The sequence below is a fragment of the Nocardia wallacei genome, from assembly GCF_014466955.1.
Classification (GTDB): Bacteria; Actinomycetota; Actinomycetes; order Mycobacteriales; family Mycobacteriaceae; genus Nocardia; species Nocardia wallacei.
In genome coordinates, this window is sequence record NZ_AP023396.1 from 3,851,828 (window position 1) to 3,965,483 (window position 113,656).

The 113,656-nt window shown below is 69.8% G+C and carries 100 protein-coding genes and 4 pseudogenes; 50 read left to right on the top strand and 54 right to left on the bottom strand.

Translation table 11 applies throughout. The features are described 5' to 3' along the window. Positions 1 to 308 precede the first annotated feature (308 nt). Positions 309 to 701, bottom strand: a complete 393-nt coding sequence (locus NWFMUON74_RS17140) for a DoxX family protein (protein WP_187688763.1) — start codon at positions 699 to 701, stop codon at positions 309 to 311. A gap of 375 nt (positions 702 to 1,076) precedes the next feature. Here NWFMUON74_RS17140 and NWFMUON74_RS17145 point away from each other — a divergent pair, with 375 nt between their 5' ends. From NWFMUON74_RS17145 to NWFMUON74_RS17165, 5 genes are all read left to right on the top strand, one after another. After that, entirely contained in the window at positions 1,077 to 2,123 is a 1,047-nt protein-coding gene (locus tag NWFMUON74_RS17145) for an NADP-dependent oxidoreductase (protein WP_187688764.1), read from the top strand. 54 nt (positions 2,124 to 2,177) lie between these two features. Beyond that, positions 2,178 to 3,101 carry an RNA polymerase sigma-70 factor gene (locus NWFMUON74_RS17150; protein WP_232111078.1) on the top strand — a complete coding sequence of 308 codons (924 nt, stop codon included), beginning with the start codon at positions 2,178 to 2,180 and terminating at the stop codon, positions 3,099 to 3,101. A 69-nt stretch (positions 3,102 to 3,170) separates the two neighbouring features. Continuing rightward, positions 3,171 to 3,341: a ribbon-helix-helix domain-containing protein gene (locus NWFMUON74_RS17155; protein ID WP_187688765.1), complete on the top strand. Its 171-nt coding sequence runs from the start codon at positions 3,171 to 3,173 to the stop codon at positions 3,339 to 3,341. Between the two features lies 1 nt (position 3,342). Then, positions 3,343 to 3,684, top strand: a complete 342-nt coding sequence (locus NWFMUON74_RS17160; RefSeq protein WP_187688766.1) for a VOC family protein — start codon at positions 3,343 to 3,345, stop codon at positions 3,682 to 3,684. 38 nt (positions 3,685 to 3,722) lie between these two features. Beyond that, on the top strand, positions 3,723 to 4,538 hold the full coding sequence (locus NWFMUON74_RS17165; RefSeq protein ID WP_269475357.1) for a class I SAM-dependent methyltransferase: 816 nt from the start codon (positions 3,723 to 3,725) through the stop codon (positions 4,536 to 4,538). A 2-nt stretch (positions 4,539 to 4,540) separates the two neighbouring features. Here NWFMUON74_RS17165 and NWFMUON74_RS17170 read toward each other — a convergent pair whose 3' ends face one another. Continuing rightward, positions 4,541 to 4,996, bottom strand: a complete 456-nt coding sequence (locus NWFMUON74_RS17170; RefSeq protein ID WP_187688768.1) for a PaaI family thioesterase — start codon at positions 4,994 to 4,996, stop codon at positions 4,541 to 4,543. Between the two features lie 188 nt (positions 4,997 to 5,184). On the opposite strand from NWFMUON74_RS17170, the gene NWFMUON74_RS17175 reads away from it, so the two are divergent. Continuing rightward, complete coding sequence (locus NWFMUON74_RS17175) at positions 5,185 to 6,411, top strand: site-specific integrase (protein WP_187688769.1); 1,227 nt, start codon at positions 5,185 to 5,187, stop codon at positions 6,409 to 6,411. Positions 6,412 to 6,458: 47 nt separating this feature from the next. Here the strand turns inward: NWFMUON74_RS17175 and NWFMUON74_RS17180 are convergent, their stop codons facing one another. Beyond that, a complete protein-coding gene (locus NWFMUON74_RS17180; RefSeq protein ID WP_187688770.1) occupies positions 6,459 to 6,620 on the bottom strand; it encodes a hypothetical protein in 162 nt (53 codons plus the stop codon). A gap of 84 nt (positions 6,621 to 6,704) precedes the next feature. Between NWFMUON74_RS17180 and NWFMUON74_RS17185 the strand changes: the two genes are divergently transcribed. Both NWFMUON74_RS17185 and NWFMUON74_RS17190 read left to right on the top strand, forming a co-directional pair. Beyond that, a complete protein-coding gene (locus tag NWFMUON74_RS17185; RefSeq protein ID WP_187688771.1) occupies positions 6,705 to 7,136 on the top strand; it encodes a hypothetical protein in 432 nt (143 codons plus the stop codon). Positions 7,137 to 7,364: 228 nt separating this feature from the next. Beyond that, complete coding sequence (locus NWFMUON74_RS17190; RefSeq protein ID WP_187688772.1) at positions 7,365 to 8,813, top strand: amidase; 1,449 nt, start codon at positions 7,365 to 7,367, stop codon at positions 8,811 to 8,813. Positions 8,814 to 8,849: 36 nt separating this feature from the next. On the opposite strand, the gene NWFMUON74_RS17195 is transcribed toward NWFMUON74_RS17190, so the two are convergent. From NWFMUON74_RS17195 to NWFMUON74_RS17205, 3 genes are all read right to left on the bottom strand, one after another. Then, a complete protein-coding gene (locus NWFMUON74_RS17195) occupies positions 8,850 to 9,851 on the bottom strand; it encodes a hypothetical protein (protein ID WP_187688773.1) in 1,002 nt (333 codons plus the stop codon). Between the two features lie 173 nt (positions 9,852 to 10,024). Further along, positions 10,025 to 11,491, bottom strand: coding sequence for an AMP nucleosidase (locus NWFMUON74_RS17200; RefSeq protein ID WP_187688774.1), 1,467 nt, complete (start codon positions 11,489 to 11,491; stop codon positions 10,025 to 10,027). A gap of 6 nt (positions 11,492 to 11,497) precedes the next feature. Beyond that, the gene (locus NWFMUON74_RS17205) at positions 11,498 to 13,792 is read right to left on the bottom strand and encodes a molybdopterin guanine dinucleotide-containing S/N-oxide reductase (RefSeq protein WP_187688775.1); all 2,295 of its coding nucleotides are present in this window, start codon (positions 13,790 to 13,792) and stop codon (positions 11,498 to 11,500) included. Positions 13,793 to 13,960: 168 nt separating this feature from the next. On the opposite strand from NWFMUON74_RS17205, the gene NWFMUON74_RS17210 reads away from it, so the two are divergent. Next, complete coding sequence (locus tag NWFMUON74_RS17210) at positions 13,961 to 15,295, top strand: family 1 glycosylhydrolase (protein ID WP_187688776.1); 1,335 nt, start codon at positions 13,961 to 13,963, stop codon at positions 15,293 to 15,295. 231 nt (positions 15,296 to 15,526) lie between these two features. On the opposite strand, the gene NWFMUON74_RS17215 is transcribed toward NWFMUON74_RS17210, so the two are convergent. Next, entirely contained in the window at positions 15,527 to 16,225 is a 699-nt protein-coding gene (locus NWFMUON74_RS17215) for an SDR family NAD(P)-dependent oxidoreductase (protein WP_232111079.1), read from the bottom strand. A 159-nt stretch (positions 16,226 to 16,384) separates the two neighbouring features. Here NWFMUON74_RS17215 and NWFMUON74_RS17220 point away from each other — a divergent pair, with 159 nt between their 5' ends. Beyond that, positions 16,385 to 17,398, top strand: a complete 1,014-nt coding sequence (locus NWFMUON74_RS17220) for a sigma-70 family RNA polymerase sigma factor (protein WP_187688777.1) — start codon at positions 16,385 to 16,387, stop codon at positions 17,396 to 17,398. Positions 17,399 to 17,448: 50 nt separating this feature from the next. Here NWFMUON74_RS17220 and NWFMUON74_RS17225 read toward each other — a convergent pair whose 3' ends face one another. Further along, positions 17,449 to 18,948, bottom strand: coding sequence for a flavin-containing monooxygenase (locus NWFMUON74_RS17225; protein ID WP_187688778.1), 1,500 nt, complete (start codon positions 18,946 to 18,948; stop codon positions 17,449 to 17,451). Positions 18,949 to 19,097: 149 nt separating this feature from the next. Here NWFMUON74_RS17225 and NWFMUON74_RS17230 point away from each other — a divergent pair. Then, a pseudogene (locus NWFMUON74_RS17230) lies at positions 19,098 to 19,721 on the top strand (UdgX family uracil-DNA binding protein); the annotation flags it as partial. 11 nt (positions 19,722 to 19,732) lie between these two features. Here the strand turns inward: NWFMUON74_RS17230 and NWFMUON74_RS17235 are convergent. Next, positions 19,733 to 20,014: a hypothetical protein gene (locus NWFMUON74_RS17235; protein ID WP_187688780.1), complete on the bottom strand. Its 282-nt coding sequence runs from the start codon at positions 20,012 to 20,014 to the stop codon at positions 19,733 to 19,735. A 318-nt stretch (positions 20,015 to 20,332) separates the two neighbouring features. Here NWFMUON74_RS17235 and NWFMUON74_RS17240 point away from each other — a divergent pair, with 318 nt between their 5' ends. Further along, on the top strand, positions 20,333 to 21,592 hold the full coding sequence (locus NWFMUON74_RS17240; protein WP_187688781.1) for a KasA/KasB family beta-ketoacyl-ACP synthase: 1,260 nt from the start codon (positions 20,333 to 20,335) through the stop codon (positions 21,590 to 21,592). A 30-nt stretch (positions 21,593 to 21,622) separates the two neighbouring features. Here NWFMUON74_RS17240 and NWFMUON74_RS17245 read toward each other — a convergent pair whose 3' ends face one another. Next, positions 21,623 to 23,116 carry an ABC1 kinase family protein gene (locus tag NWFMUON74_RS17245; protein WP_232111080.1) on the bottom strand — a complete coding sequence of 498 codons (1,494 nt, stop codon included), beginning with the start codon at positions 23,114 to 23,116 and terminating at the stop codon, positions 21,623 to 21,625. Positions 23,117 to 23,258: 142 nt separating this feature from the next. Here NWFMUON74_RS17245 and NWFMUON74_RS17250 point away from each other — a divergent pair, with 142 nt between their 5' ends. The 3 genes from NWFMUON74_RS17250 (at position 23,259) to NWFMUON74_RS17260 (ending at position 26,027) form a co-directional block, all read left to right on the top strand. Continuing rightward, entirely contained in the window at positions 23,259 to 24,023 is a 765-nt protein-coding gene (locus tag NWFMUON74_RS17250) for a GntR family transcriptional regulator (RefSeq protein WP_187688782.1), read from the top strand. A gap of 209 nt (positions 24,024 to 24,232) precedes the next feature. After that, a complete protein-coding gene (locus NWFMUON74_RS17255) occupies positions 24,233 to 25,144 on the top strand; it encodes a cutinase family protein (protein WP_187688783.1) in 912 nt (303 codons plus the stop codon). 172 nt (positions 25,145 to 25,316) lie between these two features. After that, complete coding sequence (locus NWFMUON74_RS17260; protein ID WP_187688784.1) at positions 25,317 to 26,027, top strand: TetR/AcrR family transcriptional regulator; 711 nt, start codon at positions 25,317 to 25,319, stop codon at positions 26,025 to 26,027. Between the two features lie 11 nt (positions 26,028 to 26,038). On the opposite strand, the gene NWFMUON74_RS17265 is transcribed toward NWFMUON74_RS17260, so the two are convergent. Further along, positions 26,039 to 26,584: an ester cyclase gene (locus NWFMUON74_RS17265; RefSeq protein WP_187688785.1), complete on the bottom strand. Its 546-nt coding sequence runs from the start codon at positions 26,582 to 26,584 to the stop codon at positions 26,039 to 26,041. Positions 26,585 to 26,920: 336 nt separating this feature from the next. Between NWFMUON74_RS17265 and NWFMUON74_RS17270 the strand changes: the two genes are divergently transcribed. The 6 genes from NWFMUON74_RS17270 to NWFMUON74_RS17295 are packed head-to-tail and all read left to right on the top strand — an operon-like array spanning position 26,921 to position 39,565. Beyond that, positions 26,921 to 33,328, top strand: coding sequence for a type I polyketide synthase (locus tag NWFMUON74_RS17270; protein ID WP_187688786.1), 6,408 nt, complete (start codon positions 26,921 to 26,923; stop codon positions 33,326 to 33,328). Between the two features lie 10 nt (positions 33,329 to 33,338). Then, the gene (locus NWFMUON74_RS17275; RefSeq protein WP_187688787.1) at positions 33,339 to 34,703 is read left to right on the top strand and encodes an aminotransferase class I/II-fold pyridoxal phosphate-dependent enzyme; all 1,365 of its coding nucleotides are present in this window, start codon (positions 33,339 to 33,341) and stop codon (positions 34,701 to 34,703) included. Continuing rightward, positions 34,700 to 36,700: a CRTAC1 family protein gene (locus NWFMUON74_RS17280; protein WP_197987026.1), complete on the top strand. Its 2,001-nt coding sequence runs from the start codon at positions 34,700 to 34,702 to the stop codon at positions 36,698 to 36,700. Before NWFMUON74_RS17275 ends, NWFMUON74_RS17280 begins: the two co-directional genes overlap by 4 nt. Further along, entirely contained in the window at positions 36,700 to 37,761 is a 1,062-nt protein-coding gene (locus NWFMUON74_RS17285) for an RnfABCDGE type electron transport complex subunit D (protein ID WP_187688788.1), read from the top strand. Before NWFMUON74_RS17280 ends, NWFMUON74_RS17285 begins: the two co-directional genes overlap by 1 nt. Before the next feature lie 32 nt (positions 37,762 to 37,793). Beyond that, positions 37,794 to 38,753, top strand: a complete 960-nt coding sequence (locus NWFMUON74_RS17290) for a DUF1702 family protein (RefSeq protein ID WP_187688789.1) — start codon at positions 37,794 to 37,796, stop codon at positions 38,751 to 38,753. Further along, positions 38,750 to 39,565, top strand: a complete 816-nt coding sequence (locus NWFMUON74_RS17295; protein ID WP_187688790.1) for an SDR family NAD(P)-dependent oxidoreductase — start codon at positions 38,750 to 38,752, stop codon at positions 39,563 to 39,565. Before NWFMUON74_RS17290 ends, NWFMUON74_RS17295 begins: the two co-directional genes overlap by 4 nt. Positions 39,566 to 39,596: 31 nt before the next feature. Here NWFMUON74_RS17295 and NWFMUON74_RS17300 read toward each other — a convergent pair whose 3' ends face one another. Next, positions 39,597 to 40,586, bottom strand: coding sequence for a UbiA family prenyltransferase (locus NWFMUON74_RS17300; RefSeq protein ID WP_187688791.1), 990 nt, complete (start codon positions 40,584 to 40,586; stop codon positions 39,597 to 39,599). Between the two features lie 90 nt (positions 40,587 to 40,676). Here NWFMUON74_RS17300 and NWFMUON74_RS17305 point away from each other — a divergent pair, with 90 nt between their 5' ends. Both NWFMUON74_RS17305 and NWFMUON74_RS17310 read left to right on the top strand, forming a co-directional pair. Continuing rightward, on the top strand, positions 40,677 to 41,546 hold the full coding sequence (locus NWFMUON74_RS17305) for a geranyl diphosphate 2-C-methyltransferase (protein WP_187688792.1): 870 nt from the start codon (positions 40,677 to 40,679) through the stop codon (positions 41,544 to 41,546). Between the two features lie 32 nt (positions 41,547 to 41,578). Then, a complete protein-coding gene (locus NWFMUON74_RS17310) occupies positions 41,579 to 42,589 on the top strand; it encodes a UbiA prenyltransferase family protein (protein WP_187688793.1) in 1,011 nt (336 codons plus the stop codon). A gap of 18 nt (positions 42,590 to 42,607) precedes the next feature. Here NWFMUON74_RS17310 and NWFMUON74_RS17315 read toward each other — a convergent pair whose 3' ends face one another. The 3 genes from NWFMUON74_RS17315 to NWFMUON74_RS17325 all read right to left on the bottom strand — a co-directional run bounded on the left by NWFMUON74_RS17315 (position 42,608) and on the right by NWFMUON74_RS17325 (position 45,352). Further along, on the bottom strand, positions 42,608 to 43,126 hold the full coding sequence (locus NWFMUON74_RS17315; protein WP_187688794.1) for a hypothetical protein: 519 nt from the start codon (positions 43,124 to 43,126) through the stop codon (positions 42,608 to 42,610). Beyond that, positions 43,123 to 43,860 carry an HD domain-containing protein gene (locus NWFMUON74_RS17320; RefSeq protein ID WP_187688795.1) on the bottom strand — a complete coding sequence of 246 codons (738 nt, stop codon included), beginning with the start codon at positions 43,858 to 43,860 and terminating at the stop codon, positions 43,123 to 43,125. The genes NWFMUON74_RS17315 and NWFMUON74_RS17320 overlap by 4 nt, the downstream gene beginning before the upstream one ends. 544 nt (positions 43,861 to 44,404) lie before the next feature. Then, positions 44,405 to 45,352, bottom strand: coding sequence for a GlxA family transcriptional regulator (locus NWFMUON74_RS17325; RefSeq protein WP_187688796.1), 948 nt, complete (start codon positions 45,350 to 45,352; stop codon positions 44,405 to 44,407). 253 nt (positions 45,353 to 45,605) lie between these two features. Between NWFMUON74_RS17325 and NWFMUON74_RS17330 the strand changes: the two genes are divergently transcribed. The 3 genes and pseudogenes from NWFMUON74_RS17330 to NWFMUON74_RS36880 all read left to right on the top strand — a co-directional run. Next, complete coding sequence (locus tag NWFMUON74_RS17330) at positions 45,606 to 46,469, top strand: bile acid:sodium symporter family protein (RefSeq protein ID WP_187688797.1); 864 nt, start codon at positions 45,606 to 45,608, stop codon at positions 46,467 to 46,469. Positions 46,470 to 46,524: 55 nt separating this feature from the next. Next, positions 46,525 to 47,865, top strand: a complete 1,341-nt coding sequence (locus NWFMUON74_RS17335) for a family 1 glycosylhydrolase (protein WP_187688798.1) — start codon at positions 46,525 to 46,527, stop codon at positions 47,863 to 47,865. 189 nt (positions 47,866 to 48,054) lie between these two features. Further along, positions 48,055 to 48,159: pseudogene (locus NWFMUON74_RS36880) on the top strand (DUF4158 domain-containing protein); the annotation flags it as partial. A gap of 97 nt (positions 48,160 to 48,256) precedes the next feature. Here NWFMUON74_RS36880 and NWFMUON74_RS17345 read toward each other — a convergent pair. Together NWFMUON74_RS17345 and NWFMUON74_RS17350 are read right to left on the bottom strand one after the other, a co-directional pair. Then, positions 48,257 to 48,391: pseudogene (locus tag NWFMUON74_RS17345) on the bottom strand (ATP-binding protein); the annotation flags it as partial. 19 nt (positions 48,392 to 48,410) lie between these two features. After that, entirely contained in the window at positions 48,411 to 49,253 is an 843-nt protein-coding gene (locus tag NWFMUON74_RS17350) for an NAD(P)-dependent oxidoreductase (RefSeq protein WP_197987027.1), read from the bottom strand. Between the two features lie 128 nt (positions 49,254 to 49,381). Between NWFMUON74_RS17350 and NWFMUON74_RS17355 the strand changes: the two genes are divergently transcribed. Beyond that, positions 49,382 to 49,735: a MerR family transcriptional regulator gene (locus NWFMUON74_RS17355; protein WP_187688800.1), complete on the top strand. Its 354-nt coding sequence runs from the start codon at positions 49,382 to 49,384 to the stop codon at positions 49,733 to 49,735. A 76-nt stretch (positions 49,736 to 49,811) separates the two neighbouring features. On the opposite strand, the gene NWFMUON74_RS17360 is transcribed toward NWFMUON74_RS17355, so the two are convergent. The 5 genes and pseudogenes from NWFMUON74_RS17360 to NWFMUON74_RS17380 all read right to left on the bottom strand — a co-directional run bounded on the left by NWFMUON74_RS17360 (position 49,812) and on the right by NWFMUON74_RS17380 (position 55,657). Beyond that, positions 49,812 to 50,837, bottom strand: coding sequence for an alpha/beta hydrolase (locus NWFMUON74_RS17360; RefSeq protein WP_187688801.1), 1,026 nt, complete (start codon positions 50,835 to 50,837; stop codon positions 49,812 to 49,814). Positions 50,838 to 50,995: 158 nt separating this feature from the next. Next, positions 50,996 to 51,937: a non-homologous end-joining DNA ligase gene (gene ligD, locus NWFMUON74_RS17365; protein ID WP_232111082.1), complete on the bottom strand. Its 942-nt coding sequence runs from the start codon at positions 51,935 to 51,937 to the stop codon at positions 50,996 to 50,998. 135 nt (positions 51,938 to 52,072) lie between these two features. Next, the gene (lexA, locus tag NWFMUON74_RS17370) at positions 52,073 to 52,729 is read right to left on the bottom strand and encodes a transcriptional repressor LexA (RefSeq protein WP_187688802.1); all 657 of its coding nucleotides are present in this window, start codon (positions 52,727 to 52,729) and stop codon (positions 52,073 to 52,075) included. Positions 52,730 to 52,756: 27 nt separating this feature from the next. Next, positions 52,757 to 54,331 (bottom strand): annotated as a pseudogene (locus NWFMUON74_RS17375) (LCP family protein); the annotation flags it as partial. A gap of 612 nt (positions 54,332 to 54,943) precedes the next feature. Continuing rightward, positions 54,944 to 55,657 (bottom strand): TetR/AcrR family transcriptional regulator, encoded by a 714-nt coding sequence (locus tag NWFMUON74_RS17380; protein WP_187688804.1) that lies wholly within the window; start codon positions 55,655 to 55,657, stop codon positions 54,944 to 54,946. A gap of 178 nt (positions 55,658 to 55,835) precedes the next feature. Between NWFMUON74_RS17380 and NWFMUON74_RS17385 the strand changes: the two genes are divergently transcribed. Continuing rightward, positions 55,836 to 57,551 (top strand): GMC oxidoreductase, encoded by a 1,716-nt coding sequence (locus NWFMUON74_RS17385; RefSeq protein WP_187688805.1) that lies wholly within the window; start codon positions 55,836 to 55,838, stop codon positions 57,549 to 57,551. Positions 57,552 to 57,650: 99 nt separating this feature from the next. Here the strand turns inward: NWFMUON74_RS17385 and NWFMUON74_RS17390 are convergent, their stop codons facing one another. Beyond that, a complete protein-coding gene (locus NWFMUON74_RS17390) occupies positions 57,651 to 58,547 on the bottom strand; it encodes an alpha/beta hydrolase (protein ID WP_187688806.1) in 897 nt (298 codons plus the stop codon). A gap of 96 nt (positions 58,548 to 58,643) precedes the next feature. Here NWFMUON74_RS17390 and NWFMUON74_RS17395 point away from each other — a divergent pair, with 96 nt between their 5' ends. Next, complete coding sequence (locus NWFMUON74_RS17395; RefSeq protein ID WP_187688807.1) at positions 58,644 to 59,690, top strand: helix-turn-helix domain-containing protein; 1,047 nt, start codon at positions 58,644 to 58,646, stop codon at positions 59,688 to 59,690. 34 nt (positions 59,691 to 59,724) lie between these two features. Here the strand turns inward: NWFMUON74_RS17395 and NWFMUON74_RS17400 are convergent, their stop codons facing one another. Both NWFMUON74_RS17400 and NWFMUON74_RS17405 read right to left on the bottom strand, forming a co-directional pair. Then, positions 59,725 to 60,204, bottom strand: a complete 480-nt coding sequence (locus NWFMUON74_RS17400; protein WP_232111083.1) for an HAD family hydrolase — start codon at positions 60,202 to 60,204, stop codon at positions 59,725 to 59,727. A gap of 36 nt (positions 60,205 to 60,240) precedes the next feature. Then, on the bottom strand, positions 60,241 to 61,326 hold the full coding sequence (locus NWFMUON74_RS17405) for a TerD family protein (protein ID WP_187688808.1): 1,086 nt from the start codon (positions 61,324 to 61,326) through the stop codon (positions 60,241 to 60,243). 189 nt (positions 61,327 to 61,515) lie between these two features. Here NWFMUON74_RS17405 and NWFMUON74_RS17410 point away from each other — a divergent pair, with 189 nt between their 5' ends. After that, on the top strand, positions 61,516 to 62,052 hold the full coding sequence (locus NWFMUON74_RS17410) for a DUF2599 domain-containing protein (RefSeq protein ID WP_187688809.1): 537 nt from the start codon (positions 61,516 to 61,518) through the stop codon (positions 62,050 to 62,052). A gap of 10 nt (positions 62,053 to 62,062) precedes the next feature. On the opposite strand, the gene NWFMUON74_RS17415 is transcribed toward NWFMUON74_RS17410, so the two are convergent. Then, on the bottom strand, positions 62,063 to 62,494 hold the full coding sequence (locus NWFMUON74_RS17415) for a pyridoxamine 5'-phosphate oxidase family protein (protein ID WP_187688810.1): 432 nt from the start codon (positions 62,492 to 62,494) through the stop codon (positions 62,063 to 62,065). A gap of 174 nt (positions 62,495 to 62,668) precedes the next feature. On the opposite strand from NWFMUON74_RS17415, the gene NWFMUON74_RS17420 reads away from it, so the two are divergent. Genes NWFMUON74_RS17420 through NWFMUON74_RS17435 form a run of 4 tightly spaced genes read left to right on the top strand, consistent with a single transcriptional unit; the run spans position 62,669 to position 67,990 of the window. Continuing rightward, a complete protein-coding gene (locus tag NWFMUON74_RS17420) occupies positions 62,669 to 63,943 on the top strand; it encodes an aminotransferase class V-fold PLP-dependent enzyme (protein ID WP_232111084.1) in 1,275 nt (424 codons plus the stop codon). Beyond that, on the top strand, positions 63,940 to 65,217 hold the full coding sequence (locus NWFMUON74_RS17425; RefSeq protein WP_187688811.1) for a heavy-metal-associated domain-containing protein: 1,278 nt from the start codon (positions 63,940 to 63,942) through the stop codon (positions 65,215 to 65,217). The genes NWFMUON74_RS17420 and NWFMUON74_RS17425 overlap by 4 nt, the downstream gene beginning before the upstream one ends. Continuing rightward, positions 65,214 to 66,656 (top strand): alanine racemase, encoded by a 1,443-nt coding sequence (locus NWFMUON74_RS17430; RefSeq protein WP_187682948.1) that lies wholly within the window; start codon positions 65,214 to 65,216, stop codon positions 66,654 to 66,656. Before NWFMUON74_RS17425 ends, NWFMUON74_RS17430 begins: the two co-directional genes overlap by 4 nt. Beyond that, a complete protein-coding gene (locus NWFMUON74_RS17435; protein WP_187682949.1) occupies positions 66,656 to 67,990 on the top strand; it encodes a pyridoxal-phosphate dependent enzyme in 1,335 nt (444 codons plus the stop codon). Before NWFMUON74_RS17430 ends, NWFMUON74_RS17435 begins: the two co-directional genes overlap by 1 nt. 350 nt (positions 67,991 to 68,340) lie before the next feature. Here the strand turns inward: NWFMUON74_RS17435 and NWFMUON74_RS17440 are convergent, their stop codons facing one another. Beyond that, on the bottom strand, positions 68,341 to 69,819 hold the full coding sequence (locus tag NWFMUON74_RS17440) for an MFS transporter (protein WP_232110408.1): 1,479 nt from the start codon (positions 69,817 to 69,819) through the stop codon (positions 68,341 to 68,343). A 53-nt stretch (positions 69,820 to 69,872) separates the two neighbouring features. Between NWFMUON74_RS17440 and NWFMUON74_RS17445 the strand changes: the two genes are divergently transcribed. Next, positions 69,873 to 70,604, top strand: a complete 732-nt coding sequence (locus tag NWFMUON74_RS17445; protein WP_187682950.1) for a TetR/AcrR family transcriptional regulator C-terminal domain-containing protein — start codon at positions 69,873 to 69,875, stop codon at positions 70,602 to 70,604. A 7-nt stretch (positions 70,605 to 70,611) separates the two neighbouring features. Here NWFMUON74_RS17445 and NWFMUON74_RS17450 read toward each other — a convergent pair whose 3' ends face one another. The 5 genes from NWFMUON74_RS17450 to NWFMUON74_RS17465 form a co-directional block, all read right to left on the bottom strand. Beyond that, positions 70,612 to 71,346, bottom strand: coding sequence for an MgtC/SapB family protein (locus NWFMUON74_RS17450; RefSeq protein WP_187682951.1), 735 nt, complete (start codon positions 71,344 to 71,346; stop codon positions 70,612 to 70,614). Between the two features lie 42 nt (positions 71,347 to 71,388). Next, positions 71,389 to 71,517, bottom strand: a complete 129-nt coding sequence (locus NWFMUON74_RS36575; protein ID WP_269475280.1) for a hypothetical protein — start codon at positions 71,515 to 71,517, stop codon at positions 71,389 to 71,391. A 222-nt stretch (positions 71,518 to 71,739) separates the two neighbouring features. Further along, positions 71,740 to 72,366 carry a TetR/AcrR family transcriptional regulator gene (locus NWFMUON74_RS17455; protein WP_187682952.1) on the bottom strand — a complete coding sequence of 209 codons (627 nt, stop codon included), beginning with the start codon at positions 72,364 to 72,366 and terminating at the stop codon, positions 71,740 to 71,742. Positions 72,367 to 72,385: 19 nt separating this feature from the next. Next, positions 72,386 to 74,260 carry a Na+/H+ antiporter gene (locus NWFMUON74_RS17460; RefSeq protein ID WP_187682953.1) on the bottom strand — a complete coding sequence of 625 codons (1,875 nt, stop codon included), beginning with the start codon at positions 74,258 to 74,260 and terminating at the stop codon, positions 72,386 to 72,388. Between the two features lie 92 nt (positions 74,261 to 74,352). Then, on the bottom strand, positions 74,353 to 75,891 hold the full coding sequence (locus NWFMUON74_RS17465) for a DHA2 family efflux MFS transporter permease subunit (protein WP_232110409.1): 1,539 nt from the start codon (positions 75,889 to 75,891) through the stop codon (positions 74,353 to 74,355). 130 nt (positions 75,892 to 76,021) lie between these two features. Between NWFMUON74_RS17465 and NWFMUON74_RS17470 the strand changes: the two genes are divergently transcribed. From NWFMUON74_RS17470 to NWFMUON74_RS17490, 5 genes are all read left to right on the top strand, one after another. Continuing rightward, the gene (locus NWFMUON74_RS17470) at positions 76,022 to 76,261 is read left to right on the top strand and encodes a hypothetical protein (protein ID WP_187682955.1); all 240 of its coding nucleotides are present in this window, start codon (positions 76,022 to 76,024) and stop codon (positions 76,259 to 76,261) included. Positions 76,262 to 76,275: 14 nt separating this feature from the next. After that, positions 76,276 to 77,376: an SPFH domain-containing protein gene (locus NWFMUON74_RS17475; protein ID WP_187682956.1), complete on the top strand. Its 1,101-nt coding sequence runs from the start codon at positions 76,276 to 76,278 to the stop codon at positions 77,374 to 77,376. A 39-nt stretch (positions 77,377 to 77,415) separates the two neighbouring features. After that, positions 77,416 to 77,817 carry a cold-shock protein gene (locus NWFMUON74_RS17480; protein WP_232110410.1) on the top strand — a complete coding sequence of 134 codons (402 nt, stop codon included), beginning with the start codon at positions 77,416 to 77,418 and terminating at the stop codon, positions 77,815 to 77,817. A 95-nt stretch (positions 77,818 to 77,912) separates the two neighbouring features. Then, positions 77,913 to 78,995 carry an ATP-dependent DNA ligase gene (locus NWFMUON74_RS17485; RefSeq protein ID WP_187682957.1) on the top strand — a complete coding sequence of 361 codons (1,083 nt, stop codon included), beginning with the start codon at positions 77,913 to 77,915 and terminating at the stop codon, positions 78,993 to 78,995. Continuing rightward, a complete protein-coding gene (locus NWFMUON74_RS17490) occupies positions 78,992 to 80,047 on the top strand; it encodes a DNA polymerase domain-containing protein (RefSeq protein WP_187682958.1) in 1,056 nt (351 codons plus the stop codon). Before NWFMUON74_RS17485 ends, NWFMUON74_RS17490 begins: the two co-directional genes overlap by 4 nt. A 15-nt stretch (positions 80,048 to 80,062) precedes the next feature. Here the strand turns inward: NWFMUON74_RS17490 and NWFMUON74_RS17495 are convergent, their stop codons facing one another. The 3 genes from NWFMUON74_RS17495 to NWFMUON74_RS17505 form a co-directional block, all read right to left on the bottom strand. After that, positions 80,063 to 80,734, bottom strand: coding sequence for a TetR/AcrR family transcriptional regulator (locus NWFMUON74_RS17495; protein ID WP_187682959.1), 672 nt, complete (start codon positions 80,732 to 80,734; stop codon positions 80,063 to 80,065). Then, positions 80,718 to 81,863, bottom strand: coding sequence for an acyl-CoA dehydrogenase family protein (locus tag NWFMUON74_RS17500; RefSeq protein ID WP_187682960.1), 1,146 nt, complete (start codon positions 81,861 to 81,863; stop codon positions 80,718 to 80,720). The genes NWFMUON74_RS17495 and NWFMUON74_RS17500 overlap by 17 nt, the downstream gene beginning before the upstream one ends. Before the next feature lie 102 nt (positions 81,864 to 81,965). Then, positions 81,966 to 82,628 (bottom strand): TetR/AcrR family transcriptional regulator, encoded by a 663-nt coding sequence (locus tag NWFMUON74_RS17505; RefSeq protein ID WP_232110411.1) that lies wholly within the window; start codon positions 82,626 to 82,628, stop codon positions 81,966 to 81,968. A gap of 241 nt (positions 82,629 to 82,869) precedes the next feature. Between NWFMUON74_RS17505 and NWFMUON74_RS17510 the strand changes: the two genes are divergently transcribed. The 4 genes from NWFMUON74_RS17510 to NWFMUON74_RS17525 all read left to right on the top strand — a co-directional run bounded on the left by NWFMUON74_RS17510 (position 82,870) and on the right by NWFMUON74_RS17525 (position 86,558). Next, the gene (locus tag NWFMUON74_RS17510) at positions 82,870 to 83,751 is read left to right on the top strand and encodes an alpha/beta fold hydrolase (RefSeq protein ID WP_187682962.1); all 882 of its coding nucleotides are present in this window, start codon (positions 82,870 to 82,872) and stop codon (positions 83,749 to 83,751) included. 91 nt (positions 83,752 to 83,842) lie between these two features. After that, positions 83,843 to 85,306, top strand: coding sequence for an SDR family NAD(P)-dependent oxidoreductase (locus tag NWFMUON74_RS17515; protein WP_187682963.1), 1,464 nt, complete (start codon positions 83,843 to 83,845; stop codon positions 85,304 to 85,306). Positions 85,307 to 85,808: 502 nt separating this feature from the next. Then, positions 85,809 to 86,105: a hypothetical protein gene (locus NWFMUON74_RS17520; RefSeq protein ID WP_232110412.1), complete on the top strand. Its 297-nt coding sequence runs from the start codon at positions 85,809 to 85,811 to the stop codon at positions 86,103 to 86,105. 63 nt (positions 86,106 to 86,168) lie between these two features. Then, on the top strand, positions 86,169 to 86,558 hold the full coding sequence (locus NWFMUON74_RS17525) for a DUF2784 domain-containing protein (protein ID WP_187682964.1): 390 nt from the start codon (positions 86,169 to 86,171) through the stop codon (positions 86,556 to 86,558). A gap of 12 nt (positions 86,559 to 86,570) precedes the next feature. Here the strand turns inward: NWFMUON74_RS17525 and NWFMUON74_RS17530 are convergent, their stop codons facing one another. Together NWFMUON74_RS17530 and NWFMUON74_RS17535 are read right to left on the bottom strand one after the other, a co-directional pair. After that, positions 86,571 to 87,320, bottom strand: coding sequence for a thioesterase II family protein (locus tag NWFMUON74_RS17530; RefSeq protein WP_187682965.1), 750 nt, complete (start codon positions 87,318 to 87,320; stop codon positions 86,571 to 86,573). 141 nt (positions 87,321 to 87,461) lie between these two features. Beyond that, positions 87,462 to 88,034, bottom strand: a complete 573-nt coding sequence (locus tag NWFMUON74_RS17535) for a TetR family transcriptional regulator (RefSeq protein ID WP_187682966.1) — start codon at positions 88,032 to 88,034, stop codon at positions 87,462 to 87,464. A 102-nt stretch (positions 88,035 to 88,136) separates the two neighbouring features. Between NWFMUON74_RS17535 and NWFMUON74_RS17540 the strand changes: the two genes are divergently transcribed. Both NWFMUON74_RS17540 and NWFMUON74_RS17545 read left to right on the top strand, forming a co-directional pair. Further along, complete coding sequence (locus NWFMUON74_RS17540) at positions 88,137 to 89,351, top strand: FAD-dependent monooxygenase (RefSeq protein ID WP_187682967.1); 1,215 nt, start codon at positions 88,137 to 88,139, stop codon at positions 89,349 to 89,351. Between the two features lie 44 nt (positions 89,352 to 89,395). Continuing rightward, a complete protein-coding gene (locus tag NWFMUON74_RS17545) occupies positions 89,396 to 90,418 on the top strand; it encodes a nucleoside hydrolase (RefSeq protein ID WP_187689237.1) in 1,023 nt (340 codons plus the stop codon). Between the two features lie 69 nt (positions 90,419 to 90,487). Here the strand turns inward: NWFMUON74_RS17545 and NWFMUON74_RS17550 are convergent, their stop codons facing one another. The 4 genes from NWFMUON74_RS17550 to NWFMUON74_RS17565 are packed head-to-tail and all read right to left on the bottom strand — an operon-like array spanning position 90,488 to position 97,422. Further along, positions 90,488 to 92,053, bottom strand: a complete 1,566-nt coding sequence (locus NWFMUON74_RS17550; RefSeq protein WP_187682968.1) for an adenylate/guanylate cyclase domain-containing protein — start codon at positions 92,051 to 92,053, stop codon at positions 90,488 to 90,490. A 60-nt stretch (positions 92,054 to 92,113) separates the two neighbouring features. Beyond that, positions 92,114 to 93,286 (bottom strand): methylmalonyl Co-A mutase-associated GTPase MeaB, encoded by a 1,173-nt coding sequence (gene meaB, locus NWFMUON74_RS17555; protein ID WP_232110413.1) that lies wholly within the window; start codon positions 93,284 to 93,286, stop codon positions 92,114 to 92,116. Further along, positions 93,283 to 95,547: a methylmalonyl-CoA mutase gene (scpA, locus tag NWFMUON74_RS17560; RefSeq protein WP_187682969.1), complete on the bottom strand. Its 2,265-nt coding sequence runs from the start codon at positions 95,545 to 95,547 to the stop codon at positions 93,283 to 93,285. Before scpA ends, meaB begins: the two co-directional genes overlap by 4 nt. Next, on the bottom strand, positions 95,548 to 97,422 hold the full coding sequence (locus NWFMUON74_RS17565; RefSeq protein ID WP_187682970.1) for a methylmalonyl-CoA mutase family protein: 1,875 nt from the start codon (positions 97,420 to 97,422) through the stop codon (positions 95,548 to 95,550). A 270-nt stretch (positions 97,423 to 97,692) separates the two neighbouring features. Between NWFMUON74_RS17565 and NWFMUON74_RS17570 the strand changes: the two genes are divergently transcribed. Beyond that, positions 97,693 to 98,382 (top strand): TVP38/TMEM64 family protein, encoded by a 690-nt coding sequence (locus NWFMUON74_RS17570; RefSeq protein WP_187682971.1) that lies wholly within the window; start codon positions 97,693 to 97,695, stop codon positions 98,380 to 98,382. 49 nt (positions 98,383 to 98,431) lie between these two features. After that, positions 98,432 to 99,283 (top strand): SDR family oxidoreductase, encoded by an 852-nt coding sequence (locus NWFMUON74_RS17575; protein WP_187682972.1) that lies wholly within the window; start codon positions 98,432 to 98,434, stop codon positions 99,281 to 99,283. A gap of 75 nt (positions 99,284 to 99,358) precedes the next feature. Here the strand turns inward: NWFMUON74_RS17575 and NWFMUON74_RS17580 are convergent, their stop codons facing one another. From NWFMUON74_RS17580 to NWFMUON74_RS17615, 8 genes are all read right to left on the bottom strand, one after another. Then, positions 99,359 to 99,694 (bottom strand): transglycosylase family protein, encoded by a 336-nt coding sequence (locus NWFMUON74_RS17580; RefSeq protein WP_187682973.1) that lies wholly within the window; start codon positions 99,692 to 99,694, stop codon positions 99,359 to 99,361. Between the two features lie 831 nt (positions 99,695 to 100,525). After that, positions 100,526 to 100,888, bottom strand: coding sequence for a fluoride efflux transporter CrcB (gene crcB, locus NWFMUON74_RS17585; RefSeq protein WP_187682974.1), 363 nt, complete (start codon positions 100,886 to 100,888; stop codon positions 100,526 to 100,528). Beyond that, the gene (gene crcB / locus NWFMUON74_RS17590; RefSeq protein WP_197986856.1) at positions 100,885 to 101,370 is read right to left on the bottom strand and encodes a fluoride efflux transporter CrcB; all 486 of its coding nucleotides are present in this window, start codon (positions 101,368 to 101,370) and stop codon (positions 100,885 to 100,887) included. Before crcB (NWFMUON74_RS17590) ends, crcB (NWFMUON74_RS17585) begins: the two co-directional genes overlap by 4 nt. A 151-nt stretch (positions 101,371 to 101,521) precedes the next feature. Then, positions 101,522 to 104,158, bottom strand: a complete 2,637-nt coding sequence (locus NWFMUON74_RS17595; protein ID WP_187682975.1) for a hypothetical protein — start codon at positions 104,156 to 104,158, stop codon at positions 101,522 to 101,524. Next, a complete protein-coding gene (locus NWFMUON74_RS17600; RefSeq protein WP_187682976.1) occupies positions 104,155 to 106,254 on the bottom strand; it encodes an ABC transporter permease family protein in 2,100 nt (699 codons plus the stop codon). Before NWFMUON74_RS17600 ends, NWFMUON74_RS17595 begins: the two co-directional genes overlap by 4 nt. Beyond that, entirely contained in the window at positions 106,254 to 107,519 is a 1,266-nt protein-coding gene (locus NWFMUON74_RS17605) for an ABC transporter substrate-binding protein (protein ID WP_232110414.1), read from the bottom strand. The genes NWFMUON74_RS17600 and NWFMUON74_RS17605 overlap by 1 nt, the downstream gene beginning before the upstream one ends. Positions 107,520 to 107,644: 125 nt before the next feature. Next, the gene (locus NWFMUON74_RS17610; RefSeq protein ID WP_187682977.1) at positions 107,645 to 108,910 is read right to left on the bottom strand and encodes an SPFH domain-containing protein; all 1,266 of its coding nucleotides are present in this window, start codon (positions 108,908 to 108,910) and stop codon (positions 107,645 to 107,647) included. Continuing rightward, on the bottom strand, positions 108,910 to 109,341 hold the full coding sequence (locus tag NWFMUON74_RS17615) for an NfeD family protein (RefSeq protein WP_187682978.1): 432 nt from the start codon (positions 109,339 to 109,341) through the stop codon (positions 108,910 to 108,912). The genes NWFMUON74_RS17610 and NWFMUON74_RS17615 overlap by 1 nt, the downstream gene beginning before the upstream one ends. A gap of 187 nt (positions 109,342 to 109,528) precedes the next feature. Here NWFMUON74_RS17615 and NWFMUON74_RS17620 point away from each other — a divergent pair, with 187 nt between their 5' ends. Then, positions 109,529 to 110,356 carry a DUF3097 domain-containing protein gene (locus NWFMUON74_RS17620; protein WP_232110415.1) on the top strand — a complete coding sequence of 276 codons (828 nt, stop codon included), beginning with the start codon at positions 109,529 to 109,531 and terminating at the stop codon, positions 110,354 to 110,356. Positions 110,357 to 110,421: 65 nt separating this feature from the next. Here NWFMUON74_RS17620 and NWFMUON74_RS17625 read toward each other — a convergent pair whose 3' ends face one another. Together NWFMUON74_RS17625 and NWFMUON74_RS17630 are read right to left on the bottom strand one after the other, a co-directional pair. Continuing rightward, positions 110,422 to 110,796, bottom strand: coding sequence for a VOC family protein (locus NWFMUON74_RS17625; protein ID WP_187682980.1), 375 nt, complete (start codon positions 110,794 to 110,796; stop codon positions 110,422 to 110,424). Positions 110,797 to 110,869: 73 nt separating this feature from the next. Beyond that, positions 110,870 to 111,607, bottom strand: coding sequence for a helix-turn-helix transcriptional regulator (locus NWFMUON74_RS17630; RefSeq protein ID WP_187682981.1), 738 nt, complete (start codon positions 111,605 to 111,607; stop codon positions 110,870 to 110,872). 142 nt (positions 111,608 to 111,749) lie between these two features. Between NWFMUON74_RS17630 and NWFMUON74_RS17635 the strand changes: the two genes are divergently transcribed. Continuing rightward, a complete protein-coding gene (locus tag NWFMUON74_RS17635) occupies positions 111,750 to 112,562 on the top strand; it encodes a hypothetical protein (protein WP_187682982.1) in 813 nt (270 codons plus the stop codon). A gap of 10 nt (positions 112,563 to 112,572) precedes the next feature. On the opposite strand, the gene NWFMUON74_RS17640 is transcribed toward NWFMUON74_RS17635, so the two are convergent. From NWFMUON74_RS17640 to NWFMUON74_RS17650, 3 genes are read right to left on the bottom strand one after another with little or no spacing between them, the layout of a single operon-like run. After that, on the bottom strand, positions 112,573 to 112,896 hold the full coding sequence (locus NWFMUON74_RS17640; RefSeq protein WP_232110416.1) for a response regulator: 324 nt from the start codon (positions 112,894 to 112,896) through the stop codon (positions 112,573 to 112,575). After that, entirely contained in the window at positions 112,893 to 113,057 is a 165-nt protein-coding gene (locus NWFMUON74_RS17645) for a helix-turn-helix domain-containing protein (protein ID WP_187682983.1), read from the bottom strand. The genes NWFMUON74_RS17640 and NWFMUON74_RS17645 overlap by 4 nt, the downstream gene beginning before the upstream one ends. A gap of 48 nt (positions 113,058 to 113,105) precedes the next feature. Further along, positions 113,106 to 113,597, bottom strand: coding sequence for a pyridoxamine 5'-phosphate oxidase family protein (locus NWFMUON74_RS17650; RefSeq protein ID WP_187682984.1), 492 nt, complete (start codon positions 113,595 to 113,597; stop codon positions 113,106 to 113,108). Positions 113,598 to 113,656 lie beyond the last annotated feature (59 nt).

Sequence of the window (113,656 nt, forward strand, 5' to 3'; positions counted from 1 at the left end):
ACACGAAACGAAAACTGTTGGAGCGGAATCGGGTCCGCCTCGCCGTAACCTCCGATAAGTGAACCTTATCGGGGGTTATAGCGCGACAGGTTCTCTCGCGACATCGCTTGAATTCCGTTTACGTTTGGTTCCTCCCAACGCAACGTAACTGCGACGGAAGGCCTCGAAAACTGTGCCCGGTAGCACCTGCGTACCAATCGGGGTGCCGATAAGGATCGTGTCACCGCCCCGCAAACCGCCTGTGGCAGTGCCTGTCTCGGTGCAGCTTGGGGCGTCTGTGGCGCGTGAGCTGAACCCCCGACGAGTCTTCAGCCGGTGAACGACTCGGGGCCGAAGCGGCCCCAGGCCACGAAGGCGGCCGCAGCGAGGTAGACGAAGTTCAACACGACGTATTTGTACTGGCCGTAGCGAGCGTGGGTGATCATCGCGCCCACCATCAACAGGATCCAGCACACGGCGGTCACCGGCACCATCACCGGTGCGATGTCGAGCATGGCGGGCAGGGTCAGACCGGCCGCGGCCAGGATCTCGAGGCCGCCAAGGGTTCTGACGAATCCGGCACCGGCGTGCTCAGTCCATCCCCCACCGGACTTTCTGCCCAGTTCGTCCAGCTTGTCCTTGGGCATGAACGCCTTGGTGGCGCCGCCGAACAGGGAGAGGACCGCAAGCAGCGCGGCAACGATCCAGAGGGCGAAGTTCATGAGCTTCCTCGAGGTTCTAAGCGGTCCGGGCGGACCCGGTGTGGCTGATGCCCGGTTGTCGACATCCCTGTCGGCTTCCAGATGGTGTAACTGGTCGGGCATCAGACACCGCCGGACCTGGGCGTGTGACACCAGGTCGACGTGACGTGCGCCACCGCACGCGCCGCCCGGCGGCGGAGTCGGGCCGAACATGACCACCGGCCTTGGCGAAGCGAGGGTGTAGCGAGCTTCGACGCGCCAGACGTCTCGTCACCTGTGGAGTGACCTGCCTCACCTCCTGTCACAGCGAACGGTCATGCGGTGTCTGGTGACCGAACCCGTGTGAACCGGAGGAGACAACCGATGACCGAACCAGGCAGGGCAAGTGGAGAGTCCATGAAGGCCGTGCGATACCACTCCTACGGTGGAAGTGATGTTCTGGTGTACGAGGAGGCAGACCGCCCTGTCTCGGCGGCGGGTCAGGTGGTGGTGCAGGTGGCAGGCACCTCATACAACGACGCGGACGCCGGGCTCCGCGCGGGCTTTCGACAAGACGTTGCCCCGGTGACCTTCCCGCATATTCCGAACGTCGACATGGCCGGCGTCATCACCGAGGTCGGCGATGGCGTGGCCGGCTGGAGCGTCGGGGACGCGGTGGTCGCGGTCCTGCCGGTGACCGCGCCCGGCGCGGCCGCCGAGTACGTCGCCGCGCCCGCCGAGATACTGGCTTCCGCTCCCCGCACTGTCGAGCTCGCAGACGCTGCGGCCCTCCCGCTGGTCGGGCTCACGGCTTGGCAATCATTGTTCGAACACGCCGAGCTGAAACCGGGGCAGCGTGTCCTGATCAATGGTGCGGGCAGCGCGGTGGGCGGGTACGCCGTCCAGCTCGCTGTGCAGGCCGGTGCCACTGCGACCGCGACTGCCGGCCCGCGCAGCCGTGACCGCATTCGCTCCTACGGCGCGCAGCGGATCATTGACTACACCGAAACTCCTGTCGTGCAGGCGGTGGCCGGGCAGCGGTTCGACGTGGTGCTGAACCTGGCGCCCAGCAGCCCGGAGGAGAACATGGAGTTGACGAACCTGGTCGCCAACGGTGGGGCATACGTCAGTACGACCACTCCGGTCCCGCGGGATGTCGGACGCGGGGTGCGGGCAGTGCGGCCCTTCGCGTACAGCGACGCCGCACAGCTCGCCACGCTGGTCGCTCACGTCGATGCCGGAGATCTGGAGATCGCGGTGGCCGAGCGGCTGCCATTGTCTGAACTGCCCACTGTCCATGCTCGCGCGGCCGAACGGATCGCCCATGTGGCCGAGCTGGCCGCCCGCGTCGAGGGCCGAGAGCTGGGATTCGAAGTGGCCGCCCAACTGCGGGCCGAGGCGAACACTATCGACGTTCGCGCCGCCGGTGGAGAGGTAGTCGGCAAGGTCGTCTTAACCCCCTGACCCGAGCGGCATCAGTTGTGGGATTCCACCGCTACCAACGAAGAGGACATTGCAGTGAACACGCATCGCCGCGTGAGGGCCTTCGGCGGCTATACCACTGACCCAGCGACAGAGGTATTCCTCGCCCATCGCAATCTGCTGTTCACCATCGCCTACGAAATGCTCGGATCGGCAGCCGACTCTGAAGACGTCCTGCAGGAGACATGGCTGAGGTGGAGCAGGATCGGCGTCGCACAGGTGAGTGATGAGCGCGCTTACCTGGTTCGGATCACGACCCGCCAAGCGCTCAACCGGTTGCGCACGATGAACCGCCGCAAGGAGTCCTATGTCGGCTCCTGGCTGCCCGAGCCGCTGATCACCGCTCCGGATGTCGCCGAGGATGTCGAACTCGCGGAGAGTATTTCGATGGCGCTGATGCTAGTGCTCGAGACGCTGTCACCGACCGAGCGCGCCGTATTCGTATTGCGTGAGGTCTTCGATATCAGCTATGACGAGATCGCGGCGGCGGTAGACAAGACCCCGGCGGCAGTGCGCCAGATCGCGCACCGCGCCCGCCGCCACGTCGATGCCCGGCGTTCCCGCGCGTCGGTCTCCGCGAGTCAGATCCGCGTCGTGCTGGAGTCGTTCCAGCGAGCGCTGCAAGCCGGAGATCCGCAGGGTCTGCTCGATGTCCTGGCTCCGGAAGTCGTCCTGATCGGCGATGGTGGTGGCATCAAGCAGGCCGTGCCGCAGCCGATTACCGGATCCGACAAGTTGACTCGCTTCATGCTCGGCGGAATCCGCAAGCACAATGTCACCTTCACCTCCGAACTCACCATGGTCAACGGCAGTCCGGCGCTGATCTTCCGGATCGACGGTGAGATCGACGGCATCATGGCGGTCCGGCTCGAGGACGGCCGCATCACCGGCCTCTACTTCGTTCGCAACCCGGAGAAACTGACCCGCGTCGAATCCGAGACCCCACTGAGCCTGCGCTGAATATCGGACCACTGCGGCTGACGCCAGATTCCGCAGGTTCCTAGCTTGCTAGCATGCTAGCATCGGCGGGTGGGTGACGAGGATGTGAAGCAGTTCAACGTCTATCTGCCGGTCGGGTTGATCAAGCAGGTGAAGATTCGGGCCATCGAATCGGGGATGTCGCTGTCGGCGCTGGTTGCCGCGGCGCTGCGGGACTATCTCGACGATGCCCATCAGCAATCGCAGACGGGGAAGGATTGATATGACGACCGAAGGCATCGAGGCCGTGTTCTTGGAGACGCACAACTGGGGAAAGACCGCGAGGTTCCTTCAGGGATTGGGGTTCGAGGTCGAGTTCGAGACCGACCACAACTCCGGCCAGTTTCGTAACAGTGACGGTCCGTACGTGTTCGTGGCGGAGGTGGCCCCCACCCAGGAGCCGCGGGTGCAGTTGGTGTTGAAGGCCGAAGGCACCGATCAGCGTCCGGGTAGCGATGTCGAGATTGTCACCGAATTCGAGCCGACCCATTTCGGGACTCGGGAGATGACGGTGCGCGATCCCGACGGCCGATTGTGGAGCCTGCAGGCTCCCGGGCAGGAGTGACCGCCGTGCCTGTCGAAGTCCAGCCCGACAGCACGGCCGTGCGCACCGCGCTGTGGCGCGCGATGCATCTCCGAAAGGATTCGCCGCCTTATGTTTTCGAGGACGAGATCGGGCTGCGCCTGGTCGAACCGGAGGACGGCTGGCAGGATCGGCCGGACATGGATCCGGCGCTCACCGCCCCGATGCGGGCCGGAATCCTGGCCCGAGCGCGGTTCATCGAGGATCTGGTCGCCGAACAGGCAGCACGCGGGGTCGACCAGTACGTGCTGCTCGGTGCCGGTCTGGACTCCTTCGCGCAGCGCCGTCCGGAGTCGGCCGCAGGACTCACGGTGTTCGAGGTCGATCAGCCGGGACCGCAGGCGTGGAAGCGGCGGCGGCTCGAGGAGCTCGGTTTCGGGATACCGCCATGGCTGCGGCTGGTGCCGGTGGATTTCGAGGCGCACTCCTGGTGGGATCGGCTGACCGACGCCGGCTTCGATCCGGGGCGACCGGCCGTCGTCGCCTCCACGGGCGTCAGCATGTACCTCACCCGGGAAGCGAACATCGCTACGCTCCGCGAGATTTCCCGGCTCGCGCCGGGTTCCACGCTGGCCACGACGTTCATGGTGCCGATGGAACTCATCGGCCCGGACGAGCAGCGGCTACGCGGGTTCGCCGAACAGGGCGCCCGCTCCTCCGGCACACCGTTCATCAGCTTCTTCACGCCCGAGGAGATGCTGGCCCTGGCCACGGAAGCGGGATTCCCCGCCGCCCGCCACGTCGCACCGGACGAGCTGATCGGCCGATACTTCGCCGGCCGACCCGACGGGCTGCTGCCCGCCTGGTCCGAGCAGATTCTGGTGGCGACCACCTGAATTCACCGGTCCGGGGTGTCGGCCAAGCAGATCAGCGTCTGCTGGCCGGTGGCGACGAGTGTCCGCCGATCGGCCTGCACGCCGAACACGTCCAACCGGCACACGGTCAGGGTGCGGCCCGGCTTCACGACCTCGCCGACCGCCTCGAGATACTCGCCCGCCGCGGGCGCCAGCAGGTTGATCTTGTATTCCACCGTGAGCACCGACGCGTGCTCGGGGAACAGGGTGAAGGCCGCGTAGCCGCCCGCGCTGTCGGCGATGGCGCTGGTGGCGCCCGCGTGCACGTAACCGTGCTGCTGGCTCACCTCGGGGCGGTTCGGCAGCGCGATGTGCACGCGGCCCGGCGCGATGTGGGTGAGCCGCGCCCCGAGATGGCGCATCAGTCCCTGCCGTTCGAAGCTGTCGCGGATACGTGCCCGCATCTCGGGGCTCGCCTGGTCCTCGGTTGTCTCGTCCATCGATCTCCTCGTGCGGCCCGAACCGTTCGGACACGCCGGATCCGATGTTGCCTTGCCCGCAGCGAATCCACGGCAAGCGGGGGTCGTGTCGCACGCGCCGATCCGGATTCGACCGCGTTGTGGCGAATAGGTAAACGCCGCATGCGGATTCGCCGCCGGTGGCCGCTGGCGCGGTACTGTGGCCGACGATGAGCCCATTACCCGATTCCGTTGCCGTCGAGAGCGCTGCCGTGGCCGTGCCCGAGGCCGTGCACACCGAACTCCGCCGCGGCGTGCGCAGCGTGCTGGTGGATACCGCGGCCCTGCGCCTGGTGCGGGAACGGTTCGACGACGAACAGGCCGGTGCGCTGCGACGTTATCTGGAGGCCTCGCAGTCGCCGAATACGGTGCGTGCCTACCGCTCCGACTGGATCGGGTGGTCGGCGTGGTGTGCGGCCGAGGGACGGCAGGCGTTGCCCGCGGACCCGCTGGACGTCGCGGTGTATCTCGCGGCCGCGGCCGACACCCGCAAGCCGGGCGGCGAGTGGGCGTTCAGCGCCGCGACATTGGAGCGCAAGAGCGCCGCGATCGCGGCCGTGCACGCCGCGAACGGCCTGCCCTCCCCCACCCGCACCGATGTCGTCCGCCTGACCCTGCGCGGCATCCGGCGCACCCGCCGCACTCAGCCCAATCGCAAGCGGCCCGTCCTGCTGCACACCCTCGAGCAGCTCCTCGACGGCCTGCCCACACCGGGCTGGCCGACCGAACCGGCCCGCCGCCGCGACGCGCTGGTGCTGCTCGTCGGTTTCGCGGGAGCGTTGCGGCGCAGCGAGATCGCCGGGCTGCGTATCTGTGACGTCCGGGTCGACCTCGATCACGCGAGCGGCGAACCGGTGCTGCTGATTCAGTTGCCCGCCACCAAGACCGACCCCACCGGTGCCGCGGCGCAGCGGGTGGCACTGCCGCGCGGGAACCGGCCGCGCACCTGTCCCGTCTGCGCCTTCGCCGACTGGGTTCGATTGCGAGCGACGCACTTCCGGCACGGCACCCGGGGTTTGCGTGCCTGGCTGGACGATCGGATGGTGCCAGACACCGGCATTCACCGCTGCCATGCCTTCACCGGCACCTCGCTCACCGACCCCGACCTGCCGCTGTTCCCGACGATTTCCCGGCACGGCGGCATCGGCGCCGACGCCATGTCCGGCCGTGCCGTCGCCGAATTGGTGAAACGCTACGCCGCGCGAGCCGGTCTGGACCCGTCGCTGTTCTCCGGTCACTCCCTGCGCGCCGGTTTCGCCACCCAAGCCGCCCTCGGCGGCGCCAGCGACCGCGAAATCATGCGCCAGGGCCGCTGGTCCAACCCCCGCACCGTCCACGGCTACATCCGCACAGCAAATCCGTTGGAGGACAACGCGGTTACGAAACTGGGACTGTAACCGGCCCACCAGGAGTGTCTCCTATCCGCGTGATCCCAATCCGGAGATCAGCGAACGACATCGCAGTGCTTCAGCTTGTGCCCCCAAGGCACCTTGGTGTTCGCATCGGCCTGGGCCACAGTCTTATCCTTGCCGGTGCCGTATACGACATCACCTGTCGCTTCATTCCTTGAATTCATCAGATAGCACTTCACGGTGACGGTTTTCAACTTCGCAAATTAGAATTCAGCCCACTATCTACCGAACTCGACCGTAGTGACATTTACCGAACCGGCATAGGCCGAGGTCGAAACATGGTCATGATGGGGAGTATTCACATCTACGGCACCGTGGACGATGCCGTTCGGCTCGTGGCTGTTTACGCCAAGCATATGGCTCTCGGGACCGGTGGCGAACCGGCACATTTCTCTATGAGGGAAGACTGGTTCGACTCTTTCAAGCTGGTAACGCAGTGGTTGGAGTACAACGAGGATCTCACCACGGATGATCTCCCGGAGCGTCGGAAAGTTCTGGAAATCAGTTGCGTTTTCGATCCGGTGACGAGATCGGAGCCGGACAGATTCATCGAGAATGTGATCGATGCCGCGTTGGCGGAATTCTATGAATGTGGCGGGAACCCGAGTGTTGGTGATCCCACTTCCATACCCTGGGCCAGCTCGTCCGAAGAACTCGACGAAGAAGGTCTCGGTCGTCTCCGAAAGCAGTTTCCGGGCGTGATCGGTTAGTTCCGAACACTACTGCCGAAACGTGCGGTGGCCGACGTGACAACCGCCACGTTGTGCAAGATGGTATCCCATGGCCTGTGGTGAACTGTTCTGCGTCGTCGGTGCCCGTGACCTGGGGTATCGCGGAGCGGCTGTGTTGAATTTGCGTCGAATAGCGGTTGGTCGGATTTCGGGTTTGCGCGAAATGATGTTTTATGGCCGTTGCGGGAGGCCGATACCGTCGAATTCATGAATTGGGATTTCGAATCGGCCGCTGACCTTTCGACCGCTTTGCGGGCTGGTGACGTGAGTTCGGTGGAAGTGACCGAGGCGGCGATCGCCCGGATCGAGCGGGACGACAAGGTGGTCAACGCGATCTGTGTGCCGGACTTCGGCCGGGCGCGGAAGGCGGCACGGCGGGCCGACGAGGCACGGGCTCGCGGGGAGGATCGGCCGCTGCTCGGTATTCCGGTGACGGTGAAAGAGTGCTACAACGTCGCCGGGATGCCCACGACTTGGGGTATGCCCGCACATCGGGATTATGTGCCGACCGAGGACGCGCTGCAGGTGGCGCGGCTCGAGGCGGCGGGCGCCGTGGTGCTCGGTAAGACCAATGTGCCGCTCGGGCTGCAGGATATCCAGAGCTTCAACGAGATCTACGGCACCACCAACAATCCGTGGGATCACACTCGCACGTCGGGTGGTTCCTCCGGCGGGTCGGCGGCGGCGCTGGCGTCCGGATTCGGTGCGCTGTCCCTCGGCTCGGATCTCGCCGGTTCGCTGCGCACCCCCGCGCATTTCTGCGGTGTCTACGCGCACAAGCCGACGGTCGGGCTGGCGCCGACCCGCGGGATGGTCGCGCCACCCGCGCCCGCCCTGCCTGTCGACTTCGACCTCGCGGTCGTCGGCCCGATGGCGCGCACGGCCCGCGACCTCACCCTGCTGCTCGACGTGATGGCCGGACCGGATCCGCTGACCCACGGCGTCGCGTACGACGTGGCACTGCCGCCCGCGCGCCACGAGCGGCTGTCGGAGTTCCGTGTCCTGGTCATCGAGGACCATCCGCTCATTCCGACCGGATCGGCGGTGCGGGCGGGCGTGCACCGAGTCGCCGAGGCGCTGGCCGAGGCGGGCGCCCGCGTCGAACGCCGCAGTCCGCTGGTGCCCGACCTGACCGAGGCCGCGACACTCTACCTGCAATTGCTGTTCTCGGGCTCGGTCGCGTACTTCCCGGTCGACGAGTACGAGCAACTACGCAGGCGCGCAAGCGAATTGAGCGTGGCGGACCAGAGCCTGGACGCGGCCCGGTCGCGCGCGATGGTGTTCAGCCACCGCGACTGGCTGGCGGTGAACAACCGTCGCGAGCTGCACCGCCACGGCTGGCGGCAGCTGTTCGCCGAGTTCGATGCCGTGGTGTGCCCGATCACGCCGACACCCGCGTTCCCGCACGACCACGACCCTGACGTGCTGGGCCGCCGCATCGACATCGACGGAGCCGAGTACCCGTACTTCGACCAGCTCGTCTGGGCCGGGCTGGCGACCATGCCCGGCCTGCCCGCCACCGCCGTCCCGGCGGGCCGCTCCCCCGAGGGCCTGCCGGTGGGTGTGCAACTCATCGGTCCGATGTTCGAGGACCGCACGCCGCTGCGGCTGGCCGAACTGCTCGAGCAGAAGATCGGCGGCTTCCAGGCACCGTAGGGACACGGTCCGCCGCAGCGCCACTATGTCTCCGGGTCACGGCGTGCCTCCGGGCGGCGCCGGGTCAGCCGAGTTGGGCAGATTGCCGTCCAGTCCGCCCGGTGGGAGTTCCGGAACGCGGCCGGAGGGCGGGGTGGGGGGATCGGCCGCACCCGGATCCTGCGGATCGGGCAGCCGATCGGTTTGCTGCTCGGTTTCGGCAGCGTTGCCGTTGTTTCTGGTCTTGGCATCTTCCAGCATTCTCTCGCTGGTCTGGATCGCGCGCTGGACCACACCCAGGTAGTAGCTGTTGATGTCCAGATCGGTCGGGACGGTGGCCGAGGCATGTTTATTGACCTCGGCGATCACCCGGCGGATAGCGTCCTTCCCCTGCCGGGAGTTCTCACCGGTGCTGTCGACAATGCGAGCGAGGTCCTGCTCTGTCGCAGCGAAGACCTTCGCCGTGTCGATGAGCAGGTTTGCCCTGCCCTCGTAGGCGGGGATTCCGCTCAGCCCGGCCGGGACCGTGAGCGACGGCGGCGCGGGTGGCGGTGCGCTCCCGGCCGGAGGGGGCGGGTTCCCGAGGGACCGCCAGATGTCGCACAGGAATGTTGGAAGCTGCTCGTACAGGTCGTCGACCGCCGAGTCCAAGCCGACCGGCTTCAGCACACTCGGCATCTCCGTACACGCGCCACAGCCGATGTCCAGCGGTTGCTTCGGCCGGAAGTTGCCGAACAATGCCGCGAGACCACCGGCAACGGAGGCTCCGCTGGCCTGTGTGGTGATCCGCTGCCCCACAGTATATTTCAGCAATTTCGCCCGGCCGAAACCGAACAGGCTGCCCGCGCCCCCGGCCAGGGCGCCCAGGCCTGCGTCGAGGGCGATATCGCCGAGCGACTCCCCACGCAACACACCGTCGATCGCACCGCCGACCAGTCCGCCGATCGCACCGCCGGCGATACTGCCGAACGGACCCCATGCCTTGCCGATCAGCGCGCCGACACCGGGCAGCACGACCTCCGCCGCGTTACCCAGGAACAGCGGCACCTTGTCGGACATCACCGATCCTCCACCTGCCCTGCTTCCCGAGGCCGCAGATGTCCGGGCTCGCCGTCGCTGGCCTCCACCCCGCGGCGCCGCCCGTCTGCCGAGAGCGAGTGTGATCGCCTAGGTATCGAGTCCCGCATCGGTACGGCGCGGGGCCACGGCATGGCCTGAGGTAATCGAGACCGCTAGCGGAACGGGGGCTCGTTGAAGGTGCGGAGTTTGCGGGAGTGGAGGCTGTCGCCTTCGGCGCGGAGGAGTTCGACGGCGCGGATGCCGATCTGCAGGTGTTCGGAGACTGTGCCCTCGTAGAAGCGGTTGGCTTGGCCGGGGAGTTTGATCTCGCCGTGGAGCGGCTTGTCGGAGACGCACAGCAGAGTGCCGTAGGGGACGCGGAAACGGTAGCCCTGGGCGGCGATGGTGGCGCTTTCCATGTCGACGGCGACGGCTCGGCTCAGGTTGAACTGCAGGGCCGAGGCCGAATAACGCAGCTCCCAGTTGCGGTCGTCGGTGGTGACGACGGTGCCGGTGCGCAGTCGCTGCTTCACCGCCTCGCCGGGCATGCCGCTCACCTGCTTGGTCGCGTCGTACAGCGCGCGTTGCACCTCGGCGATGCTGGGGATCGGAATGTTCGGCGGGAGTACGGGATCCAGGACGTGATCGTCGCGCAGGTAGGCGTGGGCGAGGACGTAGTCGCCGATCTCCTGGCTCTCGCGCAGCCCGCCGCAGTGGCCGATCATGAGCCAGGCGTGCGGGCGCAGCACCGCGAGGTGGTCGCACATGTTCTTGGCGTTGGCGGGGCCGACGCCGATGTTCACCAAGGTGATGCCGTGCCCGGTGGACGACATCAGATGCCATGCGGGCATCTGATGTTTCTTCCACGCGTCGTCGGCCACCATCGACTCGCGGTCACCGGTTCCAGGTGTGATGACGGTGCCGCCGGCGCAGGACAGGGCCTCGAAAGGCGTTGTGGGGTCGGCGATCAGGTCGCGGGCCCAGCGCACGAACTCGTCGACGTAGCGGCTGTAGTTGGTGAACAGGACGAACGGCTGGAAGTGCTCGACGGGTGTGCCGGTGTAGTGCCGCAGCCGCGCCAGCGAGAAGTCGGTGCGCAGGGCGTCGAAGTGGCTCAAGGGCAGTGGGCCGCTGGTGTCGATCAGGCCGTCGGCGATCTCGTCGCCGACCTCGGCCAGGTCGGTGGTCGGGAAGTAGCGGGCCAGGTCGGCGCTCATCGAGCGATCCAGGCCCAGTTCGGTGGCGTCGATGACATACGGGAACGGGATCTCCTGCCGGGAGGGGCCGACCTCGATGCGGATGTCGTAGTCCTCGGCGATCACCGTGAGCTGTTCGGTCAGGTAGCGGCGCAGCAGGGCCGGGCGGGTGATGGTCGTCCGGTAGGTGCCGGGCCGGGTGAGCCTGCCCCACGCCCGCGACCGGTTCTTGGGCTCGGCGCGGCCGTCCCAGCTGATCCGCAGTTCGGGGTACACGAAGGCGCCCGCGGCGCGGACCTCGGCGGCGGGCACGACTCCGCTGTCGACGAAATCCTTCACCGCCGCGCGCAGCGTGGTGACCGAGCGGTCGTAGCGGGCCTGCAGATCGTCGAGCGTCGCCGCCACGGCCACCTCGGTGACGGTCGGGCTATCGGTGTCCGCCATCGCCGCTCACCCCCGCCCCGTGACGATGGCGGGCGGTGCGGTCACCGAAAGGTCCGGTGGCACATCGTGATACGCCTCGATCTGCACGAGGGCCAGCTGGCCGGTGGTGCCCTGGCTCAGGGTCGAGGAGGGCCGGTCGGCGGTGAGCACGTTCGGGTTGCCGTGGCGGCAGTGGCTCGGGTCGGCCGGGTCGGGGTCGTACCAGGCGCCGGTGGACAACTGCGCGATGCCCGGCCGTACCCCGGCGTCGGTCACCAGACCGGCCAGGCAGGAACCGCGGTCGTTGAACAGGCGCACGATCTCGCCCTCGCGCAGACCGCGCGCCGCTGCCTCGTCGGGGTGCAGCCGGACCGGTTCGCGCTCGGCGATTTTCACCGAGCGGCTGTGCGATCCGACGTCGAGCTGGCTGTGCAGCTTGGTGCGCGGCTGGTTGGCGATCAGCTGGAGCGGGAACCGGGCGGCGGCGGGGCCGCCGAGCCACTCCTCCGGCTCGAGCCACACCGGGTGGCCCGGGCAGTCCGGATAACCGTATCCGGCGATGGTGTCGGAGAAGATTTCGATCCGGCCCGTCGGGGTCGGCAGCGGGTGGGCGGCGGGGTCGGCGCGGAAGTCGGCGAACATCACCTGAGCGGGCTCGGCGACCGGCAGCTCCAGGCCCGGACCGGCCCAGAACTCGTCGAACCCGGGCAGCCCGCGGCCGCGCTCGCCCAGGCCGTCGCGCCACTGCTCGTACAGGTGCCGCAGCCACTCGCCGGTGGTGCGGCCCTCGGTGAATTCCTTGGCGACGCCGAGTCTTTCGGACAGTTCGGTGAAGATCGCGTAGTCGTCGCGCGCCTGCCCGTGCGGGCGGGTGAGCGCGGGCATCGGGAAGAACATGCGGTCGTTGTCCCCGGCGCCGAAGTCGTCGCGCTCGATCGTCATGGTGGCGGGCAGCACGATGTCGGCGTGCCGGGCCGTCGATGTCCAGAACGGGTCGTGCACGACGATCGTCTCGGGCCGGGCGAATGCCTCGCGCAGTCGCGCCAGATCCTGGTGATGGTGGAACGGGTTGCCCCCGGCCCAGTAGACCAGCCGGATGTCCGGATAGGTGAGGTCCTGCCCATTGTAGCGGTGGCGCGCACCGGGATTCAGCAGCATGTCGGCGATCCGGGCGACGGGGATGAAGGTGTCGACGCCGTTGTCGCCCTGCGGCAGATACGGCACCCGCAGCTGCCGCGTGGGCTCGCCGACATTGGCCGCCGAACCGTAGCCGTGGCCGAAACCGCCGCCGGGCAAACCGATCTGGCCCAGCATGGCGGCCAACACCACCCCCAGCCACAGCGGCTGCTCACCGTGGCGGGCCCGCTGCAGCGACCAGCTGACCGTCACGAACGTGCGTGCCGCGGCCATCTCGCGGGCGAGCGCGCGGATCCGGTCGGCCGGGATGCCGGTGATCGCCGCCGCCCAGGCGGGATCCTTGACCACCCCGTCCGGCTCGCCGCGCAGGTACCGGGCGAACCGCTCGTATCCGACGGTGTAGCGGTCCAGGAAGGTGGTGTCGGCCAGACCTTCCGCGTCCAGCACCTGGGCCAGCGCCAGCATCAGCGCGGCGTCGGTATTCGGCCGGGGCGCAAGCCATTCCGCCCGCGCCTCGTCTGGTGTGTCGTCACGCAGCGGGGCGACGGAGACGAATCGGCAGCCCCGCTCCCACGCCGCGGCGACCCACCCGCGCGCGTTGTGCCGAGACACGCCGCCGGGACTGACCGCGGCGTTCTTCGGCGACAGCCCGCCGAAGGCGACCACCAGCTCGGTGTGCTCGCTGAGTACCGACTTCGCCGTGCTGTGGCTCAGCAACCAGTAGACGTCGCAGAGGACGTACGGCAGCAGCACCGCCGAGGTGCCGAGGCTGTAGCTGTTGACGTGCCGGACGTAGCCGCCCAGGCAGTTGAGGAAGCGGTGCACCTGGCTCTGCGCGTGGTGGAAACGCCCGGCGCTGGCCCAGCCGTAGGACCCGGCGAAGACCGCTTCCGGCCCGAATTCACCGTAGACCCGGCGTAATTCGTCGGACAGCAGCTCGCAGGCGCGGTCCCAGGACACCGGCACGAACGGCTCGTCGCCGCGGCGGGCGGCGCCCGGGCCGTGCTCGAGCCAGCCCTGCCGCACATAGGGGCGGTCGATGCGCGTGGGGTGATGCTGGGCGGAGGCGACGTTCTCGATCAGGGGCAGCGGTTCGGGATCGCCGTGCCACGGCCGCACCTCGGTCAGCCGCTCGCCGTCGGTGGCGGCCTCGAACGCTCCCCAGTGCGTCAGATGCGTCGTCATGGCATCCACCGTAGCCGGGCCCACCGACACCGCCGCCGGGCCGCCACCGAGATGGACAGGTGACCAGTTACCGGCCAGAATGACGACATTCCCGCGCGGTCCGCGGCCGGGCCCGCGGTCCCGGTTAGCCTGCCGAAGGTCAGCCGTCCATCGACGTAGAGGAGTCCGATGCGCCAGTTCAGTCGCCGTCACGCTCTCGGCCTGTTCGCGGCCGGTACCGCCGCCGCGCTCGCCGGTCCGGCACCGTGGGCCGGTGCCCGCCCGGCCGCGCCGGCGACCGTGCCGGCGCTGGGATCGGATTTCCTCTGGGGCGTGGCCAGCGCCGGGTTCCAGTGCGAAGGCCATGCGCCGGACAGCAATTGGACACGCTACATCGACGCCCACCCCGACTACGACCGCTACCGCGACGCGGTCGACTTCTACACCCGATACGCCTCCGACATCGAGCTGGCCGCCGGTGTGGGTGTGGGCGTGTACCGCATCAGCGTCGAATGGGCCCGGGTGCAGCCGCGGCCGGGCGAGTGGTCAGCGGACGGATTCGCCTTCTACGACAGCGTTCTCGACACCATGGCCGCCGCGGGCATCCGCCCGATGCTGACCCTCGATCACTGGGTGTACCCGGGGTGGGCCGCCGAACGCGGCGGCTGGGGCCACCCCGCCATGCTGGAGGACTGGCTGGCCAACGCCCGGAAAGTGGTGGACCGCTACGCTTCTCGCAATCCGCTGTGGGTCACCTTCAACGAGCCGACGTTCTACCTGGTGAACGAGACCCGCAACGGCGGCCTGTCCCCGGCCGGGCTGCCGGGCATGCAGCAGGCGCTGGTACAGGCGCACAACACCATCTACGACCACATCCACCGCGCGCAGCCCGGGGCGCAGGTGACCAGCAATGTGGCCTACATCGTCGGCGCTGTGGAAGGTCCGCTCAACGGCCGGATCATCGACCCGATCTCCGACCGGCTGGACTATGTGGGCATCGATTACTACTACGGCTACAGCCCGCAGTCGCTGCTGAACGGCGCACCGCCGGACTTCGAGGCCCTGTGGAACATGCCATTGCAGCCCGAGGGCATCTACTACGCGCTGGAGCACTACGCCCGCCGCTTCCCGGGCAAACCCCTCTACATCGTGGAGAACGGGATGCCCACCGAGAACGGCGCACCGCGCGCGGACGGCTACACCCGCGCCGACGACCTGCGCGACACCGTCTACTGGATTCAGCGCGCCCGCGCCGACGGTATGAACGTCATGGGCTACAACTACTGGAGCATCACCGACAACTACGAATGGGGCAGCTACACACCACGTTTCGGCCTCTACACCGTCGACGTGACGACCGATCCGGGCCTCACCCGGCGCCCGACCGACGCGGTCGCCGCCTACAGCGCGATCACCCGCGCGGGCGGAGTGCCCGGCGACTACCGCCCCACCCGCGCGCCGAGCGCCTGCTCGCTGGTCGATACCCCCGGTAGCTGCACCGATCCGGTCACCGTGCCGCAGTAGCCGCAGGGACCTTCGGCACTCGACTGCCGACATTCGGCCCGCTCGCCAGGCGCTCGGGCGGAGGATGCTGGCCTGGCCGGGCCTGCCCCCCCGGCACGCTGCCCGAGGTGGTGAACCCGCCCGGCGCCCAGGCCGGAATGCCTGCCCCGCCTGGCCGCTGTCAGGCGGTTCACGCCCCGGGCGAATCGGCGCCGCGGGCGTCTCCGCCGGGGAACGGTTGCACCGTGGAAATCAGCGCCGCGTTCTCGCGTTCGAGCGTCTTGATCGGGCCGCCGTTCCAGCCGTCGGCGAACGCCTGCGAGAAGGGTCGGGGAAGATTTCGTCGTGGCCCTTCGCCACTCCGTCGAAGATCGCTCGGGCAACCGACGACGGTGACGCCTTCGGGATCGGCAGATCGCGCACCATATCGGTGTCCACGGGACCGGCCAGCACGGCGTGCACATGTACACCCTGGCCGGCGAGGGTGGCGCGCAGGGACTGCGTCATGGACAACGCTGCGGCCTTGGAGATCGAGTAACCAGGACTGACCGGCACTGCCGCCAACGCCGCCATCGACACCACGTTGACTATCGCGCCCCGCGACTCGACGAGCCGGGGCAGGAGCGCCTGGGTGATGCTGTACGGGCCGAAGAGATTGACCGCGAGATATCGCTCCAGGGCGGCACGATCAGCGAGGTCTTCGTAGCCTCCCGAGCCCGCGTTGTTGACAAGAACATCGACCGAAGCAACGGCCTGGCGGGCGGCGGCGATCTGTTCGGTGTCGGTCACGTCCAGGGCCAAGGAGGCGACGCGGGGGTCGGAGTACGTCAGCGGCTGCCGGGTGCCTGCGTAGACCCGGGTGGCGCCCCTGCTGAGGGCTTCGTTGACCAAAGCCCGTCCGAGGCCTCGGTTGGCTCCGGTCACCAGAACCGTTTTGTCCGCGAGCGTCATGTGTTCTCCGATCAGGCGAATGTGAACTGTCGATGGTGCAGACACCGCGCCCGCGCGAAAATGGGCGGGGCCGGAGCGCCCAGTCTGCGGTCCGGGCGGTGTCACCACACGGTGAAGGCCGACAACGGCGAACCCGACACCCGGTAGAGGTGATGACACGTGACCGTGAGCAACCTGATCGTGAGGGCGCGGGCCGGGGACGGCGAGGCGTTCCGGCAGCTGACCGAGCCGCACCGCCGGGAGTTGCACCGACACTGCTATCGAATGCTCGGCTCGTTCCAGGACGCCGAGGACGCGCTCCAGGACACGCTGCTCGCGGCGTGGCGCGGTCTCGACCGGTTCCAAGGGCGTTCCTCGATCCGTACCTGGCTGTATCGGATCGCCACCAATCAATGTCTCAATGCGCTTCGCTCGGCCGCCCGGCGCCCGGCAAAGGAGTGGGACGTGCCCGAGATCGAACCTCCGGAACCGACCCGACGTGGCGAGGTGGTGTGGCTGGAGCCGTATCCCGACGCGCTCCTCGACCCTGCCACCGCAGTGCCACTCGGCCCGGAAGCCCGCTATGAGCAAGCCGAGTCCATCTCGTTGGCTTTCATCACCGCGCTGCAGATCCTCCCCGCGCGCCAGCGCGCCGTTCTGATCCTGCGCGAGGTGCTCGGATACCCGGCAGCCGAGGTCGCGGACATGCTCGACACGACGGTCGAATCGGTCAACAGCGCACTCAAACGAGCACGCGCCACGCTGCACCAGCGACTCGTGTCGAGTACGAACACCGATTCGCCTCCCTCGCCCGCCTCACCCGCCGAGCAGGAACTCGTGGCGAGATTCGCCCGCGCCTACGAATCCGGTGACATGGCCGCCTTGGTCGCCCTACTCACCGACGACGTTCGCATCTCCATGCCGCCCATGCCCCTCGAATACGCCGGCCGCGACGCCGTCGCCGGCTTCTATGCCGCGCTGCTGAGCCCCGACCGGAAGTACCACATGGTGCCGACACGGGCCAACGGCCAACCGGCGTTCGGGACCTATCTGCGCTCGGCAACCGACGGCATCCGGCGCGGGACCGGACTTCTCGTCCTCACGCTCGCCGGCAACCGGATAAGTGCCGTGACCCGTTTCGACAACAGCGTGCTCCCATGGTTCGGCCTCCCCCGATCCCTTCCCTGCCGCTGATTTCCGCCGGAGAGCGCCGGTTCGCGCCGCAGTTACCGAGCCGAAACCGTTCAGGCCGAACGGCTTTCCGGCACGGCGCGCAGGCCGGCGGTGTCGCGCGAGAAGCGGAGCACGCCGTCCTCGAGCGGTCCCTTGCGTAGCAGCGCGCGGTCGCGGAAGTAGTTGTTGATGACCTTCCAGGGGCCGCGGGTGCCCTGGCGCGGCATCACCGCGTCGCCGCGGGCGATGTAGCCGGAGGTCAGCGCGCCGCCCATGAGCGAATGGCGGGAGATGTCGCCGGGCTCGGGCACCGCGACGAACCGGGTCAGCCCGTGGTCGCGCAGATGGTTGAGCAGGCGGCAGAAGTACTCGGCGGCCAGATCCGCCTTCAGCGTCCACGAGGCGTTGGTGTAGCCGATCACGATCATGGCGTTGGGGATGCCGCCGAGCAGGGCGCCCTTGTAGGCCACGAGATCGCGCACCGAGACCGGCTCGCCGTCCAGTTCCAGAGTGGCCCCGCCGAGCATCTGCACGGTGAGCCCGGTCGCGCTGATGATGATGTCGGCGGGCAGCTCCTCCCCCGACTCCAGCCGGATCCCGGTTTCGGTGAAGGCGGCGATGCGGTCGGTGACGATCGAGGCCGCTCCGCTGCGCAGCACCTTGAACAGATCACCGTTGGGCACCACGCACAGCCGCTGATCCCACGGGTCGTAGCTCGGGCTGAAGTGCCGCATGTCGATCTGCGGCCCGACCTGTGCCCGGACCGCGGCCAGCAGCAGCTTGCGCGACAGCTTCGGATTGGTCCGCGACAGCTGGAAACTGGCCCGCTGCAGGGCGATGTTGCGGGCCCGGCCCGTCTTGTAGGCGATGGCGGCGGGCACCCGCGCGAACTTCAGGCCCACCGCGACCGGGTCGTCGGCGGGCAGCGCGGTGATGTAGGTGGGTGAGCGCTGCAGCATGGTCACGTGCGCGGCGTCGGCGCTCATCGCCGGGACGAGGGTGATCGCGGTGGCGCCGCTGCCGATCACCACGACCCGCTTGCCGCGGTAATCGAGGTCCTCGGGCCAGTGCTGCGGATGCACGAGGGGCCCGCGGAAGTTCTCCTGGCCGGGGAACGACGGGCGGTAGCCGTTGTCGTAGTCGTAGTAGCCGGTGCAGCCGACCAGGAAGTTGCTGGTGTAGGCCTCGGTCTCGCCGGTCTGCTCGTCGCGGGCGGTCACTGTCCAGATCCCTTGTGCGCTGGACCAATTCGCGCGCGTGACCTTGCGGCCGAAGCGGATGTGCGGGGTGACGCCGTACTCGTCGGCGGTATCGGCGATATAGCGGCGGATGTGCGGGCCGTCGGCGAGCACCTTGGTCCCGTGCCAGGGCCGGAAGCCGTACCCGAAGGTCAGCATGTCCGAATCGGAGCGGATGCCCGGATAGCGGAACAGGTCCCAGGTGCCGCCGATGGCGGTGCGCCGCTCCAGGATCGCGTAGCTGCGCCCGGTCTGCTCGCGGGTCAGGTGACAGGCCATTCCGATGCCGGACAGGCCCGCGCCGATGATCAGTACGTCGACATGCCGCGCCATTGAGGTACTCGTTTCGTGTCATCTCCGCCCGGACGTCCGTGACCGGGCCTACCCGCAGGGTACGTGTGATCACGGGTTACGTCTAGCGTGGGGCGGCGGTTTCCCCGGTCACGCCCCGGGTATCGCCGCAACAGCCGACAGCCGCAACAGCCGACAAGGGAGGACAGGATATGAGCGCCAGCGAATTCATCCCCGAGGGCGCGGATCTGGCGACCTTGCGCGCGGCGTCCTGCCGGTGCCACGGCTGTGACCTGTACAAGCACGCCACCCAGACCGTCTTCGGCGAGGGGCCGGAGAGCGCGAGCGTGGTGCTCGTGGGCGAGCAGCCCGGCGACCGGGAGGATGTGGCGGGCAGCCCGTTCGTCGGACCGGCCGGGCGGCTGCTGGATCGCGCGCTGTCCGAGGCGGGTATCGATCGGGAGACGGTGTATCTGACCAACGCGGTCAAGCACTTCAAGTTCACCGAACGCGGCAAGCGCCGCATCCACCAGCAGCCCGGCCGGACCGAGATCACCGCGTGCCGGCCGTGGCTCGAAGCCGAACTGGAACGGATCGAACCGGACCTGGTGGTGTGCCTGGGCGCCATCGCCGCGCAGTCGGTCATCGACCCGAAGTTCCGGGTGAGCAAGCAGCGCGGTGAGGTGGTGCCGCTGGGGGCCGGCCACGCCGTGGCGACGGTACATCCGTCGGCGGTACTGCGGTCTCCGGACCGCGACGCCGCCTACGCGGACTTCCTCGCGGACCTGCGTGTCGCGCGGGCCGCCATGCGATGACGGCCCGCCGCCTATTCCAGCGCGGCTCCCAGCAGCAGCCCCGCCCCCGCGGACGACAGTCCCAGCAGGATCGCCAGCATCGCCACGTGCACGGTCCGCAGCCGCCCGCCGCCGCGGGTGCGTGCCAGGTGCACCCAGGCGATGGTGGCGACTGCGGTGGCCGCCAGGTGCAGCCAGACAAGGTGCCGCAACAACGAGGTCGACGCCTCCGAACCGGGCGGGGCCTCCGGGTGTGGATTTTCCAGCTGGTTGCGAACCAGCTCCGACATCGCGGTCATCACCATCTCGGGCACGCCCCTTCCGTGGCCCGTACGGGCCGGCTTCGGCCCGGTGGTATCGGGAGGGTTCCACGCTCCGGCCAGGGCAAACATCGAGCATCGCGGCTCGGCCGGAGTCCTTCGCGGGCAGGTGCGGACCCGTTACCCGGCGGGGGCGTTTCGCCGAGCGGAGCGACCGGCCCGCACGCTGTAGGCTGACCCGAGCACGCGATCCGTTCACCTGCACAAGCGGGTTGGGCGCCGGTGTCGTACGCCTTCGACAATGACGTCATCGCGTCCGCCGATGCTGCCGTATTCGCGTCCGCAGGGACCGACAGTGAGGATTACCAGAACGTGGGCAAGCTCGAGAACTTCTCCACTCGCAACGGGGGTTTCCGCGATGTCGTGGTCACCGCGGTGGAGATCACGACGTCGATCGGCGCCGACACCGACAGCAGCTGGCAAGGCCTGCTGTCGGGCGAGAGCGGGATCAAGATGCTGACCGACCCGGAGGTCACCGAGGCCGGTCTACCGAACACCATCGGCGGCAAGCTCGTTCACGACCCGACCACGGATCTGGACCGGGTCCGCAAGCGCCGGATGTGCTACGTGCAGCAGATGGCCTACGCCATGGGCAAGCGCCTGTGGGCCACGGCCGGGGAGCCCGAGGTCGACAAGGACCGTCTGGGCGTGTGCATCGGCACCGGCCTCGGCGGCGCCGACACCATCGTCGACGCCAACGACGCCATGCGCGCCGGCGGCTACCGCAAGGTGTCGCCGTTCGCCGTGCCGATGAGCATGCCCAACGGCGTGTCCGGCGTCGTCGGCCTGGACATCGGCGCGCGGGCCTGCGTGGTCACCCCTGTCTCGGCGTGCGCGTCGGGCAACGAGGCGCTCGTGCACGCCTGGCGCACGATCATTCTCGGCGAGGCCGACATGATGGTGGCCGGTGGTGTCGAGGGCTATATCAACCCGATGGCGATCGCCGGTTTCACCATGGCGCGCGCGTTGAGTTCGCGGGTCGACGAGCCCGAGCGGGCCTCGCGTCCGTTCGACCGCGACCGCGACGGTTTCGTCTTCGGCGAGGCGGCGGCGCTACTGGTACTCGAGACCGAGGAACACGCGCTGGCCCGCGGCGCGAAGCCGCTGGCCCGCCTGCTCGGCGCCGGACTCACCGCCGACGGCTACCACATGGTCGCGCCCGACCCGGAGGGCCTGGGCTGTGCGCGGGCGATGCGCCGGGCCATCGAGACCGCGGGCGTCACCGCCGCCGACGTCGATCACGTCAACGCCCACGCCACCGGCACCTCGATCGGCGACCTGTCCGAGGCGAAGGGCATCACCGCCGCGATCGGCAGCCACCCGGCGGTCTACGCGCCCAAGTCGGCGCTGGGCCACTCGGTGGGCGCGGTCGGCGCGCTGGAGGCGGCCATCTCGGTGCTGACGCTGCGCGACCAGGTCATCCCGCCGACACTGAACCTCGAGAACCAGGACCCGGAGGTCGATCTCGACGTGGTGCGCGACAAGCCGCGCTACACCAATGTCGAGTTCGTGATGAACAATTCGTTCGGCTTCGGTGGTCACAACGCCGCGGTGCTGTTCGGCAAGTACTGAGTTCGAGTACCGGTTCCGCTCGCCGGGTCGTCAGCCGGCGGCCTCCGCCGAGGAGGCCGCCCGGGCTCGGCGGCGGCGCGCGGCGTCGAGGTCGGCGGGCTCGGGCGGCTCGGGGGCGCGCGACCGGTAGCGGTCCACCACCTCGGCCAATTCCGGTGACCAGCGCTGGATTTCGGCGCCGATCGGGCCCTGCACGTGCAGCTGGCACATCAGCCCGGCCGCCGTCAGCACGCAGCGCGCGAACGGGGTGTAGTCCGCGGGCATGGTCAGTTCGCGATTGACATTGGTCAGCCGCAGGTCCAATGCCCGCAGCACGCGCTTGCGCAGCCATCGAGTGGACAGCTGGAACGTCGGCGCCAGCAGCGGCTCGACGAACGGCTCGAGTTGTTTGCCCAGCGCGTCGACGTCGAAATCCCGTGCCGGATCGACGAATCCGTGTGTGCGGATGGCGGCGCGCAGTTCCGGGCCGCCGCCGTTGACCAGCGCCTCGCCGATGCCCGACACCGCGTCGAGGAAGCCGTCCGGCGGGAACGGCGTGCAGGCCCCGAAATCGACCACGCCCAACCGGCCGTCGGGCAGCATGCGGAAGTTGCCCGGGTGCGGGTCGCAGTACAGCAGCCCGGTCCGCTGCCAGGCCGACAGCACGAACCGCAGCACCAGCATCCCGGCCCGGTCCCGCTCGGCCTGGGAACCGGAGGCGATCAGCCGCGGCAGGGGCACGCCGTCGAGCCACTCCGAGACCACCACGTCGCCCTGCTGGGCCACCACCCGCGGGATCTGGAAGTCCGGGTCGTCGGCGTAGGCGGCGGCGAAGGCGCGCTGGTTGTCGGCCTCGGCGACGTAGTCGAGTTCGGCCCGCACCGACGCCGCCAGCGCCTCGGTCAGCGATTTGATGTCCGCGCCCGGCGCGAAAACCGGTGCCAGCGCGGAGATTCGGCGCAACTCCTCGAGGTCGCCGAGCACCGCGGCCCGGGCGCCGGGGTACATGATCTTCACCGCGACCGGACGGCCGTCGTGCCAGACGGCCCGGTGCACCTGGCCGATGCTGGCCGCCGCCGCGCGCCGATCGTCGAACTCGGCGAACCGATCCCGCCAGTCCGCGCCCAGGCTCTCGGCCACCGCGGCGTGCACGGTGCGCGGCAGCATCGGCGGCGCGGAGTCCTGCAAGCGGCTCAGCGCGGTGCGGTACGGCTCGGCCAGCGCGGGCGGCAGCGCCAGCTCGTAGATGGCGAGCAGCTGGCCCAGCTTGGCCGCGCAACCCTTCAGCTCACCGAGCACCTCGAAGATGTGCTGGGCGGTGCGCACCTGGATCTCGTGCTCGATCTCGGCGGGCGACCGCCCCAGCGCCCGTTTGCCGACCCCGGCGGCACGGCGCCCGGCGAAGGCCACCGGCAGGGCCGCCAGCTTCGCGCTGCGAACCATCCTGTGCCCCGGCGGATTTCCGTCCCGGCGGGCACGGCCCCACGCGCGACCGGCGCCGGTGCGTTCGTTCTCCGGCCGGTCGCCGACGCGACGAAAAGACATCGATCACCCCATCGTGTGCGCAGCCCGCAACCATGCACGTGCAGTTCGGCACAGCACAGCTTAGACTGTCTGGGACGTAGCCGAAAAGTGTTCGTGGGTCAACCACATCGGTTTCAACCACATCGAAAGGGTTGAGAGATCAATGGGAGCGCAGACGGTCGTCGCCGATGTCGCCGACGAGTTGGCGCGCCGGGTGGCGGCGGGTGAGTACACTCCCGGCGACCTGATGCCCTCCGTTCGCCAGGTGGCCGAGGAATTCGCGATGAATCGCGCCACCGCGCAACTCATCCTGGGCCGCCTGGAGTCGCACGGGTTCGTCGAGGCGCACCGCGGCAAGGGTTTCACCATCCGCGACGTGCGCGAGCACGGCGGAGTCGAGGTGTACCGCAGGCTGTTCCGGCTTTCGCTGCCGCAGCCCGAGGTCGCGGTGGAGATGTTCCGTGACATCGTCACCATGCAGCGGCAGATCGTGATGGACGCGCTACTGGTCTACACCGCCGACCCGCACGGCGCCGACACCGCGGTGCTGGAGCGGGCCATCGACGATCTGGAAACCCTCGCCCGCCAGCCGGTTCCGAACCTGTCGGCGCTGTTCTCCGGGGAGCTGGCGCTGGTCCGCACGCTGCTGTCGGCGCTCGGCCACAGCATGCAGCGCGCGGTGCTCAACTCGATCGGCGAGATGATCCTCGAGGTGCCCGCGGCCGTCGAGTCCTATTACGCGGTGGGCCCGGATCTGCACGTGCTGATGTGGCGGGCGCTGGCGGCGGTGTGGGCTTCCGAGTCCGGCCCGTCGGATGCGCAGGTGGCGCTGTTCGAGGACCTGTTCGGGATGTTCCACGAGCGCGTCGTGGCCCATTTCGAGCAGGCGATGAGCCCGGGGGAAGCCCCCGCCGCGGCCACCGCTTGACCTCACCGCGGCTTCCCGTCGTTGGTAAGGGTTCAGGCACGGTTCACCTACATCTTGGCCCAACCCCGCGCGCGGTACCGCCGGTCTCGGTTACCGTCGAGTCGGCAGGGGGTTCGCGAGCACGTCCTCGAGGTATTCGCGCACCGCGAGTATCGCGCGCTCGGCGACCGTCTCACCGGGAAAGGTTCTGCGGCGCAAGGAGTTCGGTCGTGTCTGTTCGAAAAAGTTGTGGCGCTCTCGCCTCCGCGGCCGCGATCGCGGCGGCGGTCGTGTCGGCGGCCGGGACGCCCGCGGCGCAGGCGGCGCCCGGCGGCTGCCCGGATCTGTACGTGGTCGCCGTGCCCGGCACCTGGGAGACCTCGCGCGAGGATCCCCGGGAGGGAATGCTGTCGGCCGTCACCGACGGACTGCCCGGCAATATCCGCACCGACTACGTCAGCTACGCCGCGACGGCGATGCCGTGGGAGGGCGAGGTGTACGGCCGGTCCAAGCAGGAGGGTTTCGACAACGCGCGAAACCTGGTCGCGGACATGGGACGCGCCTGCCCCGCCACCCGGATCGCGCTGCTGGGCTACAGCCAGGGCGCCGACGCCGCCGGAGACCTGGCCGCCCAGATCGGCACCGGTCTCGGGGTGGTCCCGCCGGACCGGGTGGCCGCGGTGGGCCTGCTGGCCGACCCACGCCGCTCGCCGACCGATCCGATGGTCGGCCCGCCGGTGCCCGGCGCCGGCGCGGGCGGACCCCGGATCGGCGGATTCGGCTGGCTGACACCGCGGGTGCGGAGCATCTGCGCCGTCGGTGACCTGTACTGTTCCACGCCCGACGACGACTACGCCACCCGCATCGCCGGGTTCTTCGCGCAGCTCTCCGCGCCCGATCCGGGCCTGGCGAACCGCTATCAGCAGGAGGCGCAGTCGATCATCAACGATCTGATGGCCGCGGGCGGGCTGCCGATGTTGCAGAGCCAGTTCACCGATTCCGCCAACGAGCAGCGCCGCCAGGAACTCGAGGAGTTCTACAGCTCGAAGGTGCACCAGGAGTACGCGTCCTACGTCGTCGACGGCAACGGAGCCACCGCGACCGGCTGGCTGCGCCACTGGCTGCTCGACGCGGCACGCTGAGCACCGGCTTCCGAAAGTCCTCAAATTCACCAAACGGACCTTCCCCAGGTCCGATATCTCGTACGCTACCGACCGGTAACGGGTAGTTGGGGTGGGTTTGCGAAGGAGGGCTCGGTGATGCAGCGGATGGGTGGCGGCGCTGACCGAGGCCGACGAATTGCAGGTGGCTAGCATGAGCGGAACAAGCACGGCAACCGACACGGTGTCGTCGCTGCGAGAACGACTGATAGATGCGACAATCCAACTCCTCTCGACGGAGGGGCTCGCAGCGCTGACGGTGCGGCGGGTCTCCCGGATATGTGATGTATCGACCATGGCGATCTATTCGAATTTCAGCGGCATGCCCGGCCTGCTGCGGGCGGTCGGCTCGGTCGGCTTCGCGCAGCTCAACACCCGCCTGTCGGAGTGCGCGATCAGCGACGACCCGATCACCGACATCCTGGTGCTGGGCTTCATCTTCCGCGACGAGGCGCTGCACAAGCCGGAGTTGTTCCGGCTGATGTACGCCACCGAGTCGCCGAAGGCGGAGGTCAAGCTCAACCGCGGCAATATCCTGTCCGGTTCGGGCGACTCCGATTTCGAGAACTTCGCGGAGAGTTTCGACCATGTCGTGCGGGCGACCCAGCGCGCGCTCGATGCCGGGCTGATCCGGGCCACGAACGCGCGGGCGGCGGCGGCCCAGTTCTGGACGGGCCTGTACGGGTTCATCCAGCTGGATATGGCCGGGCTCTACGGCGACGAGGGACTGACCGAAGTGCTGCTGCCCTCGATCGTCAACATCCTGATCGGGATGGGCGCCGAACCGGCGCGCGTACAGCAGTCGGTGACGCGGGTCGCGCAACTGGTGCTCTCGCCCAGCCAGGACCCGGTCACCCTGACCTGACCGCGCGATGCTCAGCGGGGCGGGCGCAGCTTCGCCCCGGCCCGCTGGAGCCGGGCCATGAAGCGTTCGGCGAAGCCGTTGCGCTTGGGCAGCAGGCCCAGTTGCAGCAGCAGTTCGTTGAGGTCCCAGGTGGCCTTGCTGCGCCAGATCAGCTCGGACCGGAACTGCCAGATGTCGACCACCAGCAGATCGAATTTCTTTCCGGTGGCGGCGAATCCGGGCGGGTCGATGGGCCCGAGGTGGGTGCCGCTCATCCGCCACGGCACGATCGCCGCCCGGTTGTCGGCGGTGAGGGTGGGTTCGAAGACCAGGTCGTAGGAGACGTCGGGGAACGAGCGCACGGTGTCGCCGACGAATTTGGCCACCCCCGCGCGGCCGACGATCAGCGCTTCCTCCGAGGGGTCCAGCCAGCGTGTGTCGGTGGTGACGCACGCGGCGACGGCGGCGGGGTCCCCGGTGTTCCAGCCGGCGATGTAGCGATCGACGAAGGCCCGCAACCAGTCCCGGCCGGCGATCGGCTCGGCGCCCGGGTCGAGCGTGAATTCACCGGAGTGCATGGGCGCGAAAGTACACCCATAACAATGTCACAGGGTTGATAACGATGTAATCGGTGGCAATGACGGTGTTATCGGGAATTTGCGTTCTCGCGGCGCTCCGGCGGCGGCGTGGACAAATAACGATGTCAGGTGGCGATAACAACGTCAGGGCACTGCGCCGGGATCGCGCAATTCCCGCCCGTCATGCCTACTTGCACTGTCCACCAAGGACTTTCGACGAAGTTGGCCCCCGGCGTCGAGCATCGAAACTATGCTGTCCCACTGTTCCGGGAAATACTCGGCCGCACAGTCTTACCGCCGCGCACCGGTCGGTGCAGATATTCAGAGGACCGCGCAATGTCCGATGCAGCAATCGTCGGGATCGGCTGCCGCTTTCCCGGTGGCATCGATGATCCGGCGTCCTTCTGGGATTTTCTGATCCGACAGGGTGACGGCATCGTCGAGGTCCCGCCGGACCGGTGGAGCCTGGACAAGTTCTACGATCCCGACCCGGAGGCGCCGGGCCGCATGTACACCCGCCACGGCGGGTTCCTCGCCCAGTCGCTGTGGGAGTTCGACGCGGACTTCTTCGGCATCTCCCAGCGCGAGGCCTCGATCCTGGACCCGCAGCAGCGGCTACTGCTCGAGGTGGCGTGGGAGGCACTCGACGACGGCGGCATGGCCGGGCGCGTCGGCGGGCGCGACGTCGGCGTGTTCGTCGGCGGATTCATGATGGACAATGCGGTGGGACGCAACGTGGTCCGGCATGCCATCAACAGCCACACCCCCACCAGTTCCTCGCATACGCTGCTGTCGGCGCGCATCGCGTTCCTGCTCGATCTGCACGGTCCGACCATGACGATCGATACGGCGTGCTCCTCGTCGCTGGTGGCGCTGCATCAGGCGGTGCGGGCGCTGGCGGACGGCGAATGCGAGTCGGCCATCGTCGGCGGCACCAACGCCATGCTGCAGCCGGAGACCTTCATCTCGATGTGCAAGGGCCGGTTCCTGGCGGTCGACGGCCACTGCAAATCGTTCGACGCCGCGGCCGACGGCTACGGGCGCGGCGAGGGCGCCGGCGCGGTGATCCTCAAGCCACTCGACGCCGCGCTACGCGACGGTGACCGCGTCTACGCGGTGGTGCGCGGCAGCGGCGTGAACCAGGACGGCCGCACGCTCGCCATCCCGGTGCCCAATCCCGTTGCCCAGGAACACCTCGCGCGCCGCGTCCACACCCAGGCCGGGATCGCGCCCGAGGAGATCGGATTCGTCGAGGCACACGGGACGGGCACGCCGGTCGGCGACCCGATCGAGCTGACGGCGCTCGGCCACGTGTACGGCGCGGTCGCCGGGCGCGCCGAGCCGCTGCCGGTGGGCTCGCTGAAGAACAATATCGGGCACACCGAGGCGGCGGCGGGCGTGGCCGGGGTGATCAAAGCGGCGCTGACGGTCTACCACGGCACCATCGCCCCGCAGGTGCGCCTGGACAATCCGAATCCCGACATCGACTTCGACGGCCTGCGGCTGCGTGTGCCGATGGCGCCCGAGCCGCTGCGCCGGCCGCTGGTCGCGGTCAACAGCTTCGGTTACGGCGGCACCAACGCGCACGTGATCATCGGTCCCGCACCGGATTCCGGCGCGGTGCCGCCACCGCGGCCCGACACCGGCACCGTCACCGGACGGGCCACGACAGCGCTGCGCGCGGGCCGCACCGACCCGATCGTCGTGCGGGGCAACGCCCCCGGTCTGCCGATCTTCCCCCTGTCGGCGCGCAGCGAGACGGCGCTGCGGGCGCTGGCCGCGGAACTGGCGGTCGACCCCGAACCCGTGGACCGTCTCACCGCCGCGGCATGGGTGCGGCGGGCACATCATCCGCTGCGGGTGGCATTGCGCTACACCGACTCCGACGATCTGCGCGCACAGCTGGCCGAGTTCGCGGCGGGCGGCGGGCAGGTCCCGGCGCGGGCGGTGACCGAGGGCAGTACCGATCCGGTGTTCGTCTACAGCGGCATGGGGCCGCAGTGGTGGGGCATGGGCCGGGAACTGCTGCGCGGCGACGGCCCGGCGGCCACGGTAGCGCGCGAGGTCGACCGGGAGTTCGGCAAGCTCGCGGGCTGGTCGATCCTGGACGAGATGCTGCGCGCGGAGGCGGAATCCCGCATCACCCGCACCGAGATCGCGCAGCCCGCGAACTTCCTGCTGCAGACCGCCCTGACCGCGGAACTCGCCGAGCGCGGCATCCGGCCCGCGGTGGTGGTGGGCCACAGCGTCGGCGAGGTCACCGCCGCGTACGTGTCCGGCGCGCTCACTCTCACCGAGGCGGTGACGGTCAGCTACCACCGCTCCCGGCTGCAGGCCACCACCGCCGGCAGCGGCGCGATGCTCGCGGTCGGGCTGTCCGAGGCCGAGACCCGCGAGCTGCTCGCCGACCTCGACGGCGTGGACGTCGCCGCGATCAACAGCCCGTCGGCGGTGACCCTCGCGGGCCCGGCGCCGATCCTGCGCGATGTCGCCGAAAAGCTCACCGCGGACGGCGTTTTCGCCCGCATGCTGCGTGTGGAGGTGCCCTACCACAGCCGGTTGATGGACCCGATCCTCGACGAGCTGCGCACGGCGCTGGCCGCGTTGTCCGCCCGCGACACCTCGGTTGCCGCCTACTCCACGGTGACCGCCGCCGCGGCGACAGCACAGGATTGGGACGCCGAGTACTGGTGCCGCAATGTGCGCGAGCCGGTCCGCTTCGCCGACACCGTCGAGGTCCTGCTCGGTGCCGGGCACCGGATCTTCCTCGAGGTCGGGCCGCACCCGGTGCTCAGCGGCAGCATCCGGGAGATCCTGCTGCAGCAGGGCGGTGCGGGCGCCGCGGTGCCGACCCTCGCCCGCGGCGGTGACGATCGGGAGAACCTGCTCACCGCCGTCGCCGAGTTGTACCGCGCCGGGGCACTGGACAGCGAGCGTCTCCCCCGCCCGATCGATGCCACCGCACCACACACCGGGCTGCCGCGCTACCCGTGGCAGCGGCGGCACGTGTGGGCGCAGGAGCCCGAGACCCGGCTGGACCGGCTCGGCACCCCGGACGGTTACGCCATGCTCGGCGACCGGATCGCGGCGGCGGCGCCGGAATGGGAAGTGTCGCTGTCGGTGACGAATCTGCCGTGGCTGCGCGACCACGTGGTCGCGGGGGCCGTGGTATTGCCGGGGGCCGCCTATCTCGATGCCGCGCTCAGCGCGATCGCCGCCCGCACCGGCCGGGACAGCTTCGGGCTCGAATCCGTCGAGTTCGTCAACCCGCTGGTGGTCGACGAACACGACGTTCCGGTGCTGCGGATCGGGGTGGAGGAGACGACGCGGCGGTTCACGGTGCGGTCGCGGACGGCGACCGGTGCGGACTGGACGGTCAATGCCTTCGGGCGCCTGGTCGAGGCCGATGTCGACGGCAGCGGCGTCGACATCGCCGTCCCCCCCGGCGCCGCGGAGATTCCCGCCGACACGCTCTACGACAGCATGGCCGCGCACGGGCTCACCTACGGCCCGGCGTTCCGGCTGCTGCGCACGGTCCACGTCGGCCCGGACAGTGTTGTCGCACAGGTGGATACGCCGCCGCACGATGCCACACACCGGCATCTGGCCCATCCCGCCGTGCTCGATGCCGCACTGCAGTGCTTCGCCGCCCTCTACGCGGCGACCGTCGCCCAGGACGGCGCGGCCGACCCGGATGTCGTGGTGCCCGCCGCTATCGACCGGGTGCGGTGGACCGGCCCGATTCCGGCCGACCCGGTGGTCGTGGTCACCCGCGATCCCGCCGACGCGCTGCGCGCCGACATCCGGATCGCCTCCCCGGCGGGCGCGGTGGCGCTCACGCTCACCGGCGTGCGGTTCGGCACGCTCACTCCGCGCCGCCCGCTGTCGGATCAGCTCGACGAGCTGTACTACGAGCCGGTGTGGGGGATCGTGTCCGACACCGCCGAGGCCGCGCCGCCACCGGCCCTGAACGAGGAGGCGCTGGTGGTGGTCAATCTCGGCGCCGAGATCTCCCAGCGCGCCAAGGAGATCGCCAGCACCCGGCCCAGTGAGCTGGTCACCGTCGGCGAGCACGCCGCCGCGCTCGGCACGCCGCAGCTGATCGACCTGCTGCACGGCGGCCTCGCCCGCCCCGGCGTCGAGCGGCTGCGCCTGGTCGTCGTCGCCGGGTCCGATCTGGACGGCATCCACAATGTCGACGGCCTGGCACAGGTCGCCCGGGCGGTGAAACAGGTACTGGCGCTGGACGATACGTCGCCCGATGCCGCGCCGGGCACCCCGCGCGAGATCCGTGGCATCGTCGTCACGGAGAACGCGCTGTGCCTGCCGATCGACCGCTTCGCCCGCCTCGAGCACGCCCCGCTGGCCGGTGGCCGCCGCGAACTGCTCAACGAGCTGCCCGCCGCCGGGTGGCGGCTGGTGGACACCGAGCCCGCCACGGCCGCCGCCGACGTCCTGGAACAGATCTACGCTGACACCCTCACCGACGAGGTGGCGCTGCGCGCGGGGGCGTGCTGGACCATCCGCTGGCGGCACACCCTCGGCGGCCATCTGGCCCGCTGGGCGGCCCCGGCGCCGCTGACCGATCCCGAACGGTCCTACTGTCTCGACATTCCGCGGTCGCGGCTGTTGCCGGAGCTGGCGCTGCGCACCACCGAGCGAATCGCGCCGGGCCCGGAGGAGATCGAGATCCGCATGCAGGCGGTCGGTCTCAACTACAAGGACACGCTGAAGGTCCTCGGCGTGCTCACCGAAAAAGAGCTCGACGGAACGTTTTTCGGCACCGAGATCGGCATGGACGGCTACGGCGTGGTGGAACGCGTCGGCAGCGCCGTCACCGGCATCGCGCCCGGCGACGAGATCTCGGTCGTGGCGCCGGGCATCGTGCGCCGCTTCGTGACCCTGCGCCCGGACACCGGCGCGACCACCGCGATGGACATCTTCCCGCCGGGCGCGTTCGACCCGCTGCACTGCACCTCGGTGATGCCGCTGTTCACCGCCGAGATCGGGCTCGGCGAACTGGCGCGGGTGCGGCCGGGTGAGACGGTGCTGGTGCACGGCGCGGCCGGCGGCATGGGCATGGCCGCGGTGCAGGTGGCGCTGCGTATGGGCGCGACGGTGATCGCCACGGCGGGCAGCCCCGAACGCCGCGAACAGGTGCGGGCGCTGGGCGCCCACGAGGTGCTCAACTCCCGCTCGGTCACTTTCGTCGACGAGGTGCTGCGGCTGACCGGCGGCGCGGGGGTGGATGTCGTCTACAGTTCCGCGCCGGGTGAGATCCTGCAGCAGAACTTCCGTGTCGCAGGGGAATTCGGCCGCATCGTCGATATCGGCAAGGCCGACATCTACGGGTCGGGCGCCATCGACCTGCGGCCGTTCGACCGCAACCTGTCGTTCTTCGCCGTCGATATCGACCGCATCCTGGCGCATCGGCCCGAGCAGGTGCGCCACGCCGCGCGGCGGGTGGTGGACGCGATGTATCACGGCGAGTACCGGGCGCTGCCCAATACGGTATTCGGTCTCGACCGGCTCACCGAGGCGTTCGAGACCGTGGCCCGCTCGGCCCAGGTCGGGCGCGTCGTGCTGGATCTGCGCGCGGAACGGCCCGCGGTGCGTCACATCCCGCGCGAGCCCGAGATCGACCCGGGCGCAAGCTATCTCGTCACCGGCGGGTTCGGCGCCTTCGGGCTGGCGACCGCGCGCCACCTGGTGCGCCGCGGGGTCCGGCACCTGGTGCTGGCCGGTCGGCGCGGCGCGACCACCGCCGCCGCGCGCACGCAGCTCACCGAATTCGCCTGCGCGGGAATAGATGTGCGTGAGGAGCGGGTGGATGTCGCCGACTACGACGCGGTGGCCGCGCTGGTCGCCCGCATCCAGGCGAGCGGTGCGCCGCTGCGCGGGGTGATCCACGCGGCGGGGGTGGTCAACAACACCGAGATTCCCGAGGTCACCCTCGACTCGCTGCGGGAGATCTTCGAACCCAAGGTGCACGGCGCGCTGCACCTGGATCGCGCCACCACCGCGGCGGGGGTGGAGCTGGACTTCTTCGTGCTGTACTCCTCCGCCAGCGGCATCGCCGGGCTGTCGCCCCAATTGGGTTATGCCTCGGCCAATTCCGCGCTCGACGCGCTCGCCTGGACGCGGCGCGCCCAGGGCAGGCCCGCGGTGTCGGTGGACTGGGGGTTCATGCGCGGCGACGGCGGCATGGCCGACTCGCGGGCGGTGTCGCGGTACGCGGAGATGACCGGATACGGCTCGCTGGACATGGATTTCGCGACGGTGCTGCTGTGGGAATGCCTGCGCCTGGACGTGCCACAGTGCGCGGTGCTCGATATCGACTGGGCGCAATGGGCACTGGCGCACCGCTCCTCGGCGCGCGCCCCGCGATTCGCGGAACTGGTCACGGCGGCGGGCGGCGGCGCGGGCGGCACCGGCGCGCTGCGCGCCGAGATCCTCACCATCGACGCCGAGCAGCGCGGCGAGGTGGTGGCCTGGCTGCTCGCCGAACAGCTCGCGATCGTGCTCGGCGTCGACGCCGACATCGTCGACCTCGACACCCCCACCAGCGAACTGGGCCTGGATTCGCTGATGGCGATGGAATTCGGCGCCCGGGTGGTCAAGAGCCTGGGCGTGAAGATGTCCGTGCTGTCCATCGGCGCCGGACTGTCGCTGGGCGGGCTCGGCGCCAAGATCGCCGCGCAGATCGCCCAGGAAGAAGCAACGACCGAACCGACGGCACCGTGAGGAATCGCCCATGACGACCGATGCGCGCGCACTGGCGCGCTCCCTGATGTCCAAGCACGACCCGGGCGGCAACGGCGCCACCACCGCGGCCACCCCGGCCGCCGCGATCGACACCCCCGCGACCGCGCGCCCGGCGCCGCGCACCGACTTCCGCGACCACCCGGGCGTGGTGGAGGCCACCGAGAAATGGGCGCGCTTCGACACCTGGGCGCGCGGGGCCGGGGTGATCAACCCGTACTACCTGCCGCACGAGGGCGTCAGTGGCGCGGTGACCCGTTTCGCGGGCCGGGACATGCTGAACTTCAGCAGCTTCGGCTATCTGGACCTGGCCGCCGAGCCGCGGGTGCACGCGGCCGCGGCCGATGCCATCACCCGCTACGGCACCTCCGCGGCGGCGGTGCGGCTGGTGGCGGGCGAGCTGCCGTTGTACGGGGAGCTGGAGTCGGAGATCGCCCGCATCTACGATACCGACGCCGCGATCGTCACCTCGAGCGGTTTCCTCACCAACGCCGCGGCCGTGGCGTTCCTGCTCGGCAAACGCGATATCGCCGTGTGCGATTCACTGATCCACAACAGCATCGTCTCGGGCACCGAATGGGCCGGGTGCAAGCGGGTCACGTTCCGGCACAACGATCCGGAGTCGCTCGAGGCGATCCTGTCGATGTCGCGGCGCAGCTTCGAACGGGCCATGGTGCTGGTCGAGGGCGTCTACAGCATGGACGGCGATATCGTCCGGCTGCCCGAAATCATCGAGGTGGCACGCAGATACGACTGCTCGATCATGATCGACGAGGCGCATTCGTTCGGTGTCCTCGGTGAGCGCGGGCTGGGCGTGCGCGAGCATTTCGACCTGCCCGGCGACGCCGTCGACGTCTGGATGGGAACCCTGTCCAAGGCGCTGGGCAGCGTCGGCGGCTATCTGGCGGCCAACCGCGAGCTCGTCGACGGCTTCAAGTACTCCGCGTCGGGCCTGAGCATGTACACCGCCTCGCCCGCGCCGTCTGCGGCGGCCGCCGCGCTCGCGGGGCTCGCGGTGCTGCACGACGAACCCGAACGTGTCGCGGCGCTGCGGCACAACGCGCGGTATTTCCATCGGCGGGCCGGTGAACTCGGCTTCGACACCGGCAACGGGCAGGGCACGCCGATCACCCCGATCATCACCGGCGCCGACGAGCCCGCCGTCCGCGCCTCGATGGATCTGCTGGAACACAACGTGATGGCCAACGCCATCGGACATCCGGTGGTGCCCTCGGGCGAGGCCCGGCTGCGGTTCTTCGTCAACTGCCGGCACACCGAACAACAGCTCGACCAGGCGTTGAACACCGTGCGGCAGGTGTTCGACGGCATGACCACGGAAGAAGGGCCCCAGTCGTGAAGCTACCACCGAATCTGCTGCGAAAAGCGCTGGTGCCCTTGGCATCACTGGGCATGATGGTCGCGCTGTTCGTGCCCGCGCACTCCACCATGGTCGCCCCGGTGGAGTCCGACGCCGGCGCGCCGCTGGCGAGCAAGTTCAAGTTCACCGAGATGCCGATCGCGCTGCCGCCCGGCCTGCCCGAACGCAAGATCCGCAATATCGAGCCCCGCTACGAACACGTGGTGGCGTGGATGTCGTCGGTGAACGCGGCGGTGGCCATCAACGACATCGACGGCAACGGCAGAGCCGACGATCTGTGCCTGGTCGACTCCCGCTCCGACAGCGTGATCGTCACTCCCGCACCCGACAGCGACACCAGCCGCTATCAGCCGTTCGTGCTGAATCCGGCGCCGTTGCCGACCGACGACGAGATGGCGCCCACCGGATGCATTCCCGGCGATTTCGACCACTCCGGTCGGATCGGGCTGATGGTCTACTACGGTGGCCGCACCCCGATCGTGTTCCTGCCCCGGGCCGGGGCCAAACAGCTGAACAACGCCGCTTTCCGGCCGGTGGAGACCGTGGCGCCGCCCGCCACTCCCGACGGCAGCTATCAGGGGGCGCGCTGGTTCACGCTGGCGTCGTCGGTCGCCGATTTCGACGGCGACGGCAATCTCGACATCTTCATCGGGAACTACTTCCCCGACAGCGATTTCATCGGCGCCACCGGCGAGCACAGCCTGACGCTCAACGAATCGTTCTCCAAGGCCACCAATGCCGGTGGCGCGCACCTGCTCTCGCTGCAGCGCAGCACCGGCGGCACGGAACCGAACGCGGAGTTCCGCGAGGTGTTCGACGCCTTCCCCGAGCACGCGAAGAACGGCTGGACCATCGCGTCCGCGCCGCAGGACCTCACCGGTGACCAGCTGCCCGAACTGTATGTCGCCAACGACATGGGCCCGGACCGGTTGTTCGTGAACAAGTCCACCCCCGGCCATTTCGAGTTCGGGCTGGCCGAGGGCAAGCGCGGGCCGACCGATCCCAAGTCCTTCGTGCTGGGGCACGACTCGTTCAAGGGCATGGGCGTGGACTTCGGTGACCTCGACGGCCGCGGCATGCCCGACCTGTTCGTCAGCAACATCGCCCAGCGCTGGGGCATCATCGAGGGCAACCTGGCATTCTACAACACCGCCAAGGACACGAAAGACGCCGCCGCGCAGCTGAATTCGGGAGTGGCGCCGTTCGAGAACCGTTCGGTGAGCCAGGGCCTGGCCTGGAGCGGCTGGTGCTGGGACACCAAGATCGCCGACTTCGACAACAGCGGCCGCCCGCAGATCGTGCAGACCAACGGCATGTTCAAGGGCGACACCACCCGCTGGCCGCAGGTGCAGGAAATGGCCACCATGAACGACCTGCTGGCCCGATACCCGTGGGCCTGGCCGAATTTCACCGCGAAGGGCGACCTGGCCGGTAACAACCGGATGGCGTTCTTCGCCCAGGACGACAACGGCAAGTTCACCAACATCTCCCCCGCCCTGGACATCTTCGCGGCCGTCCCGACCCGGGGCATCGCGATCGGTGATCCCACCGGCACCGGCAAGCTCAGCTTCGCCGTCGCCCGGCAGTGGGACACCCCGGTCTACTACCGCAACGATTCGCCCGATACGGGCCGGTACCTCGGCCTGCAACTGTTCACCCCGCCGACGAACTCGGCGCCCGGCGACACCACCCTGGCAGGCAAGCCGATCCTCGGCTCACCGGCCGTCGGCGCCCAGGTCACCGTCACCACCCCGGACGGCAGGCCGCACATCGCCCAGCTCGACGGCGGCAGCGGGCACGCCGGGAAGCGGGCCACCGACATCCATCTCGGGCTCGGCGACGTCGATCCCGCCACCCCGCTGCCGGTCCAGCTGAGCTGGCGTGACAACCACGGCGCCGTGCACACCCAGCAGCTGCAGCTGCGGCCGGGCAGCCACACCCTCGTTCTCGACACCGATGCCCGGGAGGTGCACTGATGAGTGTCCAAGGCAACGGCCATCATCCCGACTCCGACGGCGAGGCGGTCCGCGCGGCCGAGGCGCCCCCAACCGCGTTCCAGGCGTGGCGGCGGAAGTGGCTGGGGGTCAACAAGGAAGGCCGCGACCCGCGCTATCTGGCGCTACGCAACTTCGCGGCCTCGCTGACGTTCTTCAACGTCATCGGCTTCCTGTGGCTGGGTTTCGAGCAGCCGTGGCTGTGGCCGATCCTGGCGGCGCTGACCGCCTACACCGTCGAGCTGATCCTCGAGACGCTGGCGGCGTGGGCCTACCAGCGCCCGCCCGCCTACCGCGGCAACGGGTTGCGTGGCCTGTTCGTGTTCCTGATGCCCGCGCACATCACCGGCGTCGCGTTCAACTTCCTGATGTACGCCGCCGACCAGTGGCTGCCGATCATGTTCGGCATCACCGTCGCGGTCGGCACCAAGTGGGTGCTGCGGGCGAAGATCCACGGCAAGGTCAAGCACTTCATGAACCCGTCGAACTTCGGGATCGTGGTGGCGCTGCTGGTGTTCCCGGAGATCGCGGTCGTCGGGCCCTACCACTTCGTGGAGAACGTGCAGGGCGCGGCCGACGCGCTGCTGGTGCTGGGCCTGCTGATGGCGGGCACCATGCTCAACGCCAAGCTGACCAAGAAGACACCGTTGATCGCGGCGTGGCTGGGCGCGTTCGTGTTGCAGGCGGTGGTGCGCGGGGCGCTGGATCCCGACGTGTCCATCATCGCGGCCCTGCTGCCGATCACCGGCATCGCGTTCGTGCTCTACACCAACTACATGATCACCGACCCGGCGACGTCCCCGTTCGCCAAGCGGGATCAGGTCGTCTTCGGCGCGTCGGTGGGCCTGATGTACGGGGTGCTGATGGCGCTGAACGTGTCGTTCGGGCTGTTCTTCGCGCTGGTGATCGTGTGCGCGAGCCGCGGCGTCTTCTGGTGGTACCGCAACATTCGCGAATGGCTCGCCAAGCGCGCCGTCCCCGCCGAACCCGCACCGCGCGCGGCCGAGCCCGCCGCGCTGGAACCGGCGGCCGCACCGTCGTGACCCCGGCCGCCGCAACAGAATCGAGGATCGCCATGCCGTCGAGGATCGGACCGCTACGGTCGGTGCTGCTGGGCACCGGCGCCGACGTGCCACCGCTGGGCCGCCCCGGGTTCGCCACGCCGAACCCGGGGACCAAGGCCGAATTGGAGCGCGTCGCCACCCATCTCGCCACCAGCATCGACGTCGCGGTGCGCAGCAAGAACAACGACGAACTGATCGCGCACATCGAGAGCCTGCCCCAGCAGTATCAGGGCTTCGCGTTCGAGGGCGCGGCGACGGGCCTGGCGGCGGTCGACTCGATCACGCCGTTCAGCCGCCGCGCGCACGACCTGATCACCGGGCCCGCCGCCAAACACGATCTGACCATGTACGTGGGTGTCGGGCTGGCCATGGGACGCATCCCGAGGCCGTTCTGGCGCAAGGTGTTTCCGAAACACCCGGCCTACCGGTGGCTGGCGATCGACGGGTTCGGCTTCTACAACGCCTTCTTCCGCACCGAGAAGTACATCGGGCGGCACTTCGCCGCCGACCGGTACCCGCGCTGGATGGGTGACCGCGCGCCGCTGCGCCGCTGCGCCGATCAAGGGATCGGGCGGGCGCTGTGGTTCGTCAGCGGCGGCTCGCCGGAGGGCGTGGCCAAACTGATCGACGAGTTCGACGCGAGCCGGCACGCCGATCTGTGGAGCGGTATCGGGATCGCGACGACGTTCGCCGGCGGGGTGGCGGCCAGCGATCTGGAGGCGATCCTGGCCCGGGTGCCGCAGTTCCGGGAGCCGCTGGCCGCCGGGTCGGCGATGGTCGCGAAGATCCGCCAGCAGGCCGACAGCGCTATCCCGCACACCCACGCGGCGGTGCGCGCCTACACCGGCCGCACGCTCGACGAGGCCGCCGCGCTGATCGATCGGGCGTTCGCGGAGGTCCCGCAGGACGGCACCGCGGCGGCCTATCAGGCCTGGCGCGACCACCTCGGCGCGCTGGCCGTACCGGCATGAGCGGGGCGCGCTGGGCGGGCGTGCACGTCATCGTGACCGGCGGGTCGGAGGGTATCGGAGCCGCCGTGGCCGCCGCCTTCGCGCGCCGCGGCGCCCGGGTGTCGATCATCGCCCGGCGTCCGGAACCGTTGCGCGACACGGCGTTACGCCTCGGCGCCGACCACCGCGCCGCCGATGTCACCGATCGGGTGGCGCTGGCGGCGGCGATCGCGGAGCTCGAGGCCCGCAACGGCGGCTGCGGTGTGCTGGCCTGCTGTGCGGGGCTCACCCTGCCGGGCCTGTTCACCGAACTGGGCGACGACGAGTTCGCGATCCAGACCGACGCGAACTATCTCGGCTCGGTGTACGCCGTGCGCGCGGTGCTGCCGGGCATGATCGAACGCGGCAAAGGCCATGTGCTGCTGCTGAGTTCGACCTCGGCGTTCCTCGGCATCCCCGGGTACGGCGCCTACGCGCCCACCAAGGCGAGCATCCGGCAGCTGGGCCTGTGCCTGCGCTACGAGACCGAACCGGCCGGCGTGTCGGTGTCGGTGCTGTATCCCGCCGACACCGACACACCGGGGCTGGTGCGGGAGAATCTGCGCAAGCCGCCGGAGACCAAGGCCATCACCGGCAATATCAAGCCGTTGCCGGCCGACAAGGTGGCCGAGGCGGCGGTGCGGGGTATCGAGCGGGGCCGCCACCACATCACCACCGATCTGCTCACCACCTTTCTCCTGCGCTGGGCGAATATTCCCGAGGATTTCATGCGGCCGTTCTTCCGCCGCAGTATCTCCCGGGCGCGGCAGCGCGCGCGTACAGCGGCTCTGTGATCGGAATCGAGGCGAGGAGGGACATGCGCGGTCACCGATTCGCGAATACCGCGGCGGCGGGGAATACCGTCGCCCAGGAAAGGAGCATCGCGACGAAGGCGAATGATTTCGCGCGGCGCACGACGCCGATCGCGGCCCCGATCGGCTTACCGCGCACACCGGCGAGCAGCCGCCCGAGATATATCACGCCGAAGGCTACCGCCGCCAGGTACGGAATATACGTCCAGGAGTATCCGGCCGCCGGAAATGTCACCGCGACGAAAACGGCGGCGCCGGTCACGAGCTGCGCGAGCCCGATCGCGAACGACGGAAATATTCCGAGGGCGCGCGGGGCGGTGACAATGGAATGTTCGGCGTCTTCGGGAACGTCTTCGGCAGCGTTCACGATGAATACCGAATTGACCGTGAGCCCGAGGCCGAGAATCGCCGCCACGGCCGCCCATTCCAGCGGCCGGTCGTAGGTCCGCAGCAGCGCGAGACCGGGAAGGAGCGTCACCATCACCAGAACCGCAGGAATCTGCCGGCCTCCGGCACCCTTCAGGTGCAGCGGCGGCAGCGAGTACTGAAAGGCCAGCACCACCCCGATACCCATCACCACCAGCAGGTCGAGGTGACCGGTCGTGCCGATGAGCCAGCTCAGGCACACCGCGATGACCGCGACCCAGGCGAAGATCTGCCGCCGCACGCGCCGCACTCCGAGATCACCCACGGCCCGCGAGAGCCGGGATTTGAAGTCGGCGTCGAGCCAGCGGTCGGCCAGGCAGTTCACGACATTGGTCAAGAGCACGTAAGCGGTGAGCATGACGATGGTGACCAGCATTCGCACCGAGAGCACCTCGCTCCACGAATGCGAACTGACGACCACCGACGCGGCCATCACGCCCGCGCCGAGCGGCAGCACCTCCACGCGATGCACGGCGAGGCCGAGCCGGAATGCGCGCACCGGCGACATTTTCCGCTCGCGTTCCGCCGGGTCCGCCGAGAATACCCGGCGGAACTCCGCCGCTGCGCCCATGGTCATCGAATTCTCCAAATCGTCGAACAACAACCCGGTACCCGCGCATAATACAATTGATTTCCGCCTGTGAGAACAGCACGAAAGGATGCCGTTATGTCGATGCTGGACTCGGTAACCGATAATGTCCTGCGCACGCCCTATCAGCGCGCCGTGGCCGACTACTGGAACAACAATCCCAACGACGACCGCATCAATGTGAAGCTCGGCGAAGTCGACGGCCTCTACCATCATCACTACGGCATCGGCGATTACGATCCGCGCGTTCTGGAGGGCCCGGCGGAGTCCCGCCAGGAACGGCTCGTCGCCGAGTTGCATCGACTGGAAACCGCACAGGCCGATTATTTGCTGGATCAATTCGGGGCGGTGCGTCCCGACGATCGGCTGCTCGATGCCGGTTCCGGGCGCGGCGGCACCAGCATCATGGCCAACGCCCGGTTCGGCTGCCGGGTCGACGGGGTTTCGATCTCGGAGTACCAGGTGGGCTTCGCCAACGAGCAGGCCGCGCAGCGCGGTGTCGCCGACCGGGTCGAATTCCACCTGCGCAACATGCTCGACACCGGCTTCGAGGCGGGCTCGATGGGCGGGGTGTGGACCAACGAAACCACCATGTACGTCAACCTTTTCGACCTGTACGCCGAATTCGCCCGGGTGTTGCGGCCCGGTGGCCGCTACGTGTGCATCACCGGCTGCTCCAACGATGTCATCGGGGGCCGGTCGTCGGCGGTGAGCAAGATCGACGCCCACTACACCTGCAACATCCACCCGCGCGGCGACTACTTCAAGGCGCTGGCCGCGAGCAAGCTGGTGCCGGTCAGCGTCACCGATCTGACCGCGGCCACCATCCCGTACTGGGAGCTGCGCACGCATTCGGAGCTCGCGACCGGGGTGGAGGAGTCGTTCCTCACCGCCTACCGCGAGGGTAGTTTCCAGTATCTGCTCATCGTCGCCGACCGGGTGGTCTGATGAGCGCCCGCGACAACGATTAGGACCTGCCCATGGCCATCACACACCGCGACAGCGAATCCCTGCGTGGGCAGTTGCGGCGCATCTTCACCGCCGGTCCGGGCGAGGAGGGCCGGCCGCTGCCGCTGCGCACCAAGCTCGATTACGCGCTGTGGCTGACGCGGCCGGAGATCGCGCCCATGTCCGCGGCGGTGATGGTGGCCGATGTCCTGTTCAGCGCCCATTCCGGGGCGGAGATCGCGAATGTTCCCATGTTGGTCGCGGCGCTGATCCTGGCCGCGGCCATCCAGCTGCTGCACGTGGCCAACTGCCTGGCCGACCGCTGGGTCGACATGGAGTACAAGTCGAAGTTCGCCCGGATGGTGCGTGATCTCGGGGTGCGGTTCGTCGCCTGGCAGGTCTATCTCACCACCGCGTTCATTCTGCTCGGTGGCGGGTACATCGCCTGGGCGACAGGGCATTACGACCTGGTGCCCCTCGTCGCGCTGGGCACCTTCCTGCTGCTGCAGTACTCGCTGCCGCCGTGGCATTTCAAGTCCGCGGGGTTCTGGCAGATCCCGTGGACCTACGTCGGCACCATGGTGTTTCCCGGCCTGGTGGTGCTGCGGCTCTACGATCGGCCGATCGAGATCCCGGCGCTGCTGGCCGTGCTCGGGCTCGGGCTGACGTTGACGGGGATCTTCTCGGTCAATACCGCCGAGGACATTCCCGAGGACGCCGAGCACGGCATCAACACCTCGGTGCTGGCGCTGGGCCTGCCGCTGTCGTTCGCCGAATCCATGACCCGGGTGAGTGTGGGCGCGGCCCTGGTGATCGGCGGCGTGGTGACGGTCGCGGGCTGGACCTGGACGCTGCTGCCCTACGCCGCGGTCCTGCTGATCGTGCTGTGGTATCTGGGCAGCACCCTGGCCGGTGTGTGGCGCAAGCCGCTGGACGAGGCGATGGCGGTGGTGCGGCCCCGGGCCAAGATGTTCGTGGTGATGGTGGCGCTGATGGGCTGGGTCACGGTCTTCCCGGCGGCGGCCGTGTTCGCTGCCCGGTGATCGGTCCGCGCAGCATGCTCACGCTCCGGTGGTCGAGCCGGGCCGCACGATCATCAGGACCGTGACGATCACCCAGAGCAGGTTGAAAATGCCTGTATAGCTGGTCAATCGCGCGACGGTGCGCGCCTCGGCCCGCGCCCCGGTGACGCCCTTGTCGCCCGGCAGCGCGGTGACGCCCTTGTCGCCCGGCAGCGCCGTGACGCCCTCGTCGCCCAGCAGCGCGGCCTGCCGGGGCAGCACGCCGACCGCGAGTACCGCGGCCGCGGCGGCGGTGAGGACGATCGACGCGATCAGCCACGCGTCGCCGAGCACGCCGAGGCTGCTCGCGGTGCCGAAGCCGAGGACCGGGACGGCCAGTCCGACCACGGCGTAGACGCGGCAGATCCGGTGCAGCGCCGCGACGACGGCATGGTCGCGGTCGGCGCCGGATGCGGCGGCGCGGCGGGTGGCGGCGGGAAACATGCCGGCCGCCACGGTGATCGGGCCGATGGCGATGATCGCCACCAGCACATGGAGGGCGAGCAGGGCCTTGGTCATGCGGCGTCGTTCCAGATGCTGGTGGCCAGGATCGCGTCCCAGGTGAGGTGCGGTGTGTCGGGGTGGTGCTCGCGCACGATCGCACCGGCGAGGGTGCCCGGCAGCGCTTTTCGGGGGTCGGCCAGCGCTTGGGCCTCGATGGCGGCGGTGAGGGCGCGGCTGCCGCCGAGTCGCGGGTAGGCGGCGTGTACTCGATCGGCGTAGTCGGGTGTGATGTCGCCCGGTGTGCCCGCGACATCGATGCCGATGCCGTGCACGGCGATCCAGCTCTCCGCCGGGCGACGGCGGCGATAGACCGGGGAGGCGGTGAATCCGGAGGTGTGGGCGGCGATGGCGTCCCATACCGTGTCGATCAGGGTGTCGGGGGCGCCGTGGTCTTCGAGGAACCGCGCGGCGTAGTCGGCACCGTCGAGTTCGAAGCGCTGGGTTCCGTTGCCGGTCGCGGCCAGGCCGAGGTCGTGCAGGGCGCAGATCAGGTACATCGCCTCGTCGTCGTAGTCGGCGCCCGGCCGCAGGCCCTGCTGCGCGGCGGCCGCGCGGGCGAACAGGTAGCCGCGCACACTGTGATTGCGGAGAGGCGCGGGCAGTTCGCGGGCGATCAGCTCGCTCGCGGTGTCCGCCAGCGGTGTCGACGGCAGCGCGAGCGAATCCTGTTGTGCCGCAGCGGTTCCAGCGGCCAGGACCGCGCCGGTAACCAGACCTGCGCCGAGTGCGGTACGGCGTGTGATGGACATGAGTGATCTCTCCTCAAGGTAGGGCGGGTCGTGGTGCGCCGCATTCGCCATGCAGCGGAACACGTTGAAAAGCAATGGATTCCATCGGGGGTCAGTGAATGCGTTGTAATTCACCGTGCACGCAATGGAATGCGACGGGTAGGCAGTGGGATTCGGCCGGATGCAGTGGGTTCATCGAGATGCCGTGAGGTTCAGCAGGATTCGGCGGACGCGGCGGATGCGGCGGGTATCCAGCGAGAATCAGTGGGGCTCAGCGGGGATGCAGTGGAGTTCAGCGGGACGCTCTGGGGCCAGCGGGATGCAGTCGGTTTCATGGGATGATGCAGTCGGTTTCATGGGATGCGGCCGGGTTCAGCAGGATGCGGCGGGGTGTGGTGGCATGCAGCGGCCTCAGCAGGGTGCGGTGGCATCCGGCGGTCAGGAGTGAAATGCTGTCGGTTCAGCAAGTCGCGGTGGGTTTCAGTGGGGTGCAGTCGGGTTGAGTCGTTGGCAGTGGGTTTTGGCGGGGATGTAGCGGGAGTGATGGGGATTCGTGGTGTGGGGTTCAGTGGGGTGTGGCGCGGAAGCGGGTGCGGTAGTCGGTCGGGGTGGTGCCGAGGACTTTGAGGAAGGTGCGGCGCAGGGTTTCCTCGGACCCGAATCCGCAGCGCCGGGCGACGGTGGTGACGCCGTCGTCGGACGCCTCGAGTAGGTGCTGGGCGGCTTCGACACGGACGCGCTCGACGTATTGGGCCGGTGTCATGCCGATCTCGCGGCGGAACAGCCGGGTCAGGTGGCGTTCGCTCATCGTGGCGTGGGCGGCCATGGTCGCCAGGGTGTGCGCGGCCGCCGGATTCGCGGCGACGGTGTCGATCAGGTGGCGGAGGCGGGAGTTTCGTGGCGTGGCGACGGTGGCGCGGACGCTGAACTGCGATTGCCCGCCGGGCCGGTGCAGGAACACCACCAGGTGCTTGGCGACGGACCGGGCGAGGTCGGAGCCCTCGTCCTCTTCCACCAGGGCCAGCGCGAGGTCGATGCCCGTGGTCACCCCCGCGGAGGTGACGACCGGGCCGTCGCGCACATAGATCGCGTCCTGGTCCACCTCGATATCCGGGAAGCGTTGCGCCAGTAGGTGACACGCCGTCCAGTGCGTGGTGGCGCGGCGGCCCGCCAGCAGCCCGGCCTCGGCGAGCACGAACGCCCCGGTGCACACCGACACGATCCGCCGCGCACCCGCCGCCGCGCCGCGCACCGCGGGCACCAGCCCGGGCGGCAGTCCCTCCCCCACCGCGTATCCCGGGACAACGAGAGTGTCGACCCTCCCGGCGAATTCACCTATCGCACCGTCGACGCCCAGCGGCACACCGACATCCGTGCGCGCGGCCCGGCCGTCGGGCGAGGCGAACCGGATCCGCCGTCCCGCCCAGTGCAGCACCTGCACGGGCCCGGCGATGTCGAGCAGCAGCGCTCCCTCGCCCAGCGCCACCAGCACATCCCCGCGGTCGGTTTCCATGCACCGAGTCTTGCCCGCGCCGAGAGGAGTCCGCAATGACACGAAGCCCACAGATCCGGACACGACCATCCCGGGTCTCCGACCGCATCAGGTCAGACGGCAGCGGGATAGCCCGGGTTCGGCTCGGGGCGGTGGATGGGGCCCGCGCCGAGATGTTCACCACCCGTGAGGGTTCGGGGTCGCCGGCGGTCGCGTGGGCTTATTAGGGTCTGGAGCCGAGCGGGTGGGGATGTGCGTAGACGAGGAGTGGGCAGTGGGTTCGTTGTTCGCGGTGTTCCTGCCGCTGGCTTTGGCGCTGGTGATGTTCGGGCTCGGGCTCACCCTGACGGCGGCGGATTTCGCTCGGGTGCTGCGGTATCCGAAGGCGGCGGCGGTGGCGCTGGTCTGCCAGATGGTGTTGCTGCCCGCGGTGTGCGTGGGACTGATCCACCTGTTCGGGCTGGAGGGGGCGGTGGCGGCGGGGATGCTGCTGCTGGCGGCCTCGCCGGGCGGGCCGTCGGCCAACCTGTTCAGCCATATCGCGGGCGGGAACGTGGCGCTCAACATCACTCTCACCGCCGTCAATTCGGTGCTGGCGGTGTTCACGTTGCCGCTGGTGGTCGGGTTGTCCTACGCGCTGTACCTCGACGGTGACGCGGGTATCGGGCTGCGGCCGAACAAGTTCGCCCAGGTGTTCGCGATCGTGCTGATCCCCGTGGCGCTGGGCATGTGGGTGCACCACCGGTTCCCGGAGTGGTCGCGGCGGCGCGGCGGCGTCAAGGTGCTGTCGGTGGTGGTGCTGGCGCTGGTGGTGCTCGCGGCGGTGGCGCGCGATGTCGACACCCTCACCGACAATGTGGGCGCGCTGGCGGCGGTGTGCCTGCTGCTGGCGACGATCGGCATCCTGGCCGGGTATTTCGTGTCGCGGCTGTTCGGTGTCGACTCCGATCAGGCGGTGGCCGCGGCGATGGAGATCGGTATCCACAACGGCGCGCTCGCCATCGCGGTGGCGACCTCGGTGCTGCACGATTCCGCCATGGCGGTCCCCGCGGCCGTGTACGGGGTGCTGATGAATCTGCCCGCCGGGGTGGCGGCGGCCCTGTTCGCCCGCCGCGCCCGGGCCGCCGTGCCCGCCTGACGACACGCCGACCGCCGCCGGAGTTTTCAGCAATTGTCCAGCTACGATTGCTGGAATGCGACAGTCGAATCGCCGCCACGCCCTGGCGGCGTCTGCCGCCGCCGTCGCGGCCCTGCTGGTGCCCGGTCTGACCTGGATCGCCCCGGCCGCCCACGCCGGTGCCCTGCCGCCGCTGGGCGACGATTTCCTCTGGGGTGTGGCCGCTTCCGGCTTCCAGTCCGAAGGCGCTGTGCCCGACAGCAATTGGAGTCGTTTCATCGAATCCGGCGCGGTCGACGACTACCGCGACTCGGTGCGGTTCCTCGACTTCTACACCGACGACATCGACCACGCCGCCCGGCTCGGGGTGAAGGTGTTCCGGATGAGCGTGGAATGGGCACGGGTGCAGCCGACCCCGGACGGCTGGGACGAGCACGCCTTCCAGGTCTACGACCGGATGGTCGACAAGATCATCGCCTACGGCATGACCCCGATGATCACCCTCGACCACTGGGTGTATCCGGGCTGGGCGGCCGACCGCGGTGGCTGGCGTAATCCGGGCATGGTCGAGGACTGGCTGGCCAACGCCCGGAAGGTGGTGAACCGCTTCGCCTCGCGCAAGCCGATCTGGGTGACGATCAACGAACCGGCCGCCTACATCGGCACCGAGTTGCGCATCGGCGCGCTCGGCCCCGGCGAGGAACCGCTGATGCGGGAGCGACTCGCCCAGGTGCACAACGAGATCTACGACACCATCCACCACAACCAGCCCGACGCGCAGGTCACCAGCAATCTCGGCTACGTGCCCGGGATGGAGACCGAGGTGAATCAGCCCTTCGTCGATCTGGTCGCCGACAAGCTCGACTTCCTCGGCGTCGACTACTATTTCGGCCCTGACGACCACAGCGCCGCGGGGGAAACCTCGGCCGGCAGCCCCGCCATGTGGGAGCTCCCCCTGCAAACCGAGGGCATCTATTACGCGCTGCGCCATTACGCCCGGCTCTTTCCCGGCAAACCCCTCTACGTGGTGGAGAGCGGCATGCCGACCGAGAACGGGCGGCCGCGCCCGGACGGCTACACCCGCGTCGATCACCTGCGCGACACGGTCTACTGGCTGCAGCGGGCCAAGGCCGACGGTATCGACGTGCGCGGCTACAACTACTGGAGCCTCACCGACAATTACGAATGGGGCAGTTACGCACCGCGTTTCGGGCTCTACACCGTCGACGCCGAGCAGGATCCGACGCTGACCCGTCATCCCACCGACGCGGTCGAGGCGTACGCCACGCTGACGCGGACCGGAGGTGTCCCGGCGGATTACCGGCCCACCCGCGGCCCGGTCGAGTGCTCTCAGGTGGACCCGCCCGCCAGCTGCGACGAGCCGGTCACCGTCGACCCCGAATCTCCGGCCCCCTGACCCGCGCTGCCGGGTGTGCCCCGCGGGGGCCGGAGAAGGCATGTGGGGTCCAGTGGCGTGAAAACTCACGCTAAGCCAGATCAGGTGGTCTGAGCACCGTTTCGGGAGATCGGTGAGCATTGTTGCCGCGCTGACGGTTTCATGAGCGGCTGTGCAGGATGAGGGTGCGACGCCGGGTACGGCCAGTTCGGAGTGTTGTCCTGGGTCGAGCGGCAGCGGTTCTTCCATCTCGACGACCAGGACCACGAGCTAATCGCTGAACGCCGCCGCGACAGCAATCGATTGGGCTTCGCCACCTGTCGACAAACGCGCGAAGGCTGACCCCCAGGCGAACCGTGGATGCTGATCCCGGGTCAACTTTCGGGAGTTGGTAGGGGTCAGCTTTGGCGGTTCAGTCGCCGGTGCGGTTGTCCTTGGCGAGCAGGGCTCGGCGTCGGCGGGTGCGGTAGGAATCGCCTGCGAGAGTGCGGACCTCGGCGTGGTGGGCCAAGCGGTCGATCATGGCCGCAGCGACCACGTTACTACCGGAACCCCGCATCGGGTTCTCAGGAGCTGGCGATGATCTCTATCAGGCTTGCGAAACTGTCTCTGCCATGGCCGGCTTCGATGCCCCCGTGCGTGAGCGATCTGATGAGTTGGGGAAGTTCTGTGTTGATGCCGCGCTCTTGGGCGGCTTGGATGAGGTGGTCCATGAGGGGTGCGTCGAGTTCGAGCCATTCCCCATCGCCGGGGTACCGACCGTTGTCTATCTGTTGGGCGTAGTCGGCGATGACCGACGCGATCGTTGTCGACATCCAGTGATTCAGCAGTGGGGCCGTAGTTGTTGCGCGAACCTCGGCCGTGCGCAGCAAAGCTGCGCTGTACAGGTATCCGATCAGGGTGGCCCACGCAAAGTTCAGCATCGCGAGGTCGTAGAGCGCCGCCGTGCCGGGGTCCGGCCCCAGATACGTCGCGCTACCCAGCTGCCCGAGCAGTCGTTCGTGATGTGCGAACAGTTCTTCGGAACCGCTGTACACCAGCACTGTCTCGGGCTTGCCGACATGTTCGGGATGCGCCATCAGTGCACCGTCGAGGTACCGGCCGCCACGTTCGCCCACCCAAGCGGCCAATTGCTGGGCCTGCACACTGGTGCCTGAGGTCACGTTCACCACGTCGCGGGAGGTGATGTGCTGCTCAGCTCGCCCGAGGATCCGAGCCGCAGCGTCGTAGTCATCGACGCATACAACGACCAGGGACGCACCGTCGAGAGCTGCATGTAGTGAATCCGCTCGCCGAATCGAGCGCGGATGAGGGGCGTCGCTGTGCTCGTCCCAGAACGTGACCGCGTTGTCCGTCGCCAGAGCTTCGGCCATCGCCTCTGCTCGGACGCCGCGTCCGAGCACGGTCACGGATATCCCCACAGGTGTAAGCATCATGTCTTCTCTCCGCGTTGCTGCCCACCGAGACGTGGGCGAAAGGCTTGGTTCGGCTACGCTAATCCTTCACATGGATGTGAGAGTCAAGCCGGAGAACCACGATGCGCATCGGTGAACTGTCGGAACGGACAGCAGTCAGCCAACGACTGCTGCGTTACTACGAGGAACAGGGCCTGCTAGCGCCCCTTCGCGAGCCGAGCGGCTATCGAAGCTACCGCGACAGCGACATCAACCGGGTCCACCGCATCCGCACGCTGCTGGCCGCAGGCCTCAACACTGCCACCATCGCTCATGTCCTGCCCTGCACCATCGACACCGATGGCGGGCTCGCTGCGGCCTGCCCGGACCTGCTCGCCGATCTGCACCGCGAACGCGACAGGATTTCCGCCGCCATCGACGAGCTCAACAGCGCACAGCACGCCCTGGATTCCATCATCGCCGCCACGAACCGATGAATCATTACCGCTACCGCAGCGCCCCGTCATCGTCCGCGCCTGGGTACTGAAGTAGTCGAACGCCGAACCGTCAGGCTCAGGCGGGCAGTTCGAGGCCCTTGGCGAGCACCGGCCAGGACTTGATCAGGGCGTCGTGCCAGTAACCCCAGGAGTGGGTGCCGGTGGGCGGGAAGTCGTAGGTGGCGGGGATGCCGAGGGAGTCCAGTTTGGCCTGCATGTTGTGGCTGCAGTAGTTGACCGCGGCCTCGATGACGCCGCCGACGATGAGCTGGTTGGCCCAGCCGCCGACGCCGGGCAGGGTGTAGGGGCCGTCGAGGCCGTCCCACCGGCCGGGCAGCCCGGAACCGCTGGAGATGAACAGGTTCAGCCCGCGCAGCTGGTCGGCGTGCACGTACGGGTCGTTCTCGGCCCACATCGGGTCGTTCTGCGGACCGTACATGTTCTCGGTGTTGCCGCCGCCCCACACGTTCACCGCGAGGTTCACGAAGGTGTAGCCGGTGGGGTCGGAGATCTGCGCGCATCCGCTGTAGGCGGCCACCGACTTGTACAGGCCGGGCTTGGCGATGGGCAGCTGCAGCACCGAGGTGCCCGAGGTGGACAGTCCGGCGATCGCGTTGAGCCCGTTGGTGCCCAGTGCCCCGTCGATCAGCGGCGGCAGTTCCTCGGTGAAGAACGTCCTCCATTTGTTGACCCCGAGGACGGGATCGGGTGCGCGCCAGTCGGTGTAGTAGCTCCAGGCGCCGCCGATCGGCCGGACCACGTTCACGTCCTTGTCGGCGAGGAAGCGCAGCGCGTCGGGCGCGCGCTGGTCCCAGGTGGCGGCGTCCTGGCCGCCGCCGGCACCGTTGAGCAGGTACAGCACCGGCCGCGGCACCGAGGCGTCGGCGGGTCGCTGCACGTCGACGGCGAAGGTGTCGTCCATGGCCGCGGAGTACACGTACAGGCGGATGTTGCGGTCGTCCTGCACGGTCGCCTTGGTGATGTAGGACCCGTCGGCCGAGCGCGGGTCCGCGAGCAGGCTGCGGGACCCGATCACCGGGTCGCCGGTGTCCGCGGTCGCGGGCCCGGCGCCCACCGCCACGGTCGATGCCGCGAGAACCATTGCGGCAACAGCTGTTCCGATCCGATTGCCAACCGCCACGTGCGCCTCCGTAGCCGACTAGACCGCATCCTGAAACTTCCGTACCGTCCGGACTGTATCCCACCGTCGTGCCTGCGGCGTCGTACGCGGGCGGTGCGTCGCGCCGCGAGTGGCGCCGGTCAGGGCAGGGTGACCTCGGCGGGGGTCTTGTCGGGGCGCAGGCCGCGCCAGGAGGGGTGGCGCAGGCGGCCGTCGCTGGTGCGTTCGGTGAAGGTGACCTCGCCGACCAGTTCGGGTTCGACCCAGACCGCGTCGGGGACCTCGGCGCGCACGGTGGGGGTGGTGCGGCGCAGCGGGCGCAGGCGTTGCTTCAGGTCGGCGAGCATTGCGCGGGTGAAGCCGGTGCCGACGTTGCCGATGTAGGTGAGGGCGCCGGTGTCGTCGTGGGCGGCCATGAGCAGTGAGCCGATGTGGCCCTCGCGGCGGCCGGTGCCCGGTCGCCAGCCGACGATCACGACCTCTTGGTCGCGGGAGTTCTTGACCTTGGTCCACAGCGCGCTGCGGCGGCCGGGCAGGTAGGGGCTGTCGAGGCGTTTGCAGACGATGCCCTCGAGCCCGAGTCTGCCGGATTCGGCGAGGATGTGGGCGGGGTCGCCGTGCAGGCGCGGGGGCACCTGCCAGTGCGGGCCGCGCAGGTCGAGTTGTTCGAGCAGTTCGCGCCGTTGCCGATACGGCAGGTCGACCAGGGAGCGGTCGCCGATGTGCAGCAGGTCGAAGATCATGTAGGTGGCCGGGACCGACTGTGCCAGGGCGCGGATCATGCCGGCGTTGCGCTGGTGCATGCGCGGTTGCAGCGCCTCGAAGGAGGTGCGGCCGCCGGTGTCGAACGCGACGATCTCGCCGTCGACGACGAAGGGCGGGTCGCCGGGCGCGATGGCGGCCAGTTCGGGCCAGGCGGGGGTGATGTCCTTGTCGTTGCGCGACTGCAACCGCAGTTCCCGCTCGACGTAGCCGATGGCGCGGATGCCGTCGAATTTGACCTCGTAGTTCCACCGCGGGCCGTCGGTGGGGAGCGTGCCCGCTGTCGCCAGCATCGCCGCGTAGTGCGGCAGTCTGCTCACGCCCGCCTCGCCGCCATCGCCGGTCCTTCCCGAACCCGAACGTCGCTGGTAGACAACTCATCGGGACGATACCGACCGGTTGATCCGGCGCGGGCGAGCGCCGGTCGCGGCGCGTGTCCGGCGGGCGGGCGGGACTCAGACGCGGCGCATGACGGAGACGACCTTGCCGAGGATGACGGCGTGGTCGCCGTCGATCACGTCGTAGGCGGGGTTGCGGGGTTCGAGGTAGGTGTGGCCGTCGCGGCGGCGGTAGACCTTCACGGTGGCCTCCTCGTCGATCATGGCGGCGACGATGTCGCCGGTGTGGGCCTCGGGCTGGCGGCGGACCACCACGATGTCGCCGTCGCAGATCGCGGCGTCGATCATGGAGTCGCCGCGCACGCGCAGCGCGAAGACCGTGCCGCGGCCGACGAGTTGGCGTGACAGCGTGAGCACGTCGTCGGTGTGCTCCTCGGCCAGGATCGGCGTGCCCGCGGCGATGTCGCCGACGACCGGGACCGGCACCGAGTCCTCGTCGCGGTCGCGTGGGGCGGCCGAGCGCAGGAACAGCCGGACGTCGATCGGGCGCGACATGCTGTCGCCGCGGCGCAGGAATCCCCTGTCCTCCAACGCTTTCAGGTGTTTGGACACCGACGAGGCGGACCGCAGCCCGACCGCCGCGCCGATCTCCCGGGTGCTGGGCGGATATCCGTTGCGCACCACCGAGTCGTGGATGGCGGCGAGGATCCGCTGCTGCCGGGGCGGCAGGGTCGAGGTGTCGAGGTGCTCGAACGCATCGTCGTATCCGGTCACCGGGCGATCGTAGAGGCCGGGGCGGGCTCAGTTCACGCAGGGGATGTCGGAGCCGATGCTGGTGGTGACCGGCTTACCCGAGTCGGGGGCGGGATCGCCGGTGGCCGTCGCGCCCAGGGCGGAGGTGGCCGAGGACCCTGCGGTCGTGCTGCCGTAGCCGCTGGAAGTGCCTGTGCCGGTGCTCGTTTCGCCGGAGGTCAGTTCCTCGGGCATGCTGAAGTCGGCGCCGACGACGATCTTCACGTGGCCGGACTGGACGCTCTTGGACGGCGCGGTCGGCAGGCCGCCGAGCATGTCGGCGGCCTGGGTGGCGTCGGCGTCGGCACCGGCGCCGTAGTAGACCACCGAGCTGGAGCCGTCGGTGTAGGCGGCGGCGTTGCCGACCTGGCCCTGGGGAAAGCCCTTGTCCGACAGCGCTGTGGAGACCTTGCGCGCCATGCCGTCCGGGCCGCCGGAGTTGACGACGTCGACCGTGCTGGTGGGTGTGGTCCTGGGTTCGGCGGGCGATGGTGCCTGCACGCCGAAGGCGGCGCGGACGGTCTTCTTGATCAGGGCGGGGTCGATGATGTTGACCTCTTGGCCGTCGACGGTCTGGTAGGCCTTCACCGGCAGGGTCTGGAATTCGATCGGGATCGAGCCGGCCTTGCCCAGCGTCTGGGCGAAATCGAGCAGGTTCCAGCCCTCCGACAGCACGATGTCCTCCTGGGCGGCGCTGATGAGCTGCTGCAGTTTGCCGACGTTGGTGAGGGTGCCGGAGTCCTTGAGCTGCTTGGCGACCGAGGTGAGGAACGCCTGCTGGCGGTGGGTGCGGTCGAGGTCGCCGTTCTGCAGTTCGTGGCGCTGGCGCACGAAGGCCAGCGCGTTGGCCGCGTCCAGATGCTGGGGGCCCGCGGGAAACACCGCGCCGGAGTAGTACTCGTCGTTGACGGGCTGGTTCAGGCACACGTCCACGCCGCCGAGGATGTTGGCGATGTGGTAGAAGCCGACCAGCGAGACCTCGGCGAACCGGTTGATCGGCACGCCGGTGAGCTGTTTGACCGTCTGCACGATGGATTCGCGGCCGGCCTCGCGGCCCTTGTGCTCGAGCTCGATCTTGTCCTTGACGCCCTGGTTCTCGAGTTTCTGCTCGGCGTAGGCCTTCTTCAGGCCGTAGGCCTCCTTGATCTTGGCGTGGTCGTAGCCGGGAATGCCGTTGACGGCGACGTAGTCGTCGCGCGGGATGGAGAAGGCGGTGACCTTCTTCAGGTCCTTCGGAATGTGCACCAGGATCAGGGAATTGGCGTTGTAGCCGCCCTCGGTGCCGTCACCGGCGTGCAACTGGTCGAGGATGTCCTTGGGCAGATCGTTGCCGTTCTGGTCCTTACGGGTGTCCAGGCCGATGAGCAGGATGTTCATGTCGCCGTCGAGGGCGGCCGCGTCCTCGGCGCTGATCACGCTGGAGCGGGTGAAGCCGCGGTCCAGGCTGCGCTCGGTGTAGTAGGCGAATCCGGTGCCGGACACGACCACGACGGCGGTCACCGCGGCCACCAGCCGTCCCGCGATCCGCGCGGCCCGTTCCGCCTTGCCGGGGCGGCGCTGCCGCGCGCGGCGGGTGCGCCGGTTCGGCGTGGCGGGAGCGTACTGCTCGGTGGGCTGGTCGGCGAGATCGACGGCCGCGGCCGCGCCGGTGCGGGTGTGCCGCCCGGCGGCGCTGTCCTCTTCCGCGGCAACGGTTTTCCTGCTCCGGCTCGCGCGGCGGGTGGCTCCGGTTTCCGCGCCGCGATCGTCCTTGCGGGCGGCACCGACACGCCGCGTGGCACCCGTGCCCGGGTCGCCGGGGCCTTCGGCCCGCGTACCGCTGACCCGGCGCGTCGCTCCGGTCGATCCCGAGGGGCGGGAGCCGCCGGCGCGTGCCGGTCTGCCTGCTTCGGCCGGGTTGCGTGCTGGATCTGTTGCGGGAGTGCGGCGATTCGACGAGCGGCCCGGCGGCGGCTCGCGGCGGGTGCGCCCGGAGGACTGTCCGGACCGATCGGGGGCGGCCGGTGACTCGGGCCGCGCGGGCCGAGCGTGGCGACCACCGGCGCGCGGGTCGGGCACGACCGGGATCGGTTCGGTTTCGTCGTTCATCTCGCCGTACAGTTTCACACCATCGTGCTGTGGAGAAGCTGAGAAAGCGCTTCGTCGGGTTGTGACATCCTGCACGACAACCGCGCCGAATGCACATCCACTGCGCGGCTACCCCTTCCGGGCCTCGCTCAACCCCACCAGGGCGCACAGGCTGTCGAGGTGGCGTTCGAACACCTCGGCGCGGTCGGTGAAGGTGTCCGCACCGTACATGTCGAACACCTCGAAGCTCACCGCGCCGAACAGCCCGGTCCACAGCGAGATTCCGCGCACCAGCGCCCAATCCGGCAGTGCCAGGCCGAATTCCGCGCGGATCCGCACCAGGTCGCCCGCCAGCTGCTCCGACACCGGCGGCAGCTGCGCGGGCTCGTCGAGAAGCCCTGCGCCGTAAGCGTTCTCGAGTACGGTGAGCAGGGCTCCGATGACGCGCGTGCCCGGCGCGACGGTCTGCTCGGCGGGGGCGTGATAGCCCGGCACGGGCGTGCCGAACAGCAGTCCGTAACCCGCGGGCTCGGCCAGCGCCCAGGCGCGGACCGCGCGCCCGAGCACGCGCAGCCGCTCGGCCGGATCGGCGGGGGCCTGTGCCAGCGCGGCGTCGACGGCGTCGGCGAGTTCGGTGTAGCCGTCGACGACGAGCATGGTCAGCAACTCGTCGCGGCTGCTGACGTACCGGTAGACCGCCGAGGAGACGACGCCGAGGTCGCGGGCGACCGCGCGCAGCGACAGCGCCGCCGCGCCGTGCTGGGCCAGGTGCTCGCGCCCGATGCGCACGATGTCTGCCATGGTGCGGGCGCGGGCGCGCGCCCTCGGTGTCGTGGCGGCCATGCCTCCACCATGCCATATCGAGAGCACCGCATCCACATGCGATCACCGCTTCCGGCAGGACGGAGGTGATTGTGCTGGTGAGCACCCCCGTCGCGTTATGGGATACCGCGCGACACAGGTACTGTACTCGGTAGTAACGTAAGCAGCGTCACAGGCGACACCGAGCAAGGAGCGGCACATGGCCCAGCCCGACACCGATTTCGACGTGCTCATCGTGGGCTCCGGTTTCGGCGGCAGCGTCACCGCGTTGCGGCTGGTGGAGAAGGGCTACCGGGTCGGCGTGCTCGAGGCCGGCCGGCGCTTCGCCGACGACGAACTGCCCGACACCAGCTGGGATCTGCGCAAATTCCTGTGGGCGCCCAAGCTGGGCTGCTACGGCATCCAGCGCATCCACCTGCTGCGCGATGTGCTGATCCTGGGCGGCGCGGGCGTCGGCGGCGGCTCACTCAACTACGCCAACACGCTGTACGTGCCGCCGGACCCGTTCTTCGGCGACGCGCAGTGGCGCGACATCACCGACTGGCGCGCGGAGCTGACGCCCTACTACGAGCAGGCCACGAAGATGCTCGGGGTGGTGCGCAATCCGCACATCACACCCGCCGACGAGGTGTTCCAGCAGGTCGCCGAGGATATGGGGGTGGGCGACACGTTCGTGCAGACGCCGGTCGGGGTGTTCTTCGGCGAACCGGGCAAGCGGGTGTCCGACCCGTACTTCGGGGGTGTCGGCCCGGACCGCACCGGCTGCCTGGAGTGCGGCGAATGCATGACCGGCTGCCGGCACGGCGCCAAGAACACGCTGGTCAAGAATTACCTGTATCTCGCGGAACAGGCTGGGGCGCAGGTGATCGCGCTGACCACGGTGACGGCGGTACGGCCGCTGGACGGCGGGACGTGGCAGGTCGACACCGAGCGCACCGGCGCCTGGCTGCGCAAGTCGCCGAAGTCGTACACGGCCGGGCACGTGGTGCTGGCCGCGGGCACCCGCGGCACCCAGCAATTGCTGTTCGCGATGCGCGACAAGGGAATTCTGCCGAACCTCTCACCGCGGCTGGGCGAGCTGACCCGCACCAATTCCGAGTCGATCGTCGGGGCGGCGACGCGCACGGTGGATCCGCGCCGCGACTTCACCCGCGGCGTGGCCATCACCTCCTCCATCCACCCCACCCCCGACACCCACATCGAGCCGGTGCGCTACGGCAAGGGCTCCAACGCGATGGGGCTGCTGCAGACACTCATGGTCGACGGCGGCGGACGCGTGCCGCGCTGGCTGCGCTTCCTGTGGGAGGTGCTGCGTCATCCGCTGCGGTTGCTGTCGATGCTGCGGGTGAAGAACTGGAGCGAGCGCACCGTGATCTCGCTGGTCATGCAGCACCTGGACAATTCGATCACCACGTACACCAAGCGCGGCCTGTTCGGTCGGCGGCTGACCTCCAAACAGGGTCAGGGCCAACCGAATCCGACCTGGATCCCGGCCGGGAACGAGGTGACGCGGCGGGTGGCGGACAAGATCGGCGGCATCGCGGGCGGCACCTGGGGCGAGATCTTCAATATCCCGCTGACGGCGCATTTCCTGGGCGGCGCGGTGATCGGCGCGGATGCCGAGCACGGCGTGATCGACCCGTATCACCGGGTGTACGGCTATCCGACGCTGAGTGTGGTGGACGGGGCGGCGGTGTCGGCCAATCTGGGCGTGAATCCGTCACTGACCATCACCGCCCAAGCCGAGCGGGCCGCGGCGCTGTGGCCGAACAAGGGTGAGCGGGACACCCGCCCGCCGCAGCACGCGCCGTACGAGCGGATCTCGCCGGTGGCGCCGCAGCGGCCGGTCGTGCCCGCCGGGGCGCCCGCGGCGCTGGTGCTGCCGATCGTCGAGATCCGCCGCGACACCGCCTGAGCGGGCGGGTCGCCGACCCACCGGCGACGGCAGTGCGCGCACTGTTGCATCGAGTGCATTACCGCACTCGATGCCATTGCGGCGCAGGGTTTCCCGGTCTCACCCGGCGAGGGCTCGCCGCAGCACGGTGGCGAGTTCGGCGATCTGCCGCTGCGACACCTCGGCGGACAGGATGGCCTGGGAGCCGTGGAAGGTGCCCGACCACTGGTGCAGGTCCACGGGCACGCCCGCCCGCAGCAGCCGCAGCGCGTAGTCGATGTCCTCGTCGCGGTTGGGGTCGAATTCGGCGGCGGCGACGTAGGCGGGGGGCAGACCGGACAGATCGGTGGCGCGCGCGGGCGCCGCATAGGGGGTGGCGGGCGCGGAGCCCAGGTAGTGTCCCCACAGCGAGGTGACCTTGGCGCGGTTCATCCAGGGGGTGTCGGTGAACTGCCGCGCCGACCAGCTCTGCTGGCGATCGTCGAGGCCGGGCTGGTTGAGCAACTGGAAGCAGATCCGCGGGCCCTGTTCGTCGCGGGCCCGCAGGGCGATCGCAGCGGCGAGGTTGGCTCCGGCGCTGTGCCCGCCGACGGCGATGCGGTCGGGGTCGATGCCGAGTTCGGCGGCGTGCTCGGCGGTCCAGGTCAGCACGGCGTAGGCGTCGTCGAAGGCGGCGGGGAACCGATGTTCGGGGGCCAGGCGGTAATCGACGGAGACGACCACCGCGCCTGCGCTGTCGGCGATGCGGGTCGCCCACGGGTGCTCGGTGTCGAGATCGCCCATGACGAAGCCGCCGCCGTGCAGCCACACGATGGCGCCGTGGGCGTGCTGTGGCCGGTAGATCCGCACGGGCACCGCGGGATCGGCGGGGACGGTGCGGTTTTCGACGAGCAGGCCCGGCACGTCGGGGACCGGGATCGCGGCGCCCAGTTCGGCGAAGTTCTCGCGTGCGGTGAGCGGGTCGGTGAGGTCGGCCTTGGGGAACAGGGCGAGGAAGGCTTCGAGTTCGGGGTCCATGCCCTCGATCCTCACAGCCGCGCCGCCGCGCGGGCATCCGCCGTCCGTCGGGTATGCGGTCTGGTTCGCGCGCCGATCGGCGCCTATTCTCCGGGCATGGAGGCTCTGGTGGAACGGCTGTCGCAACTGGATTCGCAGGCCGAGGGCGCGTTGCGGGTGGTCATGTTCTACGACACGCTGATGCGGCGGCGGGTGGATCTGCCCGCGCTGGCGCGCGCCTCGGCGGGGCTGGCCGAATGTGTGGCGGGGATCAGGCTGCACGGTGCGGGGCGGGTGGTCCGGTTCGCGCCCGACGGCCGCGCCGCCGGGGCCGCCGCGCCGGTGTCGGCGGCGACGGTGCCGATCGTGCTGGACGAGGAGGAGATCGGCGCGGTGTGGCTGGAACGCACCGGCACCGCCCGCCAACTCGACGATGTGCTGCTGGATCGGCTGGCGATCGCGGCCGCGGCGGTGGTCGAGCGGTACGGCCCGGCGCGCACCACGATGGCCGATCCGGCGCTGGTGGAGCTGGCGATCGGCGCGGGTGGTGACGAGGCGGGCCGGGCGCGGGCGTTGCGGCTGCTGGGTTTCGCCGCGGAGCTGCCGGTGCGGGTGGTGGCCGTGCGTTCGGCGGTGCCGCTGGACCGGGTCGGCGCCGCGATCTGCCCGGCGCGTCCGGTGAAGGCGGCGCCGGTGGCGGGGGTGGGTGTCGTGCTGGCCGCGGCCGTGGACCTCGACGCGTTCCCGGCGGGTGTCCGCGCGGGCCTGGGCGAGGCGGACCGGCCCGACCACGGCTGGCGCCAGGCCCGCACGGCGTTGCGTTTCACCACCGCGCGGCGACCGGTCGTGCGGTACGGCGCGCTGGGCGGGCTGGCGTTGCTGGCGCGGATCCCCGCGGACGCGGCCCGGGACAATCCCGATGTCGCGGCGATCGCCCGGCTCGGCGCCGGGGAGCTGGAGACCCTCGACATCTATTGCGCCACCGGATCATTGCGCCGCGCCGCCGAGTTGCTGCATCTGCATCACAGCAGTGTGGCGCGCCGCCTCGAGCAGGTGAGCAAGGCGCTGGGTTTCGAGCTCACCGAGCCCGGCGGGCTGGTGCGCGCCGAGCTGGCCTTGACGATGTGGCGGCTGCTCGACGATATTCCGCCCGATCTCGGGTGAGAGTGCCTGCCGCGCACGGTATTCGGCGCCACGGTCACTGCTCGGGCAGGCGGGCGAAACCCATGGGTGAGGTGGGTGGCGGCGCGGTGGAGGCGGGGGCGCGGAATTCCTGCAGTGCGGTGAGGACGTCGACGTGGCGGGCGGCGTAGCAGCGGACCTGCGGGAGCGCGTGGCCGACCTCGCTGCGTTCCAGCGGTTCGGCGTCGAGGTAGCCGACGGCCGCAAGGTCGATGCGCAGGCGGTCGGCGATGCGCGCGATGGCCGCGGATTTGCGTCCCCAGCCGACCTCGACGGCGGCGAAGGCGGCGTGCAGGCCGTGCCGGTGCAGTTTGTCGCTGGTCCAGTCCCATTCGCCGCGGCTGGCCACGGCGTGCACGACGCCGCGGCGGGCCAGGGTGCGCAGGGCGCGCACGGCGTCGGGACGGAGCGCCCCGCTGGTGGAATCACACACCACGCCGTCCCACAGCGTGTTGTCCAGTTCCCAGACAAGGCATTTCACTGCCGGTGCGCTCATGTGGTCCCCACGCTCTCGTATGGTCCCCGACGGCGATTACAGATACGGCGACACCAGTGGCACGGCCTCGACCGGATGCCCCGCCTCGATGGGCGCGCCGATGGAGGCCAGCCGCCAGTTGCCGCCCTCTCGATACACCTTCGCCACCACCATGGCGGTGTGCGGGCCGCCGCCGCGCAGATTGCCGCGCACCAGTTCGGCGTTGGTGGAGCCGTCGACCATGCGCCAGTATCCGTTGCGGATGCGTTCGAAGGTGTGCCCGGCGTAGGAGGTGACCACGAAGACCATCGCGGTCACCGGGGCGGGCAGGCGGCCCAGGTCCACGGTGATCACCTCGTCGTCGCCCTTGCCCTCACCGGTCAGGTTGTCCCCGGAGTGCCGCACCGCACCGTCGCGCGACGAAAGTTGCTGGTAGAAGGCGACATCCACGAGGTCGTGGCCGACGAACAGCAGCGCCGAGGCGTCCAGGTCGATCTCGAGTTCGCGCAGCCCGCGCGGGCCGTGCACCTTCACCGGGTCCCAGCCGACGGCCATCTTCACCAGCGACAGGTCGCCGTTGCGGATCTCGCTGAGCGCGACTTCCTGGCCGGGGTCCAGCACGGCGGGGCCGCGGTAGACCTGGGCGGCGGGGCCGCCGACGGGGACGCCGTGCGCGGTGACCAGGGCGGCGAATCCGGCGGGATAGCCGTGCCCGAGCGTGCGCAGCTGCCAGCCGGGACCGGCGCGGTCGAGATCGAAGGCGATGACCGCCGATTCCTGGCTCGCGTCGTCGATCACGTACTCGTACACCAGGTTTCCGGCGGTGTCCTCGACGAGGACCTGCGGTGGCGCGAAGTCGGCGAACCGGGCGCCGGTGTCCTCGAGCGACAGCGACACCCGCACGTGGTGAATGTCGGGAGGCAGTTGCCGCGGCGCGATCGACAGTGTCGCGTCCTCGGGCGACCAGCGCACGCCCGGGCCGGTGGGGTGGTTGTAGAAGATCAGATCCTCGGCCGAGCGCACCCGTCCGCCGGTGTCGAGCAGCAGGGCGGAGATGTCGATCGGCTCGCTGTGCCGAACCGATACCACGATGTCGTCGACGGCCAGGCGGTCGACCTGTCCCTTGGTCAGCTGTGCGGCCACCGTCCTAGTTTACGTTGCCCGGCCCGCCTTCCGGCTTATCCGCGGCGGCCCGGCCGGTCCCGCGACGGGCCGGGGCGCTGTCTGGCCAGGGTGGCGCAACCGGCTCGCCGGCAAGCGAATTGCGGCCGCGGCGCGCCGGGCGGGTACGGTAACGGGCGCGAGACAGGCACGAGCAGGCAGGAGTTCGCGGTGCGCCACACCCTGAGACGGGTCGTCGCGGCGGTGCCGCTGGCCGCGGCGCTCGCGGCGGCCGGGTGCGGCGCCGACGATTCCGCGCCGGTCGCGGCCGAGTCCGGCGTCACTACAACCACGCCGCCCGCACGGACCACACCGCCCGCACGGACCACGACGCCGACCGCGACGAGTACCGGGTCGCCGTACGCGGCACCGACGGTGGACGAGTACGCCGACAGCGCGCTGATCGAGCGCGGCGAGTGGAGCGAGGACCCCGACGGCCGCCGCCTGCGCGTGTATCCCAGCGCGGCCGGGCGCGCCGACACCTTCCCCGCCGCGCTGGACCGCGCGTGGGGCGAGGTGCTGGCCGCGGTGCCCGACGCCGATACGCCCGGCATGTACGACCAGTTCAAGTGCCACTGGGAGTGGGCGCGGCTGGTCGCGCCCGACAAGCCGAGCTGGAATCTGGAGCCGTGGCGGCCGGCGCCGGGCTATCAGGGCACCGTGCAGGCCCGGTGCAATCCGGGCGGGCCGGACCCGGCGGGTAATTGACCCGGCCGCTTCACAGTTCGCTCAGATCACCCAGATCCGCCGAGAGCCAGTGCTCGGGCCGCATGTACACCGCGGCCTGCTCGCCGAGGGTTTCGGCGAACTTCAGGTATCCGGCGACCTGGTCTTCGGGCAGGTAGCGCCGCACCATCGCCTCGTGCAGCGCGTCGTCGGCCGGGACGATCCGCGTGACGGGACCCTCCGCCGTCACGTACCTGACGGTCGGTTCGAGGCGTTCGGCCATGAGACTGAACCGGCCCGCGGCCCGCAGCAGCGTCATCTTCTTCGATTGCGGACCGGTCAGCAGCCACAGTTCGCCGCCGGGCACGTAGTCGTACCAGATCGGGACGGTGAGCGGCCCGCGGTCGGGTCCGGCGGCGATCGCCAGCGCCCCGATGTGCGGTTCGGACAGGAACTTCTCGCGGTCTCGCGGAGTCAGCGCCATGACCCCACGGTACCGGCCGCGCCCGCGCCGCGACACCACCGGCCGCGAGCGCCGGGACGGCGGCCGAAACCCGTTGCCCGGGAGAACCTTCGAACACGTCGGAAAATATGCGTATCGTTGAGGGGTCGGATCGTTGGTGAGGTCGGAGCGTCACGACCCGAAGGGAGCGTCACGTTGCGGTCATCTGCGTCATCGACTGCCCCCGCCGGGCCACCACCGACCGTTCCCGCCGCGGCGCTGCGCGCGATGTTCCCCGCGCTGGCCGAATCCACCGAGGTGTATCTGGACAGCGCGTCCACCACGCAGAAACCGCGTCCGGTGATCGAGGCCGTGCACCGCTACCACAGCTCCCGCACCGCCAACGCCGGTCGCGGCAGCTACCCGTGGGCCACCACCCTCACCCGCGCGGTGGCCGAGGTCCGGGCGCGTACCGCCGAATTCCTCGGCGCCGCAACCGAAGAGATCGTGTTCACCGCCGGGGCCACCGCCGGACTCAACGCGATCGCGCTGGCGTGGGGGCTGGCCGCGCTCGACGACGGCGACGAAATCCTCTACAGCCCACGCGATCACGCCTCCAACGTGTATCCCTGGCAGCAGTTGCGGGCGACGCTGCGCCGCTTCGGCCGCCACATCCGGCTGGTCCCCTATCGGGTGACCGCGCTGGGCGAGGCCGACATCGACGACATCGCCGCCAAACTGGGCCCGCGGACCCGGCTGATCACCGTCTCGCATCTGCATCACGTGTTCGGCGCGCGCACAACGCTCGAGGAGTTGCGTGGTCGGCTGGATCCGCGGGTGCTGCTGTGTTTCGACTGCAGCCAGAGCGCCGGGCATCTGCCGGTCGACGTCGAGGCGCTCGGCGCGGATTTCGCGGTGCTGTCGGCGCACAAGATGTTCGGCGCGCCCGGCACCGGCGTGCTGTACTGCCGCGCCCGCGTGCACGATCAGCTCACCGCGTTCCTGCCGGGCGGCAATTCCGCTGTCGCGGTGGCGGATTCGGGGCTGGCGCCGGGGAACATGCCCGAGCTGCTGGAGGGCGGCACACCCAATCTGCCCGGTGTGCTCGCCCTCGGCGCGGCGCTGGAATTCCTGGACACGGTCGGGCTGGACGCGATCGCCGCGCACAACCGGGCCTTGACCGGGCAGCTGATCGAGGGCCTGCGCCCGGTGCCGGGGCTGGAGTTCCTGCCGGGCCCGGCCCACGCGCCGTGCGAGACCGGGTACGGCATCGTGTCGTTCACCCTCGACGGCATCGGCGCCACCGATCTGGGTTTCGTGCTGGCCGAGTGCGGATTCCTGGTCCGCACCGGCGCGCACTGTGTGCCGTCGGGCAGTATCGCTGCCGCCGACGACGATTCGGTACGGGTGAGCACCCACCTGTACAACACCGCCGAGGAGATCGACCGATTCGTGCGGTGTGTCACCACCATTGCCACGGAGGTCCGATGACAACCGATCCGGCGCACCCCCGCTACGACCGGCGCGCGGCCTCCCGCGTGCTCGCCGGGCTGGCCCGCCCCGGCTTGTTCGCCGACCCGCCCGATCCCGGCCCGCGCGCGATCGAATACCGCACCGCGCCGCTGCGTCCGGAGCCCGGCAGCCACCTGACGCTGTCGCAGCGCCTGTATCTGGAACGGTTCATGCGGCCCTGCCGCGCCGACCAGGTCACCAGCGCCACCCACCGCGTGGTGTGGACCGACTCCGACGGCATCCCCAACACCGGGCACTTCCAGGCCGGTGGCCTGGGCCCGGTCGTGCCGATCGCGATGCGGGAGACGGTGCTGCGGATGTGGCACGCCCTGGCCGGGGACGCGGCGCTGGCCGCGCGGATCGCCGCGGTCGCGCCGGGTGAGCGGGCGGTGCTGGCGGGCACCACCACCGACCACGACCCGATCGACATCTTCCGGGTCGGGATCGAGGCGTGCGGGCGCGCGCTGGCTCAGCACGCGCTGCTGGCCGACTCGACGCCCTACCGCACGCCGGCCGAATTCGCATGCGGCATGCGCGATTCCGGCATTTTCGCGGCAGTGGCCACCCGCTGGTTCTGGGAGTTGCAGGCCTCCACCTATCGGCGCGGCATGATCGCGGTGGCCTTCGCCGCCCAGCCCGACGGCAGCGTGCGCTACACCGCCGACACCGTCGCCACGCTGCGCGCCATGAAGGATGCCACCATCACCGACGCGCACACCGTGATGCGCCGCGCCACCGGCCCGGAGGGGTTGACGGTGGCCGCGGCGATCGAGAAGTACCACGACGAACTGGATCTGATCTCGCGCCAGTACGCGCTGCTGGCGCCGGGCACGCGCCCGGCGTGCCTGGCGGCGATGCCGCATCGGGTCGACGGCGAGCACTACAGTGTGCTGACGATGGTGGTGGACCGGTTCGTGGAGCTGTTCTGCGAGACCGTCGCGGCGCTGACGGTGACCGAGGCGCCCGGCGAATCCGAGCCCGGCACCGGCGATCTCGCCGCCGAGGATCAGATCTTCTTCGTCCCGGACATGAACTGCAAGCATTGCGTGCGCACCATCACCGGCGTGCTGGAATCGATGGGGATCCGGGTGCACGAGGTGGATCTGGCGGGCAAGCGGGTGGTGGCCGAGTTCCGCAGCCCGCGCAACCGGCACCGGGCGTTCGAGGCGCTGCGCGACGGCGGCTACAACCCGGTGCGGACCCGGCCCGCGGCCGAGCCCGCGATCTCGCACGGCGCGGAAAGCGCGGTATGACCGCCGCGGTGCCCGCGCTACCGGCCAAGATCCATCCGCTGGTGCGCGCGTTCCTCGACACCCCGGGCGCGGCCGAGGACGCGCTGGACCGTTTCGGCTCCCCCGCTCACCTGGTGTTCCCGCAGGTGTACGCGGAGAATCTGGCGCGGCTGCGGACGGTGCTGCGGCGGCGGCTGCCGCGATACCGGATCTGCTACGCGCACAAGGTGAATCGGTCGCGGGCGTTCCTGCGCACCGCCGAGCGGGCCGGGATCGCCGTCGATGTCGCCTCCGCGCAGGAACTGGCCGCGGCGGCCGAGGCCGGGTTCGGTCCCGAACGCATCGAGGTGACCGGACCGAAGGGTGAGTCGTTGCTGACCGCGCTCGTCGCGGCCGGGGTGACGGTGAATGTGGACAATCGGTGGGAGTTGGAGCGGCTCGCCGAGCTGGCCGCGGGGCACGCGAATGTCGCTGTGCTGCTGCGGGTGTCGGGGTTCGCGGCGAGTGCGGTGAGCCGGTTCGGGATCGCGCTGGGCGAGGTGGAGGAGGCGTTGGAGCTGCTGTCGGCGCGGCGCGACCGGGTCACGTTGCGCGGGTTCGCCTTCCATATCGATTCCGGGGAGCCGGCCGAGCGGGTGCGTGCGGTGGAGGCGTGCCTGGGCCTGGTCGAGCGCGCCTACGCGCACGGCCTGGCGCCCGCGGTGCTCGATATCGGGGGCGGTTTCCGGCAGGTGTTCACCGCCGACGCCGACCGCTTCGACGGGTACGTGGCCGCGCTGCGGGAGGCACTGCTGGGCCGCGGCGAGCCGATGACGTGGGGCGGCAACACTTTCGGGTTCCATGTCGACGGCGCGGGCGTGCACGGCACGCCGGTGTTCCACAAGTACGCCAACACGGTGCCCGCGACCCGCATGCTCGACGACCTGCTCACCGCACCCCTCGACGCGCACGGCGGCCGCACCGTCGCGCAACTGGCCGCAGAGAATCTGCTGGAACTGTGGCTGGAGCCGGGCAAGGCGCTGGTCGACCACGCCGGAATCTCGGTGGCGCGGGTGGAATTCGTCAAACAGGCCGCCGACGGCAGCGTGCTGGTCAACCTCGACCTCAGCCGCGACACCGTCACCCCGGCCGATCAGGAGGTGATGGTGGATCCGATCGTACTGCCCCGTCGCGATGCCGGTCCGGTGGCCGAGGCGGGCCCGGTGGGGGTGTTCTTCGCCGGGCGGCTGTGCCTGGAACGCGATCTGATCACCAATCACAAGGTGTGGCTGGACGCGCGGCCGCGCCCGGGGGATCTGGTGGTGTTCCCCAATACCGCCGCCTACCATTCCGACCTGTCGGCCGCGGCCGCGTCGATGCATCCGCTGCCGCCGAAACTGGCTGTGGCGCACCGGTCCGGGCAGTTCCGGATCTGCCGCGACGCCGACTACGAGCCTGCCGTCGCCGCCGGGGCGGTGTGATGCGCTACGACCACATCACCGAGCTGATCGGTAACACGCCGCTGTTGCGGCTGGATCCGGCCGTGCACGGGCTCGACAACGTGCAGCTGTACGCGAAGCTGGAGTCCGCCAACCCGTTCGGGTCGGTGAAGGACCGGGTGGCGTGGGGCATGATCCGCGACGAACTCGACGACATCACCGCGCGCGGGCAGACGCTGATCGAGGCGTCCAGCGGCAACACCGCCAAGGCGCTGCGCATCCTGGGCGCGCTGCACGGGGTGGGGTTACGCGCGGTCACCAACCGGATCAAGGTCGGCGAGGTGCGGGAGCTGCTGCAGCTGTTCGGCACCGAGATCGAGGAGCTGCCGGGGTTGTCGGAGTGCCCGGATCCCACCACCCCCAACGACGTGTACTCGGTGATCGAGTCGACGATGGCGAAAAACCCTGGCGTCTACCATCATCCGTCGCAGTACACCAACGAGAAGAACATCGAGGCGCACTATCACGGCACCGGCCGCGAGATCCACGAGGACCTCGCCCGCGACGGGGTGCACCGCGTCGACTATCTGGTCGGCGGGCTGGGCACCACCGGTTCCACCCGCGGCGCGGCGGCGTATCTGCGCAAGCACAATCCGGAGCTGGGGGCGCTGGCGGTGGTGTCGGAGCGGTCGGATTTCATTCCGGGTATCCGCTCGGAGACCGAGATGTGGGAGGTGGGGCTGTTCCGGCCCGACTTCTACGACCACATCCTGACCGTCGATTCCGGGCGCGCGATCGACGCCACGATGGAGCTGGCGACCGGATACGGCGTGCTGGCGGGGCCGACCAGCGGCGCCACCTACGCGGCGGCGCTGGAATTCCTGAACGCGCTGGATGTTTCGGCCACGGCCGAACCGGTGGTGGCGGTGATCATCGTGTGCGACCGGCTCGAACCGTATCTGTCCTACATCAAGAAGCGGCGTCCGGAGTTGTTCGGGCGCAGCGGTTCTCGCACGCGCCCGCCGACGGCCGCGGAGCTGGCCGAGGTGCCGGTGCTGTCGCCGGGCGCGCTGGCCGACCTCGACGCCACCGCGCGGCCGACGATCGTGGACACGCGCGGCGCGATGGCCTACCGAATCGGGCATGTGCCGGGCGCGTTGAACATTCGCGATGATCAGCTCGACGACATGCTGGGGCACGGAATGCCGTTCTCGCGGTCGCGCCCGGTGGTTTTCGTCTGCCCGGTCGGTGAGGTCTCGCGCCGATTCGCGGCCCTGGCCCGCCGCGCCGGTTTCGACGCGGCGAGCCTGGACGGCGGCATCGTGGCCTGGCGGGACGCGGGCCTGCCCCTGGAGTCCGCCCCACCACCCCGCTGACATCCCACCGACCCCACCCCCAGGCCACCGAGGTCCCATGAGTTCCCGCCACCCGCCCATAACCGTTCCCCGAGTGCCACACCACCGGGGCCATGAGGTCGCAGCGATGTCACATCACCGGGCTGTGCGGTCGCAACAGCTCATCCCACCTGGCCGTACGTTCCACGGTCCACATCAGCGGCCCGTGGGTTCCCCGCGTTCCCATCAGGGAGCGATGAGTTTTCTGCGTTTCCCATCAGGGGGCTGTGCGTTGCCGCGGTTCACAACACCCGGCTATGAGTCGCCGCGGTTCACATCACCGGGCTATGAGTTCCCGCGGTTCACATCACCGGGCTATGAGTTCCCGCGGTTCACATCACCGGGGCGGTTTCCGGTTCCTGGTGCTGGGTGGGTTTGCGGGTGCGTAGCAGGATCAGGCCCAGCAGGGCTGCGGCTACGGCGAAGGCGGCGCTGATCCATGAGCCGTAGTGCATGGCGGTGGTGAAGGCCGAGCGGGCCGGGTCGGTGAATCCGAGTTGCAGGGCGGCGCCGATGTTGTCGCGGGCGGCCGCGGGGAGTTCGGCGGGCATGTGGGAGGTGAACACGCCCGCCAGCACGCTGCCGAGCACGGCGATGCTCAGCGCCTGGCCGACCTGCTGCAGGGTGTCGTTCATGGCCGAGCCGACACCGGCGTGCTCGAGCGGGATGGCGCTCATGATCGAGGCGTAGGCCGAGGGCCCGGCCAGGCCGCCGCCGACACCCATCACCAGCATCGACACCAGCACCCACAGGTAGCTGTCGGCGTTGGCCAGTACCGCGAACGCCGCGCCCATCACCAGCAGGCCCGACACGATGAGCGTCTTGTTGCTCAGCTTCTTGCCCAGCGTGGCCCCCAGCCCGTTGCACACCGCGGCCGCGACCGCGTACGGCAGGAGCGCGAATCCGGCTTTCATCGGGGTGTAGTCGAGCACGAACTGTAGGTACTGGGTCAGCATGAGCAGCACGGCGCCCATGCCGAACACCATCAGCAGCAGCGTCAGGCAGGTGCCGGTGAAGTCGCGGTTGCGGAACACCCCCAGCGGCAGCATCGGATGTTCGGAGCGGTGTTCCCAGTAGGCGAACGCGGCCGCGGCCAGCACCGCCAGCGCGATGACCGGGATGTTCCATTCGCGTTCGATGATGACGTACACCGTCGCGGTGAGCGCCACGATAGACAGCGCCACCCCCACCAGGTCCACCGGCCGCTGCTCACCGAAGGTTTCGGGCATGAGCACCACGGCCGCGGCGATGGCGAGGATCGCGACGGGGATGTTCAGCAGGAACACCGAACCCCACCAGAAGTGTTGCAGCAGCAGGCCGCCCAGCGTCGGCCCGGCCACGATGCCGACCATCGACACCGTCGACCATCCGGCCATCGCCTTGCGGCGTTCGTCCTCGGCGAAGGTGGTCATCAGGATCGACAGGGTCGAGGGCATCAGCAGCGATCCGCCGACGCCCATGGCCGCGCGTGCGGCGATGACCTGCCACGGTTCGCTCGACAGCACCGCCACCAGCGAGGCGACGCCGAAGACGGCGAGTCCGGTGATCAGCATGCGCCGCCGCCCGAACCGGTCCGACAGCGCGCCCGCGGTCAGGAGCAGGCCGGCGAAGACGAGGATGTAGGCGTCGAGGATCCACTGGATGTCGGCGGGGGCGGCCCCGAGTTCCCGGATCAGCGACGGAATGGCCAGATTGAGGACGGTGCCGTCGATCATCAGCACCAGCAGCGACAGGCAGAGGACCGCCAGGATCCACCAGCGGCGCGGGTCGCGGGCGATCTCCCCGGTTTCTCGTACAGTGTTCGATTCCACTCGCACACCGTACGATAATCTCGAACGCTGTGCCAGTGATTTAGGGTGAAGCGGTGGCCGAGAAGTTTTCCTCCGTGTGGACCCGCTCGCCGCGCCCGGCGCGGACGTCGGGACTCGGGCGCGAGCAGATCGTGGCCGCGGCGCTGGAACTGCTCGACGCCGAGGGGCTCGAGGCGCTGAGCATGCGCAAGCTCGGCGCCCGGCTCAACGCCGGGGCCACCAGCCTGTACTGGCACGTCGCGAACAAGCACGAACTGCTCGAGCTGGTGCTCGACGAGTTCTGGGGTTACGTGGAGGTGCCCGAACCGGAGCACAAGCCGTGGCGCGAGGTGGTCACCACCTTCGTCTACAGCCTGCGCGTCACCATGCTCGAACACCCCTGGGTGGGGGGCCTGATCGGGCAGATGCCCATGGTCGGGCCGAAGGCGTTCGAACTCAGCGACCGGCTGCGGCGCGCGTTCGTGCAGGCCGGATTCACCGGCCTGGACATCTACCTGGCGTCGGGGATGGTGATCAGTTTCGTCCTGGGACAGGTGCTTCCGGAGATCAGCCTGCGCCGGGTCTCCGACGGGCCGGACTGGGAATACGACAGCGCGATGGCCACTCTCGAGCAGGTCGCCCCCGACTATCCGGAGATGCTGCGCGACTACCGCGAATACATGCCCACCGAGCCCGACACCGCCCGCATGGTCGCCTACGACTTCGGCCTGCTGTGCGTGCTCGACGGCCTCGAGGCGCGGCTGCGGGCGGCGCGATCCCAGGAGCCCGCCCGCGAGGTCCGCTGAGCACGGTTCATCCCACGGCGGCGGAGGTGTCGGGGACACTCCAGCCGACACTGGTCACCGACGGTTCCAGGCTCAGGCGGCTGACCGCCGACTCCATCTGGCGGTCGTCGCGCTGATCGCCGGACAGTGCGGCGCACACCTGCACCCGCCCGCGCGGCGCGGCGGCCCCCGGCTCGGGCTCGGGCAGGTTGCGGCTCGACACCGACACCAGCCGGAAATCGGTGCGCGCCAGCGCCTGTACCAGCAGAGCCCGCACGTGCGCCTCCCCGGCGTCGTCGGTGACCGCGGTGAACAGGTAATCCGCGCGCTGCTCACGGCCGGAGTCGGGGTGGCGATCCACCGCGCGCCCGGCCCAGCGCAGCGCGGTGTTGACCGCCACCACCGCGACCGTGCCCGCCGCGGCGGTGCCGTACATGCCCGCCCCGGCGAGCGCGCCGATCGCCGCCGAACACCACAGCGTGGCAGCGGTATTGAGCCCGCGCACGCTCGCGCCCTCGCGCATGATCACCCCCGCGCCGAGGAAGCCGATGCCCGAAACGATCTGCGCGGCAACCCGGGTCGGATCGGCCGTGCCGCCGTGAAAACCGTGCGCGGACAGCAGCACGAACAGCGTCGCGCCCGCGCAGACCAGCGCGTTGGTGCGCAGCCCGGCCATCCGCGCCCGGTACTGGCGCTCGAGCCCGATGGCCACGCCCAGGCCCACGCCGGTGGCCAGCCGCGCCAGCATCTCGAAAGTCGTCATGAGTCGGCCCTCCGCAGGCTCGTGGCGACCGGGCGCGGCGGGCTACCCGCGCGAGAGCGGGCGGCGGCGCGAAGCGGGGTGGTCGCCGAATGTCGTGTCGGCACAAGCGAATTGCGTACTGTCGCTGTCGGGCACGTCGACCACCTCCTCCGGATCAAGTGTGCGCACCATGCGCCGGACAGTACACACCCGCCACCGAACTCCCGGCAACCCTCCTGTGAGCGAACTCGCACCACCCGGCGGCGTGGGTGATGCCCGGCCCCGTATCGGACCCCATGTGCCGCGGCCGGTCCCGGACCAGCCATTGCGGGGTTCCTCGGTAACCACGACCCGGTGCGTGCCGCTGCCGCAAGGCCGTGGCGAGGCACAGAATGTGTTGTGGCGCAGCCGAATTCAAGCGCGATAGAGGGCGCGGTACACGGTGATGACCTCGACCAGGTGGTCGACCACCTGCTCGCGGGTCACCTTGAGCGAGCCGTTCAGCCACGCCGAGAACATGCCCGCGTTACCCGAGGCCATGGTGACCGCGGCCATGCGGCGGCGCACCGGATCGGCGATGTGGCCGAACAGATGGTCCTGGATGAGCCGGGTGAACGTCGGCATCACCGCGATCGTGGTCTGCCCCAGCCCCGTACTCGAATACGGCTCCACCAGAAACAGCCGCGACTTGCGCGGATCCTCGAGCACCTTGTCCACGAGCACACTCGCCAGCTCGCGGTCGCGCGCGGGACTGTCGGCGGCGGCGAAGGCGGTCATCGGTTCCAGGAACTCCTCGGCGACCTGCCGGTAGAGCGTGTCCAGCAGATCGTCACGGCTGGTGAAGCTTTCGTAGAAGTAGCGGTCGGTCAGATTGGCCGTCCGGCACACCGCGCGCATCGTCACCGCGCCCGCGCCCGCCTCGCCGATCAGGTCGAGGGCGGCCTCCAGCAGCGCGGTGCGGCGCGCCTCGCGGCGTTCGGTGAGCGTCGTCCCGCCCCAGATGCGGGGTTCGGCGCCGGCGGAGTCCTGACCAGTCTGCACGCGCCCACCCTAACGGCCCTCAGCCCAGCAGCTCATCGACATAGCACCAGCGCCACTTCTCCCCCGGTTCGACGCTGCGCATCACCGGATGCCCACTCGCGCGGAAGTGGCCACTCGCGTGGTTGCCCGGCGAGGAATCACAGCAGGCGACATGCCCGCACGACAGGCACATGCGCAGATGCACCCAGGTCAGGCCCTCGGCCACGCATTCGGCGCACTGATCGGGATGGTCGGGCCGCGCGGTGTGCGGGGCCGCGCGCAGGTGCTCGCAGTCCCCGCCGCCCGCGGCGCGCAGCGGCCCGCTCGGCTCGTCGTCGACCTCGGCGACCCGGTCGATCGTCGACTCCTCCATGTCGAGCGCGGCCAGCACGTGCGCGAGCACCTCGTGGTCGACGGTGCCCGCGTCGCGCACCTCCAGCACGGTGGCGCGCTCGGCGGCCAGCATCGCCAGCCGCAGCCTGCGGTACTCCCCGCTCGGAGTGACCCGCACCGATTCCGCGCGCCCGAGCTGCTCCCAGGCGGCGAACGCGCGGCGCGACACCCGATCCCGCAGTGCCGCCACCACCTCCGGCGGCGTCTCCGGCGCGACCTCCGACTCCAACGCGGCCAGCCCGGCGGTGGTCGCCTGCTGCAGCAGATTCGCCTCCTGCAGCGCGTCCTCGGCGCGGCTGGGCCCGCGCAGCCGCAGCAGCCGCACCAGCAGCGGCAGCGAAACCCCTTGCAGCAGCAGCGTTCCGCCGACCACCACCAGCGCCAGCAGTTTCAGCGTGGCCAGCTCGGGGGTGTCGTCGGGCAGCAGCAGCGCCGCCGCCAGGGTCACCACGCCGCGCATGCCCGACCACGACACCACCGCCGGGCCGGTCCAGGCCGGGCGCGGCTTGCCCCGCGGCCGCGACTCGACGAACCAGGCGAAATAGGTGGCCGGGAACACCCACAGCGGACGCACCACCACCACCGTCAGCAGCACCGCGGCACAGGCGACCACGATCGTGCCGCGATCCAGGCCGCTGTTCCACGCGTCCTCCACGATGTGGCGCACCTGCAGCCCGATCAGCAGGAATACCGCGCTCTCCAGCACGAACTGGATGGTGCGCCAGTTGGTGCGCTCGGCGATGCGCGAGGCCGCGGTCTGCCACACCGGCGCGCCCTGCCCCAGGATCAGCCCGCACACCACCACCGACATCACCCCCGAGGCGTGCGCGGCCTCGGCGGGCAGATACGCCGCGAACGGCGCCAGCAGCGACAGGCTGGTGTCGAGCACCGGATCGGTGATGCGCCGGCGCAGCACCGCCAGCACCGCCGCGGCGACCACCCCGATCAGCGCGCCGCCCCCCGCGGCGTAGAGGAAGTCACCGCCGGCCTGCCACACGCTGAAACTGCCCGCCATCGCGGCGATCGCGGTACGCAGCGACACCAGCGCGGTCGCGTCGTTGAACAGCGACTCACCCTCGAGCAGTGTCACGATGCGCCGCGGCATGCCCACCCGGCGGGCCACCGCGATCGCGGCCACCGCGTCCGGCGGCGCGACCACCGCGCCGATCGCCACCGCCGCCGCGAACGGCACCCCCAGCAGCCACCACACCACCGCCGCCACCGCGAACGCCGTCGCCAGCACCAGGCCCACCGACAACAGCGCGATGGACAACTTCTTGGGCCGGAACTCGATCAGCGACGTATTGATCGCCGCGGTGTACAGCAGCGGCGGCAGCAACCCCAGCAGCACCAGCTCCGGATTGATGTCGACCTGCGGAACGAACGGCAGATACGAGGCGACCACACCCGCGACAGTGAGCAACAACGGCTCGGCCATCCCCAGCCGCCGCGCCAGCGCCGCCAGCGCGACCGCCACGGCGACGAGGATCACCAGCCCGACAGCGATATGCACTCCGCCCATCCTGCCAGCACCTACTGCGACCAGCGCGATCGGTTCGGCGCGCCACGGATACCGGGTGCCTCCCGGCACGGGAGGCACCGCTGCCGAATGACTCAGTGCCCCATCATGACCGGGGCGTCGGCGACCGCGTCGGGGTTGGCCGGTTTCCTGCGGGACAGGAACGCCGCGGGGATCAAGGTGGCGGCCACCAGGACGACCGCCACGATGAAGGTGTGCGCGAAGGAGTTCGCGGCCTGGGACAAGCCCTCCTCCAACGCCCCCGGGGGCAGCTTCGCCGCGAGGGACGGGTCGAAGTTCGAGCCGATGGCGGCCTGGGCGAACTGCTTGTCGTTGAGCAGGTTGGTCAGCACCACCGACATGGTGGCGGTGCCGATCGAGGCCGAGGTCTGGTTGACGATGTTCATCAGCGTCGACCCGCGCGCCACCTGCTGATGGGTGAGGGTCTGGATCGCGGCGGTCATCGTCGGCATCATCGTGCAGCCCATGCCCAGACCGGTCACGAACAGCGCCGCGCCCATCATCCAGTACGAGGTGTCGGCCGCGAGCCGGGTGAAGAACGTCATGCCGACCGCGATCACCGCGATACCGGTCATCACGATCTTGCCGGGACCTATCTTGTCCACCAGCCGCCCCGCGATCGGCATCGTCAGCATCGCGCCCAGGCCCTGCGGCGCGAGCAGCAACCCGGCGTGCAACGCCGACTCACCACGCACCTGCTGCAGATAACTCGGCAGCAGCAGCCCGGAGCCGAAGAACGCCACCGCGAACAGCAGCATCGTCAGCACCGCGAAGGTCAGGTCGCGGTTGCGGAACAGCTGCAGATCGATCAGCGGATGCTCGGTGCGCAGCGCGTGCAGCACGAACAACACCAGCAGCACCAGCCCGAGCACGGCCGGGACCAGGACCTTCGCCGCGGCCACGGTGTGCTCCTCGGGAATGGAGGACACACCGTAGAGAAACAGCGCCAGGCCCGGCGAGGCCAGCAGCATCCCGAGGAAGTCGAACGACTGCGACGGCTCCGGTCGGTCGGACTGCAGCACCACATACGCCAGCACCAGCGCGACCGCGCCGATCGGGACGTTGATCAGGAAGATCCACTGCCAGTGGAACCCGATCAGCCAGCCGCCCAGGATCGGGCCGAGGATGGGGCCCAGCAGCATCGGCACGCCCATCACCGCCATCACCCGCCCCACCCGCTGCGGCCCGGCCGCGTGGGTCATGATCGTGATGCCCAGCGGCATCAGCATGCCGCCGCCGAGGCCCTGGATGACGCGGAAAGCGATGAGCGAGGGCATGTTCCACGCCGTCGCACACAGCGCCGAACCGAGCACGAAGAACACCAGCGCCAGCATGTACAGCCGTTTGGTGCCGAAACGGTCGGCCGCCCAGCCCGTCACCGGGATGACGCTGGCCAGCGCCAGCGTGTAACCGGTCATCGCCCACGCGGCGATGGCGTAACTGGCGCCGAATTCGGTCTGGAACTTGGGAATGGCGACGGTGACGACGGTGATGTCGAGAATCGACATGATCGCGCCGATCACCACCACACCGGCCACCTTGAACACGGCGGCATCGAGCTTGTCGGAAACCGGTCCCGACTGCGGCCCGGGAGTATCCGGAGGTTGGGTCACCGCTTCAGCCTGCCAGGTGCCGCCCCGAATCACCAGAGGCCGCGCCGAAACCGGACATCCGACCCGCCGCGCCGCCGGTAGGCTGGGCGGCCACCGTCCTACACCGTTGCCCGGCAAGGAGTTCCCACCGATGACCGACCCGGTGCAGGGTTTGACCGGTACGCTCACAACGCCGATCCGGGGTGCACACATGCTCGGGGAGGTCCTGGTCGCGATCCGAGGGGGAACCGAAATCTACATCGCGCGAGCCGCCGAGGCGCTCGACGCGGGCACCACCGTGCTCGTCGTCGCCGTCCACCCCGGCCGCATCGTCGATGTCGTTCCCTGGGTGCCGCTCGACTTCGGACCGGGTGGGGAGACAACGAAATAGCAAGGGAGACAACAGTGCTGGGGTACCACGTGCCCGATCCCGACGAGGCCATGCTCGTCAGCGGCGGGCGCGCCGCCGACAACGCGCCGTTCCGGGTCGTCATCGGTCGCGGCAATTGGGTCATGCCGTTCTTTCGCAAGGTCAGCTATTTGTCGCTGGCCATGTTCGAGGCCGAGATCTCCGAACGCTGCGTCACCAAACAGGCGATCCAGCTCGACGTGCGCGCCGTGATCGCCTTCAAGGTGGCCAACGACACCGTCTCGATCGTCAATGCGGCACAACGATTCCTGTCCGAACAGGAACGGGAGATGTCCGTCCTGACCGGACGCATCTTCTCCGGCCATCTGCGCTCGATCGTCGGCTCGATGACCGTCGAGGAGATCATCCGCGAACGCCAGAAACTCGCCGACGAGGTGCTGGTGGCGTCCAAGGTCGAAATGAGCAACATCGGGCTGTGGGTCGACTCGTTCCAGATCCAGTCCATCGACGACGGCAACCTCGGCTACATCACCGCCCTGTCCGCACCGCACAACGCCGCCGTGCAGCGCGACGCCAACATCGCCCAGGCCCAGGCCGCCCAGCTCGCCGCCCAGGCCCAGCAGGAATCCGAGCGCCGCCAGGCCGAATACGCCCGCGAGACCGCCCTGCTGCGGGCGCAATACCAGCGCGACATCGACAAGGCCAACGCCGAAGCCGCCCAGGCCGGCCCGCTCGCCCAGGCCGTCGCCCTGCAGGAAGTGCTCACCGCCCAGGCCGAGCAGGCCCGCAAACAAGCGCAGCTGCGCGAGGAACAACTCCAGGCCGAAGTGGTCAAACCCGCCCGCGCCGAAGCCGAACGCGTCCGCATCCTCGCCGAGGCCGAAGCCGACCGCACCCGCATCCAGGCCGAGGCCGCCGCCTCCAACAACCGCATCGCCCTCGACCAGCTGCTCATCGAGCAACTCCCCGAGATCGTCAAACAAGCAGCTCAGGGCCTGTCCCAAGCCAACCTGACCGTCCTCAACGGCCCCGACGGCGTCAGCGAACTGGTCAACGGAATGGTCGGCCAGGGACTCACCGTGTACAACTCCCTGCAAAAAGCTCTTTCCTCCGACAACGATCAGCAAGACGGTTAGAGTGACGGCACCAGGGACTGCGACGAGGAGCGGGTGTAGGTGTCCATCGGGAAATTGGTGTCCTTCGATAGTTCTCGGGGATTCGGCTTCATCCGCCCGGAAGACGGGGGCCCCGATGTGTTCGTGCACGTCAACGACATAGGACTGGACGAGGACGAGTTGCGGCAGGGGCGGGTGTTCGAATTCGAGGTGACCGAGGGCGACCGCGGACCCAAAGCGGTCAACCTCACCGCGGTCGGCGGCCCGCCCCCCGCGGCCACCGCCGCCCCGCGCCACCGCAACCGGGAGCGCAACTCCGGCCAGCTCACCCCCGCCGAACACCGGCGGCTGATCACCGAGCTCCTGCTCGATGCCAGCCCCGCCCTCACCGCCGGGGAGATACTGACCATCCGCGACCGGCTGACCGCCTTCGCCGATCAGCACGGCTGGCTGGAGAACTGACCTGCCGGGCATACGATCTTGCTGAGCGGTTGCGGGCGATGAATCCACCTCGCCCGCACCGTCGGTATCGGTGAGACCGACCCGAGGAGGATCGTGTGGACCTGCCCGTCATGCCACCCGTCAAGCCGATGCTGGCCAAATCGGCCTCCGACCTGCCGCGCGACCCCGGCCTCTGCTACGAACCCAAATGGGACGGCTTCCGCTGCATCGTGTTCCGCGACGGCGACGAGATCGAACTCGGCTCCCGCAACGACCGGCCGCTGACCCGGTACTTCCCCGAACTCGTCGAGTTGCTGGGCAAGGCGCTGCCCGACCGCTGCGTCATCGACGGCGAAGTCGTCGTCGTCACCGCACAGGGCCTCGACTTCGACACCCTTCAGCAACGCCTGCACCCGGCCGCCTCCCGGGTCAACAAACTCGCCGTGGAGACCCCCGCCAGCTTCGTCGCCTTCGACCTGCTCGCCCTCGGCGACGACGACCTCACCGGCAAAGCGTTCGCCGAACGCCGCCGCACCCTCGAAACCCTCCTCACCGGCAGCTACGAACGCCTGCACCTCACCCCCCTGACCTCCGACCCGCAGACCGCCCAGGACTGGTTCACCCGCTTCGAAGGCGCCGGTTTCGACGGCGTCATGGTCAAAGCCACCGACCTGCCCTACCTGCAGGACAAACGCGTCATGGTCAAGGTCAAACACGAACGCACCGCCGACTGCGTCGTCGCCGGATTCCGCTGGCACAAGGACGGCCAGGGCGTCGGATCACTGCTGCTCGGCCTCTACGACGACGAAGGCAGCCTGCACCACGTCGGCGTCGCCAGCAGCTTCACCGCCAAACGCCGCAGCGAACTCGTCGACGAACTCGCCCCCCTGCGCGAGAACGCCCTCGAACACCACCCCTGGCGCAGCTGGGCCGACGCCGCCGCCCAAGCCAAGGCCGACGGCAAGATGCCCGGCGGCATCAGCCGCTGGACCGGCGGCAAAGACCTGTCCTGGGAGGCACTGCGCCCCGAACTGGTCGCCGAGGTCCGCTACGAGCACGTCATGGCCGGTCGATTACGCCACGGCGGCCGCCTGGTCCGCTTCCGCGACGACCGCACCCCCGAATCCTGCACCTACGCCCAGCTCGACGAGGTCGCCCCCGCAGAACTCGCCGACATCTTCGCCGAGGCCAAGCGATGAGCACCGCCATCGACCTCGAAGTCGACGGCAGAACCGTCACCATCACCAACCCCGACAAGATCTACTTCACCAAGCGCGGCGAAACCAAACTCGACCTCGTCCGCTACTACCAGGCCGTCGCCGAACCGTTCCTGCGCACCGTCCGCGACCGGCCCGTCCTGCTCGAACGCTACCCCGACGGCGCGAGCGGCAAATCCTGGTTCCAGAAACGCGTCCCCAAATCGGTACCCGACTGGCTGCAGACCACCGTCGTCTCCACCCCCAACGGCACCACCAGCGACGCCCTCGTCGCCGCCGACCTCGCCCACATCCTGTGGGCAGTCAACCTGGGCTGCTTGGGATTTCACGTCTGGCCCACCCACGCCGGCGCCGCCGAACACAGCACCGCACCCGAGGTGCACGACGCCGCCGGGACACTCCTGCCACCCACCGGCGTCACCGACGAACTCCGCATCGACCTCGACCCCTCCCCCGGCACCGCCTTCGACGACCTGCGCGAAACCGCCGCGCTGACCCGCGATCTGTGCGCCGAACTCGGCATCGACGCCCGCCTCAAGACCTCCGGCTCCCGCGGCCTGCACATCTACATCCTGCTCGAACCCCGCTGGGACGGCTACCAGGTCCGCGCGGCCGCCGTCGCCCTCGCCCGCGAACTCGAACGCCGCCACGGCGACCTCATCACCGCCCAATGGTGGAAGGAGAACCGCGGCAGCCGAATCTTCGTCGACTACAACCAGAACGCCCCGCACCGCACCGTATTCGGCGCCTGGTGCGTGCGCCCCAAGGTCGGCGGCCAGGTCTCCACCCCGCTCGCCTGGGACGAACTCGACACCGTCGTCCCCGACGAACTCACCCTCGCCACCGTCCCCGCCCGCGTCACCGAACTCGGCGACCCGTGGGCCGACCGCACCCCGCAATCCATCGAGCCACTGCTCGACATGTCCACGCGCGACCTGGAATCCGGCCTCATGGACGCCCCCTGGCCGCCCGTCTACCCGAAAATGCCCAACGAACCCCCACGCGTCCAGCCCAGCCGAGCCCGCAAGGAGTAGCCGGAACCGACCGCGTCAGCCCTGATCCTCGATCTTCGGGAAGGACCGGGTGACCAGGGTCAGCAGCATGTCCGCCAGCAGATGGTGCACCTGCTCACGCGACAGCGAACCGCGCGTGATCCATTCGCGCCCAGCCGCTTTCACCAGCCCGCCGTAGGCGCGCACCAGCGCGCGCAACTCAGCGCTGCGCTTGGAGCCCGCCAGGCCGACCATATGCAGCAACCGGTCGGCGGCCGCGTCGTCGGCCGCGTCGAGGATGCGCTCCACCTCCGGATCGTCACCGATGCCCTCGTGCCCGGTCACCTTCACCCACGTGCTGCCGTGCTCGCCGATGGTGTCCAGCAACCACGCCACACTCGCCTCCACCCGCTCGCGGGTGTCGCCCGTGGGCACCACCATGTGATCGGGCCGCGGCAGCGTCACCATCCGCCGCACCACCGCCAGATACAGGTCACGCTTGTTGCCGAAATAGTGATTGATCAGCCCGCGCGCGACACCCGCACGCTGCGCCAGCTCCGCGGTCGACACGGCCGCGTACGGGCGCTCACCGAACATCTCGATCGCGCATTCCAGAATCTGCGCGCGCCGTTCGTCGGGCTCGAGCCGACGCCGCCGCGCCGACGGATCGGCGACGGTATCCACCGGCAGCGTGGTCTCGGAGCGACTGGTTTCAGAGTGAGCGGGCAATGAGATCCTTCATCACCTCGTTGGAACCGGCCAGGATGCGCAGCACCCGGGCACCCGTGTACAGCTGAGAGATCGGGTATTCCGTCATGTATCCATAGCCACCGAACAGTTGCAGACAGCGATCCACCACAATACCCAACTGGTCGGTGAGCCAGTATTTCGCCATGGCCGCGGTCGGGATGTCCAGCTCACCACGCAGATGCTTGACAATGGCATCGTCGAGGAACGTCCGGCCCACCGTTGCCAGCGTTTTGCACTCGGCCAGCTCGAATTTCGTGTTCTGCATCGCGAACAGCGGCTTGCCGAACGCCTCGCGCCCCTTGGTGTACTCGACCGTCAGATCGACGGCCTTCTCCATCATCGCCACCGCCATGATCGCGGTCACCAGCCGCTCCTGCGCCAGCAGCTGCATCATCTGATAGAAGCCCTGCCCCTCGGCCTCACCGAGCAGATTCGCCGCCGGAACCCGCAGCCCGTCGAAGAACAACTCCGCGGTGTCCTGCCCCTTGCCACCGATCTTCGACAGGATCCGGCCGCGCTCGAACCCCGGCGTGTCGTCCCCGACCTCCGCGAAGATCAGCGACACCCCCGCGGCGCCCTTCGTCGGATCGGTCTTGGCGGCGATGACGATGCCGTCGCACAGCCAGCCGTTGGAGATGAATATCTTCGACCCGGTGATGACGTACTCGTCGCCCTCGCGCACCGCCCGGGTCTTGATGTTCTGCAGATCCGAACCCGTGCCCGGCTCGGTCATCCCGATCGAGAGCACCATCTCCCCGCTGGCCGCCTTCGGCAGCACCCGCGCCTTGAGCTCCTCGGAACCGAACTGATGCAGATACGGCGCGATGATCGACGAATGCACCGGCATGCCCAGCGCGCCGTCACCCTGGAAGGTCTGCTCCTCGATGATGGCCGCCTCGTGCGCGAAAGTGCCTCCGCCGCCGCCGTATTCGGCCGGAATCGAGGCGCACAGCAGGCCCAGCTCACCGGCCCGGTGGTACAGCTCCCGATCGGGATGGCCCTGCGCGACGAACTTCTCCTCGTGCGGAACGACCTCCTTGGCGAAGAAGTCCTTCGCCAACTCGCGTACGGCCTCGACCTCGTCGTCGCTCCATGGGGCGCGCACCATCGTTGTTGCCCTTCGTCTCATGCCCGGCCGGCACCCACCGGCCCTCCGAGCACCAGCGTGGACGACTATTGGCGGAATGTCAACAACGCTCCCGGCGGGCCGTCACCCCGCCTCGTGCGCCTGATTGACCTCGGCCAGCGTCGTGAAGATCGGCGTCTCCGGATCCGCGGCGATCCCCTGCCGCCGCAGGAACCCATCGATCAACCCCCACACCAGCTCACTGGCCTCCACCACGAACTCCTCCGCCCCCTCCGCCGGCGGACCCTCCAGCCACAGATCCGTCGTCGCCACCACCACACCGATCACCGCGCGCGACAGATAATCGATCCCGCCCACCTCCACCGGCACCGCGTCGGCGATCGCCCGCGCCAGCTTGGTGAACCGGCGCGCGGCATCGCGGCCCAGATCGAACTGCAACACCGAACCGTCCCGCTCACCACCCGACCCCGGCGACACCGGCGCCTGCGCCAGGAACCGGAACACGTTGGGATGCTCCAGAATCCCCCGCGCGTAATCACCGAAAACCCGCCGCAACGCCGGCCGCGGCGGCTGCAACAGCAGCGTCATATCCTCCCCCGTCGCCGCGAACGCCGTCCGCGACATGCGCTCCGCCACGGCCGTGTACAGATCCGCCTTGTCCGCGAACTGCCGATACAACCGCGGCTTGGTGATCCCCGCCTCGCGCGCGATGCCGTCCATACTCGGCCGCGGACCCGTCCGATCGATCACCCGAATCGCCGCGTCGACGATCTCGTCGCGAGTCACGCGCGGCGAATGGGTATTACGGCTGGGACGGGGCACGACCGACTCGACTCCCTGGGGCAGTGGGCTCACAGCGAGACTACACGTACCGGCAGTACGAAAGCAGCCCACACCGACTGTGAACGTATACAGGGAAAACCAGGTACGCACCGTCCGCCAACCCAATATCCCCGTACCCTCGGTATCGTCGATCGTACCGGCGGTACGATCCAGCGGGACAGCCCGGCACTGCGAGGTAGACACGATGACCCACCTGCCCGACCCCGACCTGCTCCGGCCACGCCGGCGCACCGTGCGCAACGGCGACCTCGAACTCGCCGTCCACGAACGCGGCAACCCCAAGGCCGACACCCTCGTCCTCGTCCACGGCATCACCGACACCCACCGAATCTGGGACGACGTCGCCCGGATGCTCGCCGACAGCTTCCACGTCGTCACCTATGACGTCCGCGGCCACGGCCGCTCCGCCAAACCCCCTCGCGCCCAGGACTATCGGCTCACCGACCTGACCGACGACCTCTACGCCGTACTCGACGCCGTCAGCCCCGGCCGCCCCGCACACGCCGCCGGCCACGGCTGGGGCGCCTTCCAACTGTGGGCCGCGCTCGGCGACCCCCGCGCCAACACCCGCATCGCCTCCGGCACCGCCCTGTGCGCCCCCGACCTCGGCCGCCTCGCACTGGCCCTACGCCACCCCCGCCTGCCCGACGCACCCTGGTGGAAGCTTCCCGGACTCGGCTGGCTCGTCCTCGGCCGCCGCCTACTGGGCCGCCCGCGCGTGCGCGCCCGGCTCGTCCACGGCACACCCCCGCTCGCACGCACGTGGGCCACCGACCTGCTCGCCGGGGCCCGCATCGTGCACGCCAACCTCCTCCACCACCTACGCCACCCTGCCGAAACCCACACCGCCGTACCGGTCCAGTTGATCGTCGACCGCGCCGACGCCCTCGCCCTGCCCGCCGCCGCCGACCACGTCCGCCGCGGCGCCGACCGGCTGTGGTGCTACCGGCTGCCCGCCGACCACTGGCTGCCCATCACCGAACCACTGCTGGTCGGCGAGGCGATCGCCAACTTCATCGACGACCTCCGCGCCGACAACGCCCCCATCGAATACTCGCCGCGATAGCCGAACCTCGGCCACCGAGATCGGCCGCGGGCCCACGATGCGACAATGAGACGCCACCTCACCAGCGCACGAAGGACAGACCCGCACCACGATGGCCCACAACGACCCGACGACCCGCACGGCATCGCCGGAGCCCGCCATCGACCCGGCGGACCTCGCCGCCTGCCTCCGCGTACTCGACCAGGCCGCGCAACTCGACAAAGAGCACCCCGACTCGGTAGCCGTGCAGCACGCCGTCGGGCACATGTTCAAAAAGCTCAAGCAGCGCCGCCGCGTCGCCGCCCGCGACGCCAAGTCCGCCGCCGACCGTGCCGTGGTGGCCGCCACCGCCACCGGCTCACCCCACCGCATCGACGACGAGACCGCCGGAATCCCGTTGTCCCCCAACAGCACCGGGACCACTGCGGGCACCCTCGTCCGCCCCCGGCCGTGCTACATCTGCAAACAGCGATACACCCGCGTCGACACCTTCTACCACCAGCTGTGCCCCGACTGCGCCGCCCGCAGCCACGCCAAGCGCGACGCCCGCACGGACCTGCGCGGCCGCCGCGCGCTGCTCACCGGCGGCCGCGCCAAGATAGGCATGTACATCGCGCTGCGGCTGCTGCGCGACGGCGCCCACACCACCATCACCACCCGTTTCCCCAACGACGCCGTCCGCCGCTTCAAAGCCCAGCCCGACAGCGCCGACTGGATCCACCGCCTCCGCGTCGTCGGCATCGATCTCCGCGACCCCGCTCAGGTGGTGGCGCTGGCCGACGACGTCGCGGCACAAGGGCCCCTCGATATCCTGATCAACAACGCCGCGCAGACCGTCCGCCGCTCACCCGGCGCCTACAGCGCGCTCGCCGAGGCCGAGAACGGCCCGCTGCCCGCCGGCGAACTGCCCGACACGGTCAGCTTCGGCAAGACCATGCAGGCCCACCCCACGGCGCTCACCGCATCGCTGGCCCCCGCGCTCTCGGCCGCCGACGTCACCGACCTCGCCCTCGTCGCGGGTTCGGCCACACCCGAACGCATTTCGCGCGGCGTCGCCATCGACGCCGGCGGCCTGGTACCCGACCTCGCGCACACCAACAGCTGGGTGCAGACCGTCGCCGAAGTCGACGCCACCGAACTGCTCGAGGTGCAGCTGTGCAACTCGGTCGCACCGTTCGTGCTCGTTTCGCGCCTGCGCCCCGCGATGGCCGCCGCGTCCGCCCGCCGCAAGTACGTCGTCAACGTCTCCGCCATGGAAGGCGTGTTCAGCCGCGCCTACAAGGGACCCGGCCACCCGCACACCAATATGGCCAAGGCCGCGCTCAACATGCTCACCCGCACCAGCGCCCGCGAAATGTTCGAAGCCGACCGCATTCTCATGACCGCCGTCGACACGGGCTGGATCACCGACGAACGCCCGCACTACACCAAGCTCCGCCTGGCCGAGGAAGGATTCCACGCGCCCCTCGACCTGGTCGACGGCGCCGCGCGCGTCTACGACCCCATCGTCCGAGGCGAGCAGGGCGTCGACCTGTACGGCTGCTTCCTCAAGGACTACGAGCCGTCCAACTGGTGAGGCCCGGCGAATCCGCCGTTCCACCTGAGGTTCTCGTCCTCGTTGCTGCTTTGGAGTGAGGTTGTGTGTTCTGCGGTTGATGTTTGGGTTGAATTTACATGCTTAAATTCGCATAGGTCGATAGCGGTATCTTTATACCGGCTTGCTCACTGCGATCCGCCTGCCAAGCCTTCGCCCGCCCGAACGCCTTGTTACACAGTCATATTGGTTGACCGCGCCGGACCTTAGGGCTGGGCGACGCCCCCCGAGGAGCATCTCGGATGCCGTCACTGCTGCCGCTCCCCCATCGAAGTTCGAGCATCTCGCATCCACTCGACAAACCTTTTACATGCCAGAATTCGCATATCGGTATATAGGTATCGGCAATGCATCCTCGTTCTTCGCCGTTAGGCTGCCCCGGTGATCGAGGCTGTCGTTTTTCGATGTCGGAGAGACCCTGGTCGATGAGACTCGACGGTATGAGCAATGGGCGGATTGGATCGGAGTCCCCCGGCTGACGTTCATGGGCGTGCTCGGTGGAGTGATCGCTGCCGGACGGGATTACTCCGAGGTTTTCGAGGTGTTCCGGCCCGGGTTCGATCTGGATCGCGAGCGTGAGTCGCTCACTGCCGCGCACGGGCCGGGGATCACCGAGGGTGATCTCTATTCCGAAGTGCGGCAAGCGCTTTCGGACCTGCGCCGCCTCGCGGTCTGGGTAGGGATCGTCGGGAACCGCGACTCCCCCGAAGTCGCGCTCGCCGACTCCCGAATTCGGTCGCTGGACGAGTTGCCGGGGTTGGTGGCCGCGGAGAATCGCTGAGCCGGAAGGTGGGTGGGCGCGAACTCGGTGGGCATCCGGGTCACGTCCTTCTAAGCTGAATGTGTGATGTACCGGCTGCTGGCAGACGTCACCGCGGGCGTGCACTACTTGTTCGTCGTCTACCTGGTGACGGGCGGGTTCCTCACGTGGCGGTGGCGCTGGACCATCTGGACGCATCTGGCGGCCGTCGGCTGGGGGTTCAGCACGGTGCTCTTCGGGGTCGACTGCCCGCTCACCCATCTGGAGAACTGGGCTCGGCACCGGGGCGGTGCCGCCGGACTGCCGCCGGGCGGGTTCATCGACCACTACATCACCGGAGTCCTGTATCCGCGAGACGCGCTGGATCTGGTGCGGGTGCTGGTGGTGATCGTGGTGGCGATGTCGTGGGCCGGGCTGTGGTGGTTGTCGCGGCGACGGGACTATCTCACGCCGATTCCGCCCTCGCCGCAGTAGCCGGCCGCGCCGTCAGGGCAGGCGCGCGGCGATGTAGTCGGCCACCTCGGCAACCTTTTCGTCCAGGTAGAAGTGCCGGCCGGGGAAGGTCGCCAGCTCGAACTCGCCGGTGGTGTGGTCGCGCCACTGCCCGGCCTGCTCGGGGGTGACGGTGGGGTCGGCGTCGCCGAGCAGCGCGGAGATGGTGCAGCGCAACGGTTCTCCGGGTGCGAGCGCGTAGGTCTCGACCGCCCGGTAATCGTTGCGGACGGCGGGCAGTACGAGGTCGGCCAGTCCGGGCTCGGTGCGTAGCACGGCCACCGAGGCGGGGTCGTTGGCGAGCCGCTCCAGTTCCGCGATCAGGTCCGCGTCGGGCGCATCGTGCAGGCGGCCGGGGTACGGCGCCGACGGGGCGATGCGGCCCGAGACGAACAGGCGGGTCAGGTCGCGGCCCGCGGCCTCCAGGCGGCGGGCGGTCTCGAACGCGACGGTGGCGCCCATGCTGTGCCCGAACAGCGCGAGCCCGGCGGGCTGCGCGAGGGTCGTCAACTCGCGGGCCACCTCGGCGGCCATCGCGCCGATATCGTCGACCATCGGCTCACCGAGGCGGTCCTGTCGCCCCGGGTACTGCACGGCGACGACGGTGATGCCGTCCATTCGTTGCGCGAGCGGACGGAACGCACTCGCCGAACCGCCGCCCGGCGGGAAGCACACCAGCACCGCGCGCGGCCGCGCCTCCGTCCGGAACTCCCGCAACCAGGTGCCGCTGCCGTCTACCGCCACGTCGCCTCCTTCGAACGCCTACCGTGGATTCGGCACGAGCATCCAGTTCGAGCATCGCACAGCGCCGACGCCCGGCTGCCATCCCCCGATGCGCACCTTGCACAGCGTGCATTCACGCACACGTCGCAGCGGCAGCCGATGTCATTTTCCGCGCAACGCCCGCACCGCGAGTTCCACGTCCTCGCCGTGCAGCAGGTCACCGGCGGGAGCGAGCAGCGCCAGCATGGCGTAGCCCTGGAACAGCACGAAATAGAGCTTGGCGACCGCGCGCGCCTCCTTCGCCGACAACTCCGGGTGCAGCTCGCGCAATACCGCACCCAGGTCGGCATACGCGCCCTCGGTGGCGTCGGACAGGTACGCCTGCAGCTCCTCCGAGCGCGCGATGCGGAGCCCGTTCTCCAGGCTCAGCAGCAGCTGCTCGTGGTTGTTCTGGACGACGTCGAGCATGCCGTTCCACGTCGGCTCGATCGCCTCCCACAGCGACCGCCCCTCCCCCGCGTCGCGGATCGCGGCCTCCATGCCGTCACCGATATCGGTGCCGATCGACTCGGTGATCGCCTCGGACACCAGCCTGTCCTTCGAGCCGAAGTGGTAACCGATGGCCGCCAGGCTGACACCGGCGGCCGCCGCGATATCGCGCGCCGTCACCTTGGCGAGTCCCCGCTCGAGGATCGCCTTGCGAGCACCTGCCAGCAGATCTTCCCGGTTTCCCATGCAGCCCACCCTACCAGCGTCTTAGACGTTTGTTCTAGACATCCGTGCCAACCTGTGTTAGACATTTGTCTAAGACATTCGAACCAAAGAACAGGAAACATCGTGACTGCCTCCGCACCCCTCCCCCACGTCCTCGTCTCCGGCGGCGGCATCGCCGGCAATGCCGTTGCGCTGCAACTGCTCCGGGCCGGCGCCCGGGTCACCGTCCTCGAGCGCGCCGACGCTCCCCGGCCCGGCGGGCAGGCCGTGGATCTGCGCGGGCCCAGCCGGGAGGTCGCCGAGCGGATGGGGCTGATGCCGGGCATTCGCAAGTACCAGCTGCAGGAGTTGGGCATGGCCTACGTCGACGCCCGGGGCCGCGAGTTCGCGACCATGCCGATGGAGATGTTCGACGGCAAGGGACCGGTCGCCGAAATCGAGATCACCCGCGGGGACCTCAATCAGGTGCTGCTGGACGAGGTCACGGGCGCGGGCGGCGAACTGGACTATCGCTACGGCGACTGGATCGAGGCCCTGCGCCAGGACGACACCGGTGTGGAGGTCACCTGCGCGTCCGGCCGCACCGGACGATTCGATCTCGTCGTCGGCGCGGACGGCGTGCATTCGGCCACCCGGCGGCTGGCGTTCGGACCGGAGGAGCGGTTCGCGACGTTCCTCGGCGGGTACGGGGCGTTCTTCACCATCCCGACCCCGCCGGACGTGCGGCCGGGCTGGTTCGCGATGTATCGGATGCGCAGCGTGGCCCTCGGCATCCGGCCCGATGGTGATCCGAGCACGGCCAAGGCCATGATCACGGTGCGTATGGACGCGAATCCGGCACTGCGCCGGGATGTTTCCGCGCAGCACCGGTTGATCCGCGACATGCTGGCGGGGGGTGGGTGGCACGCGCCGCTCGTGCTGGAGGCGATGCGAACGACCCCGGACTTCTACTTCGACGAACTCGCGCGCATCGATATGCCGACACTGTCGGCCGGTCGGGTGACCTTGGCCGGAGACGCGGGCTACTGCGGCTCCCCCATGACGGGCATGGGCACCGCGATGGCGCTGGTCGGCGCCTACATCCTGGCCGGGGAAATCGCCTCGACCCCCGATGATCTCCCCGCCGCGCTGGCCCGGTACGAGGAGAAGGTGACGCCGTTCCTGGCCGAGGCCAAACAGATGCCCGGTGGCGGGATCAAGATGATGTTGCCGCATACGCGGATCGGCGCGGCGCTCTCGCGCACCTCCGCGCGGGTCATGATGTCGCGGCCGCTGCGGCCGGTGATGATGAAGGCGTTCTTCTCCGACACCGACAGCTACGAACTGCCCACGTACTGACGGCCCACACCGCTCGCTAGGCTCGACTCGTGCGGCAGAAGATCATGATGGATGTCGATACCGGCATCGACGACGCGCTGGCCCTGCTGTACCTGCTCGCCAGCCCGGAGGCCGAGATCACCGGTATCGCCGCCACCGCGGGGAACGTGGCCACCGCTCAGGTGGCCGCGAACAACCTGGCGTTGCTGGAGCTGTGCCGCGCCCCCGACATCGAAGTCGCGGCGGGCGCGGCCGGGCCGCTCGCGATCGCGCTGCGCACCACCGAGGACACCCACGGCCCGCAAGGCGTCGGATACGCGCGGTTCCCACCGCCCACCCGGCAGCTGTCATCGCGGTCGGCGGCCGAACTGTGGGTCGACACCGCCCGTGCGCATCCCGGCGAGGTCGTCGGGCTGTGCACGGGACCGCTCACCAATCTGGCGCTGGCCCTGCGGCTCGAGCCCGAACTTCCCCGGCTGCTGCGGCGCCTGGTCGTGATGGGTGGCGCGTTCGGGCATCCCGGCAACACCACGCCCACGAACGAGTGGAACGTGCACGTCGATCCCGAGGCCTGGCAGGAGGTGTTCGCCGCCTTCGCGGCGGCGCCGGCCGATCGGCGGCCCCTGGTCTGCGGGCTCGACGTCACCGAGACCATCGAGATGCACCCGGACCATCTGGCGCGGCTGGCCGAACGGGCGCACAGCCTGCCGGTGGAACTCCTCAGCGAGAACGACCCGCCCGGTGCGGTGTCCAAGGCGGGTAACGCGATCGTCCGGTTCGTCACCGACGCCGTGCGGTTCTATTTCGAGTTCCACCACGCCTACGGCCAGGGATATATCGCGCACATGCACGATCCGTTCGCCGCCGCGGTCGCGCTCGACCCGGCGCTCGCCCGCACCCGGCCCGCCACCGTCGACGTCGAGCTGACCGGGACCCTCACCCGCGGGGCCACCATCGCGGACTGGACGGGGATGTGGGGCCGAGAACCCAACGCCGACATCGTGATCGGGACCGACCCGGAGGCGTTCTTCGACCGGTTGATCGCCCGCGTCGGTGACTTCGCCCGCGCGTCCGGCACGCGGGCGTAAGTGGACAGATGAGCACCGAGGGCAACGCCTGGGCCCGGATGCCAACGCCGTTCGGATGTTCGGGCTCGGCTAGGCTTGCGGCCGCGCCAGCCGGGTGGGCTGTACCCGGCCGCGCAGTACCACCGATTCGCCGGTGTGCCACCGGTCCTGCTCGGCCGCGGCGGCGGCCTCGACGGTGACCGCGGCGGCGAGTACCCGGCCCGGCTCCTGCTTGGCCAGCTCGCACAGCCGCGCCGCCTCGTTGACGGCGTCGCCGATCACGGTGAACTCGTACCGGCGCCGCGCGCCCACGTTGCCCGCCACCACGCGGCCCGACGACACTCCGATCGCGGCGTCGAATTCTCGCGCGCTCTCGGACAATCGGCGGCGGATGGCGCGGGCCGCGGCGAGCGCTGCGCCCGCGTGGTCGGTCAGCGGGGCGGGGGCGCCGAAGACCGCGAGCGCGGCGTCGCCCTCGAACTTGTTGATCAGGCCGCCGCAGCGCTCCACCTCGTCCACCACGACGCCGAAGAAGTCGTTGAGCATCGCGACGATCTCGTCGGCGGGCCGGGTCGCGGCCATCGTGGTGGATCCCACGATGTCGATGAACAGCGCGGCGGCCTCCACCTCCTCACCACCGAGTTCGGGGTTGCGGGCCAGCGCCGCGTCGGCCACCTCGTCGCCGACGTGGCGGCCGAACAGATCCCGGATCCGCTCGCGCTCGCGCAGCCCGTCCACCATGCGGTTGAAACCGCTCTGCAGCTCGCCCAGTTCGGTGCCGTCGAAGACCGTGACGCGCACGTCGAGTTCGCCGTTCTCGACGCGGCGCAGCGCGCGCCGCACGGTGCGCACCGGCGCGACCGTGGCCGCGAAGGTCTGGGTCATCAGCAACAGGCCGAAGACCAGCGTCGCGCCGCCCAGCGACAGCACGCAGATCGCCAGCCGGGCCTCACTGAAATCCATGCCGCACAGCGACAGCACCGCGAGCACCATCGCCAGCGTCACCGGCACTCCGGTCGCGAGCGTCCACACCAGGACCGAACGGCCGAATACACCGAAGCCGCGCAACCGGCGGGCCGGGGCGGCCTCCAGCACCCGCGCGGTGACCGGGCGCAGCGCGAACTCGGCGATCAGGTAGCTGTTGGCGCACACCACGACGACCGTGAAACCCATGCCCAGCAACAGTTTCGGCACGAAGGCGAGGTCCACGAGGCCATAGAGCGGAGTCAGCACGATCGCGCCACCGAGCCACAGCACCGCCTGCTGCATCACCAGCCGCCGCGGCACCCGGACCGCGGCCGCCTGCTCGGCCGGGTTGGGGACGCGGTCGGGATCGATCGCCCAGCGCAAGGTCCGCACTCCCCACACGGTCCCCCACACCGTGCCGACCACCACCGCCAGCGCCGCGTACAGCGGCGTCGCGACGACGTTCTGCAGGATCAGCCGGCGGCTGAACACCGACGGGCCCGGCAGCACGAAACCCACCAGCGCGACCACCACGGCGATTCCGGTCAGATTGGCGACCAGCAGCGGAATCGTCAGCAGCGCTTGTACCCGCAGGCGCCGCACCCCGGACGTCTCGTCCGCCGACCCCAGCAACCGCGACCCCCAGGGCGCGGGCCCGAGGGCCTCCGACGTCAGCTCACTGTCGACCATGGAAGCAGCGTATTCGGCGATGCTCCGCCGTGGTCGGCCGCATCGCCCGCGCGGGCGGGTTCAGCGCTGGTCGAAGGCGCGCAGTATTTCCTCCGCGGCCAGGGCCGGGGTGAGTGAGCCGTCGCGGACGCCCTTCTCCACTTGCGCGCGAACGGATTTCACGGCGGGGTTGTCGGCGAGGCGGCGCAGGAGCTGGTCGTGCACCATGGTCCAGGTCCAGTCGACCTGCTGGCGGCGGCGCTTCTCGGCGAATTCACCCGCTTCGGTGAGGACCCGGCGGTGTTCGAGGACGGTGTCCCAGAACCGGTCCAGGCCGGTGCCGTTGAGGCCGCTCATGGTGAGAACCGGTGGGCGCCACAGCGATTCGCGCGGATGGATGAGGCGCATGGCGCCCTGGAGTTCCCGGGCCGCCGACTTGGCCTCGATCTCGTGGCGGCCGTCGGCCTTGTTGACCGCGACCAGATCGGCCAGCTCCAGTACGCCCTTCTTGATGCCCTGCAACTGGTCTCCGGTGCGGGCCAGGGTGAGGAAGCAGAAGACGTCGACCATATTGGCGACGGTGACCTCGGACTGGCCGACGCCGACGGTCTCCACCAGGATCACGTCGTAGCCCGCGGCCTCGAGCAACACGATGGTCTCGCGGGTCGCCTTCGCCACGCCCCCCAGTGTTCCCGCGGTCGGCGAGGGGCGGATGTAGGCGTCGCGCTCCACCGACAGCCGGGCCATGCGGGTCTTGTCGCCGAGGATGGAGCCGCCGGTGCGGGTCGAGGACGGGTCGACCGCGAGCACCGCCACCCGATGTCCCGACCCGATCAGGTACATGCCCAGCGCGTCGATGAAGGTCGACTTGCCGACGCCGGGGACGCCGGTGATTCCGACCCGGTTGGATTCGATCCGGCCGACGTCGGGCGTCAGTTCCAGCAGCAGCCGTTGCGCGGCTTCGCGGTGATCGGCCCGGGTGGATTCGACCAGCGTGATGGCGCGTGCCAGGCCCGCGCGCTCGCCGTCGCGCACGGATCGGGCGAGTCGTTCCACGTCGACCTCGCGCCTGCGTCCACCGCCGGTGTCGCGGGCGGCGGAACGCACTGCCGGGGGCAGGCCCCGTTCGGTCGACAAGGCTTGTGTGCCAGGGACGTTCACTGTCTCACCACGCTGCGCCGGAGGCGACTCCTCACCACGCTGCGCCGGAGGCGACTCGTCGCCGCCTCCGGTCGCCGGTGTCGGCTCGCTCATTCGGCGCCGGTGACCGTGCCGCCGATCTCGTGGCCGAGTTCCGCGGCGAGCTTGCGCAGCAGGCCGACCGCGGCGTCGGCGATCACGGTGCCCGGCGGGAAGATGGCCGCGGCGCCCGCCCGATACAGCTCCTCGAAGTCGCCCGGCGGGATCACCCCGCCGACGATGACCATGATGTCGGGCCGCCCGGCGTCCGCCAGCGCCTGCCGCAGGGCCGGTACCAGCGTCAGGTGGCCGGCCGCCAGTGACGACACGCCCACCACGTGCACGTCGTTGTCGGCCGCCTGCCGCGCCACCTCTTCCGGGGTCTGGAACAGCGGGCCCACGTCGACGTCGAAGCCGAGGTCGGCGAACGCCGTGGCGATCACCTTCTGGCCGCGGTCGTGCCCGTCCTGGCCCATCTTGGCCACCAGGATGCGGGGGCGGCGGCCCTCGGCCTCGGCGAACTCCTCGACGAGGTCGATCGCCCTGCTGATGTTGGTCACCTTGCCGGCCTCCTCGCGGTAAACGCCTGAGAGAGTACGGATTTCCGCCTGATGCCGCCCGTAGACCTGCTCCAGCGCGTCGGAGATCTCGCCGACGGTGGCCTTGGCGCGCGCGGCGTCGATGGCGAGGGCGAGCAGGTTGTTGCCCATGCCGCCCTCGGAAGACGCCGCGGCCCTGGTCAATTCGGCCAGCGTGCGCTCCACCTCGGACGAGTCGCGTTCGGCGCGCAGGCGGCGCAGCTTCTCGGCCTGCTCGGCGCGCACCCGCGAGTTCTCGACCTTGAGGACCTCGATCTGCTGGTCCTCCTCGACCTGGTATTTGTTCACGCCGATCACCGGCTGCTGACCGGTGTCGATGCGGGCCTGGGTGCGAGCGGCGGCCTCCTCGATGCGCAGCTTCGGGATGCCCTCCGAAATCGCCTGTGCCATACCGCCGTGCGCCTCCACCTCGGCGATGTGCGCGCGGGCGCGCTCGGCGAGCTGGTGGGTCAGCCACTCCACGTAGTAGGAGCCGCCCCACGGGTCGATCGGCCGGGTGGTGTTGGACTCCTGCTGGATCAGCAGCTGGGTGTTGCGGGCGATGCGGGCGGAGAAGTCCGTCGGCAGCGCCAGCGCCTCGTCCAGGGCGTTGGTGTGCAGCGACTGGGTGTGGCCCTGGGTCGCGGCCATCGCCTCTACGCAGGTGCGTGCGACATTGTTGAACACGTCCTGCGCGGTCAGCGACCATCCGGAGGTCTGCGAGTGGGTGCGCAGCGACAGCGATTTCTGGCTCTCGGGCTCGAACTTCGAGACCAGCTCGCTCCAGAGCAGCCGTCCCGCACGCAGTTTCGCGACCTCCATGAAGAAGTTCATGCCGATCGCCCAGAAGAACGACAGCCGCGGCGCGAACTGGTCGATCTCCATGCCCGCGGCCAGTCCGGCGCGGATGTACTCCACGCCGTCCGCGAGGGTGTAGGCCAGCTCCAGATCCGCTGTGGCACCGGCCTCCTGGATGTGGTAGCCGGAGATGGAGATCGAGTTGAACTTCGGCATCTTGGCCGAGGTGTAGGCGAAGATGTCGGAGATGATCCGCATCGACGGCTTGGGCGGGTAGATGTAGGTGTTGCGGACCATGAACTCCTTCAGAATGTCGTTCTGAATGGTTCCGGCCAGCTGTTCGGGCTTGACGCCCTGCTCCTCCGCCGCGACGACGTACAGCGCCAGGATCGGCAGCACCGCGCCGTTCATGGTCATCGACACCGAGACCTGGTCCAGCGGAATGTGATCGAACAGCTCCCGCATGTCCAGGATGGAATCGATCGCCACGCCCGCCATGCCGACATCACCGGTCACGCGCGGGTGGTCGGAGTCGTAGCCGCGGTGCGTGGCCAGGTCGAACGCCACCGACAGGCCCTTCTGACCGGCCGCCAGGTTGCGCCGGTAGAAGGCGTTGGAGTCGGCGGCGGTCGAGAAGCCCGCGTACTGGCGGATCGTCCACGGCTGGTTCACGTACATGGTCGGGTACGGCCCGCGCACGAACGGCGCGACGCCCGGTACCGAGTCCAGCGGATAACCCTCGGCGGCGATGCGGTCGCGGTCGGCCTTGGTGAACACCGGCGGCACGTCGATGCCCTCCGGGGTCGACCACACCAGCTGTTCGGGCGCATAGTGATTCGCGGCGGCGGCCGCGCGCACGAACTGTTCGACCTGCGCGCCGCTCACCTCCGCCGCGGCGGTCTCGCCCAGCGGCACGTCGGCGAAACTGCCGATGACATGCTTGATTTCCCGTGTCGTCATCTACGCTCCCAGCTTTTCCAGCAGGCCGGACAGGGCCGTCACCGCGTCCATGCGCGCCGTCAGGAATGCGTCCGGCCGCTCCGTGCCGGACAGTTCGGCCACGGCCTTCTCGGGCCCGGCCAGCAGTACCGTCGCGATGCCCGCGCTGCGCAACTGTTCGACCGCGGCGCCGGCCTCGGCGGCGTAGCGGGCGTCGGTGCCGCACAGCACGGCGATCGTGGCACCGGATTCGGTTGCGGCTGTGCCGATTCCGGCGATGTCCAGGGTGCCCGGATTGATCGTCTCGATTCCGCCCGACGCCAGCAGGTTCGCCGTGAAGGTCACCCGCACGTTGTGCTCGGACACCGGGCCGAGCGGCACCAGCAGCGCGCGCGGCCGGGTGCCGTGCGTGGCCAGGTAGGCGTCGGACCGGTCGCGCAGCGCCTCGAACGCCGCGCCGTACCGGGCGACTCGGCTGGGGCGGCGGGCCGCCTCCGACAGCGGCTCCTCGGCCAGGTTCGGGAATTCGTTGACGCCGGTGACCGCCGTCTTCCGGTGGGCCACATCCTTTTCGCGCTGCGCGCGGACCGCGGATATGCGATCGGCCAGCAGCCCCGAGTCCAGCGCCGCCACATAGCCGCCGGCGCGCTCGATCTCCCGCATGAACCCCCACGCGCGCTCGGCCAGCCGATCGGTGAGGCTCTCCACGTACCAGGAACCCGCCCCCGGGTCCCGCACGTGCCCGAGATGCGATTCCTCCAGCAGCAGCAGCTGGGTGTTGCGCGCCATCCGCGCCGAGAACGCCTGCGACACGTCGAGTTCGCCGGGCGGCAGCGCGGCGTCGAAGGGCAGCACCGTGACGTAGTCCGCGCCGCCGACGCCCGCGCCGAAGGCGGCCAGCGTGGTGCGCAGCATGTTCACCCACGGGTCGCGCTGGGTCATCATGGCCGCCGAGGTCACCGCGTACTGGGGCGCGTTGCCGAACGCGGGCGCGCCCAGCTCGTGCGCCACCCGCGCCCACAACCGCCGGGCCGCACGGAATTTCGCGATGGTCTCGAACTGGTCGTCGGTGGCGGCGAACCGGAACAGCAACTGCCCCAGCGCATCCGCGACGTCCACGCCCGCGGCGGTCAGCAGCCGCAGGTACTCCAGGCCCGCGGCCACCGCGGCGCCGAGCTCCTGCGCGTCGGAGGCGCCCGCGTTGTGGAACGCGACGCCGCAGACCGTGATCGCGCGCACCGTCTCCGGCCGCGCGACGGACTGCCGGGCGAGCGCGACCGCGGTGTCCGTGCCGACGTGGGTGGTGCCGTTGAAGCGGCTGGTCAGCGGGGTGGCGCCGAGCGAGATCTGGATGTCGGCCGGATTCGGGTCGGCGACACCCTCGATGCGGTAGTCGTCGAGCACGGCGAACAGTCGCGCCGCCGCGTCGGCGCCGTCGGCGCCGGCGTCCAGCAGCAGCGGAGCCAGCTCGAACAGCAACCCGCGCACGGCGGCGGGCAGTTCGGCGACCGGCACACCGCGTTCGCCCGCACCCAGCCACACCGCGCCGACTCCGTTCTCCAGCGCCGTGCGGATCTCGCGATTGACCGTGGTGGCGTCGCTGCCGTCGAATCGCGCCGCGACGTACCAGCCCCGGTGCACGTCGCGCGTCGCGTCGGTGCCGCGTACGAACGGGAACTCGCCGGGGAGCGGCTGTTCGGGCAATTCGTCGCGGCGGGTGTAGAGCGGGGCCACCGTGAGCCCGTCGTAGGTCGAGACATCGAGCAGCCGCTCCGGCTCGTCTCCGAGTTCGGACGCGTCCACCTTGCGGGCCTTGGCCAGCACACCGGCCACGCCCTTGCGCCATGCGGCATACCCGGGCACTGCCTCCTCGCCCGGATCCGAACCAATCGGCATCGCTGCTGTCCCTCTTCCACTCGATCCGATACTCCAGCTGTACCGCAAACCCGGGCGCACACCCAACCCTTCGCACCGTCTTCGCAGCGCGCTGTGTGTCTCGTTCGCTCGGTGCTTATGCGATGGTTCGCGCAGTTCAATCAGCATTTCGGTTAACCGGCATTCCTCCTTGCCGTGCTGATGCTAACCGCCGGCCACGGGCCGGTTCGCACGGCCCGGAGCTACCCGCCGGTAACCTCGGCGCCGCCGCGCGGCGGGTACTCTGACGCGGTGCTGAGGAGAATCCGCAATCCGCGCGTCCTGGCGCTGCTGGTACTCGGCGCGGCCCTGGTCGCGGTCGCGCTGCTCACCCCGCATCCGGCGCCGCAGCAGGTGCGCGACTGGGCCGATTCGGTCGGTCCGCTGTTTCCGCTGGTGTTCTTCGCGGTGCATGCGATCGTCACGGTGGCGCCGTTCCCCCGGACCGTTTTCACACTCAGCGCCGGATTGCTGTTCGGGCCGGTGCTCGGCATCGGGCTGGCGGTGGCCGCGACGACCGTCAGCGCCGCGCTCGCGTTGTTGCTGGTACGTGCGCTGGACCGCGATCAGGTGGCGGCTCGGCTCACTCATCCGGCGGTGCGGGCGGTGGATCGCCGGTTGGCGCGGCGGGGGTGGCTGGCGGTGGGTTCGCTGCGGCTGATCGCGCCGGTGCCGTTCTCGGTGATCAACTACTGCGCCGGGCTGTCGTCGATCCGGACAGCGCCGTACCTGCTGGCCACCGTCGTCGGGATCCTGCCCGGCACGATCGGCGTGGTGGTGCTGGGCGACGCGCTCACCGGGCGGACCGAGCCGGGACTGCTGGTGCTGTCGGGGATCTGCATCGCCCTCGGCGTGATCGGCCTGGTCGTCGACGCGCGTTGGGGCGCAGAGCAATTCGCGGAGCCCGCGGCCCCGATGGAACAGGAGCCGGTGGCGCACTGACTCGCGAAATCGGCTGTCTCGGGCGCGGCGTGATCGGCATCATGTGCCTATGCCGCTGCCACCGCATCCCGATCCCGACGATCTGCGTCGCGATCCGCTGCCGCTGCGCGGAAGGGCCGCCCTCGTCACGGGGGCCAGCCGTCGTGCTGGTATCGGGTATGCCGTGGCGCGGCGGCTGGCCGCGTACGGGGCGAGCGTGTATCTGCATCATCATGTTCCGCACGATGCGGAGATGCCCTGGGGTGCGGACGAACCCGAAGCGGTCGTGGCCGGGGTCCGGGCGGCGCGCGCCGATCCGGGCGCCGAGATCGTCGCGGGACCGGGCGATCTGGCCGATCCGGCGGCACCGGCGCGGCTCGTCGCCGAGGCGGCGGCGCGGCTCGGCGGGCTGGACATTCTCGTCGCCAATCACGCGCGCAGCGGGCGCGACGGCACGCTGGACAGCATCGACGCCCCGATGCTGGACGCGCACTGGGCCGTCGACACGCGCTCGGTGATCCTGCTCGTCCAGGCGTTCGCGGCGGCCCGCCCGCCGCGGCCGGGCGGCCGGGTCGTGATGATGACATCCGGGCAGGGCATCGCCGACGGCATGCCCGACGAGGTGGCCTACGCGCTGCAGAAGGGCGCCCTGGCCTCGATCACCCGCACGCTCGCGACGGCCCTGGCATCCCGGCGCATCACCGTGAACACGGTGAATCCCGGACCGGTCGACACCGGCTACCTGACCGGCGACGACTACGACTTCATCGCCGCCCGGTTCCCGGCGGGCCGTTGGGGCATGCCCGATGATCCGGCCCGTCTCATCGCGTGGCTCGCCACCGACGAGGCGGAGTGGGTCACCGGCAATGTGGTGCACGCCGAGGGCGGCTTCCGGCGCTGGCCACCGGAAGGTCCGAGGTAGGTCCGGACACGACGCGGCCCCGCTGCCCGGGACACCGGGCAGCGGGGCCGTGAAAGTCTGGTCGGCCGCGTAGCCTTACAGGTACGCGCCGCACACGGGCCACGCGCCCGGGCCCTGGCCCGCGAGCACGTTCTCCGCGACAGCGATCTGCTCTTCGCGGCTGGCGTCCGCGGCGTTGCCGGTACCGCCGTAGGCGTTCCAGGTGCTCTGGGTGAACTGCAGGCCGCCGTAGTAGCCGTTACCCGTGTTGGCGCCCCAGTTGCCGCTGGCCTCGCACTGTGCGACGGCATCCCAGTCGTGGCCGCCCTCGGCGGACGCGGTGGAGGTCAGGCCGAAGGGCACGGCGACGAGAGCGCCGGCGACGGCGGCGAGACCGAGAGCGCGGGAGCTGAACTTACGGTTACGAGACATGTAGTGGTTCCTGCCTGCGCCCAGCCGGCCCGGTGGAAATGCGTTACCGGGTCCCTGTCCCCAGTGATGTCGGGGTCGAACTCGAATCGCGGGACAGGGTTGCCGGTGTTCGGCGATTCGAGCGTCAGCCCGTTGTTCCGGGCCGCGACCGACGGTAACGAACAAATCTCGATGGATCACGTTGCGATAACAACCATGAAGTCTCGACCAAGACGTGAGATGTACGTTATTTATGCAGATCGAAAGGCGGAAATGGGTATTACATGCCCGTAGTTATCCGTTTGTTATGTAACCGAGATCACAGCTACATTGTGGTCTGGGTCACGTTTAGAGCAAGGTTTCGACCTCTACCTGGGCCTTTGGTAACGAGTCCGACCAGGTAGGTAACGAAATGGACCGCCTCGGGCAGCGTGGCCGGGACACATCGACGGCAACCTCCAGGCGGCGGCCGGGACGCGGACCGCTCGGTCAGGCGCCGAATAGGCGGCGGTTCTATTCGTTCACCTTTCAGCTCGCGCAACGGTGCTGAATTTCTTTGCGTCACACGAAATCCGAATGTCGGACCGGGCAGTGCATCGGCCGCCGCCTACCGAAGCTTCGTAATCCGCTGCGGCGCAGGAAATGTCGTCGTACCCGGAATCGACGGGTACGTCGCCATTCTTTTCGATCACGCTGATCGTGATGCTGGTCGACTCGCCGCGCGCCGGCAGGATCGAGCCCGACGGCTGCGGCGCCCGGCTCGCGGGAATCGTCGCGGACGTCCGAGTTCGGTTCTGCGGGAAGGTTTATCGCGTGAACGGCAACCGCGCACGGCTGAGTCGCGCGAACCGCTCAGCCGATGACGGCTGCGACGGCGGTATATCCCAGCAGTGCCGCACCGAGCCCGGCGACGACGCTGACGACGACATTCAGCGCGGCGAACAGATAGGCGCGTTCCTCGGTGAGCCGCACCGTTTCGTAGCCGAAGGTGCTGTATGTCGTGAGCGCACCGCAGAAACCCGTGCCGATCAGGGTGAACAGCGGCGTCGAGACGGCTGCCCCGGCCAGCCCGCCCAGTAGCAGGCAGCCGGTGAGATTCACCAGGAACGTGCCCCAGGGGAAGGCGCTGTCGTGCCGCGACTGCACCGCGCGGTCGATCAGATAGCGCAGCGGCGCGCCGAGCATCGCGCCGAGGACGATCAGTATCACGGTCATGCGGCTCGCCTCCCCCGCAGGCCGTCGTGCACGGCGCGGGTCACGCGCACACCGAGGACGGTGGCGAGGAGCGCGCACACCAGTGTGCCCACGAGATAGGCGAACGACACCGCGATCGTGTCCGGTCGCAGGAGTGCGCGCGCCTCGTTGGCGTAGGTGGAGAAGGTGGTGAAACCGCCCAGTACGCCGACGCCGAGAAACGGGCGGACCAGCGGATGGGCGGGCCGGATGTCGGTGATCACCGTCATGAGGACGCCGATGAGCAGGCAGCCGGTGACGTTGGTGACGAACGTGGCCCAGGGAAAACCGTTCGCGGGCGTCGGCCAGCATTGCGCCAGGCCGTATCGGGCGAGCGCGCCCACGGCGCCGCCGGTCGCGATGACCGGCAGCACCACACCGTGTGCGCGGCTCAGCTCGCGGCGCTGCTCCGGTACTGCGAGATCGAAATCCGGATCGATCGGCTCGGTCTGCCTGCTGGTCACACACGTCTCCTACACGACTCGACCACACGGGTATTCATCGGGTAGGGACTGTCGGCGGCTTCGCCACGGTTGTTCCGGGTCGTGCCCGGAGCGGCGAGCCCCACCGCCGCATCGGCTTTCGAGTCAACCACACGCGCACCGGTGCGCCGGATCACGCCAGGGCTACGGCCGCGTCGCCGCCGTCGGCCACCGGCAGCGGCCAGCGCTCGGCCCGGTCCAGAGGGGCGAGGTCGCAGGCGCGCAGCTGTTCGCACACCGCGGTGCGGTATCGGTCGGCGAACAGCGCGTCCGGGTGCCGGGCCCGGGCTTCGGCGAGCCAGCCGCTCGCCTGCCGCAGCACTTCGCTCGTATCGATGTCGCCGTCGAGCAGCAGGCTGCCGTACTCCGGTGCGGCGGCCATGGCCGAACCGAGGTGCTGCAGGCAGCGGGCGGTGCCGAGGCGGTGGTCCAATTCGCTGTAGCGGGTGAGGGCGACCTGCCAGAAACGCAGCGCCCGCCGGGGTTCGCCGCGCACCCACCACAGCACACCCATCAACTCGAACGTGTGCGCGCGACCCGCGAGGTCGCGCCCGCTCCGGGTCAGCGACTCCGCCAGCTCCAAGCGGTTGCGCGCGGCCACCAAACGCCCCTGCCGCAAGTGCACCACCGCGAGGTCGATCAACGCGCACACCTCCCCCGCCACATCCGCACGCGGCAGCCACCACCACGCCTTCTCCAGCTGATCGACAACCTCGTCCAGCCCATCCCGCCGCCCCCGTTCCCTCCGCGCGCCCGCCGAAAGCATCTCCACCACACCCCCTTTCGCCCGCAGACGGCCGAGCCATCCCCCGCGGGTCCGCCCCCGCCCGCCGCCAGCCGCACCCGCGTCACCCGCCTGCTGCATATCCGCCGACGCCGGTGCGCCGGTCGATACTCGCGTGTCATTCGGCGGTGGCGCATCGATCGACCCCTGCGCACCCGACGGCGGTGGCGCAACAGCCCGGGGCTGCCCATCGATCGACCCCTGCGCACCCGACGGCGGTGGCACATCAGCCCGGGGCTGCGCAACGATCGACCCTTGCGCACCCGACAGCGGTGGCGCATCAGTCCGTGACTGCGCAACGGTCAACCCTTGCGCACTTGCCGATGGTTGCGTATCGGTCCGTGGTTGCGGGCCCGTCCTTGGTTGCGGGTCTGCTGGCTGCAGCGCGTCGGTGGGAACTTGCGTGCCGGTCGTCAGCTGCGTATCGGTCGGCGGTTGCGGTCCGGTCGGCGGTTGCGCAGCCGTCATCGGTTGCTGGACCGTTGACGGCTGGGCGGCCGTCGAGACCTGCGGCCCGGCCGACGATTGCGTATCGGTCGATCGGTGCGCACCTGCCGCCGGTGGCGGGTCTGCTGGCTGGTGCGTGCCGGTCGGTGGTGGTGTGTCGGTGGGTGGTTGTGGGCTGGGTGACGGGTCGGGGGTTGTCGCGGGCTGGGCGGCGGTGATCGGTTGTGCGGGTTTTCGAGGGTGGGGGGCGGTTCGGTTCGGGTTCGGGGTGGGGGCCGGTGGCTCGGGAGGTTCCAGGCGGTGGAGGGCTTGGCGGTGGGCGTGGCGGGCCTGGAGGCTGGTCGCGTAGCGGCGGGGGCGGTATCGCCGGGGACGGCGGGACGTGTCGCCTGCTCGGATTCTGGCCTGGGCGCGTAGTTCCGGGTAGCGGTCGCCCAGCGGGGAATCGAGTATCAGGCGCATGGCGGCGGCGATGCCGTCGGTGTTCTCCGGCCAGTTGTTGTCGGCGAACCAGAGGTCCAGGGCGTCGGCGATGTGTGCCAGTGCGCGGATGTCGATCGTGTCGCGCAGGTCGGGTGGCAGGGTCGGCGCGGATTCGGTGGGTGGCGGGCCTCCCGGAGCGCAGGCTCGGACCAGTTCGGCCAGGCGGGGCCATTCATCGGTGAACCAGCGGCGGGCACCGGGGCCCAGGCGGGTGGAGTCGAGGGCGATCACCCAGCGTTGCACCCTGTCCGCGTAGTGGCGGAGGAGGGCGGGCGTCATCACCTGGCGGGCCGCACGTTGCCAGAGTTCAAGCGACGCAATGCTTTCCCCGGGTGGGGACGCGGCGCCGGGGGGTGGGCTGTCGGCGATGCGGAAGACGTCGGCGGTCCGCCGGGTTTCGTGGGGAGCGGCGGGTTCGGCGCGTCGTCTGGTGTCGGCGAATCGGTCGTCGGCGCAGTGCACCAGGACCTCGTGGGCCATCAGGCGGCGGATCACCGCGTCCGCCGTCGGCCGGTTCGCCGCGCCGGCGCGGCGCGGCTGCGGCAGCAGGTCCGCGGCCGCCAGCATGGCGCTCACCACGTCGTAGAGGGCGGCCGATTCGAAGTCGGGCAGTGCCAGTTCTCGCAGCGCCGCCGCGACGACGAGATCCTCCGGCCGCAGCGGCGGCCGCTGCCCGGGGCCGCGAAACCTCGTGGGCGCCAGCAGCATCGGCACCGGCGCCGCCGGCTCGACCAGCGTCGCGGTCAGATCGAGTTCCCTGGCGCGGCGGACGCGTTCGCGCATGTCGGACACGCGCCGCCACACCAGGTATCCGGCGGCCAGCACCACCACCGCCACGACGATCCAGCGTGCCGCGCCGACGACCCGGGTGACGACCTCGTTCTCGCCGACCGCGCCCTCGAGCAGTTTGGCGACCACCTCGAGCATGATCGAGGACGCGATCACCCACGCACTGCCCAGCAGTCCTTGCCAGACAGACGATTTCGGTGTCGAGATCAGCGTTTCCGCCGATTCGTGGGCGGGCGGGCGGCGCTGCTCGCCGTACGGCTCGGTCATCGCAGCACCCCGCCGGTGAGACCGGGCACGAGAAACCGGCGCCAGGTCGCCAGCAGCAGCAGCGCCGGAGGCACGGCCGCCAGCAGCGCCCCGGCGGCGAGGTGGCTCGCGTTCTCGTTGAACTGCCGCGCCTCACCCCACAGCAGCAGCGACCACGGGCTCACGTCCGAGCCGCTGACCAGCAACCCGACGAAGAAGTCGTTCCACACCTGCACCAATTCGAGCACCGCCACCGCGCCCAGCGCCGGGCGCGCGGTCACCACTGCCCGCCACACCACCGTCCACGGCCCGACCAGCCCGTACAGGGCGTCGGCGGCGGGACTGTCCTGCGGCGCGACGAGTGCGCCGCGCAGGATCAGCACCGCGATGGGTAGCCCGATGGCGGCGTGCACCACGATCAGCGAGGACACGGAAGTAGCGGTGAGGCCGGACAATTCGATGGCCCGGCGGATCGGTCCGGCGTACATCTGCGCGGGCAGCACCGTGAACACCACCAGGAAGACCACGGCCACCTTCGACAGCACACTGTCCGACCGCAGCGCCGCGAGATGGTGCGCGACGGGTAGGGCCGCCGCCAGCACGAGCAGCGTCGCCCACAGCGCGACCCACCCCGTGTTCACCATGCCCTGCAGCAGTTCGGTGTCCCGCCACACCGCGCCCGGCCCGTGGAATCCCGGGCCGTCCGCGCCGATCCACGCGAAGACGGCCAGCGCCACCAGCGGCCACACCGCCAGCAGGGAGACCGCGGCGACGCGCAGCACCCCCAGCGCGATCGGCGGCACCCGCCGCGGACCCACCGCCTCGGAGGCCGTCCAGCGGCGCGGCACCGCCTCCCGCGCCGGGCTCCGCGACCAGGCCGTGCGATGGCGCCGCACATTCGTCTGGAGAATGTAGGCCGCCAGGCCGACCAGCACCGCCAGCGGCAGCGAATACGCCGCCGCCACACCGGGGTCCAGCCCGTCGTCGCCGACCAGGCGCCACCAGTGCACGGTCGCGCTGTCCAGGGAGTACTGCAGCGAGCCGGGCACCGCGATCAGCACCACGTCGAAGACCCGCGCGGCGGCCACCGCCACCACCAGACCCAGAACCAGGAAGACCGGTCGGACCAGCACGAACAGTCGCTTGCGCGAAGGGATTTCGGGCTGTCGCGCAGACCATGAACGTCGCTGCCGCCGGATCGCGATCCAGGCGCGCCGTGCGGCACGGACGCCGCCCAGCCGCCGCAGCAGCGGGTGCAGCAGCCGGGCGACCGCCGAACGCCGCCGCACATCGGAATTCGGCGACGGGTCACGCTGGTACACGAAATCCCGGCGCACCGGATCGGCCTCGATGGCCGCCACCGCGGCGCGGAACAGCGCGAACAGCACACCCAGCCAGCTCCACGCGAACACGGCCAGCAACAGCCCGAACAACCAGAGTTGCTGCCCGAACACGCTGTCCAGCGGCAACCGCCGCTGCGGGTACTCGAACACCAGCCGCAACGCCACCCCGGCCGCGAACGCGGAGATCCCGAACGGCAGGATCAGCGGCTGCCACGGCCACCAGACCCGGCGGCCGAGCCGGGCGAATTCCAGTGCCGCGCCGAGGATCCCGGCCGCGCACAGCACCCACAGCAAGGTCCGGCCGTACGCGCCGCGACCGTCGGCGCCCAGCGCCACCGCGATCACCCAGCCCGAAAACGCCAGCGCCACTGCGGATCCCAGCCCCAGCAGCGAGCGCCCGACCGACACGCGCGTCCGGTTCCGCAGCAGCGCGATATCCACCAGCGTCCGGCGCACGAGCGGCCACTCCGAGCGCCGGGCCGCGCGCCACAGCGTGTGCAGCCGCTCGTCTCGGCGGCACACCAGCAGCAGGCCGACCGCCGCGGCCACGAACAGCGCGCACGCCGCCACCATGCCCGGCCGCACCCGAGCCGCCGTCCACACCGTCGTCGCCGCCGGGCCGACCAGCAGCACCGCGACCAGCGCCGCGGCCGGTAGCTGCAGGACCCACGACACCCACCGGCGCGGCGGCCCGCCACCGACGAGCGGCCCGGCCATCCGCCGCGTCGCCAGCTCCAGGTCCAGGCCGTTGGCGTAGAGCCGCTGCACCGACATCACGATCTCCGCTCGAACTCGTCGAGCGCGGCGACGGCACGGTCGGTCGCGCCGGTGATCCGGTCCAACCGGCCGTCCCCGACGGTCACCAGGAAGTCGGTGAGGACGCGCCACAGCCCGTTGCGCAGCCCGGCCTCGCCGATGAGGTCGGCCAGATCGAACGCGGTCCACGAATTCAGCTGGTCGGCAACGGGATCCAGGGTGTGCGGGTAGGTCGGCCGGGTGCGCAGGCTGGGCGAGAGGAACCCGCCGTAGGAGTCGATCCACGGCTGCGCGGCGGTGGGGGCGGCCAGCTGCTCGACCACCCGGTCGACCGCCGGATTCGGGTCGGCGGTGATCACCAGGACGTCGCCGCCGCCGATCAGCGGCCGCACCCCGCGCGATCCCACCGGAAACCGCATCACTCCCACCGCGTCGTCGGGCCGGTGCGCTCGCCGCAGGCTGCTGCGCACGATCGCCTCGGCGAAGTCCGGAGCCACCACCATGGCGGCGTCGCGCAGCTCGAACACCTGCCGCACCGCGTCCGGGTACTGCCGGGTCAGCGCGCCGGGCACGCCGCCGGGGAACGCGTCGGGCTGCCCCCACACGGCGCCGAGCTGCCGGAACGTCCGGCGTACCGCGTCGCGATTCCAGCAGCGGGGCGGCGAGCGGTCGTCACGGGGAGCCGCCAATTCCGCGTAGTCGTCGGTGGATTCGGAGTACAGCACGTTGGCGAACATGTAGGCCAGCACCCAGCCGTCGGCGGCGCCCAGGGCCAGCGGGCGGCGACCGTGCGCGGCGATGCGGCACAGCTGTTCCGGCCACTGGGCCAGGGTCCACTCCTGCGGGTCGTCGCGAGGGCCGGAGCCGCCGAAGGCGTACCGGTCGTACCACACCAGCGATTTCTCCGCCGATTTGAACGGCACCGCGTACGGAACCCCGTTGTGCCACAGCAGGTCCCGCCAGACCTGAGAATAGCGCGGTCCCTGCCCGTCGGTCCACAGCGACTCCGGGACCGGCCGCAGGCCGTCACCCGCCATGTCGCGGACCCGGCCGACGTGCGGGAGCATCACCAGATCCGGCTTCGAGCGGCCGCGCGCCAGCAGGGCGGTGTCGATGTCGTCGCCGAGCGGCAGCACGTCGACCCGGTCCCGCAGCCCCAGCCCGGTCAGCACCGCGCGGAAGGCTACGAGCTCGGATCCACTCCAGGGCACGGCGATTCGGATCGCGTCGGGATTGCCGAGCACGGCACTGGGTGCGCACGCCGCCAGGACCGGAGCGAGCACGCCTGCCTGGAGTACGGCTCGTCGCCTCATCATCGTCCCCCCGCGTCACTGCAGCCGGTCGAGTCAGTCCCAGAGGCCGAGGTTACCCATCGGCCACCCGGAACATCGTCGAATCCGCTTCGCCGTCAACGCCCCTGCGGCGGCGTCCACGGCCGGGTCTCGCCGGACCCCGGCTGATAGGGCTGCTGGACCGGCGGCGGCTGCGGCGGCTGCTGCTCCGGCTGGAAGGTGGGGCGAGTGCCGCCGAGCGCGCCCTGCTGCGGCAGGTTGCGCGAAGGGACCGGCGGCACAGCCGATTCCACCGGAGTGGCAGCCGCGGCCTCGGCGGCACGCACGGCGCGTTCCGCCGCCGGGTCGGTCTTGACGTCGAACCAGTCGGCGACCTCGTCGGAGTCGTCCTCGGGGCGCGGACCGCCGTCACCGTCGGGCGCGGGCTCGTAGCGGAACACACCATCCTCGCCCTGGGTGCCGAAGTTGCGGGCGAACCCTTCCAGCGCCTTGCCGAAATCGCTGGGCACCATCCACACCTTGTTGGCGTCGCCCTTGGCGACCAGCGGCAGTGTCTGCATGTACTGGTAGGCGAGCAGTTCGGGGGTCGGCTTGCCGGATTTGATTGCGGCGAAGACCTTTTCGATCGCCTTCGCCTGGCCCTGCGCCTGCAGGTAGGCGGCGGCGCGCTCACCCTGGGCGCGCAGGATGCGGCTCTGCCGGTCGCCCTCGGCACCCAGGATGGCCGACTGCTTGGAACCCTCGGCCGCCAGGATCTGCGCCTGCTTGGCGCCCTCGGCGGACTTGATCTGCGCCTCGCGGTTACCTTCCGCGGTGAGGATCATGGCCCGCTTCTCGCGGTCGGCCTTCATCTGCTTCTCCATCGACTCCTGGATCGACGGGGGCGGATCGATGGCCTTCAGCTCGACGCGCGCCACCCGCAGACCCCAGCGGCCGGTGGCCTCGTCGAGGACGCCGCGCAACTGCGAGTTGATCTGGTCGCGGGAGGTCAGGGTCTCTTCCAGGGTCATGCCACCGACCACGTTGCGCAGCGTGGTGATGGTCAGCTGCTCGACCGCGGCGATGTAGTTGCTGATCTCGTAGACCGCCGCCTGCGGACTGGTGACCTGGAAGTACACCACCGAGTCGATCTGGACGGTCAGGTTGTCCTGGGTGATCACCGGCTGCGGCGGGAAGGACACCACGCGCTCGCGCAGGTCCACCTTGGCCCGGACGCGGTCGGCGAAGGGCACCAGGAAGGTCAGCTGGCCGGACACCGTGCGCGAGTACCGGCCCAATCGCTCGATGACCGCGGCCTCGGCCTGCGGCACCAGCGCGATCGACTTGAACACCACGACCACGACCAGCAGGACGAGGACGACGGCGACGATCAGTACAGCCATTAAGGCCCCTTCCACACGACGGCGTGCGCGCCGTCGATCTTCATGACGTAGACGGTTTCACCCTCGGCGTACTCCTCGCCCGGGTCGAGCGGGCGCGCGCTCCACACCTCGCCGCCGATCTTCACCCGGCCGGTGTGCTCGTTCACCGCCTCGAGCACCCGCGCCGTCTTGCCCGGCAGGGCGTCCACGTTCGTCGGGGTCGGCGGCGGAGTCGCGAAGCGCCGCAACAACATCGGACGCACCAGGAATACCAGCGCCGCGGAGCTGACACCGAACACGATGGCGTCGACGATCAGTGAGGTGTCCGCCAGCCCGGAGAAACCCGCGGTCGCGAGCGCGGCGGCCCCCAGCATGAGCAGCGTGAAATCACCGGTGAGCATTTCGGCGGCCGCGAGCAGGATCCCCGCGACCAGCCACACTATTGCGGCCACGGCGAACACTCTAGTGGGCGCCCCCGCACGATGCGGGATACACACGCAACATGAGCCCGCCCGAGTTGTGTGGCGCGCGCGGAGTGCGCGCCTTCGCAACGGAATCGGCACCCGACCGGTACGGTGTTGTGATCCGATGCGGCCCGTCGCCGCCGGGAACCGAACCATCACAGGTATTTTCGAGCGCGTGAGTGCGCGCAACTACGGGAACATCTTCGGCGGGCACGCCCGGAACCAGCAGCGGGCGGTTCCGCGGGTGGAGGCCGAACGCGAACTGGTCGTCGAGGACGCCGCGAGCGGATTCTGCGGCGCCGTCGTGGGATTCGATCGCAGCTACGACGGCGAGTTCGTGAAACTCGAGGACCGCCACGGCAAGGTCCGGCTGTTCGCGCTGCGGGAGGCGGCCTTCCTCATCGACGGCCGCCCGGTCACCCTCGTCCGCCCGGCGCCCGCGGCGCCGGCGCGCCCGACCCGGTCCGCGTCGGGCTCGACGCGCGTGGCGGGGGTGCGGGCGCGGGTGGCGCGCACCAGCCGGATCTGGGTGGAGGGCGTGCACGACGCGGCGCTGGTCGAGCGGGTGTGGGGGCACGACCTGCGGATCGAGGGCGTAGTCGTCGAGCATCTCGAGGGTTTGGACAATCTCGCCGAGCGGCTGGCGGAATTCGAGCCCGGTCCGGGACGTCGCGTCGGCGTCCTGGTCGATCACCTGGTCACCGGTTCCAAGGAGACCGGCCTGACCACCGGCCTCGGACCGCATGTCCTGGTCACCGGTCACCCCTTCATCGATGTGTGGCAGGCCGTGCGCCCCGCCGCGGTCGGCATCGGGGCCTGGCCCGAGGTCCCGCGCGGCGAGGACTGGAAGACCGGCATCTGCCGCCGCCTCGGCTGGGGCACACCCCAGGACGGCTGGCGCCGGGTATACAACGCCGTCGACACCTTCCGTGACCTCGAGCCCCCGCTGATCGGCGCGGTCGAACGCCTCATCGACTTCGTCACCGAACCGGAAGAGGACTAGCGACTAGCCCGCCACGACCGGGCAGCGGCCCGGCGGCGGCATCGGGGGATGCCGCCGCCGGTCGGTCAGGCCGGGGCCGGGGTGAAGACCATGAAGCGGTTGCCGTCGGTGTCGAGGAGGTGGGCGAAGATCAGGCCGTTGGGGGTGGTGACGGCGGGGACCAGGATCTTCGCGCCGAGACCGACGGCCTGGTCGCAGGTGGCGGCGACGTCGGGGACCACCACGCAGAAGATGGCGTGCGGGGTGTCGGAGTCGTCGAGGTGGGCGAGGCCGCCGCTGGGGACCTGGGTGTCGGCGTAGCGGATCAGGTCGTAGCCCGCACCGCTGCCGGGATCGGCGCCGAAGGTCCAGCCGAACAGGGTGCCGTAGAACCGTTGGGCCGCAGCGGGGTCCGCGCTGCCCACCTGGAACCAGGCCACGGTGCCGAAAGCGGGTGTCATGCGATATCTCTCCTCTGGTCGGGCGCGGCCGGACGGTCGCGCCCACTCAGCGTCGGGCACCCTCGCGACAACCCTATGTCGGTGTTTTCTCCGCGATCGCGGCCGGTTTCTCCAGGCTCACCGCACGCACGATCCGCCCGGGCGGCACGTCGCAGTACTCGCGCGAGGGCCGCACCACGGTGAGGAATTCGGTGAGATCGGCGGCGCGGATCCGGTCCAGCCGGAACACCCGGGTCTCCTCCCGCAGCCGGCACCACCCGACGAGATACCACCCCTCGCCGCCGCACATCAGCGCCGACGGCTCGACCGCACGGTCCGACACCGCGCCGAACCGGTCGACATAGGACATCTCGATCAGCCGGCGGCGCTGCAGCGCCAGCTGGACCAGCGCCGCGAACGGGGCGCTGGGCGGCTCCTCCGGCGGCTCCACGACCCGCACCTGCGCCGCGAGATCTCGTGCGGCGCCGGCCGATTCGTCGGACAGTGCCGCCAGGATCTTGGCCAGCGCGGCGTGCCCGGCGGCGTCGAAGGGCGTGCCGCGCATGCGCTGCAGCGCCACCCCGACCGCGACCACCTCGGCGGGCGAGAAGTTCAACGGCGGCAACGACATCCGCTTGTCGAGCGTGTACCCGCCGGTGCGGCCGACGTCGGCGAGGATCGGCACCCCGGACTGCTGCAGCGCGGCGATATCGCGTTCGATCGTGCGCACGCTGACCTCGTACCGCGCCGCCAGCTCCCGCGCGCTGCGCCGCCGCGGCGCCACCGCACGCAGCTCCTCGACCAGCGCGTACAGTCGATCCGTCCGGTTCATGGACCCTCTCCGCTCACCTCGGCTGCGCGCAGGATAACGACACCCACCGACAACCACGCCCGCGCCGGGACGAGCGCGCCGACCTCCGCGGGAATGCCCACGTCGGCGGGTCGGCAGGCTATTGCCCAGTTATGCTCGAAACATGTGTTCTCCCAGTGCGACGCTGACGGTATGGGCCGGTTCCTGGCTGGCCGGCCAGAGCGCGCCCGACGACGTGCTGGACGCGCTGCGGGCCTGGGCGCCGCGGCACGGCGTGGCCGCCGGTGATCCGATCACCGGCGGGCGGACCGGACTGCCCTGGCCGACCGCCGAGCCGCTGGCCGCCGGCACGGGGATCATGGTGCTGCTCAAGGTGATCCGCGAGGCTCTCGACGCGCCCGGCGCGCAGCTGCGGCTGGTGCTGCCGGTACCCGGCGATCTTCGTGGTGTCCCGGCGGGCACCGAATTCGCCACGGCGGCAATGGAAGCCGAGGAGGGCCTGCTCGTCGGCGTGCCCGGCGCGGAGGGAATCGGCCTGGTCCCGCAGTGGACCGACGAGGACACGCTGCAGTGGACCGTCTTCCACACGCCGGTCCCGAACCCGGTGCCGGACATGGCCCTCGGCGAGGCGGAGTACGCGATGCGGCAGGCGGTCCGCGACGCCGCCGACGCCCTGATGACGTTGCAGACCACCGCGGTCGGCACCGACGACATGGATCCGCGCGAGCTGGTGGAGGCCGAACTCGCCGACTACTCCCGGCACGGGTATCCGGACTCGGCGCCGCTGCGGGCCCGCCGCATCCTCGACACCGCCGACCACGTGGCCGCCATCCTCACCGTCGCGCAGCAGGCCCCGGCCTCCTCCCCCGCCTCGGCCAGCGCCATGCAGGCACAGGAGACGTTCCTGCGTCCGCTGTGGGACGCGATCCGCGCCGCCCGGCTCGCCGCCGTGCACGCGGCCGCGGGCGCCCGCTGAGCCGCGCGGCTCACACCGGTTCGGCGCTTTCGCGGGCCTCGTCACCGAGCCAGCGATCGATGCAGTCCAGCAGTTCATCCGGATCGACCGGCTTGGTGATGTAGTCGCTCGCGCCCGAGGCCAGGCTCTTCTCCCGGTCACCGGCCATCGCCTCGGCCGTCACCATGATGATCGGCAGCCGGTCGAAATGCGGCATCGTGCGAATGGTCGTGGTGGTGGCGTAGCCGTCCATCTCCGGCATCATCACGTCCATCAGGATCACGTCCACGTCGGGGTGCTCGCGCAGCGCCTCGATGCCGTCGCCGTCGCGCAGGCGGCGGTCGAGCAGGATCACGTGCGGGCGGTCGCGGCGATCGTCTCGGCGACCGAGCCGGTCCGTTCGACGATCTCGATGTCCTCGACGAGTTCGAAGGCGGAGTCCAGTGCCACGGCGACCATCGGATGGTCCTCCGCCACCAGCAGCCGGATAGCGTTCTCCGCCCTATCGGATGGCATGACGGGAAGTCTAGGGCGACTTCGGCGGGTTGCTGCCGGCTTTGGCGCTCAGTGCTTGCGCACGACGCGCTCCCGCGCCCCCGGCTTCCAGATGACCACCTCCATGTGGCCGTCGATCAGCTCTACCGCCGACGCCCCGGTGATGTCGGCGACGTAGAACGGGTCGAAGACGCGGCCGCGCAGGTCGAACCCGGTCTGCTCGTACAGGGCGGTGGCGAAGCGCTGGTGCAGCTGTTCGTCGGGCACGTGGCCGACCACGCCCCACAGCTTGGCGTCGCCGTCGGTGACCTGGGTGTCGACGGTGGCGGTGTGCAGGCAGAAGCGCGGATCGCGGTGCAGGTCACGGAATTTGGTGGTGCCGGGCATACCCGCGACGATCAGCCTGCCCTCGAAGATCCGCGGTTCCATGGGGCTGATGCGCGGATAGCCGTCGGACCGGGTGGTCGCCAGCATGCACAGGTTTCCCGCGGCGGTGTGGCGGCGCAGGAAGATCGCGGAGGTCCGCGGCGCGGCCGCGGTGAACTCGTCCCAGCTGGTCATGTCCCCACGGTAGGCGGGGGCACCGACAATCCGGGCCCGATCGCGCGGTGCGGCACCCA

What these genes read in the sequence shown, in the direction of transcription:
- NWFMUON74_RS17545 (WP_187689237.1), top strand. Translation starts at nt 89,396, where the DNA reads ATGATGGATGTCGATACCGGCATCGACGACGCGCTGGCCCTGCTGTAC.
- NWFMUON74_RS17625 (WP_187682980.1), bottom strand. Translation starts at nt 110,796, where the DNA reads ATGACACCCGCTTTCGGCACCGTGGCCTGGTTCCAGGTGGGCAGCGCG.
- NWFMUON74_RS17265 (WP_187688785.1), bottom strand. Translation starts at nt 26,584, where the DNA reads ATGCACTCCGGTGAATTCACGCTCGACCCGGGCGCCGAGCCGATCGCC.
- NWFMUON74_RS17610 (WP_187682977.1), bottom strand. Translation starts at nt 108,910, where the DNA reads ATGGCTGTACTGATCGTCGCCGTCGTCCTCGTCCTGCTGGTCGTGGTC.
- NWFMUON74_RS17645 (WP_187682983.1), bottom strand. Translation starts at nt 113,057, where the DNA reads ATGCCATCCGATAGGGCGGAGAACGCTATCCGGCTGCTGGTGGCGGAG.
- NWFMUON74_RS17460 (WP_187682953.1), bottom strand. Translation starts at nt 74,260, where the DNA reads ATGGGCGGAGTGCATATCGCTGTCGGGCTGGTGATCCTCGTCGCCGTG.
- NWFMUON74_RS17595 (WP_187682975.1), bottom strand. Translation starts at nt 104,158, where the DNA reads ATGACCGAGCCGTACGGCGAGCAGCGCCGCCCGCCCGCCCACGAATCG.
- NWFMUON74_RS17185 (WP_187688771.1), top strand. Translation starts at nt 6,705, where the DNA reads ATGGTCATGATGGGGAGTATTCACATCTACGGCACCGTGGACGATGCC.
- NWFMUON74_RS36575 (WP_269475280.1), bottom strand. Translation starts at nt 71,517, where the DNA reads ATGGTGCGCACACTTGATCCGGAGGAGGTGGTCGACGTGCCCGACAGC.
- NWFMUON74_RS17205 (WP_187688775.1), bottom strand. Translation starts at nt 13,792, where the DNA reads ATGACGACGCATCTGACGCACTGGGGAGCGTTCGAGGCCGCCACCGAC.
- NWFMUON74_RS17210 (WP_187688776.1), top strand. Translation starts at nt 13,961, where the DNA reads ATGCGCCAGTTCAGTCGCCGTCACGCTCTCGGCCTGTTCGCGGCCGGT.
- NWFMUON74_RS17435 (WP_187682949.1), top strand. Translation starts at nt 66,656, where the DNA reads ATGCGCTACGACCACATCACCGAGCTGATCGGTAACACGCCGCTGTTG.
- NWFMUON74_RS17320 (WP_187688795.1), bottom strand. Translation starts at nt 43,860, where the DNA reads ATGTCCATCACACGCCGTACCGCACTCGGCGCAGGTCTGGTTACCGGC.
- NWFMUON74_RS17355 (WP_187688800.1), top strand. Translation starts at nt 49,382, where the DNA reads ATGCGCATCGGTGAACTGTCGGAACGGACAGCAGTCAGCCAACGACTG.
- NWFMUON74_RS17535 (WP_187682966.1), bottom strand. Translation starts at nt 88,034, where the DNA reads ATGGGAAACCGGGAAGATCTGCTGGCAGGTGCTCGCAAGGCGATCCTC.
- NWFMUON74_RS17630 (WP_187682981.1), bottom strand. Translation starts at nt 111,607, where the DNA reads ATGAACCGGACGGATCGACTGTACGCGCTGGTCGAGGAGCTGCGTGCG.
- NWFMUON74_RS17430 (WP_187682948.1), top strand. Translation starts at nt 65,214, where the DNA reads ATGACCGCCGCGGTGCCCGCGCTACCGGCCAAGATCCATCCGCTGGTG.
- NWFMUON74_RS17390 (WP_187688806.1), bottom strand. Translation starts at nt 58,547, where the DNA reads ATGGACCCCGAACTCGAAGCCTTCCTCGCCCTGTTCCCCAAGGCCGAC.
- NWFMUON74_RS17650 (WP_187682984.1), bottom strand. Translation starts at nt 113,597, where the DNA reads ATGACCAGCTGGGACGAGTTCACCGCGGCCGCGCCGCGGACCTCCGCG.
- NWFMUON74_RS17470 (WP_187682955.1), top strand. Translation starts at nt 76,022, where the DNA reads ATGACCGACCCGGTGCAGGGTTTGACCGGTACGCTCACAACGCCGATC.
- NWFMUON74_RS17490 (WP_187682958.1), top strand. Translation starts at nt 78,992, where the DNA reads ATGAGCACCGCCATCGACCTCGAAGTCGACGGCAGAACCGTCACCATC.
- NWFMUON74_RS17600 (WP_187682976.1), bottom strand. Translation starts at nt 106,254, where the DNA reads ATGTCGGTGCAGCGGCTCTACGCCAACGGCCTGGACCTGGAGCTGGCG.
- NWFMUON74_RS17310 (WP_187688793.1), top strand. Translation starts at nt 41,579, where the DNA reads ATGGCCATCACACACCGCGACAGCGAATCCCTGCGTGGGCAGTTGCGG.
- NWFMUON74_RS17335 (WP_187688798.1), top strand. Translation starts at nt 46,525, where the DNA reads ATGCGACAGTCGAATCGCCGCCACGCCCTGGCGGCGTCTGCCGCCGCC.
- NWFMUON74_RS17250 (WP_187688782.1), top strand. Translation starts at nt 23,259, where the DNA reads ATGGGAGCGCAGACGGTCGTCGCCGATGTCGCCGACGAGTTGGCGCGC.
- NWFMUON74_RS17515 (WP_187682963.1), top strand. Translation starts at nt 83,843, where the DNA reads ATGGCCCACAACGACCCGACGACCCGCACGGCATCGCCGGAGCCCGCC.
- meaB (WP_232110413.1), bottom strand. Translation starts at nt 93,286, where the DNA reads ATGAGCGAGCCGACACCGGCGACCGGAGGCGGCGACGAGTCGCCTCCG.
- NWFMUON74_RS17285 (WP_187688788.1), top strand. Translation starts at nt 36,700, where the DNA reads ATGAGTGTCCAAGGCAACGGCCATCATCCCGACTCCGACGGCGAGGCG.
- NWFMUON74_RS17315 (WP_187688794.1), bottom strand. Translation starts at nt 43,126, where the DNA reads ATGACCAAGGCCCTGCTCGCCCTCCATGTGCTGGTGGCGATCATCGCC.
- NWFMUON74_RS17325 (WP_187688796.1), bottom strand. Translation starts at nt 45,352, where the DNA reads ATGGAAACCGACCGCGGGGATGTGCTGGTGGCGCTGGGCGAGGGAGCG.
- NWFMUON74_RS17140 (WP_187688763.1), bottom strand. Translation starts at nt 701, where the DNA reads ATGAACTTCGCCCTCTGGATCGTTGCCGCGCTGCTTGCGGTCCTCTCC.
- NWFMUON74_RS17190 (WP_187688772.1), top strand. Translation starts at nt 7,365, where the DNA reads ATGAATTGGGATTTCGAATCGGCCGCTGACCTTTCGACCGCTTTGCGG.
- NWFMUON74_RS17395 (WP_187688807.1), top strand. Translation starts at nt 58,644, where the DNA reads ATGGAGGCTCTGGTGGAACGGCTGTCGCAACTGGATTCGCAGGCCGAG.
- NWFMUON74_RS17575 (WP_187682972.1), top strand. Translation starts at nt 98,432, where the DNA reads ATGCCGCTGCCACCGCATCCCGATCCCGACGATCTGCGTCGCGATCCG.
- NWFMUON74_RS17380 (WP_187688804.1), bottom strand. Translation starts at nt 55,657, where the DNA reads ATGGCCGCCACGACACCGAGGGCGCGCGCCCGCGCCCGCACCATGGCA.
- NWFMUON74_RS17200 (WP_187688774.1), bottom strand. Translation starts at nt 11,491, where the DNA reads ATGGCGGACACCGATAGCCCGACCGTCACCGAGGTGGCCGTGGCGGCG.
- NWFMUON74_RS17425 (WP_187688811.1), top strand. Translation starts at nt 63,940, where the DNA reads ATGACAACCGATCCGGCGCACCCCCGCTACGACCGGCGCGCGGCCTCC.
- NWFMUON74_RS17300 (WP_187688791.1), bottom strand. Translation starts at nt 40,586, where the DNA reads ATGACCATGGGCGCAGCGGCGGAGTTCCGCCGGGTATTCTCGGCGGAC.
- NWFMUON74_RS17400 (WP_232111083.1), bottom strand. Translation starts at nt 60,204, where the DNA reads ATGAGCGCACCGGCAGTGAAATGCCTTGTCTGGGAACTGGACAACACG.
- NWFMUON74_RS17520 (WP_232110412.1), top strand. Translation starts at nt 85,809, where the DNA reads ATGGGCGTGCTCGGTGGAGTGATCGCTGCCGGACGGGATTACTCCGAG.
- NWFMUON74_RS17160 (WP_187688766.1), top strand. Translation starts at nt 3,343, where the DNA reads ATGACGACCGAAGGCATCGAGGCCGTGTTCTTGGAGACGCACAACTGG.
- NWFMUON74_RS17295 (WP_187688790.1), top strand. Translation starts at nt 38,750, where the DNA reads ATGAGCGGGGCGCGCTGGGCGGGCGTGCACGTCATCGTGACCGGCGGG.
- NWFMUON74_RS17245 (WP_232111080.1), bottom strand. Translation starts at nt 23,116, where the DNA reads ATGTCTTTTCGTCGCGTCGGCGACCGGCCGGAGAACGAACGCACCGGC.
- NWFMUON74_RS17270 (WP_187688786.1), top strand. Translation starts at nt 26,921, where the DNA reads ATGTCCGATGCAGCAATCGTCGGGATCGGCTGCCGCTTTCCCGGTGGC.
- NWFMUON74_RS17215 (WP_232111079.1), bottom strand. Translation starts at nt 16,225, where the DNA reads ATGACGCTCGCGGACAAAACGGTTCTGGTGACCGGAGCCAACCGAGGC.
- NWFMUON74_RS17175 (WP_187688769.1), top strand. Translation starts at nt 5,185, where the DNA reads ATGAGCCCATTACCCGATTCCGTTGCCGTCGAGAGCGCTGCCGTGGCC.
- NWFMUON74_RS17385 (WP_187688805.1), top strand. Translation starts at nt 55,836, where the DNA reads ATGGCCCAGCCCGACACCGATTTCGACGTGCTCATCGTGGGCTCCGGT.
- NWFMUON74_RS17550 (WP_187682968.1), bottom strand. Translation starts at nt 92,053, where the DNA reads ATGGTCGACAGTGAGCTGACGTCGGAGGCCCTCGGGCCCGCGCCCTGG.
- crcB (WP_187682974.1), bottom strand. Translation starts at nt 100,888, where the DNA reads ATGACCGTGATACTGATCGTCCTCGGCGCGATGCTCGGCGCGCCGCTG.
- NWFMUON74_RS17360 (WP_187688801.1), bottom strand. Translation starts at nt 50,837, where the DNA reads ATGGTTCTCGCGGCATCGACCGTGGCGGTGGGCGCCGGGCCCGCGACC.
- scpA (WP_187682969.1), bottom strand. Translation starts at nt 95,547, where the DNA reads ATGACGACACGGGAAATCAAGCATGTCATCGGCAGTTTCGCCGACGTG.
- NWFMUON74_RS17260 (WP_187688784.1), top strand. Translation starts at nt 25,317, where the DNA reads ATGAGCGGAACAAGCACGGCAACCGACACGGTGTCGTCGCTGCGAGAA.
- NWFMUON74_RS17565 (WP_187682970.1), bottom strand. Translation starts at nt 97,422, where the DNA reads ATGCCGATTGGTTCGGATCCGGGCGAGGAGGCAGTGCCCGGGTATGCC.
- NWFMUON74_RS17145 (WP_187688764.1), top strand. Translation starts at nt 1,077, where the DNA reads ATGAAGGCCGTGCGATACCACTCCTACGGTGGAAGTGATGTTCTGGTG.
- NWFMUON74_RS17415 (WP_187688810.1), bottom strand. Translation starts at nt 62,494, where the DNA reads ATGGCGCTGACTCCGCGAGACCGCGAGAAGTTCCTGTCCGAACCGCAC.
- NWFMUON74_RS17450 (WP_187682951.1), bottom strand. Translation starts at nt 71,346, where the DNA reads ATGACGACTTTCGAGATGCTGGCGCGGCTGGCCACCGGCGTGGGCCTG.
- NWFMUON74_RS17580 (WP_187682973.1), bottom strand. Translation starts at nt 99,694, where the DNA reads ATGTCTCGTAACCGTAAGTTCAGCTCCCGCGCTCTCGGTCTCGCCGCC.
- NWFMUON74_RS17195 (WP_187688773.1), bottom strand. Translation starts at nt 9,851, where the DNA reads ATGTCCGACAAGGTGCCGCTGTTCCTGGGTAACGCGGCGGAGGTCGTG.
- NWFMUON74_RS17510 (WP_187682962.1), top strand. Translation starts at nt 82,870, where the DNA reads ATGACCCACCTGCCCGACCCCGACCTGCTCCGGCCACGCCGGCGCACC.
- NWFMUON74_RS17170 (WP_187688768.1), bottom strand. Translation starts at nt 4,996, where the DNA reads ATGGACGAGACAACCGAGGACCAGGCGAGCCCCGAGATGCGGGCACGT.
- NWFMUON74_RS17305 (WP_187688792.1), top strand. Translation starts at nt 40,677, where the DNA reads ATGTCGATGCTGGACTCGGTAACCGATAATGTCCTGCGCACGCCCTAT.
- NWFMUON74_RS17635 (WP_187682982.1), top strand. Translation starts at nt 111,750, where the DNA reads ATGTGTTCTCCCAGTGCGACGCTGACGGTATGGGCCGGTTCCTGGCTG.
- NWFMUON74_RS17290 (WP_187688789.1), top strand. Translation starts at nt 37,794, where the DNA reads ATGCCGTCGAGGATCGGACCGCTACGGTCGGTGCTGCTGGGCACCGGC.
- NWFMUON74_RS17275 (WP_187688787.1), top strand. Translation starts at nt 33,339, where the DNA reads ATGACGACCGATGCGCGCGCACTGGCGCGCTCCCTGATGTCCAAGCAC.
- NWFMUON74_RS17500 (WP_187682960.1), bottom strand. Translation starts at nt 81,863, where the DNA reads ATGGTGCGCGCCCCATGGAGCGACGACGAGGTCGAGGCCGTACGCGAG.
- NWFMUON74_RS17225 (WP_187688778.1), bottom strand. Translation starts at nt 18,948, where the DNA reads ATGGCGCGGCATGTCGACGTACTGATCATCGGCGCGGGCCTGTCCGGC.